This is a genomic window from Streptomyces scabichelini (assembly GCF_011045015.1).
GTDB lineage: Bacteria > Actinomycetota > Actinomycetes > Streptomycetales > Streptomycetaceae > Streptomyces > Streptomyces scabichelini.
In genome coordinates, this window is record NZ_JAAKZY010000009.1 from 1 (window position 1) to 103,842 (window position 103,842).

A 103,842-nucleotide genomic window follows, 5' to 3' on the forward strand; every position below is an offset into this window, starting at 1 on the left:
CACCCCCGCCCTGCGGGGACCGCCCCCGCCTTCAGGAAAGGGATCTCGCCCGTGAACGACATACAGGGGAACGTGCCGCTGTCCGGACGGACCGTCGTGGTGGCGGGCGCGACCGGCGGCATCGGGGAGGGGATGACTCTCGCGCTGCTGCGCCAGGGAGCCACCGTCGTAGCTACCGGCCGCAGCGAGGAACGACTGGCCGGCCTCGTGGCTTACGCCAAGGACGCCGGTGAGGGCACCTTGATCACCCACACGGTCGATGTCGGTGACGCGGACAGCGAGTCGGTGCGCGCCCAACTGTCCGCGTACGGTGCGCTGGACGGTGCCGTCATCACTATCGGCGACTGGGGCAGCCCGGAGCGCACCGGCATCCTCGAGACATCCGACGCCGAGTGGCAGTCGATGATCGCGTCGAACCTGACGAGTCATTTTCACGCGTTGCGAGCGCTCACCCCGCTGCTGTCCCGGGACGGTGCCCTGGTGCATCTGAGTGGGTTCAGCGCGGAGATCCCCTACCCGTTCGCTGCACTCGTGGGCGCGACCAACGCGGCGAAGAAGTCGCTGGTGAGCTCCCTCACGGCGGAACTGGGCGGCGCCGGTCCCCGTGTCCACGAGCTGATCATCGGGCCCATCCGCACCCGCCCGCGTGCCGCGATCGGAGCGGACAGCCCCGCTTGGTTCAGTGCCGAGGACCTCGGCCGGCACGCGGGCCGCCTCATCGCCGGCGACGGCTCACACACCAAAGACCCGCTCCAGTACCTGGTGACCCGCGCCCACGGTGTACGGACCACACCGCCGAAGTGACGGATGCACGCAAGCCCCTTCATCCACACGGACAACGCGGAGCATCGATGAAGACCCCCGCCAGCCCACCGCCTGCACCCAAGCACACATTTCCCGAGAGCCTTGCCACGGTCACCATCCGGCCCGGCGACCGTGAATACGACGCCGTACGGCACACCTACACCCGCCTCGGATCCCCAGCTGCCGTGATCCGCGTCCGCGACCACCAAGACATAGCGGACACGCTGGCTCATGCCCGCACCACCGGGGTTCCCGTGACCGCCCGTAGCGGCGGCCACGGCATCAGTGGCCGTTCCACCAACGACCAAGGCATGGTCATCGACCTCTCCCGGCTCAACACCGTGGAAATCCTTGACAGCCGGTCCGGCCTGGTACGCGTGGAAGCGGGAGCCCGTTGGGGAGACGTCGCCGCAGCACTCGCACCCCACGGCCTGGGGCTGTCCTCCGGAGACACAGGAGATGTCGGGGTCGGCGGACTGGCAACCGCCGGCGGTATCGGCCTCATGTCCCGTCTGCACGGTCTGACCATCGATCACATGCGTGCCGCCGAACTCGTCCTGGCCGATGGGTCTCTCATCCGCACCGACCCCGAACACCGCCCGGACCTCTTCTGGGCCGTGCGCGGGGCGGGAACCAACTTCGGGGTGGCGACGGCCTTCGAGTTCCAGGCTCAGCCGGTGCGCGATGTGATCGTCGCCATGACCGTCTACGACGCCGCCGACACCGCCGCGTTCCTCACCCGGTGGGCGGCAGCAGTGGAGGCGGCCCCCCGCTCGCTCACCAGTTTCCTGACGCTCGTCGCAGGTCCCGGCGGGAGAGCAGCTGTGGCCCAGGCGATGACCGTGTACGCCGGCACCGACGCGACGCAGGCCCGCGCGGCTCTCGCCCCCCTGTTGTCGGCCGGGCCGGTCCTGCGCAACCATGCAACCGTCACTCCCTACCACCGGCTGCTGCCCGCCGGACACGAGCCGCAGCACGCGCAGCAACCGCTCACCGTGTCGCGCTCCGGACTCCTGGACCACATCACCCCGCCTGCCGCCCAGGGCATGGCAGCGCTCATGAAGGCGGCTGGCATGGTGCAGCTGCGCTCGGTCGGCGCAGCGGTCAACGACACACCGTCCACGGCCATGGCCTACTCGCATCGCACCCAGAACTTCTCCCTGATGGCCGCCACCGTGCCCGCACTGCGCGACGGACTCGACGAGCACTGGGAACGGCTCCAGCCGCATGTGAACGGGCTCTACCTGAGCTTTGAAACGCGTACTGGGCGGAGACAACTGCAGGACGCCTTTCCCGGCCAGGTACTCGACCGGCTGGTCTCACTCAAGGCGCAGTACGACCCCGACCACGTCTTCGACAACAACTTTGCCCTGCCGTCGGTGCCATTCCCGCACTGAAGCCGAGGAGATGACCACCCGATGCCCAGCACACACCTGACCGAAATCCAGTCCATCCCCACCTCCGGTGCACGAGGCGTCGAGCCCTTCGACCTGGACGGCATGCATCTGCTCGCCATACCGCAGCTCGCCTATGACATGCCGGACACCCCGGCGGACATGAACGGAGGAGACAGCGACACGGATCTGCTGTTGCTCAAGCGAGGGGAGCGAGGATACGAGCCGTTCCAGCGCGTACCGGCGCCGGGCGGCGAGGACGCGGAGTTCTTCCGTATCGGCGACCGTGCCTTCCTGGCCGTGGCCAGCATCCGTACGGGCAACGGCCCGTACCGGTATGCCACCTCGTCCCATGTCCTCGAATGGGATGGCACCTCCTTCGCCGAGTTCCAGTCCTTCGACAGTTTCGCCGCCAAGCAGTGGAGGCACTTCACGATCGAGGACCGGCATTTCCTGGCCCTCGCCCAAGGGGTCATCCTTCCGGAACAGGAGGCCGACAACCGGCCTTCGCAGATCTTCCTCTGGGACGGTGAACGCTTCGCCCACTTCCAGGACATCGACTCGCGGTGGGCCTACAACTGGCACGCCTTCACCGTCGACGGTCACCATTTCCTGGCGCACGCCGAGCACGTGGGCCCGTCGGTGCTCTACCGCTTCGACGGTGAGGAGTTCCGGCCCCACCAGGAGCTGGCCGACCGGCACGGCCGCGCGTTCGCACACTTCACCGCGGACGGCGACACCTTCCTGCTGGTGGCCCGGCTGCAGAGCGACTCGCAGCTGCTGCGCTGGGACGGCACCCGTTTCGTCGTCCATCAGACACTGCACGGACCGGGAGCACGTGAATTCGCCGTCGTGCCAGGTCCGGACGGGACCGTGTACATCCTCCGCGTGAACTTCGTCCTGGGCACACCGGCAGAACCGACCACCGACCTCGACTCCGAGATCTACCAGTGGCGAGACGGGCAGCTGGTGCAGACGGAGACCTTCCCCACGACGGGTGCCACCGACGCCGCCACCCTCCACGACGAAGAGGGTCTGCTCATCGCCGTCTCCCACAGCCTCACCGCCGACGTGCGCTTCGCCGCCCGTACGGTCCTCTACCGCTTCACCCTCTGAGTTCTCCGATTCCTGTGTCCCGCTCCTCCACCAGCGACAAGGAACGTCCATGACCGCCAACGAAAGCCCCGAGCTCGTCGACCTGTTCACCACCTACACGGCCGGTCCCACCAGCATCGGCTCCCACCTCACCCGTACCGCGGCCTCCGACACGGCCGACGCGCCACTGATCGTCGCCACCGGCACCGACTTCGCGCTCTACCCCGGCGGCGGCAAGCCCCCCACGGTCGAGGGCTTCCGCTTCTCCACCAAGGGCTTCAAGGAACTCGCCGGGATCTCCCACCTCGGCCCCGCCCTCGCCACCCTGGTGCAGCTGCGGAAGAAGTACGGCGCCCTCGGCTGGCGCGCGGACGCGGAGCGGCTTCTGGCCCAGGTGCGGCGCAGCCGGGAGGCGAACAGCGTCGAGCTGTGGCGCGACACCATTGCGGTCGAGACCTACCGCGGCCGTGAGCAGGCCATCACCGACATGGCCGACTACACCTTCGCCGTCACCGACCGCTTCCTCAGCGCGGCTCTCGATGACGAGAGCCGTCTCGATGCCGCCACCCTGCGCGGCGAGTACCTGGAAAAGGGCAGTGCCGAAGGGCACGGAACCATCATGCACATGATGATCGCCACGTTCTTCCTCACCGGGTTGGACATCTCACACCGGATCATCAGCTGGTTCCGTGAGCAGGAGATCGACTGGAGCCGGGCCATGGCGGTCATCGCCGGCAAGCAGGGGCGTCCCACCGCCGGTGTCACCTGGAACACCTCCAGCGTCGCCACCATGCTCCTGGGCGCCTCCGGCTACCAACTGCCTCTCGAACGCCTCTACATGGCACCCCACGCGCCCACCTTCACCACGCCGCCCAACGGTGACCTGTCCGAGGTGGCAGCTCTGGAAGAGCCGCTGCGCCAGATCTGGTCCAACACCCGCGCCACCGTGGAACTCGGCGATCTGATGTTTCCCGGACTGCCTCGCTACGCCCCCGGACACCTCACCCTCCCAGACATCTCCGACTCGTCCGTCAACGAGATAAGCGAGATGCCCGTCATTCACGGCGCGAACGACTGGCGCGCCATGACGACCCGCCTGCGCATGGTGCTGGAGGACCCGAGGCAGCTGCTGTCCGGCTCGGTCACCGACTTCGCCGTCAGCCAGCTCGTCGCCGCCGACAACGATCCGGCCAAGGTGACCGTCCCCGGCCTGGACAACGTCACCTACCCGACCGGCCTGTGATCACCGCAAGCGGAAGGTCCCGTGCCGCGGTACCTTCCGCCCGAAGCCAGGAGCACAGCACATGCCTCCGTTGACCTTCGACCAGGCCCGCCATCTCGACGTGGACGGCGGCCGGATCGCCTACTACGAGACGGGCACCGGCCACCACCCCGTCGTATGGGTGCACGGCCTGCCTCTGGACTCCCGCTCCTGGGCCGCCCAACAGGAGTTCTTCGACCCTCACGCCCACAACGTCTTCCTCGATCTACGCGGCTACGGGGCTTCCGACAAACTGCCCCCCGCCGTGGACAGTGTCACCGCGCTGTACACCGCCGACCTCGCCGCCCTCATCACCCACCTCGGCCTGCAGAGCCCCACAGTGATCGGTTTCGCCTCCGCAGGGCACGTCGCGCTGAGATTCGCCGCTCAACACCCCCAGCTGCTGGGCAAGCTGGCCGTCCTCAACGGCTCACCCAAGTTCCGTCGCAGCGACGACTGGCCGTACGGCTTCGACGACATCGGCATCGCCCACTTCACCGATGCCGCCCGTGACAACGGAATCGCGGGACTCACCGACGCAGTTCTCGACCCGGGCCTGGTCTTCGCCGATATCAGCCCTGCCCGAGCCGCGGAACTCGGCTCGTGGTTCCGCGACATGAGCCACAACGCGGGCGTTGCGACCCTGCTCGGCTTCTTCGACAACATCTCACTCGACGACGACCGTCACCTGCTGCCCGCCATCACGGTCCCCACCCTGGTGATGAGCAGCACGATCGGCCAGGAGGTACCTTCGAGCGTCTCCCTCTACCTCCGCCGGACCATCCCACATGCCCGTCTGGCCGAACTCCCCGGCGCCGACCACTTCGCCTTCGCCACTCGCCCCGACCTCGTCAACTCCCTACTGCTCTCTTTCATCGACGATCGCCCCGTACCCGGCCCGTGATCAGTGACCGCTGGTCCGTCTGCGGTCTTCGTCGAGGTCGGCTCCGCGGAGGCCTTCCGCCACGAGGATCTTGCCTCCCGTCTGTGGGTTTGCGGCGTGCATGCCGAACTCCACGTCCGGCCGGCGGTTTCCACATCTTCGACGGCGCCACCCCCGCCGCTGCCCTCTCGGCAGCGGATCTTGCCGCCCGCTCCGTCTGGGGGCGCCGCACCCTGGGTCTGATTTCCGGACACCCGCCGATGCCCATGCCCGCCTACGAGTGGCGGGCCGGACCAATTTCCCCGCCGACCTCCAAGAACGGAGTTCTCATGACGATGGCTATCTGGCGCAACCCGAGCAGCAGCAGAAGCTCGAATGGCTCGACGGGGGAACGTTCTCCGTGCTGCTCGACAAGGAAGCCACCGAGGGCAAGCTGACCGTGGGCCGCTTCGACGTCGCCAAGGGCGAAGCCCCGCCGTTCCACCTGCACACCCGCGAGGACGAGGTGTTCATGCTGATCAAGGGCACGGCCCTGGTCTGGTCAGGGAGGAGGAACACGAACTGCGCGAAGGCGGGATTGTCTACCTGCCCCGCAACGTCCCACACGCCTACCGCATCACCTCCGACCGCGCAGACCTCCTGATGATCGCCACACCCGGCGGCATCGAGGGCATGTTCCGCCACGCCGGACGCGACCTCACCACCCCAGCCCCGACGGCTTCGAAATCCCCACATCCCTCCTGGCGGAAGCATCCGACCTCTACGGCGGCGTCATCCTCGGCCCGCCGCGCTGAACCGCTCACGGACCCGAGTGCCCGTGCCGGAACAGCCGCCCCCTGGCTGCCACCCGGTCGCCTCCGAGCCGACGGCGGGCCCGTTTCCTTTCCCGCTCCCGACCACCGCGGCCGACGTCAAGCAAGCGCCGGTCGCTCAGGAGACTTTCATGCCCCTCCCTGTCCTGTTCGGCGCAAACGTAGATCCGAACGCCCTCCCCGTCGGCCGCTCCAGTGAGCAGGCACTATTCATCGACAGTCTCGGCCTTGACCTTCTCACCATCCAGGACCACCCGTATCAAGCGGCGTTCGACGACACCTGGACACTGCTCACCTTCCTGGCCGCGCGGACGCGACATGTCACCCTCGTCCCGACGGTCAGTTCCCTGCCGTTGCGTCCGCCGGCGGTGCTGGCGAAGGCTGTGTCGACCTTGGACAGACTGACCGGCTCCCGGGTCCAGCTCGGCCTGGGTGCCGGCGCTTTCTGGGAAGCCATCGAAGCCATGGGCGGCTCCCGTCGCACGCCGAAAGAGGCCGTCGACGCACTTGAAGAGGCGATCACCGTCATCCGGGCCATGTGGAGTGGCGAGCGCAGTGTGCGGACGCACGGCGCGCACTACTCGCTGGCCGGCGTCCACCCCGGTCCGGCGCCGAGCCCCGGTCTGGGGCTGTGGCTGGGCTCGTACGGGCCCCGCACGCTGGCTCTGACCGGTGCGAAGGCGGACGGCTGGCTTCCCTCGCATGCCTACCTCGGACTCGACGCACTGCCCACGGCTGTCCGCCGCATCGACGACGCAGCTCTGGCGGCGGGCCGCGATCCGGACACGATCCGCCGGGTCTACAACATCGCCGGTGTCATCCAACCGGAGTCGGCCGGCCCGTTCCAGGGGCCCGCCGCCCAGTGGGCCGAGCACCTTGTCGCGCTCGTGCGCACCGTCGGGATGAACGGGTTCGTCATCTGGCCCGAACGAGACCACACCCGACAGATCAGCGCGTTCGCCGCCGAAGTCGTACCCGCAGTCCGCGAAGCGCTCGCACGGAAGACCTGACCACCCCGTGTCCTCGGGCCGGGCACCACCTCTGACACAACGGCACCGGCTGTACCCGTCACAGTCCTTCCCTCCCCAGCGCAGCGTCTTGCTTCTCACCGACCACCGCTCTTCGCCGAAATCGTCGTGCGGCCGCTCGACGCTGCCCAGTCGGACGCCCTGCTCGCAGCGCGAGGCGTCGCCTCGGAGCACCGCCGCGCTCGGATGACGTGGAACGAAAATCCGGTGCTGTGTGACGACGGGCGGGTCATCTCTCCTGCATCGCACGGTTTGCCACGGACAACTTGTCCGTGGATAAGTACGGCCTTCATCCGGTTCCTGGTTCACGCGATGCTTGATCAGTCGAGCACAGGAGGGCGTATGTGGAAACAGCCATCCGCCCGCCGCGCGTGTCCAGTTAGCGAGAACGTCGGCGTTATCGGCGTGGGCAGTGCTGAGCCCGAGTGAACACTGCAAGACGCAAAGACCGGGCAGCGGTGCAAGGCAGGGTGGGAGGCAGGAGGACGGCACCGCCGCCCACCAACCTCGATGGACCAGCCATGACCATCCTGCAGCCCCCTCGAATCGAGGAGCAGGCACGCCGCCCCGAATCCACACCGAAAAATCCACAGCCCTCACCCTGACGCGAAGGAGAGTGAGCGTGTCCGTCGAAAATCCCGAGCCTGATAGACCTCTCACTGCCGAGGCCACTTCGGCACCGTCTCGACGCACGTTCATCACTACGGCCACGGCCGTCTCAGGGGCCGTCGTCGCCGGCGGACTGGTCACGGCACCGGCTGCCCTGGGCGGCCGGAGGGCGGTGGCCGCCGAAGGGCCACCTGGAAGCACCGTTCACCTGTCGATCAACAGCGTCCGACACACTGTCACCGTCGACAACCGCACCTCTCTGCTCGACCTGCTGCGCGAACACCTCGACCTGACCGGTTCAAAGAAAGGCTGCAATGCCGGAGCCTGCGGCGCCTGCACCGTCCTGGTCGATGGCCACCGCGTCAACTCATGTCTGACCCTGGCCGTCCGGCTGGACGGCGCCGAGGTCACCACCATCGAGGGACTGGCAGACGGCGACCAACTGCATCCCTTGCAGCAAGCGTTCATAGATCAGGACGCCTATCAGTGCGGCTTCTGCACCTCGGGACAGATCGTGTCCGGTGTCGCCTGTATCAAGGAAGGCCACACCGGAACGTCCGACGAGATCCGGGAGTGGATGAGCGGGAACCTCTGCCGCTGTGGCTGTTACATCAAGATCGTTCGCGCGGTCGAGCAGGCCGCGGGCCAGAACTGAGGTGGACGATGCACCCCTTCACCATCACCAAGGCATCCGACACCACGGAAGCCCTCGAGGCCGGTGGGCGCGGCGGCCGATACATAGCCGGCGGCACCACCCTCGTCGACTTGATGCGCGAAACCGTGGAGCGCCCTGATGTCCTGGTCGACATCACCGCTCTGCCGCTGCACGATGTGGACCGTACCGAGGACGGCGGCTTACGCATAGGCGCCTTGGTCCGCATGGCGGAAGCCGCAGCTCACCCCGCCATACGTGACAGCTACCCGGTCATCTCCCAGGCGCTGGAGCTGAGCGCCTCCGCCCAACTGCGCAACATGGCCACCATCGGCGGGAACATGATGCAGCGCACCCGCTGCACGTACTTCCGGGACGTGACCGCCGACTGCAATAAACGCGAGCCGGGTACCGGCTGCGCCGCACTGAACGGCTTCAACCGCAGCCATGCGATCCTCGGCACCTCCGACCAATGCGTGGCCACACATCCGTCCGATCTGGCTGTCGCGCTCGCCGCGTTGGAGGCGAGCGTCCACCTGATGGCTCCGGACAAGGGCAGGCGCACCATCCCCATCACGGACTTCCTGCTTCAGCCCGGCAGCACGCCTGACCGCGAGCAGGCACTTCAGCCAGGTGAGTTGATCACATCGGTGGAGATTCCTGCCCTGCCCCGCCCGCTGAAGTCCGGGTATCTGAAGGTCCGCGACCGCCAGTCCTACGAGTTCGCACTGACCTCGGCCGCGGTGGCCCTCCACATCCGCGGCGGAACGATCCTCGATGCGAAGGTCGCCGCCGGCGGTGTGGGCACAGTGCCCTGGAAGCTGCCGGCCGTCGAACAAGCCCTCATCGGCGAGCATCCCTCCGCCCGGCTGTGGCACAAGGCCGCCGGCCATGCGGCCGAAGGCACGCACCCCCTCAGGCACAACGGCTTCAAGGTTGAGCTGCTCAAACGTACCGTCGAGCAGCAACTGCGCACCGTCGGAGGCACCTCATGAGCCAGCCACAAGCCGCCGTCGGCGCGTCCGTGGCCCGGGTGGACGCACGGCTGCGGGTCACCGGGAAAGCGAAATACGCCGGCGACAACAACCCCGACGGCGTCGTTCACGCAGTCATCGTCGACAGCAGCGTCGGCCGCGGCCGCATCACCGCCGTCGACGCAGGTCCCGCCCTCGCCCAGCCCGGTGTCCTCACCGTCATCAGCCACCTCAACGCGCCCAGGCTTCCGCCCGTCGAAAGTAACGGCTACCCACCAGGCGAGCCGCTGAGGGCCTTCCAGGACGACCAAGTGCGCTTCTTCGGACAGCCCGTCGCGGTCGTGGTGGCCACGACACTCGAGGTCGCCCAGCACGCCGCGAGCCTGATGCAGGTCACCTATCACGCCGAGCGCCCCTCGACCGACATGAGCGCGGCGCCTCCCGCCGACGACCCCGAGACCTATGCACGGGGCGACGCGGACCAGGCACTGAAATCCGCCGACGTCCAGCTCGACCTGGCGTACCGGATGGCCCGCCAGCACCACAACGCGATGGAACCAGCCGGCATCGTCGCCCGCTGGGACGGGGACAAGCTCACCCTCTGGGAGAAGACCCAGGCGGTCCAGTTCGCCACGTTCAACATGGCAGGCGAATTCGGGATACCGCCGGAGAACATTCATGTCATCTCGCCCGTGCTCGGCGGTGCCTTTGGCAACGCCTTCCGTACCTGGGTGCACTCCGTCATCGCGGTCATGGCCGCCCGCCAGGTGGGCCGTCCCGTCAAACTCGTACTCACACGCAAGCAGTTGTACTTCGGGATCGGCTACCGGCCCGCGTACTCATATGGGCTTCGGATGGGCAGCGACCGGCGGGGCCGTCTGACCGCTGCCGTGCACGACGTCGACTCCGAGACATCCAGCTATGAAACGCACCTGGAGGACACTCTCGTCCCCGGGCGGATGCTCTACAGCACGCCGAACGTCAAGCAGATCCACCGGTCCGTCCCCCTGGACGTCAACACACCGACGTGGATGCGCGGCCCGGGATACTCCAGCGGTGCCTACCCCCTGGAGTCGGCGATGGACGAACTCGCCCATGAGCTGGGCATGGACCCGATCGAACTGCGTCGGCGCAATGAACCCTTGGACGACCAGTCCAACGGTCTTCAGTTCTCCACCCGCCGCTTGCGAGAGTGCTACACCACCGGCGCCCGCGCATTCGACTGGAAACGGCGGAGCTTGAAACCCGGCTCCAGGCGCGACGGCGACTGGCACCTCGGCATGGGCATGGCCGCCGGCGTATATGACACCCAGCGCGCCGCAGCCCAGGCTTCCGTGCGGCTGAATGCCGACGGCACCGCCCTGGTCCAGTCCGGGACCAGCGACATGGGGCCCGGCACCGCCACCTCCATGACACAGGTCGCCGCTGACGCCCTGGGCCTGACCATGCGCCGGGTGATCTTTCGGCTCGGCGACTCGACCCTGCCTCCGGCCGCGGGACACTTCGGATCGCAGACCATGGCGAGCGTCGGATCCGCCGTGCAGGACGGTTGCGACAAGCTGCGGAAAAAGGCCATCGCCCTCGCCGTCAGAGACGAGGGCTCTCCGCTGCACGGGGCCGACACCGCCAATGTCGAGGTGCGCGGCGGCCGGCTGTACGTAAAGGACGCCCCGGGGCGGGGGGAGACGTACCAGCGCCTGCTGGCCCGCAACAACTCCGCCTACCTCGAAGTACTCGGCTCATGGGCTCCGCCGGAAGGACCCGCAAGGTACTCCCTGTACGCCTACGCGGCGACGTTCGCGGAGGTCGCCGTGCACTCCCGGCTCGGCCTGGTGCGGGTCCGGCGCATGCTGGGCGTCTACGACGCCGGTCGCATCATCAGTCCCGCGCTCGCCGACAGCCAGGCACTCGGCGCAATGATCGGCGGATTGGGCGCGGCCCTGCTCGAACACACGATCACCGACCATCGCGACGGCCGAATCGTCAACGCCAACTTCGCCGACTACCTCGTTCCGACGCATGCCGACATACCCGATATCAGGGCGATCTACCTGGCGGGCGGCGAGGACCGCATAGCCGACCCGATCGGCGTGAAGGGACTAGCCGAGATCGTCTGCATCGGTGTCACGCCGGCCATCTCCAACGCCGTCTTCAACGCCACAGGCCGGCGCATCCGCCAGTTGCCCATCACCCCCGAGCTCCTGCTCTAGCCCGGGGGCTGATGGGTTCGCCCGGTTCGGCAACGAGGGACGCGACCCCTGATGATCAAGGTTGTCGAATCCTTTGATCACGAACAGGGGACGCGTTCGCGTGTCATCTTCCCTGATCGGTGTCCTGCAGCGCCACCACGAGGACATCGACTCCGCCTCCCCGGATCCGGAATCGCAGCAGTTCACCGCCCTGGCCGAAGTGCTGGGGCGAATACCCGATCCCCGGCGGGTCCGGGGCCGCCGCTACCGCCTAGCCCCGCCTGATCACAAGGCCTTCCTTTCCGTATCCGATTCCCCCATCCCCGCAAGGAGCGCACCATGTCCGACTCCCCCGACCTCGCCCTCATCCGCCGGGTCTACGAATCCCGAATGGCACCCGAGGTCATCAAGGAGGTCATGCCCCCGGACTTCGTCTGGGACATCACCCCGGGCTTTCCGAACAGCGGCGTGTACCACGGCTGGGACAGCGTGGCGAAGGACTTCTTCGGCACGCCGATGCCGAACATCGCGTCCTTCGGCGCGGTGCCCGAGGAGTTCTACGCGGACGACGAAGGCCACGTCTTCGTGTTCGGGCACTATCACGCCGAGACCAAGAGCGGGGACAAGGCCGACGTCCGGTTCATCCACCTGTGGACCGTCCGTGACGGCAAGGCCGTCAGCATGCGGCAGGTCGCCGACAGTCACATCCTCCAGGAAGCCCTCAAGGGCTGAGACGCCATTCGCTAATCGATCACGGGGATGGCTTGGTCGAACAGGGTTCCTGATCGGGTGATCGCGCGAGGTAAGCGACGTTCGCGCCGGGACCGCGAGCACACTGCAGCTCACCGACGCCGAGTCCGACAACCTCCACGTCCTCGGGTGTACCGCACCGGTCCAAAGCCGACTGCACCGGCACGACGTCCGCCACTTGCCGATGACGTGGAATGAACATCTGGTGCTCTGTGACGACAGGCGGGTCATCTCTCCTGCATCGCATGGTTTGCCACGGACAACTTGTCCGTGGATAAGTACGGCCTTCATCCGGTTCCTGGTTCACGCGATGCTTGATCAGTCGAGCACGGGAGGACGAGATGAATCGGGTACTGCCGGCCGACTAACTTCGGGTACGCCGGGAGGTGCTGCAGCCGGAGGACGTCAGACTTCCCTGCGGCCGGACCACACTGCTACGCGATCCGGCTGTAGTAATCGACCGACGTACCAGCCAGCTCGGCCACCTCCTCGAGTTCACGTCGTACTGCCAGCGGCTGGTGGATCCGGAGCAGGGCCAGAAACTGTTGATCTTCTCCACCATGCCCGGCTCACCGAGCCACGAAAAACTCCGGTCCCTGGCACCCGCAGGCGCCTGGCCTCGCCGGCTGCCGGTCGGCTCACACATCGAAGTTGGTGCTTCGAAAGCGCAGCACCTCACGCATATCGAGAGACAAGGGTTTTCCCATGAAGGCAGTGCGTTTCCACGAGTACGGCGACCCGAGCGTCCTGCGTTATGAAGACGTGGAGCAGCCCGTTCCCGGCGTCGGGCAGGTTCTGGTGCGGGTCGCCGCGACATCGTTCAACGGCGTCGACGGCAACATCCGCGGGGGCTTCATGCAGGGTCCCATCCCGGTGACGCTGCCGCACACTCCCGGCATCGACGTCTCCGGTACGGTCGAAGCGCTGGGTGAGGGCGTGGCCGACCTCGAAATCGGCGACCGGGTCGTCGGCTTCCTGCCGATGGCGGGCGATGGCGCGGCCGCGGAGTACGTGGTGGCTCCGGCCGGGATTCTGACGCCGGCGCCCACGAGCATCCCGCTTCCCGATGCCGCCGCGCTGCCGTTGGTGGGTCTCACGGCCTGGCAGGCGCTGTTCGACCACGCCAAGCTGACGGCGGGCCAGCGCGTGCTGATCAACGGCGCGGGCGGAGCGGTCGGCGGCTACGCCGTGCAGCTGGCCAAGAACGCCGGCGCGTACGTGATAGCCACCGCCGGCCCGCGCAGCAGCCAGCAGGTCGAGACGGCGGGCGCCGACGAGATCATCGATCACACCACCACCGAGGTGACCGAGGCGGTGACCGAGCCGGTCGACGTCGTGCTCAACCTCGCGCCGGTCGACCCGTCGCAGCTGGCCGCGCTGCCCGCCCTGATCCGTCCCGGTGGAGTGCTGGTGAACACCACGGTGTGGATGCCCGCACCCAGTGACGAACAGCGCGGCGTGCGCGGCATCGACCTGTTCGTCCGCAGCGACGCCCACCAGCTGTCGCGGCTGGTGGCACTGATCGACTCCGGCGAGCTGCGCGTCGACGTCGCGCAGCGAGTGCCGCTGGCGGAGCTGCCGGCAGTCCACGCCCAGGCCGCCACGGGCGAGTTGCACGGCAAGGTCGTCATCGTCGCGCCCGCCGCCTGACACCGGCCGACCAGCCTCGAAAGGAAATGACCATGACACTGTCCCTGGATCCCGAGATCGCCGAGGCGCTGGCCCCGATGGCCGGCGCGATGGCCGAGGTCAAGCCGCCGGCGGTGGGCGACATCGCGGGCCGCCGCGCCATGTGGGAACCGATCATCGGCGCCGCGGGAGCCGCGCAGCCGATCCCGGCCGACGTGACGACCCACGAGCACTCCGCGACCGCAGACGACGGCACACAGATCAAAATGCGCTGGTACGTCAAGGACGGCGCCGAGCCCGGCCCGGCCGTGCTGTTCTTCCACGGCGGCGGATACGTCTTCGGCCACATCGACCTGTTCGACGGTCCGGTCTCCCGCTACGTGTCCTCCAGCGGCGTGCCGATGCTGTCGGTCGAGTACCGCCGCGCCCCCGAGCACCCCTTCCCGACACCGCTCGAAGACGCCTACGCCGCACTGCGCTGGTTGCACGAACACGCCGCCGAGCTGGGCGTCGACGTCAACCGCATCGGTGTGATGGGCGACAGCGCCGGAGGCGGCATGGCAGCGGCCCTGACGATCCTCGCCCGCGAGCGTGGCGGCCCGCGGATAGCGAGGCAGATCCTGCTCATGCCGATGCTCGACGACCGCACCACCACACCCGACCCCCACATCGAGCCCTACCTTCTGTGGTCCTACGACGACAGCCTCACCGCATGGCCGGCACTGCTCGGCAAGGCCGCCGGCGGCCCCGACGTCCCGCCCACGGCAGCTCCCGCCCGTCTCGAGGATGCGGCCGGCCTGCCGTCGGCCTACATCGAGGTCGGCCAACTCGACGTGTTCCGCGACGAGGACACCGCCTACGCGACCAAACTCAGCCGCGCCGGCGTGCCGGTGGAGTTCCACCTTCACCCCGGCGTCCCGCACGAGTTCGACTCCATCGCCTTCGGCGCCGACGTCGCCCGGCGTGCCATCGCCGATCGGGTCCGGGTGCTCAAGTCGATCTGAGCCGTGACCAGCGGCCTGCTGTCACTTACCAACCCACGTCTCCAGCCACATATCGCTGCACTACCTCAACGACTGGCGGCGACAGGCACGCGATACGGAACTTGAACCGTTGTCAGGAGTGAAGCAGGCACTCGATGTTCAGGCCGGTGGTCGGGTCACTCACATCACGAATCTGCTTGCTTCCCATTCGAAGCATTTCATGTTCGTTAATGCTTCACAGTGGATTCACATCGCCAAGACAGGAGAACATCGATGTCCGACAAGAAACCGATCGCGGGGAAGAAAACGACCGAGCCTCAGGGGGCCGCAGTGGTCCAGGCGATACCCCTCCTTATCGGCTCAACCGACAACACTGTTCCGATCACAGTCCAGCGGCGAACTTCGGTGGCGCCCGCCAACGCGTTCCGATTGATCGTTCCCATCGACCTGTCGAGCGTTTTCCACCGGGTGGCACCCTTTCCCGGTGTCAAAGGTGTGGCAAACCAGACCGAAGCATGGGATCACGTCGGTCCCACCAGGAACCCGCAGTTCGACGACGGGTCACAGGCCGACGAACAGTTGATCGAGTACACGGAAGGCTCGAGTTTTGCGTATCAGCTGACGGGATTCACGAACATCCTCTCTCGGCTCGCGGCAGGCGTTCGAGGTGAATGGAACTTCAATCCCGACGGCGATGGCACCCTCATTCGGTGGACCTACGAATTCAAGCCTCTTCCGGGTCGTCGCTGGATTCTCGCCGGTCCATTCACTCCCCTCTGGCGCCGATACATGGTGGCCGCCCTCGCGAGGTGCCTGCAAGTGATCGAATCGGAAGAAAACCGCTCGTAGGCGTAGTTACCGAGCCCTTCGCAATCCAGGGTGCAGTCGTGGCCTGAAGCCGCCACTTTCCAGCAGGGATCTGGCGATGTAGCTGGTGAGGCTGCGGAATCCGAGGGCGGAGCCGCGGAGGTGTTCGGGCCGTGTTGATGGCCTCGTACTACAGCCTCAGATCTTCGTGGTGTGATCGGTTGTGCGGGTGGTGGTCGGCAGGGGCGGAGGCGTGCGGTAGCGGGTCGCCGCGCCGTTTGTAGTGGCTGGCGGTTGCCCGGGTTTGATGGAGGGCTCGCCAGTGGTGCTGCTGCAGGTGGTAAGCGGGCTAGTGGTGGCCGGCGGGGGCGGTGGCGGCGAGCACGCCGGCGAGTGCCGGGACGGTCAGGCGGATCAGCGGTAGGCGCTGGTCTCCCTGGTCTGTCCGGATTTTCCCTGCTCATCGTCCTGATCAACTTCGTGATCGGAGACCGCGTCGTTCTCCGGTGCGGCTTGCTGTTCGGGGTGCTGGGCGCGTTGGACGGTCAGGAAGGCCAGGGCGAGCATCGCGCAGGTGACGTGACGGTTCCCGGAGTTCCAGCGGCGGACCTGGTACTGGCCCAGCCCGGTGATCTGTTTCGCCTGCTCGTTGTTCTCTTCGATCTTCCAGCACACTCCGGCCCGGCACACGGCCTCCGGCAAGGCGGCGTCGCGGCGGTGGTGCACGAGGAAGTAGGCGTACTCGAAGTCCACGCGCCCGCCCGCGAGTTGCTTCTTCCTGGTGGAGCGGCGGATGAGCAGATGATGGGCAAAGCCGTCGGCGGGCTCCTGGCCGGGCAGGACCACGTCGAACCAGCCCAGTCGTAGTACCGCTGCCCCTTGGAGCCCTTGCCCTGGCTGCGGCGCTCCCACTGGTCACACATGATCGCGTAGTGCAGCAGGTCGCCGACCTGTGCGACGGCGGGCTGGTACGGCTTGCCGGGCGGGCCGGCCACCGGCAACGTGACTGGTACCCCCCGCACGTGTCACTACCCCGGGACTCGGGCCACCGCCCGTACGTCGTGGCTTTGCCGCCTGGTGGAGCCGGTCGCGGGCGAAGAGCAGATACAGGGGACGACGAAAGGCAGGGCCCGGCATACTGCCGGGCACTGCCTCGGATCACGGCGCCGACGGCACGCCGGACCCGTTACGGGCGGGAATGGCTGTGACGGCTCCGAAGCGGGTGCCGTCACAGCCTGATCAGCTGTTCTCACACGGTTGGTTCTCGTGCGTCAGCTGATCCTCACCTACACAGCTCGTCGTCGATCAGGTCGTTCTGGGTCTGCTGGCTGGACGAGTCCGAGGAGCCGTCGCCGGACGCGTTCAGGACCACGCCACGGCGGCCGTCAGCGCTGAATCCGTTGCGGGTCGTGTAGCCGGGAATGTCGCCGCCATGACCGTAGTAGACACCGCCGCAGGACAGCGGGACCTCCATCAGGCCAAGGCCGTAGCGCGCGCCGGCCCACCCGGGATCCAGCTCCGAGGCCCGTACAGTCGTCTTCATCGCCGCCAGCTGCGCGGGGCGCAGCAGCTTGCCGCCCAGGAGCGCCTGGTAGAAGCGGCTCAGATCGGCCGTCGTACTGATCATGGCGCCCGCCGCGCCCCCGGCGGAAGGGTTGAGCGCGGTGACGTCGATCTCCGGGCCCGCCTCGTCGAAGGCGGAGTAGCCGTGCAGATGGCGGCCGGGGATCCGCGAGTCCGTCGTCGGAGCGAGGGTGTCGTGCAGGCCCAGCGGGCGGACGATTCGCGCGCTGACCTCCTGGGTCCAGTCGTTCCCGGTGATCTTCTTGATGATCATTCCGGCGAGGACGTAGTTGGTGTTGGAGTAACTCCAACCGGTGCCGGGCTGGAAATTCGGGGCGTGCCGCATGCCGATGGCGGCCAGCTGCTCGGCGGTCCAGGTGGCGTAGCGGTTGGCTTGGTATCCGGCCTTGCTGGCGAACTCGGGGAAGTCCGCCGTGTAGTCGAACAGTCCGCTGGTGTGCTGGAGCAGCTGCCTGACGGTGAGCTTGCTGCCATCGTTGCCGTTGCCGGAGACCACTCCGGGCAGCCAGTGCTCCACGGTGTCGTCCAGCGACAGGCGTCCCTCGGCGACGAGTTGCAGCACCACCGTGGCGACGAACGTCTTGGTGGTGCTGGCGATCCGGAACCGGTCGCCGGGACGTGCACGGTCCCCAGTTGCTTGGTCGGCCACCCCTCCGGTGGTGCTCCGGGTACCGTGTGGTCCGGTCGAGCGGACCACCACCCCGGCGGTACCCGTCTTCATGATGGTGTCCACGTGTGCCTGCAGCGCCGTGCTGTCTGACGCGTGGTGCGTCCCGCCGCGCACCGAAACGGCTGCGGTCGCGCCCTCGGCGGGAACTGCCAGGGCAATACTGGCCAGCGCGGCCGCCAATGTCGTGGTCACCACACGGGAGATGAGTTCGGTCTTCATCGGTCGCGGACTCCTTGCGTTCGTTCAGGCCACCGCCCTGACATGACCATCACGCTAGGAACTCCGGCCGTGCGCCACGATCAAGCAGGCGGGCCGACCGGTGGAGGTGCGGCCACCCCGGAACGGGTAGCGCCTGCTGTATTGACCGGGCCCCGGCCCTGGTGGAGGAGTTTTCGACCAAGAGAGAACCGTCCCCACCAGAGCCTTCGCATGCTCGCCCCTTGCTGCTCGCCGCCGGATAGCTCCGCCAGGCCGATGGCTCAGCTGGCCGGCCAGTGCGACCCGCTCCGCCAGCGTCCGCAGCCAGTCGCGGTCCGCCGTCGGCCCGCCAGCCTCAGCGGCAGCGTGATGCTGTCCTCGTTGGAGAGGGAGGGGACCAGGTCAACGTTGGAGAGGGAGGGGACCAGGTCAACGGTCTCGGGGGAAATTGAGATCTGGGCGTGCTGGTCTGGTGGTTCGGCTGGTGGGTGATCAGCAGGCGGTGTCGCGGACGAGGACGAGCTCGGTGCTGGTCTGTCGGCGGGTTGCGCGCTGGGTGGATCGGTCGGAGACGAGACCGGCGATCGCGGGGTGGGTCTCGGCGTAGGTGTGGCGCCGTCCGGTGAACCTGCGCAGGGGCGCCCACTGGCGGAGCTCGGCGTTGGTGTGCTCGACGCAGATCCGGGCCGAGGACTGGCGGCGCCTGGCCTCCTGCCAGGCGTACTTGTCGCCGTCGCACGCCTCGTCCGCGGGCTTCTTCGGCGGTGCGCTGACCTGGCCGGGGAACTGCTTGGCCAGTCCCTGGTACCCAGAGTCGACCTTGGCCTTGACCGTGGGACGGGTCCGGAACTGCTCGGCGATGCCTGCGGTGCGCAGGGCGGTCTGATCGTGCATGCGGCCCGGCCGTACCGCGCCGGACAGCAGCGTGCGGCCCTGGCCGTCGCTGAACGTGGTGGTCCTGATGGTGTTCTGCCTGCGCTTGCCGGAGACGAGCGCCCGGCGGCCCGGGCGGGGCCTGAGGGCGGCGGACCTGAGTCTCGGCCCCGTCCATCCGCAGTTCGACGCCCTCGGCCTCGGCATAGGCGAAGACGTCCGCCAGGGTCTTCAGCCGCAGTCCCGCCCGGTCGGGCACGGCGAACCCGCGGGCGGCGAGGAGCGGACGGACCTGACGGACGGCCTCGGAGACGGTGGAGCGGTCCACGGCGAACAGCTCGGCGAGCACTGCGTGGGGCAGCTGGTGGCGCAGATGGACCAGGGTGACCAGCAGCCGAAGAAGACCAGCTTCGGCTTGCGCCCAGCCCCTTCCGCCCGCCGGTGCGGGCCACCCCGTACCGCACGCAGCGCGGACTGGCGGGCCGCTTCCCACGGTCCGGCGAGTTCGGCGAACAACTCGCCGAAATGTGCGCGGGAGACACCAGACAGGGCAGGATGGGAACAGACCGCACGGGCCCAGGTCAGCTTCGCAACTCAGCCAACCCGTGCGGTCCTTCTCATGTCACGGCCCGAACGGGGGTGATCGAAATTTCCCCCGAGGTCGTAAGCCTGGGGCCCGAACCCGACGCGTTACCGGCGCAGTTGGGTACGGCGGGACTCGTTCAGCCCGGCGATCTCGTGGCCGTCGATGCAGAACGCTTCCCGACGTCGGGGAGTCGAGCCCGGCGGCACAGTGCATCAGCGTGGTCTTGCCGGAGTCCGAGGGGCCCATCACGGCGAGGAAGGTGCCGCGTTGCACGGTCAACGACGCGTCGTCGAGGGCGCGTACGCTGCCCGGGTAGGCCGTGCTGACGCCCGCCAGAGCGATGGCGGGGGCGCCGACGGCAGTGTTGGCGGCGTTCATCGCCGGCCGCGCAGGTTCCGTACGACGAGAGTGCCTGCGCACAGGACGGTGATCGCGCCGCACACCAGGTGCACCCAGGTGTCGGCGCCGCCGAAGGAGGCCGTCATGTTGGCGAGCGCGCTGGCCACCACCACCATCCAGAGCAGGGTGCGGGCGATGTCTCCGGAGCTGAGCCGGTCGGTGGGATCGGGGGTCGTCGTGTGCTGCATGGGGGCTGCTCCCGAAGTCTTGTGGGGTGGTTCTGCGGTGGCCGTGTGCCGTTCCTGCTGTCGTCACCGACGCTATGGATCAGCACCTCTGGCGGCCGATCCCGCAGCCCGCCCGGTTCGGGGTACAGCAGGCTGTACTGCCCCGCCGCTTGGGTGACGGCGAACTCGCCTGCATCGCATGGTTTGCCACGGACAACTTGTCCGTGGATAAGTACGGCGTTCATCCGGATTCTGTGGCGGCATAGGGTCGTTCACATGACGGCGGGCAGGAGTGGAGCGGCAGACCGGCGCGAGAGCCGCGAGAGCTTCAAGGGCATCGCGCTACGGAGCCTGAGCGCTGCCGATGTGTCGATCGCCCAGCTGGCGTCCGGGCTCAACACGGCTCTGCTCGCCATCCTGTTGCTGCTGTGGCTGACTTTCACTGCCGCGACGAGCGTCGTCGGCGTCGGACTGCTCATGGCACCCGCGCTCCTGCGCACCCTGCACGCCCTGGCTGACCGGGAACGCGGCCGGCTCGCCCGCTGGGGCCCCGAGGTCGCCGCCCCGGAGCCCCCGCCCACGCGGCTGCGGGCCGCCCTCGTCGACCGCACCACCTGCCGCGAACTGGGCTGGCTGGTCCGGCACTCCACCGTGGGGGCGCTGCTCGGCCTGCTCGGCGTCCTGCTGCCGGTTTTCGCGGTGCGGGACACCGCTTTCCCGCTGTACTGGACGTTCATGCCCGAGGGCGCGACTGCCACCTCCGTGGGCATCGGAAACGCGCACACCTGGCCGGAAGCCGTCGCTGTGACGCTGCTGGGCGTGGGCTGGATCGCCATCATCCTGGGGCTGACGCCCCGTATGGCCCGGCTCCAGGCGGGCCTCGGGCGACGGCTCCTGTCGGCCGGTCTCGACGTCGATCTGTCCCTGCGCGTCGCGGAGTTGACCGCCACACGTGCTGCCGCCCTGGACGCCCACGCCACCGAACTGCGTCGCATCGAACGCTCGTTGCACGACGGTGCGCAGAACCGGCTCCTCTCCGTCGCCATGCTGATCGGGGCGTCCCGCCGCATGGTGACCCGCGATCCGGCGGGCGCCGACGAACTCCTGGAACGCGCCCAGTCCGCCGCCGAACAGGCGCTGGCCGAGCTGCGTACCGTCGCCCGCGCCATCCTGCCGCCGGTGCTGGCGGACCGAGGCCTCGCGGGCGCGCTCGCCGGTCTCGCCGCGAACTGCGCGGTGCCCTGCCGGATCGACGTGGACGTGCCCGAACGCCGCGCCGCCTCCGTCGACGCGACCGCCTACTTCGTGGTCGCCGAGGCCCTGACCAACATCGCCAAGCACAGCGGCGCCCGGCACGCCGTCGTCACGGCACGCGGCGGCGGGGGCCGACTCGTACTGTCCGTCGAGGACGATGGCAGGGGCGGCGCCGGGGGCAACTCCCGGGCTTTCGGCGCCGGAGGAGAGGACGGCGGCTCCGGGCTTACCGGCATCCGTCGCCGCATCGCGGCACACGACGGCGGCCTCACCCTGACCAGCCCGCCCGGTGGCCCGACCGTCCTGACAGTGGATCTTCCCTGTGGATCGTGACGACCGGAGCCCGACCTGTGGAGCCCGACCTGTGGATCCTGTGGAGCCTGACATGCGGATCGTGATAGCCGAGGACGAATCCCCTGCTGCGTGAGGGGCTCGCCCTGCTGCTGCGCGCCGAGGGGCTCGACGTGGTGGCCACCACGGGTACCCCCGACGAGGCGCTGGTTGCCATCGACGTGCACAAGCCGGGCGTCGCCATCCGCGACGTACGGATGCCGCCGACCCACACCGACGAGGGATCGTCGCCGCGGTCGAGGCCCGGCGCCGACGGCCCGATCTTGCTGTGCTCGTGCTGTCCGCGTACGTCGAGCAGAGTTTCGCCACCGAGTTGCTCGGCGGCGGGGTGAACGGCCTCGGCTATCTGCTCAAGGAACGGGTCGGCCGGGTCGAGGAGTTCCTGGACGCGCTACGGCGGGTGTTGAGCCGGTGGCGGACGTTGTTGCCGCTGGAGGCGTCCAGGGGTGCGCTGCCGGTGTAACGGGCGAAGTGGTGCTCGGTCGGGAAGCGGCTGACGTCGCCGACGTGGCCGATGACCTTGGCGGCCAGCACGGTGCCCAGACCCGGCAGAGTGGTCAGCCCGGTGCGGGTCACCGCGAGGGCGTCGCGCATCTCGGCTTCGTTGTCCTTGACCTGCCGGTCCAGGCGCCGCAGGTCGGCCAGCAGGTTGCGGGCTATGTCCCGGCGGCAGGCATCCGTGGCCGTCACGGCGCGGATGGCCTTCATGGCGACGGCCGCCTTGTCGGCGGACAGGCCGGTGGGGGCGCCGCCGGGCAGGAGGTCGCGCAGGACGGCGTGGAGCCGGTTGAGGACGCGGGTGCGTTCGTGGACCAGGTCATCGTGACGTTCGGTCAGCAGCCGCAGGATCGTGGTCTGGTCTTCGGGCTCGACGGGCCGCAGGTCGTGGCGGAACAGGGCGACTTGGGCGACATGGAAAGCGTCTTTCGCGTCCGTCTTGCGGTCTCCGCCGGTGGTCAGCAGCCGGGCCCGGGCCGACAGCGTGGAGGGCACGTCCACCACGTTGTCGCCCGCGGCGGCCAGCTGCTGGGCGAGCGTACGGCCCAGGCCGCGGGCGCCTTCGACGGCGAAGCGGCGCTCGGGCCACTGCTCGCACCAGCGCATCAGCTGGCGGAAGGTGCCGGCGTTGACGACGAACCGACGCTGGGCCACCAGGTGGCCTGCCGGGTCGACGGCGACGGCGGTGTGGGAGGACTTGTGAGGATCGACACCGATCAGGATCACGGGCAGCCGGCCTTGTACTCGCTGAGACAGGGAAGGGGGTGCGGTGGGCATCCTGACTTGAAGTCACCGTGTCACCTTCATGCCTCTGTCGAGCCACACCGCGCGGGTGCCGGCCGGCGGCGGCACGCTATGAGTGAGCCAGCCCGCGCGGAGCGGCAAGGAGCACTTGCGGGCCCGTGCCGACCGGCACCCTGGACGCTACGGCTGCAGACCGTGCATCTGGGCTCAATTGAACAAGTCAGGAGCCCGGCCAGAGGTCTCATCACTGTCTTGTCCGTCTGCCCGACCGGCGCGCATACCGCCCCTCACGTGTCGTACGGAAGGGCAGCGAACACCAGCATGGCAGCGGATGAGATAGGCGTCATCGGCGGGATTCGACACCCACACCGACACCCACCAGGCCGCGATCATCGACACGATCGGCCGCCACCGTCGGGTGTCGCAACCACCGATGGAAACCGCCCGGCATCGACTTCACGTCGGCACCCTGAACACTGTCGTCGGCCGCGGCAAGCGACACGCTGCCCGAGGTCTCGATCCGGTGATCCGTCGTCGTACTCATCAGGTGACTCCTTTGGGGAAGATCACACCTGATTCATGACACTCCCGAGATGAGTGAGATCGGGCTGCGGGACGGCGCTGGTACACCATCGGGATCCTGGCCGCACTGGGCTGGGGACGGGTCCGGCATGCTGACGTCCGTTACCGGCAACGGCCGGGATCTTTCGCCGATCCTGCTCGCGGCACTGACCAGGCGGTTTGCCACCGTCTTCGTACTCTGTGTGGGAGATGGGAGCCGTGGAACGATCCGCCACCGGCATCCGAAGCACGTGCAGGTTCTGCGCTGCGCGAGCGCCATGCACGGTGCGGCCATGTGGACCATGCAGGCCCGGCGGTTCGCCGGCCGAGGGGTGTCCCGATGAACGACTTGCACCGGTGCCGGTTGGCGTTGCCTGCGCTCATGGTGGCCGCTGCCGCAGCCGGGGCGGCGTTCCACGGAGTGTTCGGCTACGGCCCGCTGCTCCTGCCCGTGGCGGTCGCCGCCGCCGTTCCTGTAACCCTCTCCTACCTCCTGCGCCGGGCATCCTTGGAGGTCACCTGCGTTGTCTCGGCGGTGCTCTGGCTCATGACCTCGTCTCTCACGCTGAGGATGGGGGAACCTGTGGTTGTCGGGCTGACCGGGACGCTGGAGGGCGAGGTCAACGGGTGGGCCCGACTGCTGAGCGTGTCGATCCCGGCTCCGGTCCGCCCGGATCTGCTGACTGTCGGCATCCCGGCTGGCAAGCCTACGACCCTCGCGCGCACGTGCACGCCCCCAGTGTCCCCGCGACGACGCCCGATCTCCTGGCGCTCGTGGCCCGCATGGCGACGGCAGAGCCCGACTCCGTCGCTCTTCGAGGCTTCAGAGCCCGCCCGATGGCGAGTGGGCGTCCTCACCCTTTTCGACGGGGTGCGATGGTCTTCGGACGCCGTGTTCCGGGTTGGCGGACCCACCATCACCATGCCCGCCCCGGACGGTTCGCCCCTGCGCGAGGACGTCAGGATCCTGGACTTGACCGGGCAGTTACTCCCGGTCGCCGAGCAGCCCGCACGTCTGGTGGGCGACGGTCTGGCAGCCGACGCGACGGCCGGTCTCGCCCTCCACGCCCAGGGACTGGAGCAGGGCTATCGCTACGGTCTCGACGCCGTACGGACACGAGTACGCACCCCGGCGCAGCAGTCGGCGCAGCGGGTGAGTCGGGATGACCCGCAGCTGACGAAGCTGCCCTTGGGAATCCCCGCGAGCCTACGGGACTTTGCGGAGTCGACCCACTAGTGAGCGGCCACACCGTACGAGAAGGCCACAGCGCTTGCCCGGGGGCTCCGCAGGAACTCCACGTATGTCCCCACGGCCGAGAACGACGCGTCCTATGGCGCCGTCGGACGGTTCCTGACCGAACGCCGTGGATCGGCGACCGCGTTCGCCGTGACCTTCGTCCTCGCCACCAGGGTTCTCCACCTGCCCGCCAGGGTCATGGTCGGTTTCACTGCGGGGAAGCAGCAGCCGGGAGCCGGTTACGTCGTGCGGGAAGCAACGCCACCGCCTGAGGTGAGGTGAAGTTCGAGCATCTCGGCTGGGTCGCGTTCAACCCCCTGCCCGCTCCCAGCACCGCCGCCCCCGACGAGGGGTCGACCACCTCACCGTCACCCCGGCCCGGTACAGCGAGTCCGACTCCGAGTCCGACAGCGAGCACGCCCCGCGCAACCCCGACAGGTGCCACGCGGACGGGGAAACACCGCGGCGCGCACCGGCCATCGGTCACCGAAGTGCCACGCTTGCGAGCGCGCCAGCTGCGACACCCGCAGAGCTGCCGGGAGTACCGGATACCGCAGCACAAGCGCCCGAACACCGAGCCACCCGAAGAGGTTGGAGCTTAAGTTCGCGTACCGGCGTTGCCACAGGCAGACCGCTACCGGCTCTTCTGACCGTCAGGGTGCAGTTCGTTCATTGCGTGTCTCCATTGGGGTGGTTGAGATCTGGCGGGTAGCCCTTGGCGCGCAGCCAGCTATCAAGCGCCAGCGCGACGATGTCGCCGTGGGGGGTGCCGTTGTCGGCGTTGTAGCGGCGGATGCGGCGCTGGAGCTGGAGGGCTTCGGGTACGGCGTAGTTGAGCTGCCCCCGCGAGGTGTGGCGTGTTTTGATGATCGCTTCTGTGTCGGGGTGCGGGATGAAGGGGTCGTCGGTGGGTCCGGGCTGGGCTTCGAGGAGGTTGGCGAGGTCGCGCAGCAGGCGGACGTGGTGGGTGTTGGCGGGCATGGTGGTGCTCCGGGGTTGCTGCGACTAGTCGAATAGTGATCCGCCTAGTCGACTATCGGGCTATTGGAATAGTCGGCAGGGTGGACGCGGTCCCGCTAGACCGCGTCCACCCTGTGCCGAAGTGAAGCGTCGGATGGTCAGAAGCCGCGGGTGGTCAGCCACTCGTCCATGGCGACGGCGACGAAGTCGCCGATCGGCAGGTGGTCGAGTTCGTTGTCCAGCGCGAAGCGCTTGATCCGCCGCTTCAGTTTCAGCGCGGCTGGCACGGACGAGTCGAAACTCTCCCTGGCGATGACGCGCTGATTGAGAAGAACGGCAAGGGCGGGAATGTCTCCCGGACGGCCGGGTCCCTGTGCCCACGGCGCGCTCTCAGTCGGCGCTTCGCTCGATTGAGTTCCCTGGTGGTGCTCCGGAATCAGCTCAGCACCCTGCACAGGAAACGCAGTACCCCCTGCCACCGCAGACGTTGCCGGGCGGACCGCTACCTCAGCAGCCGGAGCCGTACCGGGAACTTCGGAGGCGGGATGACCCTGCACTGCGGGCTGCTCGCCATGCTTATCGGTGGGCGCTACCGACTCCTCAACTGTGACCGGATTCGGCTCGGGCGTGGTACCAGCCTCTTGAAGTGACTGGCCTTTGGCTGCTTCCCGGACGGCACCGCTGGAGCGATCCGCAGCAGCCGTGGGCGCAGCAATCGGCGCAGTGTCCGCCACCGCAACGTCCGTTACCGCATACGCCCGGACGGGCGCGGATGCGACGGCGGAGTCTGCCTGGAGCGCGTTCTCGGACGCCTGATCCGTAACGGGTGTGGTGGCCTGTTCGGGGGTGAGTTCGGCGGCTGGGGGAGGAGGCGGCGGGGTCGTCTTCCTGGCCGCGCCCAGGGTGCGACCGCCCGTGCGGCGGGCCGGGGGCTTCAGCTTCTCGTTCTTTTCGGTCATGCCTGGGTCAGCTCCTTCATCAGGTTGGCGTACTCGCTCAGTTCGGTGGGGATTTCGCCGAAGGCCTCCATGTAGTGGACCCAGGAGTGGACGGTGGTGTCGGCGAGCGGGAACGGCTCGTCGCGGTCGGGGCCGATGCCCTCACCTATGGGCGGGTCGAGGAGCTGGTCCTTCGCGGTGCGGGGCAGGCTGGTGCGGTCGTCGGCCTTGACCATGACGACGTGGGCGGTGACGCCGTGGGTGTTGCGGGCGGCTGCGCGTTCGGCTTCGTCGAAGGTGGCGACGAGTTTGCGGCGCTCGATCTTGGTGGGGGCGACCGGCACGAGCAGCAGGTTCGCCTCGGTAACAGCCTCGTGGAAGATCCGGGCGCTGCCGCCGCCGGCGTCGACCACGATCGCGCCGAACTCGGCGCGCTTGGCTGAGATGTACTCGGCGATGTCGTCGAACGGGTACCGCTCGATGACCAGGTTGGCGGGGATGTCGAAGCCGGCGGCCTGGGCGACTTTGAACCAGTCGTACGCGGACTGGCTGGTGGCGTCGGCGTCCAACAGCAGCGTGGGCAGATCGAGGACGACGGCGTAGTAGAGGGCGTAGTAGAGGGCGATGAACCCGGCGCTGGTGGTCTTGCCGGTGCCGCCCTTGAGCATGCCGACGACGATGACGAAGGCGTCCCAGGCGCCCGCGGTGGCCGCGGCCAGAGTGTTGTGGCGGGTGTTCTCGTTCACGTGTGCTTGATCTCCTGAAACCGGAAAGGTGTGTTGACTTGGCGGTTGTCGACGACCTTGACGCAGGCTTCGGGAGTGGCGTGTGGGGGGGAGCCCTTGCTGGGCGACTGCGACCGGGATGGTGGGTGGGCGGGTCGTCGAGTCCAGCGGCACGTCGGGGGATATGTGCCAGGACGGAGGCGCTCATGGCCGCCTCCTCATGTCGCGGGCTGGGCTGTGGTGGTGCTGGGGCCGCATGCGGGTGCCTGCTTGGTGCAGGAGCCGGTAGACGGTGGCGGCCGAGTAGTTGCACTCCTGGGCGAGGCCCGGGACCGTGGCTCCGGCCTCGTACCGGGCGCGCAGGGACAGCGCGAGCTTGTGCCGCTCGACGGCCCGTGCTGCGGCGCGCATCCGTTGGGTCTGCTGTGTGGTGCGCACGGTGCCGCCGGCCTCGATCAGCAGGCGCCGGGCACCGCGCCTGGTCTCTCCCGCGGCTGTGGCGAGTTCGGTGAGGGTCGCGCCACGCTGCTCGTACAGGGTGCGCAGGTGGGCGGCGAGGCGCCGGCGGGCTTGTGGGTTCTGCCGCATCCGGCGTGTTTGCCAGGAGGTGCGCATGACGGTTCCGGCGTCGTGCAGCCGGTTGAGGACGGTGCCATACGACAGGCCGCTGGCGGTGACGAGTTCGTCGACCGTGGCACCGGCCTCGTACTGCTTGCGCAGGGACTGGGGCGTCACCGCCTCGCTCGCATCGGAGGTGAGCGGGGGTTCTGGCTTCATGCGGCGGACTCCCATTCGCTGAGGGCTTCGGCATGGGCAGCGGCCAGCTCGTCGTAACTGCGCTGGTCGGATGGGGTGATGAGGATCAGGCGGCCGTCGCGGACGATCAGCACAGCCTTGCTGCGGTGTTCCGCGAGACGGTCCAGCGCCTGCTGGTAGGCAGCTCGCTCCGCCGTGTGCAGGGCCTTGCGCCGGGCCGCGATGCCCCTGGTGCCGTGATGCTCGGCGACCTTGTCCCAGCCCTGTGCCGGTGTGTGGCCGTTGGGGGCGTCCGGGAGGCGGATACCGAAGCCCTCCAGAGCTCGTGGTGCGAGCGTCCAGGTCTCCCCGGTGTGCTGGACGAGGCCGTGGTCGGCGAGGCGTTTCAGGGTCCGGTAGGTGGTGGCGCGGGAGACCGAGGAGGTACCGACGAGCTCGGCAACGGTCTGCGCGGGGTACTGGTGCAGGGCACTGATGATCATGAGGGCGGTGCTGCCGAGGGCGTGGTGGGCGAAGGCGTCGTGGCCCATGAGTTGGCCGAGGACGGTGGAGTCGACGTCGGCCGCCGTGGCCGTCCCAGGGGTGGTCCACTCCTCAAGTGCCGGGTCGGGGGGGGAACTGAGTGGACCGGCAACGAGACAATCCAGCCGGGCCACCGTGGCCGGGGATGGTGCCGTCGCCTAGGTACCAGATCGAGCCCTCCCGGCCATGGCCCACCCGCAGACGCCGCAGCCAGCCACACGGCTTGAGGACGGTCTCGTAGACGATCCGCAGCGCCGTGCGGGAGATGCCCGCCTCTTCGGCGGTCTGGCGCTCGCTGGCGTGGTGCAGGGGTCCGCCCGCGATCTCGGCGAAGTTCAGGTGCGCCCGCAGTACCCGCAGCGCAGTCCGCCCCCGCTCCCCACGCCAGGGCGTGGTCTCGATGCGGTCCCGCAGCGCGGCGAGAACCTCGAACGCGTCGTGCCGCGAGCCCAGCGCCAAGGTGGTGCCGACGGTGGCCGAGGCGCTGTTCCAGACCCGGCGGATGTAGTCCAGGGCGCGGCCTTGCCCGGAGCGCAGGACGATGTTGCGGGTGTGCCGTCCGCCTTCGTGCTCGGGGTGCAGCAGGAGTTGGGTGAGCTGGTCGATGCTGCCGCCGGCGCGGGCGACGTGGCAGGCGATGGCCGCGGTGATCCGGTGACCGTGCTCGGCCGCGCCCTGGCGATCCTCGCGCAGGAACACGGTCCGGCGGCCGGAGGCGAGCCTGCTGTAACTGCCGGTCGCGTAGCGCCCGGTGAGGTCGCCGAGCAGGACGAGATCGGCCGCGGCCGGAGGGAGTCGGCGGAGGCCCAGCGGGCCGCGTGCGAGGGGGAGGTGTCGTTTGGTGCTGTGTGGCACGGTGGGGTCGTCTCGCTAAGACGTGGACGCCACCCAGGCCCGCTAAAACCACGGGTGGTGTCCGGAACCGACCTCCATCGGCGCCAGCAAGGTCTCCAGAATGGCCGTCCTGAAGGCCCTCGTTTGCCTGGCCCCGAGCGGAGGCAGGCGTCCCCATCACAGCTCGACCGAGGTCGAACCAGAGCCCCGCCAAAGTCGCCCACCCGTGATCCACACCGGCCAACTCAGGTCCCCCAGAGGCCTGTTGCAGAGGTCGTTGCCTCTGACTGCCTCCGATCGCCTCCGCAACCCGTCCTAGCAGGTCACAGCCTCATCGCCCCCACACAAGCGCAGGTCAGGAAGGTGCGCTAGCTGTACCACTGGTTCCTGGCAAAGGCGGTCATGTGCGGCATCTTTGCGGCTCCCGTCGTTGGGTGATGGCCACATCGTCCGGAAGGGCGTCGCGGCACCGCAATACCTCCTCAGCCTCACGGAAGGGTTTGGGGAAACTGCCTGTTCAGGGCGGGTGCTCGTCTGTGTCCGCAAACTGTCGGTACACCGGCAGCTGTCGCATCGCCGCAGATCAGGCATGATCATTTTCGCGAACGGCCCTGTCCGGCGCGATCAATGCGTTTGTGCCGACGTGGGCATTCAGCCGGTTGCAGCACGGCGAGGTACCGGAACGGGGAGTTGTCCCTGGGCGGTACGGCTGGACGGCGGTCCAGGGCCGTTGCTCAGCGGTGACGATCCACAGTGACCATGCGCGTCGGCGCGCACATGTGGTGTCAGGGCAGTCGGACCAGGTTCAGCCGGTAGTCCTCGACCTGGGGCAGCCGCTGGGCGGCGAGACCGCTGAGCACCTCCTGGACCGGGGTCGGAAGTTCGTCGTACATCGGGGCGGGAAGGCTGCTGAACGTGTGGGAGGCCAGTACTTCAACTCCCGGTCGCCACTCGGCGAGCTGTGCCGGATCGGCACAGTTCCACTGCATCCGGGCGTCGACCTTGCCCAGCGCGTCGGGCTGGTCCTGGGTGTCGAAGTGGCCGGGGCCGGAGGTGTCGAGGGCGAGCAGGGAGCCGGGGAAGCGGTCGGCGAGCAGGCCGATGACCTCGCGCACGTCCGTCTCCTGGAGGTAGGGCAGGACGGCTTCGGCGGCGAAAAGGTACGGGCCGCCGGAGTGCGCGGTGACGGTGTCTGCCCATGCCTCGTCCGTCACCGACGCGGCGATCATCGTTCGGCGCGGGACGTCGGTGAAGCAGGTACGGCGCAGTTCGATCACGTCGGGCAGGTCGAGGTCGAACCAGCGGGCCCGGCTGTTGTCGGTGCGTTCGAAACGGGTGTTGAGGCCGGTGCCGATCTCCACGACGGTTCCGGTGGGATGTTCTGCGAGGAAGTGCGCCACCCAGCGGTCGAACAGGCTGGTGCGCAGGACCGTGCCGAGCAGCATCGGCAGGCCGTCGAAGCGGGCGAAGTCGTAGTCGATCGCCGCGACGAGTTCCTCGGCGACGGGGTCGCGCAGGACCGCTTCCTTCTTGCGGTTCTCCACCGCCCGGCCGTACAGCGGGATCAGCAGGGTTTCCTGGATCGTGCCCAGGCGTACGTCGCGCTCGGTCATGACCGCCTCCACAGTCCCTCAGTGGATGCGCAACGCTATATGAAAATGGGATCCATTAACAGCAGCCGGTGCCGTCGTGCCGGGCGACGGCGCCGGACTGCTCGGGAGCGCCATGTACGGTGCGTCGCCTAGCGGGTCGCCACCACCACGTAACTGTTGCCGTACTGCCAGACCGGACCGGCATGCGTGAAACCTGCCTGCTGCAGCAGCCGTACATGCGCCGACAAGGGCAGCCCGGTTCCTTCGCCCGAGCCGTTCCGCGGCTGTTTGTGGTGGCGCTCGGCGAGGAGGTCCGCCAGCTCCGGGTCGTGGGCCACGGCCGCCCACCACGATTCCCAGTCCTCGTGGGCGAATGCCTGCTGCCGCTCCGCCCCGCGTCGTCCGACGTGGGTGACGATCCCGGCGGCCTTGGGGCTGCCCTCCGGCGGGAGGTGGTCGCCGTTGACGAGGACGCCGCCGGGACGCAGCAGCGCGGCGAGTTGCCGGTACGTGTGCTTGAGGGCGTCCGGGGCGAGATAGTGCAGCGCGGTCGTGGACACGGCCGCGTCGAGCGGGCGGTCCAGACCCAGAGCCTGGATCCAGCCGGTCTTGCCGACGACCGCCTCGACGTAACGGGCGGCGGCACCGTGATGGGTGCGGGCCAGCTCCAGCAGCAGGGGGTCCATGTCCACGGCCACGATCTCCGCGTCCGGCAGACGACGGGCCAGCCGTGCCGCCAGAGAGCCGGGCCCGCAGCCGAGGTCGAGTACGAGGGGCGTGACCGTCCTGTCGGCCGTGATGTGCTCGACCACATCGGCGATCACCGTGAACCGCTCCTCGCGGCCGACGGCGTACCGCTGCTGCTGGCGCTCCCAGCGCTCCACCCACAGCTCGGCCGTCGCCATGCTCAGCCCCATCCGGTCGCGCCACCCTCGCTGTTCGCACCTGTCTTCCGGAACTCCTCGGCACCCTACAGGTGAAAACGGTTCCCATTCACGGTGGATGTCGTGTCACTGAAGACTGGCGAGTACGGACAACAACCGGTCGATTTCCTCGGGGGTGTTGTAGAGGTGCAGGCTGACGCGCACCGAGCCGGTCGGCTCGCCCGCGCTGCCCTGGCAGTGGTTGTCGGAGCGGACCATGAAGCCGTGGCTGAAGAGGATGAAGCCCAGGTCACCGGAGTCGATGTCGCGGTGCCGGAAGGTGACGATGCCCTGTCGCTGCTGGACGGGTGAGTCGGCGGCCAGGCTCAGGTGGCAGCCGAGGATCTCGTAGGCGTCCAGGTGGCGCAGTCCTTCGGTGAGCCGGGCCGCGAGGGCCACGGTCCAGCGCTCGATCCGGTCGGTGCCGACGGCCTCCAGCCAGTCGAGCGCGGCGGCCAGGGAGGCGATGCCAATGGTGTTCGGGGTGCCGTTCCACCCGCCGGGCGTGAAGTCCGGTCCGCGCCTTTGACGGGCCCAGACCGCTCCGGAGCCGGGCAGGGCCAGCGCCTTGTGTCCGGAGAAGACGACGAAGTCGACGTCCAGGCCGGCCACGGACACCGGCAGATGGCCGATGCTCTGGGCGGCGTCGAGGCAGATGACCGCGTCCGGGCCGACCGCCTGGCGGATGCGGTGGACGTTCATGTTCCCGCCGTAGACGTGGTGCACATGGGTGGCGGCGACGAACCGGGTCCGAGGGCCGGCCTGCGCCGCCAGCGCGTTGTGGTCGTAGTCGTGCGAGCCGGGCTGGTACGGCATCTGACGGACGTGGACGCGCACCCCCTGACCGGCCAGCAGCTGTTGGGCCTCCAGCCAGGGTGCGATGTTCGCTTCGTGGTCGGCGACGGGGACGACGATCTCGTCCCCGTCGGTGAGGTACGAGGTCAGCCAGTCACGCGCAATCGTGCGCAGCCCCTCGGTCGTGCCGCTGGTGAAGTGCACGCCGGAGCGTTCCGGAGCCGGGTCGGCCAGGAACTCCTTGACGCGGTCCCGGGTCCCCTCGACCAGATCCGTGGTGCGGTTGGCCCAGGTGTAGGTGCCGCGGCCGGCGTTGGCGTTGGTGGTGGTGAGGTAGGTCTGGGCGGCGTCCAGCACGGCTTGTGGCTTCTGGGCGGTGGCCGCGCTGTCCAGGTAGGCCAGCTCCGGATGGGCTGTGATGATCGGGAACTGGGCGCGCAGCCCGCGCTGCCATTCGCGTAGGTCCTCGGGGAAGGCCACGCCGTTGCCCCGGGCGGAGCTGACGGACATGTCAGTCCCGTACCAGGGGCGCGCCCGCATCGCGCCAGGCGACGATGCCGCCGGAGAGGCTGCGGACGTCCGGATGTCCGATGCGGGCCAGCAGTGCCGCGTACTGGGCGGACTTCTCGCCGACCGGACAGGCCAGGAGCACCGGTCGGCTCCGGCTGAAGGGCAGGCCGCCCCGCAGGAGTTCGTCGAACAGTTCGTCGACGATGTTCACCGACCCGTCGATGTGCAGCGCCGCGTACGCGAACGGGCTGCGCAGGTCGACCACGAGCGGCCCGTCGGTGGCGATCCACCGCTGGGCGTCCGCCACCCCGATGGCCGGGGCGGCGCGCACTTCGGCGGCGGACAGATCGGCCACCGAGTTCTTCCGCCGGGGCCGGCCCAGCAGGTCGGGCCGCCGCTGCCGGACATAGCTCAGATAGCTCTCCACGCGGTCGCAGACGATGAAGACGGCTGTCTGACGCTCCGTCAACTGAGCGTCCACCTCGCGGAGATGGCGGACCGCCCCGAAATAGGCGGCCCCGCCGGTGGGTCCGGCCAGCATCCCACAGCGGCGGACCAGGGTGAGCATGCCGTCGATGGCCTCGTCGCCGCTCACCGTCTCCATCGTGTCGTACGTGTCCGGGTCGAACAGGCCGACTTCGTGGACCTCGTCGATGGTGCGGATGCCCGGGATGAAGTCGGACTTGCCCCCGACAAGACCGACGACCTGTACCCGCGGGTCCTGCTCGCGCAACACCCTGGCCACGCCGGTGGAGGAACCGGCCGTACCTACGCAGGCGATGAACCAGTCCGGGGCGCGGCCGTCCAGGTCCTTGACGATCTCCGGGCCGGTGCCGGTCAGGTGGGCTTCGGTGTTACGGGGGTTGAAGTACTGGTCGGTGTGCAGACAGGCGCTGCCGGAGTCGGCGAGGGCGTGGTGGAAGAGGGTGAGCGGGTCGTCGGTGTTGGTCGGGTCGAGGCACTCGCTCTGACCCGGCAGCTCTTCGATCTCCGCGCCCAGCAGCAGGAGCAGGTCCTTGATCTCGGGCACCCGCATGCGGTTGGTGACGCTCTTGAAGGTCAGGCCGTGCATCCCCGCGATGACGGCCAGCGCCTTGGCCGTGTTGCCGCTGGAGAGTTCGACGATCTGGCTCGCCCGCTCGACCGCGTCGGCGAGGTCGGGGCGCGCCATGTTCCAGGCGGCCCGGTCCTTGACCGAGCCGAAGGGGTTGAGCATCTCCAGTTTGGCGAACAGGTCGATGTTCCGCAGACCGGTGACGGCCGGGTCGATGCGCACCAGGGGGGTGTTGCCTATGACCTCGGTGATGCTGTCGTACCTCACTCATGTCCCCCTGACGGCGTTGTCGGCCAGTACTGTTCGTCGAGGCTCCAGCGCCATGAGCCGCCGTCCTGCCAGGCGGCCACCTTGCGGGCGACGGGCTGGTGTTGTGCCTGGCCGGCGTGGAAGTCCATGGCGTATCCGGCGGTGTTCGCGAAGGCCATCAGATCGCCCGGCTGCGGCCGACGCGGAAGGAAGACCGTGCGCCGGGTGATCATGTCCGTCTCCAGGCAGAGACTGCCGAAGAGATGGACGCCCACAGGTTCCGCGTCGGCGGGGACACCGATGCCGTTGCCGTTCTTGGGGATGACGACGGGGTCCATCAGTACCCCGTGCTCTTCGAGGGCCACGTCCTCGGCCTTCAGCGCCAGCCGTACCAGCAGTTCACCACCCGTGCGGGAATCGCGTACCTCGAGGACCGTCGCCAGTGTGATTCCGCACTGGTCCACCAGGGCCCGCCCGGGTTCGACATGCAGGTCGTACAGGTGCTCCAGCAGCAGCGTGGCCAGCGGTCGGCCGCCCAGCGAGGCGGCGGGGTGCGCCAGCAGTTCGTCGAGGTACCGCTCACCGGCGAGCGGCCGGTGTGCCGGGTACAGTCCCAGCGCTCCGCGCAGTGTGCCGCCCTCGTTGCGCAGCCCGTAACCGTGCCCCTGCCAGGTCAGGGGCGGGCGCCTGCCCAGAACGGCGCCCGTGAGCTCCGTCGTGTACCGCTCCCACTGCTCGCGGTCGGCGAGGTAGTTGACGCCGAATCCGCCACCGACGTCCACGGCCCGCGGACGCAGTCCCCGGCTCCGGCACTCTTCCAGGGCAGTGAGACAGCCCTCAAGGGCCGTTGCCTTCTCGGTGAGACTGGTGGTGTCCAAGTGGTAGGCCACGCCGTGCAGTTCGACCGTGTCACTGTGCCGTTCGGCCGTCTCCAGCAGCGTGTCGAGGTCGCCTGCGGGCGAGCCGAAGCGACTGCGTCGGCTCAGCACCCGCACGCCGGACGCCTCGAACCCCGACAACCGCAGCAGGACACGGGCCCGGGGGAGGGCGTGCTTGCGCACCAGTCCCGCGAGTTGGTCCAGCTCGCCGACCGAGTCGACGCTGACGGTCACCCCGGCGCGGGCGGCCAGCCACAGGAACTCCGGGTTCTTGGGCCCGGTGGCCAGGATCCGGTCGGACACGAAACCGGCGCCGAGGGCGTGCTGCAGTTCGCCCAGCGACGCCACGTCCACGCCGGCGTCCGTCGCGGCGAGCCGTCGCACCAGGGCACTTGACCGGTTGGCCTTGTGGGCGAAGAAGACCTGGCCGGACAGGTGGTGCTTGCGGTACACGGACCGGAACCGCTCCAGATTCTCGGCGACCTGGTCGGGCACCAGCAGGTTGAGGGGTGATCCCAGCGCGTGGGTGAGCATGTGCAGTAGATCGGGGGACTGCAGCAGGGATTGCAGCCGGGGACCGAGACGGGGTTCCAGATACAAGGGCCTGCCCATGCGTGTCCCTTCCCTGAGAACGCCGAGGTCCGGCATGCCGAGCATGCCGACACTTCGTCCCGCGGTTCGCCGTATAACCCCTTTCCCTCAGGTGCGCGCTCTTACGCCCCGAGGCGCCGGTGTCGTACCGCAATGGCAGGGGTAACGCGCAGAGGTCGTGGCGTAGTTGGCGCCGTGATGGGTGCGCGTCCTTGGTTTCGGCCAGGAGTGGCGGTGCGTCTGGCCCTTGCGCTCACGCCCCTCTTTAGATGAAAATGACAATCATATTTGTCTGGCTCCGAGGGGTTGCAGTGGTGGATCCGTACGAACGCTCGGCCGAGTACCTCGACCTCATGATCGCCGGGACATGGCAGTCCCTCGGCCCGGCGCTGGCCGAAGTGCTCCAGCAGGTGAAGGCGGGGCCCGGGCCGGTAGTCGATGTCGGGGCTGGTACCGGCCGGGGAGTGCAGGCGATCTGTGCCGCGCTTCCGGGCGATGACCCCGTGTTGGCCGTCGAGCCCTCTTCCGCCATGCGCGCCGTGCTGCTGGCGCGCGTCCACGACGCCCCTGAACTGCGCGAGCGGGTCACGGTGTTGGCGGAAGACGCCGTACACGCCTCGCTCCCTGACGGCCTGCGCGCGATAGTCGCGGTGAACGTGCTGGGACACCTGCCGCCGGCCGAACGGCAGGCTCTTTGGGCGAGCGCCGCACGCCGGCTCGCACCCGGTGGCGCAGTCGTCGTCAGTGTCACTCCGCCCTTCGCGCCCGAGCCGGTTCCGCGCACCCGGATGGCTTCGGCGGCCGTGGGCGCGCTCCACTACGAGGGGTGGGCCACCGCGGAGCCCTCCGGGGACGACGAGATCACCTGGCGCATGGACTACCGCGTCCTGCGGGACGGCCGGCCGCTGTCCGAGGTCACGGTCGACTACCGCTGGTGGGTGGCGAGCGAGAACCGGCTGGCCGAGGAGGCCGCCGAAGCCGGGCTGGTCATACGGCCCGCAGGGAAGCCCGATCTCGGGCTGCACCTCCTCACACGCTCGGGTGAGTAGCGCCTGCTGTCCGAAATGACCCATCACACCGTCCACATCTCTCACGGAGCGGAGGCCGGATGAGTCAGCTCGTCCCTGCCGAAGACGTCCTCGCAAGCACCATCGAATGTATCGGCGAAGTCCTCGGCATGCAGAGCGACTTGATCACGCCGGACACGCCCTTGTCGGCTCTGGGCCTTGAGTCGTTCACCGCTGTGCGGCTGCGGCGCCGGATCCGCGAGCGCACCGATGCCGATCTTCCCCTCACGACCTTCCTCGACGGCGCCACGGCTCAGGACATCGCGAACCGGCTCGCCGCCGAGGTGGAGGAGGCGCCTGCTCAAGAACAGGCCGGGAGACAGGAGGAGCGAGCGGCGCGGTGCGACACGCAGGCCGATGCCTCCGACGGGATTCCGCAGGTCGACGGCGGGCCCTTCCCCCTGACGCCCATTCAGGCGTCCTACTTCGTCGGCCGGCAGGAGGGGCTGCCCCTCGGCGGGGTGGCCACCTTCTACTACTACGAGTACGACCGCGTCGCCGAGGACCCCCTCTCGGATCTCGGGCGCCTGGAAGCAGCCTGGAACCGGCTGATCGAGCACCACCCGATGCTCCGTATGACCGTGGACGAACGCGGCAGGCAGCGCATCCTCGCCGACGTCGGGCCCTACCGGATCGGCACCACCGACCTGCGGGACGCCTCCCCGGAGGACGCCCACCTCGCGCTGTCCCGCCTTCGCCACGAGCGCTCCCATCAGGTGAGGCCGACCGGCACCTGGCCGCTCTTCGACATCCACGCGGCGCTGCTGCCGGACGGCAGGACACGGCTCCATGTCGGCGTGGACGTGCTCATCACCGATCTCGCCGGCTGGATGCTCCTGATGCGCCAGTGGGGTCGGCTCGTCATCGATCCCACCGCACAACTCCCGGTTCCGGAAACGGACTTCGCCCGCATGCAGCGGGCCCGTACGACCGATCCGGAGTGGGCCGCACGGCGGACACGCGACCGTGCCTACTGGTCAGAGCGCGCTCCCCGACTCCCCGACGCGCCGCGACTTCCTGTGCTGCGCGATGCGGAGGACACGACGCCTCCCCGGTTCGTCCGGAATGCCGCAACCCTCGACGCGCCGACATGGGCCGCCGTCCGTGCCCGCAGCGCGGAATTCGGTGTCACGCCGACCGCCACCCTGCTCGCCGCCTTCGCCGCCCTGCTGGGCCGCTGGGGAGCCGGTGACCGTATATGCCTCAACACCACCCTGTTCGACCGGCCCGAGACATCGGGTGAGGCAGCCGATGCGGTGGGTGACTTCACCACCACCGCCCTCGTCGGCACACCTCCCTTCACGCCCGGCCGCTGGGAAGGGTTCGCGGGGTACGCCGCGGAGGTCAACCGATGTTTCTGGGAGGACCTGGACCACCGATCCGTCTCCGGAGTGGAGGTGCTCAGGGACCTCGTACCCGGACCGGGCTCCGACCCCGCCGCTCCCGCTCCCCGTTACCCGGTGGTGTTCACCAGTGGGGTGGGTCTCGGCGGTGAGAACGAGCCGCCCGCCGCGTGGATCGGCGAGGAGGTCTACGGCATCTCCCAGACCCCTCAAGTCCTGCTGGACCACATCGTGTGGGACGAGGGCGGCCGGCTCCGGCTCGCCTGGGATTCAGTCGAGGGAGCCTTCCCCGACGGGTACGTACAGGCCCTGCTCGACGCCCATGTCCGGCTGCTGCGCAGACTGGCGGAAAGCGCCGCGTGGCGCGATCCCGCACTGGGCTGGGACCCGACCTTCCGCCCGGAGGAGCCCCTCGACGTCGCGCCCTTCCCCGACGCGGGCCCTCTGTTGCACTCGCCGGTGCAGGAAGCCGCCCGACGGTACCCGCAGCGGCCCGCTCTGCACGGGGCATCCGGTGCTGTCACGCATGGCAGGCTCGCGGAGAACGCCGCCGCCACGGCCGCGCTGCTGACCGCTCATCAGGCCGGGCCCGGTGATCTCGTGGCCGTGGCCTGCGAGAAGGGTGTCGCGCAGGTCACCGCTGTCCTCGGGGTCAGCGCCGCCGGGGCGGGCTACCTGCCCATTGAGCCCTCCTGGCCCGACGCCCGGGTCGCCGCCGTCTGCGAACGGGCCGGTGTCCGGCACGCGCTGGTCGGCCGTGGGGTGAAGATCGCCTGGCCGCCGGGTGTCACCGTGCACCGGCTGACCGCCGCGGGGAAGCCCGCAGGCCGTGCCGTCTCCGACGACCTCGTCGCCTCCAAGACGCCGAGCCCGGACGACCTCGCCTACACGATCTTCACCTCCGGCTCCACGGGCAGCCCGAAGGGCGTCGAGATCCAGCACCGCGCGGCCCGTACCACCATCGACGACATCGTGGATCGCTTCGGCATCGGCGCCGACGACCGCGTACTCGCCCTGTCCGCCCTCAGTTTCGACCTCTCGGTCTTCGACATCTACGGCGTCCTGGGCGCGGGCGGCTCCTTGGTCCTCCCCGACCCCGCCCGGCAGCGAGACCCGCAGCACTGGCTGGAACTGGCCGGGCGTCATGGCGTCACCGTGTGGAACACCGCCCCCGCTCTGCTGGAGATGCTGGTCGAGTACGCGGAGATGGAACCGGAAGCAGCCGCCGAGGCCCTGCGCACCCTGCGCCTGGTGATGCTGTCCGGCGACTGGATCCCCCTGACCCTGCCCGAGCGGCTGCGCAGGCTCGCCCCGCAGGCCGAGTTCATGAGCCTGGGTGGCGCCACCGAGGCGTCGATCTGGTCCATCACCTACCCCGTCGAGCGCACCGATCCGGGCTGGCACAGCATTCCGTACGGCCGGGCCCTGCGCGGCCAGTCCTTTCACGTACTGGACGAGCAGGGTGCGCCGTGCCCGGTCGGTGAGGCCGGTGAGCTGTTCATCGGCGGTGACGGGCTGGCCCGCGGCTACATCGGTGATCCCGTCCAGACCGCCGAACGCTTCGCGATCCATCCGGTCCTCGGGCAGCGTCTCTATCGCACCGGTGACCTGGGCAGGTGGACGGTCGACGGGACCATCGAGTTCCTCGGCCGCGCCGACCGGCAGGTGAAGATCCGGGGGCATCGCATCGAACTGGGTGAGATCGAGTCGGTGCTGGGCCGGCATCCCGGCGTGCGGCAGTGTGTCGCCTCGTCGGTGCGCGGCCCTGATGGGCGGCCGCGGCTCGTCGCCCATCTGTCACCGAAGGGAACCGCCCAGGTTCCGTCTCCGGAAGAACTGGCCGCCGCGCTGCGTGAACGGCTGCCCGAGTACATGATTCCCAGCCGGTTCGTCGTCCTGGACCAGCTGCCGGTCACCGCCAACGGCAAGATCGACCATGCGGCCCTCACCAGCCCGTACCGGGAGCAGGGGGTCGTGAGCGACGGCCGGTCCGAGGCCTCCGAGCCTGGGGAACCCGTGGTCGCCGCCGAGCCGAAGTCCGCGCCGGACATGCCGTCGGACGAGACCGGTACGGGGTGGGCCGCCGCAGCGCTCGACGAGGCCGCCGCGCTCGGGCTCGAGGCCGCGATCGTCCTCAGGCCCGGCCTGCTTCCCCCTGACCAGGCGCTGGAGGCGACCGCGCACTGGCTGCGGCGCGTGCAGCGACTTGCCGGGTCGTCCCGTGTCGAGCCACGGCTCGCCGCCGGGGGACTGGCCGAGATCGTCCATCGGCCGACTGCTCCGGGCACGGCAGTCGGCGGACCGGTTCCTGCTCCGGGCGCCACGGCTTCTATCGCCCTGACCGACCCCGTGCGGAACGCCGCGGCCTCCATCGCCCCTGTCGACCCCGTGCGGGACGCAACCGTCTCTGTCCCGCCTGTCGCGCATCATGCCGACCCGGTGCGGGACCGGGCCGTGCTCGACGAAGTCACGTCCGTCTTCGCGGATCTCACGGGAAGCCCGGTCCAGGCCGACAGCACCTTCGCCGCCCTGGGCGCGACCTCGCTCACCCTGGTCCTGGCGCATCGCCGGCTCTGCCAGGGCATCGCCCCGAGCCTGGCGCTGGCCGACATGTTCGCGCACGCAGGCGTCGGCTCGCTCGCCGCCCGGATCAGTGAACTGCACCGCAAGACGCCTGATCCACAGCCCGGCACCGCTGCGCCGCCGACCGGAGGCCGCCCGCGCCACACGGCGCCCTCGGAGGCCGGTACCGCCGACCTCGTACCCCAGACACGCCGGGCCTCGCGGGTCGCCGCGCGTGCCCTTGCCCGGGAGACCGCCGGATGACCCAGTCCCCTGAACCGAGCTGTCCGTCCGAACAGAGCGACCCGTCGCGGGCGGTGGACCGGGGAGACGACGAACTGATCGCCGTCACCGCCCTCGACTGCCGTTTCCCTGGTGCCCCGGACACCGAGTCCTTCTGGGACCTGCTCGCGGCGGGACGCAGCGGGCTGACCCGGCAGACCGAGCGGGAACTCGCCGAGAGCGGTCTGCCGGCCCGGCTGCGGCGCAATCCGGCCCATGTGCCGGTCAGCGGACTGATCGACGGCCAGGACCTGTTCGACCCGGAGCCGTTCGGGTTGACCGATGCCGAGGCCGCCCTGATGGACCCTCAGCAGAGGCTGTTCCTGGAGGCGTGCTGGCGGGCCCTGGAAAGGGCCGGGCACGGATCGGGCGTGGGGGCAGGTGCCGTGGGAGTCTTCGCCGGTGCCGCCCACAGCGACTACCTGACACGTCACCTCGCCCGCCGCTACGCCGACTCCGCCGCCGACCCGGTGGGCAGTCTCCAGGCGGCGATCTCGGGCGTCGGCGACTACCTGCCGCTGCACGTCGCCCACCGGCTGGCCCTCACCGGACCGGCGATCTCGGTCGGCACCGCCTGCTCCACCTCCCTCGTGGCGGTCCATCTGGCGGCGCAGTCCCTGCTGGCGGGGGAGTGCGACACCGCCCTGGCCGGCGGCTCCTCGCTGATCGTTCCGCAGGGCAGGGGCTACCTCCATGTGCCCGACGGCATCTTCTCCGTCGACGGGCGGGTTCGCCCGTTCTCCGCGGAGGGCACCGGCATCGTGCACAGCCAGGGCGTGGGCGTCGCCGTACTGCGCCGCCTCGCGGACGCCCTCGCCGACGGCGACCCCGTCCTCGCCGTCCTGCACGGATCCGCGGTGAACAACGACGGTGGGGACCGCACCGGTTTCACGGCGCCGTCCCCGCGCGGACAGGCACGCGCGATCACCGAGGCCCTCGCCCTCGCCGGCGTCACACCGAGGATGATCAGTTACGTCGAGGCCCACGGAACCGCCACCCGACTCGGCGACGTGGTCGAACTCGCGGCCCTGAAGAAGGTCTTCGGCGAGAGTGGCCCCGCGTGGTGCGCCCTCGGCTCCGTCAAGAGCAACATCGGGCACGCCAACTCGGCGGCCGGCATCGCCGGATTCGCCAAGACCGTGCTCGCACTGCACCACAGTGTGCTTCCGCCCTCCCTCGGTGCCCTGCCCCTGAACCCCGATCTGGAGCTGGAGGACTCCCCGTTCACCGTGCCGCATCGAGCCGACCCATGGGCCGGGCCGCGCTACGCGGGCGTCAGCTCCTTCGGTATCGGCGGCACCAACTGCCATGTGGTGCTGGGCAGTTCGCCGCAGCGCGCCATGGCCCCAGCGGACGGCCGCCCCCAGCTGGTCCTGCTGTCCGCGCATCGCGACGACGCTCTGGAACGCCTGGCCGACGCCACGGCCACCGCCTTGGACCAGCCGGACACCGACCCGGCCGACACCGCGTACACCCTGCACACCGGCCGCGGTGAACACGCCCACCGGGCCGCCGCGGTACTCGGTGACCCACCCGGCGACACGCACCGCGTCCTCACCTCCGCACTCCGGCGCGCCGTCCCGCCCACGAGGCCGAGGATCGTCTTCGCCTTCCCCGGCGGCGGTGCCCAGTACCCGGGCATGGGGCGTGAACTCCTCACCGAGGAGCCGGAGTTCGCCCGCACGGTCGAGGAGTGTGCCGCGCTCTTCGCCGGGCGTGGCGACGGCACCGGCTCCGGACTCGTCCCGCTCCTGGCCGCGGCGCCCACGGACGAGGAGGCCGTCAGGCTGCTGCGGGATCCCGTGCACGGGCTCCCGGCGCTGTTCACCGTTTCGCTCGCCACGGCGCGCACCCTGCGCTCCTGGGGCATCGAGGCGGACGCGCTCATCGGCCACAGCCTCGGCGAGTACGCCGCCGCCGTCGCGGCCGGAGCGCTCAGGCTCGCGGATGCCGTCGCCCTGGTCGACGTACGCTCCCGAGGCATGTCCCGCACCGCGGGCGGCGGCGCGATGCTGACCGTCGCGCTGCCCGAGGACCAGGTCGTGAAGCTGCTGGGCGACCATCCGGACCTGGACCTGGCCGCCGTGAACGCGCCACGCTCCTGCGTGGTGTCCGGACCCGTCGACGCGGTGACCGTTCTCGAGCGCCGACTCGCGGCCGACAGCATCCACACCACACGGCTCCACCTGGACGCGGCCGCCCACTCGCGGCTGGTCGACCCGGTGCTGCCGGCGCTGCGCGCCGCCGCCGAGGCGACCGTACCCGGCGTCCCGGCCGTGCCGCTCGCCACGACGCTCACCGGACAGCTGCTGCTGACCCCGCCCGGGGCCGAGCACTGGGTGCCCCATCTGCGGTCCGTCGTCAGGTTCTCCGACGCCCTGACCACCGCGCTCGGCACCGGACCGGCGATCGTGGTCCAAGTGGGGCCCGGCAGCGGCCTGTTGCAGCTCGTCCGCCGGCACGGGACGGCGAACGTCGTCGCCACTCTGCCCACCGTGCCGGGGCGCGACGAGCGCCGCGGAGCACGTGCCGCCCTGCTCACGGCCGCGGGCGAACTGTGGACCCACGGCGTCCGGCTCGATCCCGAAGCCCTGCACCGGCCCGGTCGGCGCCGGATCGCCCTGCCCGGTCTGCCCTTCGACCGGCGGCGCCTGTGGATCGACGAGCCCGACGACGTACGGCCCGGCCACTCGCCCGTGCCGTACGCGACCGCTGCCGAGCCCGACGAAGAGGAGCCCTTCCAGGTGCCGGTGTGGCACCGGACGCCACCCGTCGACGTATCACCGCGACTGGAGGGCCGCTGGCTCGTCGAAGGCGACCCGGACTCCCCGCTGCTGAGCGAGGTCCGTGAGCAACTCGCGGCCGCCGGGGCCCGGACCGTCACCCTCGCGCAGGCAGCCGCCGAACCGTCGCTGCCCTGTGCGGGCCTGGTCATGGTCGACACGCATGGCGAGGACGACACGTATGGCGAGGACGACTCGGGCGTCCGGGCCCAGGAGGCATCCGCCGACCGGGTCACCGAATCGGTGCTGCGGTACGCGCGGCTCGCCCGGACCGCCGCCCCCTGGGCCGGCAGCGCGTGCCTGCTCCATGTCAGTGTCGGCGCGCACCACGTGGAGAGCGGCGACCGCCCGATACCGGAGGGCGCCGCATCGCTGGCCGTGCCCCGCGTCCTCGCCCAGGAGTTTCCAGGACTGCGCTGGCGTACCCTCGACCTCCCCGCCGGACCGGTACGCGGCGAGGACGTACGGAGGGTGTGCGCGGAGGCGGGTGCCCTCGCTCACGGTGAGCCGAGTGGTGTGGAAGCCGCGTACCGCGGCGGACACCGCTGGGTCCGCGGTGTCACGCCTTGGCACCCCACGGCATCCGAGCAGGCGCGGGACGGCGGAACCGCCGTCGTGATCGGCGGACTCGGCGATGTCGGCATGGCCCTCTCCGCCCATCTCGCACGCAGCGGCCGGCGGGTCGTGGTCACCGGCCGCGACGGACTGCCCTCCGACCCGGCGCCGGGCACCCCGCAGGCCGAGCGGGCCGAGGCCGTACGACGGCTGCGGGAGGACGGCGTCGAACTGGACGTACGGGCCGTCGACGCGGCGGACCCCGATGCCACGGCCGCCCTTCTGCGGACCGTGTCACAGCAGTACGGCCCGCTCGACCTGGTGGTGCACGCTGCCGGTGTCGTGGCCTCGGCCGCGGTGGCCCCGTTGCGCGCCGTCGAGGAGGAGACCGTACGAGCGCACGCCCGGGCGAAGGTGTCGGCGGCGATGGCGCTCCGGTCCGCCGTGCGCGGGCTGCCGGACGACCTGCGCCCCGCGAACGTCCTGCTGATGTCGTCGGCCACCACCTTCGTCGGCGGCCTGGGGCTGGCCCCGTACGCCGCGGCCAACCGCTTTCTCGATGCCTTGGCCGAACGGGAGGACGCCGAACGGAACGACTCCGGCGAGCGGTGGATCAGCGTGGCCTGGGACGGCTGGCGCATCGGCCCCGGCGGCACCGAACGGGTCGTCGCCTCACGCCACTCGATCGGCCTGCGGGACGGAATGCGCTCCGTGGACCGGCTGCTCGGTCTCGCCGGGGAAGGCCGCGCGCCCGCGTCCCTGGCGGTCTCTCCGGCGGATCTGGCCGGCCGTACCGCGGGCGTCCCGACCGTCGCGGCCATCGCTTCGGGCCGGGAGTCGCCGGGCGGCACCACACAGCAGGGAGGATCCGCGCCCCGGGGCGCGGCCGAGGAAGTGCTCGCCGCCCTGTGGTCCGAGCTGCTCGGCTTCCCCGTGACCGACCGCGACGCCGACTTCTTCGCCCTCGGCGGTCATTCCCTGCTGGCCACCCGCATGCTGGCCAGGCTGCGCGACGAACGGGGAGCCGGACTACGTCTGCAGGACCTTCTGACGCGGCCCACGATCGCGGCACTCGCGCCCCTGATACCCGCGTCCGGCGGAGCGGCGGCCCCTGGAGCTGACGACGCGCTGTCGGCCGTACCACCGGAGGCCGAGACTCGCGCCGCGCCGGAGCAACCGACCGGTGCCGCAGGCGAGTTCCCGCTCACCCGCGTACAGCACGCCTACTGGGTCGGCGGCTCGGGAGGGTACCGGCTCGGAGACGTGCCCTGCTCCTTCCACCTGGAGTACGACTGTCCCGGCCTGGACACGGCGCGCTACGAGGAGGCGTGGAACCGTGTGATCGAGCGCCATCCGATGCTCCGCGCGGTCATCTCCCCCGAGGGACGCAACCGGGTACTGGACCGGGTGCCCCGCTACCGCATCCGCGTCCAGGACCTGAGCGCGCTGGGCGAGGAGGAGCGCGCACACAAGCTCGAACAGATCCGTACCCGCCTCGTCCGCCGGGAGCCGCGTCCCGGGCGCTGGCCCCTGGTCGACATCAGGGCGGCCCGCCTGCCCGGCGACGTGGTGCGCCTGTTCGTCAACGTGGACGTCCTCGTGTGCGACACCGCCAGTTACCTGATCTGGGACCGTGAACTGTGCGCCCTGTACCGGGATCCCAAGGTCCAGCTCCCGCCGGTACGTACGACGTTCGCCGAGTGCGTGGCCGCACTGGAGCAGCGCGCCGGCTCCCCGGAACGCGCCCGCGCCGCGGCCTACTGGCGGGCGCGGATCGACAGCCTGCCCGGTGCGCCCGCGCTGCCGCTGCGCGCCCCGGAGGCCGATACGCGTCCCCGCTTCGGCCGCCGCAGCGCACGGCTCGAACCGGACGACTGGGCGTCACTCAAGGCCGAGGCGGCCCGGCGCGGCCTGACACCGACCGCCGTCCTGCTCGCCGCGTACGGGGACGCTCTCGCCGACTGGTCGGGTCAGGACAGGTTCGCCCTCACACTCACTCTGTTCGACCGGCCGTCCGATCTGCCCGGCGCCGACGAGGTCGTCGGCGACTTCACCTCCCTGATGCTCCACACGGTGGACAGGTCGAACGACACGTCCTTCGCCGACGCGGCCGCCCGTGCACAGCGTTCGCTCTTCGAGGATCTCGATCACCGGGAGTTCTCCGCGCTGGAGTTGCTCGCCGAGAAGTCCACCCGCACCGGGCGCACCGAATCCGTGCCTGTCGTGTTCACCAGCGCCCTGGGCCTGTCCGGGCCGCTCGGCGGTGGCCACGACCTGGACTGGGCCGGGACTCCGGTGTACGGGGTGAGCAGCACACCGCAGACCTGGCTGGACCATCAGGTGCTCGAACAGCACGGCGCGCTGCTGCTCCAGTGGGACGTGCTGGAGAGCGAGTTGCCCGCCGACGAGGCGGACAGGGCGTTCACCTCGTACGTCGCACGCATACGCGGCCTGGCGCAGGGTCAGGCCGCCTGGGAAGCCGAAACGCAGCGGCAGGCGGGCGCGGAACCAGGCGGGCGGCAGACGTCCGCTGCCCCGGAACGTCGCGCGGCGACGCAGTCGCCGAGGCGGCAGCCGGCCGGTCCCGCTGTCGTGAACCGCCCTGATGACCTCGACACCGCACTGCTCCTGCGCGACGGCAACACCGACCGGCCGCTGTTCCTGGTCCACCCCTCCGGCGGCGACGTGCTGTGCTACGGCCAACTGGCCAGGCTGCTCACGGACGGGCGGCGCGTCGTGGCGCTCGCCGATCCGGCACTTACCGGAGGAACGGGCGCCGAGGACATCGCCGGTATGGCCGACCAGTATCTGGCGGCCCTGCGCCCGTACCAGGCGAACGGCCCGTACCTCCTGGGCGGCTGGTCCATGGGCGGCACCCTCGCCCATGCCATGGCCTGCGAACTGGAACGCCGGGGAGAGCGCACCGATCTCCTCCTGATGATCGACTCGAACGTGCCGGACCGCATCACGCCGCTCGGCGGAGCGGGACCGGACGGGGACGCGGCGATCGCCGCCGTGCGGTATCTGCGGTCGCTGGAGGCGTTCCTCGACATGGACCTCGGCCTCGGTCAGGACGAAGCCGCACGGCTGCTCCGTACGCCGTCCTCCGATGCACGGTCTGTCGTGGCCGCACGACTGCGCGAGGCCGGCCTGGTCGGGCCGCGGGAGACCGCCGAGGTACGCCTAGGGGTCTTCGAGCGCCACCTCCGTGCCCTGGGCGATCACAAGGCGGGCCGGCTCGCCGACCCCGACACCCGGTTGCTGCTGTTCCGTGCCACCCGGCCGTCCCCGAGCAACGCCGGAGTCGGCATGGGAGTCGACGACGCCCCCGACCTCGACTGCCTGGGCTGGCGGCCCCATGTGTCCGGCCCGGTCGACGACGTGGCCGTCGACGGACACCACTACTCCCTGCTGACCGGGCCGGCGGCAGCCCGGATCGCCGCCCTGACCGACCGGGCGCTCGCCGCCGTATCCGCCGGGCCGCTCCAGAACACCTGAGCCGGCCGGCCGCCAAGTCGGACATTCGCCTCCTCAAACGGAAAGCACGGAACGAACGATGAGACTCAACGCGCCCTCGCGCGCACACCGATCCATTCCTGAATCCATTCCTGCGACCTGGCGCGCCGTCCTCGCCGTGGCCGCGGTCGGGGCCCTGCTGCTGGCCGGATGCTCGTCGTCCGACAACACCGGTGACGCGGCCGCGCCCACGGGCAAGCCCGTCGACGGCGGAACCCTCCGCTACGCCGTGACCGGCTCACCCGCCACGGCCAGCAACGACCCGCACGGCGGCCTCGGCAACGAATCCGACCTGCTGCGCTTCGCCCTCGCCTACGACGTGCTGACCGTCCCCGGCAAGGACGGTGAACCCAAGCCACGACTGGCCGTCTCCTGGAAGCCGAACGAGGCCATGAACCGCTGGACGTTCACGCTCCGGGACGACGCGCGGTTCACCGACGGCCGCCCGGTACGAGCCGCCGACGTGCTGTACTCCCTGCGGCGCATCGCGGACAAGGCGGCCGAGAACTACGGCCGGCTCGCCGACTTCGACATGAAGGCGTCCAGCACCGACGGCGACCACACCGTGGTCCTGGCCACCCGCGCGCCCATGGCCCAGGCGGCCAAGGCCCTGGAATCCGTCAGCTTCATCGTGCCCGAGGGCACGAAGGACTTCTCGAAGACGGTCCCCGGCTCGGGTCCCTTCAAGGTGCGGACCTCCGGGGCGCAGACCGCCGTCATGGTCCGCAACGACGACTGGTGGGGATCGCGCCCGCATCTGGACCGTATCGAGATCCAGGCCGTCGCCGACCCCCAGGCCCGCGCCAACGCCGTCACCTCGGGCCAGGCCGACGTCGCCGGAAGCGTGAGCCCCGCCGCCGTCAAGAGCGCGGGAAGCGGTGGCGGCCTCCAGGTCGTACGGCGCAAGGGCGTCACCGAGTATCCGTTCATCATGCGGATGGACACCAAGCCCTTCGACGACCCGCGGGTCCGGGAGGCGTTCCGTCTGGCCACGGACCGCAAGGCCCTCGTCGACACGGTCTTCCTCGGCTACGGGCAGATCGCCAACGACCTGCCCACGCCGTACGACCCCTCCTACCCCGCCGACCTGCCGCAGCGCCGCCGCGATGTCGCGAAGGCCAAAGAACTGCTCCAACAGGCGGGTCACGCCAACGGGTTGACCATCACCCTGCACACCACGACCGCCTACCCCGGCATGGACACCGCGGCGACCCTGTACGCGCGGCAGCTGTCCGAGATCGGTGTGAAGGCCGAGGTCAAGGTCGAACCGGCCGACACCTACTGGACCGCCGTGTACGCCAAGAAGACGTTCTACACCGGCTACTACGGCGGCATCTCCTTCCCCGACCTGGCGCGGGTCGGCCTGCTCTCCACCTCCCCGACCAACGAGATCGCCTGGAAGAACAAGAAGTTCGACGCCGGCTTCACGCAGGCCATGGGAACGCTCGACGCCGACCGGCGCAACACCCTGCTCGCCGGCATCCAGCGGGACCTGTGGAAGGACGGCGGCTACGTCGTGTGGGGCACCGGCGACGGGCTGGACCTCGCGGCCCGCGGTGTGGCCGGACTGCCCGACGGGCCCGGTTTCCAGCGGATGTTCATCGACCAGGTGTGGATGGCGAAGTGACCCTTCGCCCGTTTCTGCGGCCGGTCCTGCTCACCGTGGCGGCGACGGCTGTCGTCTTCACCGCCACCGAGCTGCTCCCCGGCGACGCGGGCGACCTCCGGCGCGCGGGACGGGCGTCCGAGGAGGACATCGCGGACGAACGCGACCGGCTCGGCCTTGACCGGCCGGCCGCGGTCCGCTATCTCGACTGGCTGTACGGTGCGGTCCGCGGCGATCTCGGCCGGTCGCTGGTGAGCGGACGCACCGTGACCGGCGTGTTCGCCGAGCGGCTTCCCGCTACCGCCGCCCTCGTCGTCTTCGCGCTGGCCGTCACCGTGTTGCTCACGGCGGCTGCCCTGACCGTCGCGTTTCTGCGCGGCGGACGCGGTGGCGCCGTCGCGACCGGCCTTGCCGCCGTACCGCAGTCCGTTCACGCGGCCGTCCTCGGCACGGTCTTCGCCGGGATCCTGGGCTGGCTGCCTGCCGTGTCCCTGCTGCCGCCCGGCGGTTCGCCGTTCGACGCGCCTCAGGCGCTGGTGCTGCCCGGCGTCACTCTGGCGCTGCCCTCGGCGGCCTACGCCACCGCGCTGCTGCGCGGAACGCTCGTCGACACCCTGCGTCGGCCCCATGTGAGTGACGCCCGCATGCGCGGTGTGCCGCCGGCCCTCGTGCTGGTCCGGCACGTCCTGCCCTTCCTGCTGGTTCCGGCGCTGCGGGTGACCGCTCTGGTGGCCGGCGGACTCATGGCCGGTACGGCTCTGGTGGAGACGATGTTCGGCTACCCCGGCACCGGCAGCCTGCTGGTGTCCGCGGTCGCCGTGCGCGACGTACCCCTGGTGCAGGCCGCCGCGCTGCCCCCGGTCGTCGTCCTGCTGCTGTGCATGCTCGTCGCCGACCGGCTGGCCGTGCGCGACTCGGGGCGGAGCGGTTCCACCGATCACGGCAGAGGCCCTGCTGTCACGGCGGCTGTCGGAGGGCGAGCCTGATGCGCTCCTTCAGGACCGGCCTGGTTGCCGCTGCCCCGGTCACCGCAGGGGCCATCGCACTCCTGGTACTGCTGGGGCGATACGCCGCCCCGCACGAGCCGGAACAACAGATCGGCCCGCCCTGGTCGCCGCCGGGCTCGGCCGCTCCCCTGGGGACGGACGGCCTCGGACGCGACGTGCTGTCGCGGGTGCTGCACGGGGGCACCGAGCTGCTGACCGTCTCGCTGCTCGCCGCGGTGGTGGCCGTGAGCTGCGGAACTGTGCTCGGCCTGGCCGCCGGGTGGGCCGGTGGGCGCACCGCCCGCGCGGTGTCCTGGCTGTGCGACCTGCTGCTCGCGGTTCCCGCGCTCGTCCTTGCCCTGGTGCTGGCCGTCGCACTGCCGGGCGGGACGGCGGTGGTGGTGGCGTCCGTGCTCAGCGGCACACCCCTCACCGCCCGCGTGGTGGCCGGCGAATCGGCGCGGCTGCGCACCAGCGGCCATGTGCACGCGGCCCTTGAACGGGGCGAGACCGTACCGTCCGTCCTCGCCCGCGAGGTGCTGCCCGCACTGCGCGGACTGGTGACGGCCGATGCCGGGCTCCGGCTGGTGACCGCACTGCAGATCGCCGCGGCGCTCGCCGTACTCGGGCTCGGGCCCCAGCCGCCGGAACCCGACTGGGCGCTGATGCTCAGCGAGAACCTTCCGGGCGCCTCACTCAACCCTGTGGCGCTGCTGGCGCCCGCCGTGCTGCTGGCCGGCTGTGCCTGGGCCCTGGCCGCCGCGGCACACCGGGCAGGGCCGGGAAGGGACGGAAGCCCATGACCGCCCCAGCGTGCGAGTCACCGCTGCTCGCGGTGGACGGGCTGACCGTGCACCGGGCGGCGGACGGTGCCCTCGTCCTGCCGCCGACCGATCTGCGGGCCGAATCCGGACAGGTCGTCGTCATCACCGGGCCCTCGGGCGCAGGCAAGACCACTTTGCTGCACGCTCTCCTCGGCACCGTCCCGGCTGGGTTGCGCCGGTCGGCCGGCACCGTGCGCTGGGCGGGCACGCTCCTGAAGGAGGGTCGCCCCGCCCGGACTTGGCGCCGTACGTGCTGCGGCCTGCTGGGCCAGGACCCCGGCGCCGCGTTGCATCCGCTGTGGCGCGTCGGACGCCTGATCGGCGAGGACCTCGCCGGCGACCGCGACGCCCGAGCGGCACGCGTCGCCGAGCAACTCGACCTCCTGGGGCTGCCGCCCGAGCTCGTGTCGCGCCGCGCGGGCGAACTCTCCGGTGGCCAGGCCCAACGGGTGGCGCTGGCCCGCGCGCTCGTCGCGGACCCCGCTCTCCTGGTCCTCGACGAGCCGACATCGGCCATGGACCCGGCAACGGCAGCCCTGGTGAGGCGAGTTGTCGCGGCCCGGCGCGGCTCACCGGGCCGCTGCGTGGTCCTGGTGACCCACGATGCGCGCCTCTTCGGCGAACTGGCGGACGTCACGATCCGCGTCGCACCGGCCGGAGCGGTCGCTGAACGCGAGGTGCCGGGGCCCGGGGCCGGCGCGACCGGCCGAGGCTTGGGCGATGCCGGGGCGGTGGAGCTGCCTCGCGCGCTGCCGGAGGCCGACCGGCCCAGGCCGGGTATGCGCCGTCCGCCCTCGGCCGACGATCGGCCTCGGCAGCCGGTGCCCCACACGCCGTCGGGCGCGGATCGGTCCGGACCGGGGGGTGTGCTTCCCGTTCCGGCACCCGCCGACCTCGCCCACCCTGCGGCGGCCCCCGCGCCTCCGGTCGGGTACGGCTCCCACGCCCAGGCACCTCCCCGGGACGAGAGTGTCGAGCGGCGATCGGCGCCGCAGGCCACCGCCGTGCCCCGGCCGAGTCCAGCCCTGTCCGCCCGGGGCCTGCTGCTGACCACCCCTGATGGGGCGGTGCTGCTGGAGGACGGCGATCTCGACCTGCCCGCAGGAAGTACGACCGCCGTGATCGGGACCTCGGGCGTCGGCAAGACGACGTTGCTGCATGCCCTCGTGGGCCGCCGTCCTGCGGTCGCCGGGACGCTGCTGCTGCACGGCACACCGTTGCCGGCCGCCACCCGGCACCGCGGCCGGGACCAGCTGCGCGCCGTGCAGCTCGCCGGACAGAGCGCCGTCGACGAACTCAACCCCGCCCAGCGCGTGGGCCGGGCCGTGGCCCGACCGCTGACCGTGCTGCACGGCCTGGACCGGGCCGCCGCCCTGACCGAGGCACAGGCGGTGCTGGCAGCCGTCGGGCTGCCGCCCGGTATCGCGGCACGTCGCCCGCACACGCTCTCCGGCGGCCAGCGCCAGAGGGCCGTTCTCGCCCGGGCCCTGGCCGCGCGCCCCGACGTACTGCTGCTCGACGAGCCCACCGCTTCCCTCGACCCCGACACCGCCCGGTCCGTACTCGACCTGCTGGACCGAGTTCGCGAGACAGGGACCGCGATCCTGGCCGTCACCCACGACCCGGCCGTGGCGGCCCGCGCGGACGACGTGCTGGCGCTGCGGGACGGCCGCCTCCTCGCGATTCCCCCGGATTCCCTCGGCCCTCCGGTTCCTTCCGCCCCCCACCCGCCGCGCCTGCGCGACCCAGCACTGAACGAACCGCGACCCAGAACTGAACGAACGGAGCCTCCCGTTGTCCGATGAAGCGACCACCGATACCACCACCATCGACGCAGTCGACACCACCGCTCTGATCGCCGACCACCCCTGGGTGGCCGACGCACGCCCCGCACCCGACGGAGTCCTGCTGGTCACCCCCCATCCGAGCGCGACAGCCGTTCTTCCCGCGCCGGGACCCCTGGTCCGCGAGCACCTAGCGCACTGGGCGGAGGTGTACGAGTGGGTGTACGAGACGGGTGAGGGCCGGCACGCCGACGACCTGGACCTGTCCGGCTGGCGCTCCTCCGACACCGGAAAGCCGCTGCCCGCCGCCCATATGCGGGACTGGGTCGACCGCACGGTCGACCTCGTCCTCTCCCAGCGGCCCCGTCGGCTGCTCGAACTCGGTTGCGGTACCGGCCTGTTGGCCCACAGGCTGCACCCGCGACTGGACGGCTATGTAGGCACCGACGTGACCGAGGTGGCGGTCGCCCGGCTGCACGCCGCCGGACTGCCCCGTACCGCCTTCGTGCGCGCGGCCGCCCACGAGGCACAGGCGCCCGCAGTCCGGCAGGCGATGGACCAGGTATTCGGCCCCGGCGTACGTCCGGACTGCGTCCTGCTGAACTCCGTCACCCAGTGCTTCCCCAACCTCGTCTACCTGACGGCGTTCCTGCATCACGCGCTGGCCGCGGTCGAGGACGGCGGCACGGTGATCGTCGGCGACATCCGCCACTCCGGACTGCTCGAAGACCACTTCGACCGGGTGGAGAGGGCGCGCGACCTCGAAGCGGCCGACGCGGACATCGCCGCGCGGGTGGCCTCGGCCGTGGCGGGGGACGAGGAACTGTCGTTCGCCCCCGAAGCCGTACGCGAGATCCTGGCCGCCCAGCCCCGGACCGTCCGGATGAGCGTCCATGCCCGCACGATGGCCGAGGACACCGAACTCACCCGGTACCGCTACGACCTCGTCCTGCATGTCGGCTCCGCCTCCGGCCTCCCGGACGCGTCCGATGTGCGTCGGCTGCCCTGGCAGGGGCTCGCGGGCCAGGAGCTGCCGACGGTTCTGCGCGCGGCGCTGGCACCCGGGCCCACCATCCTGCACAGCATCCCCAACGCCCTCCTCGCGGCAGCCCCGGACGCCATCACTCCGTACGACCTGCGACAGGCACTGACCGGTACGGACGCTGCCGTGCTGCTCGACTCCGGCGACCCCCGGATGCTCGCCGTGGCCGCGCCCGCCGACTGCGCCACCGCTGCCTCCCACGGCCCGGTTCGGGCACCGGTCGGCCGCCTGGCCCATGAGCCGCTGCCCGCGTTCGTACGGCGCCGGCTGCCGGAAGTCCTGCGCGACCATGTCCGCCGTACCGCACCCGGCACGGTACCGCCGAAGATCGTGGTGGACGACGCGTCGGCGGGAGAGACGCGATGAGGGTGGCGGACGTGGCCGACGCCCTGTCCCGACTGCCCGAGGTCGCCGCCTGGCAGTGGGTGCCGGGCAGCGAGGGTGACACCCTGCTGATCGCCGGTCCGGTGGACGACGCACGGGGAGACGACCGGGGCGCGGACACCGGCTGGGCCGAGCAGGCCGTGATCGACGCCGCCGCCTCCGGCGACGCCGCCGTGACCGGTACCGACCTCGCGCAACTCCCGGCTCTGATGCGCCTGTTGGACGAGACCGCGCTGCTGACCATGGCCCGCGTGCTGGACCGTACCCGTCTCTTCCGGGACGCGGCGCCGCACACGGCTGCCGAGGTCGTGGCGGCGCTGGGCACGGCGCCTCGCCACGCCTGGATCGTACGGCGCTGGCTGCGCACCCTGGCCGCCGAGAGTCGGCTCGCTCTTGACCCGACGACGGGCCACTACCGGGACCTGACCGCGCCCGGCCGTGCGGAGTACGCCCGTGCCCGTCGCACCCTGGACGAGGCCCGCAGCGGCATGGGCTACCCGGAGTCCATGACGCGCTTCTTCTTCGCCGCAGCCGACCGGCTTCCCCTCCTGCTCCAGGACCGCACGAGCCTGCAGGAAGTGCTCTTCCCCGAGGGCGAGACGGACACGGCCGAAGGCAACTACCGCGACAACGTGCCGAGCCGATGGGCCAACCACGCCGCCGCCGACCTGATCGCGCACGAGGCCCGCCGACGAGCCCGCCGACGAGAGGGACAGGGAAGCGGCAGCCGGCCACTGCGCGTGCTGGAGGCGGGAGCCGGGGTGGGCGGCACCACGGAAGCGGTGCTGAGCGCCCTCGGCTCCACTCCGGTCGACTATCTGTTCACCGATGTGTCCCGGTTCTTCCTTCAGACCTCGCGTACCCGCTTCGGCACCCATCCGGGCCTGCGCCAGGCGCTGTTCGACATCAACCGCGACCCGACAGCACAGGGTTTCACCCCCGCTTCCCACGATGTGATCCTCGTGGCCAACGTCCTGCACAACGCGCGCCACATCGGCCGTGCGCTCGCCGCCCTGCGGGAACTGCTGGTGCCGGACGGCCTGCTGGTGCTCGTCGAGTCCTGCCGGGAGCACTATCAGGCACTCACCTCGATGTACCTGCTGATGTCGCCGCAGGCGGACGAGGAGGGCTGGTTCACCGACCTGAGGGCCGGCCAGGACCGGGTCTTCCTCACCGAGGGGGAGTGGACGCGGCAGCTGGACGCCGCCGGATTCCGGCCCCTGCCGGTCCTGCCGCCCGACGGGCACCCCCTGACCGCCCTCGGCCAGCACGTCGTCGCGGGCCGCGCCCGACCCGGCCGGGGCAGGCCCGACCCCGGCCGCGTCGCAGGGGCGCTCGCCCAGCTGCCCGAGACGGCCCGCCCCGTACGCGTCCACGCCGTGGACCGCGTTCTGCCCACCACCATGTCTGGAGCCAGCCGTTGACTTCCTCACCGCCAGTTCCCGCACCTGACGCCCTTGACGACCTCGTGCAGTCCGTACGCGGTGTCTGGGCCGACGTCCTGGAAACGGACACCGAGTCCATACCGGCCGACATCAGCTTCTTGAGCCTGGGCGGAGACTCCGTGCTCGCCGTGCGCATGGCGGCACTGATCCGCAAGCGGCTGGGCGTGAACCTCGCCCTGTCGGACGTACGCGTCGAACACACCGCAGCCCACCTGGCGGCGCTCCTCCACGAGCGCGGCACCGCGGGCGGACTGCCCCGCAGCCTGTCCCTGGACCTCGAGCGGCGAAAGGATCCGGACGCACCCTTCCCCCTGCTGCCGCTCCAGCAGGGCTACTTCGTCGGCCAGCAGGACGCCTGGGAGCTGTCCTACCGTTCCGCGCACCACTACGTGGACATCGGCCTTGAGGACATCGACAACGAAGAGATCGCCGAAGCGCTCCAGGACGCGCTGGAGCGGCTCGCGGAACACCAGTCCGTACTACGGGCCCGCATCCTGCCCGACGGCAGGCAGCGGATCCTCCCCCTCGACGACCCCGACGCCATGCCGCAGCTGCGCGTGACCGATCTCAGCACCGCGGGGGAGGAGGAGATCGCCACCCAACTCTCGGCGATCCGGCGGGAGATGAGCACCGAGGGCCCCGACCCGGCCGTGGGCTGCGGACTCGACATGCGCCTCACCCTGCTCCCGGGGAACCGCGCCCGGCTGCACTCCTCCACCAGTCTGCTGATCATCGACGGCTGGTCGTCCGGAGTCTTCTACCGGGATCTGTTCGCCCTCGTCTCCGACTACAACGCCGTACTCGCCCCGCTGGAGGTCGACTTCGGAGACTACGTCGCGAGCCTGCGCGACCTGCCCGACACGGAGGAGTGGCGCCAGGACCGCGACTGGTGGTGGGACCGCCTCGACGACTTCCCGCTGCCCCCGGCTCTGCCCCTGGTGGCCGATCCGGCCGATGTGCGCCCCACGTTGATGGGCACGCGGCAGGCCGTGCTCGACGCCGAGCGGTGGGGGGCGCTGCGCGCTCACTGCGCCGAGCACGGTGTCACGCCGTCGGCCGCGATGTTCGCGGTGTTCTCCGCCGCCGTGGCCCGCGCCTGCGGACACCGGCGCTTCCTGCTCAACACCCTGCAACTGAACCGGCTGCCGCTGCACCCGGACGTGCCCCGGCTGGTGGGAGCCTTCTCGTCCACCATGCTCATGCCGGTCGAACTGCCCGAGAACCCCGTCTTCTCCGATCTGGCGATCAGCGCCCAGCAGGCCGTCTCGGACGCGCTCGCGCACCACCTGGTCTCCGGAGTCGAGGTTTCCCGCGAGCTGGGCCGCCGCCGTGGCACCCGCCGTCCGGTCGCCCCTGTGGTCTTCCAGAGCACCCTCGGAGTGGATGCGGCGCTGGGCAGCGAGGTCCCCCATGAGGCCGGCCCGCTCGGCCGGATCGATCTGCTCAGCCACCACCAGCAGCTGAGGACCCCTCAGGTCGCCCTGGAACTCCGGCTGTTCGAGCTGCGCGGCGAACTCGTCGTCGTCTTCTCACTGGTGGAGGAGATCTTCGCCGCCGAGGACGTGGACCGCATGTTCCAGGACGTGGTGAGCACCGTCGAATCCCTGGTGGAGAAGGAGGCATGGTCGGCCCCGGTCACACTCCCGAGCACATGGGACGCACCGCAGTCGGACACCGCCGGCACGGCACCCGGCGGACGACTGTCCGTCCCGTCGGCGCAGGACCTGTCCGGCGAGGAGCCCGGGCCTCCCCGCGACGATCTGGAGCTGGCCGTCGCAGCGGAGTGGGCCGAGTTGCTCGAGTGCGCGGTGACCGACAGAGCGTCGGACTTCTTCGCACTGGGCGGGGATTCGCTGCTGGCGGTACGGATGCTCGGCGTACTGGCCCGCAAGGGTGTCGGCCGGGTGACGCCGCGCCGTTTCCTGGAACGACCCACGGTAGCCGGTCTCGCCGATGCGGTACGTGACGGTGGATCGGCCGCCGCGGGATGACCGTACGCGGCGAGGGCGGCAGCTGCATTCTGGGTGACAGGGGTGCGGCCCTTGCGTCAGCCGGGCAGGGGCGGGCCCGCACGACCGCCCGCGGCGGGAGCACCCTGGCGCTCCCGCCGCGGGGCGGGTCAGCCGGTGAGCCCCGCGTCCTCGCGGAACAGCTCCTGGTCCAGCCAGACCGCGGCGCGCGCTCCGTCGGCGGCCCCAGTGATCACAAAGGTGAGCGCGTCCGGCAGTGCTTCCAGACGGGCGGCATCACCGGCCGCGTAGACGCCGGGCACGCTCGTCCGCTGGAACTCGTTCACGCGAATGCAGCCGTCGGGCAGCATCTCGCAGCCGAGTTGCTCGGCGAGTGCGGAGTGCTGCCTGGTGGGCGCCCGGTGGTAGACGGCCTGGCGCTCCAGTACGCGTCCGTCCGCCAGTACCAGCCGCACCTCGCCCTCCTTGCCCTCGACCCGGGAGACCGGGGTTTCGTCGACGGCGATCCCGGCGGCGGCGAGCCTGCTCGCCGCCTGCTCGGGCACCGGATGCCCGTCGGTGCACACCACCACGTCGTCGCTGAACCGGTCGGCGATGTACAGGGCCTGCATGATCTGCGGCAGCTCGCGGCCCAGAACGGCGATGGTCATGCCCCGCGTCTCCCAGCCGTGGCAGAAGGGACAGTGATAGACACCCCGGCCGAAGAGCTCGCCGACGCCCTCCACCTGGTCGAGGACATCGACCTGTCCGGTGGCGAGGATCAGTTTGCGGCCCGCCACCCTGCTGCCGTCGGCGAGCGTCAGCGTGAACCCGTTCCCTTCCTCCGCCGCGGCGGCCGTGGCCACCAGCGCCTCTCGAATCTCCACACTCGGGTAGGCCGCGAGCTGCTCACGGCCTATGCGGCGCAGCTCCGCCGGGGACGCGCCGTCCCGGCTGAGGAACATGTGCATCTCGGCGGCCGGTGCGTTGCGTGGTTCACCGCTGTCCAGGAGCAGCACCTTCCGGCGCTGACGGCCCGACACCAGTGCTGCGTTGAGACCGGCGGGGCCTCCACCGACCACGACTACGTCGTACGACATCGTTCTCCTCTGCCCGGAGTGATCACGGTCCACTACCCAGCAATCTTAATGATAATAGTTTTCATTTGTATGTGATGGTGCGTAACTTTCCACACGTTCCACGACGAAGGGCGAACTCATGGACTCCACCGCGGCCATCGGCATCCTCGGCGGCTACGGAGCCGTCGGAACCGCAGTAGTGCGCCGGCTGCACCAGGCGGGTGTCGGCCCGCTCCTGGTGGCCGGCCGGGATCCGGCCCGTGCCGAAGCCTCCGTCGCATCGCTCGGCGCGGCCGGGGCGGCTGTCAGTGTCCAGGCCGTTGACCTCTGGGACGCGTCACTGGACTCGTTCCTCGCCCGCTGTCGGCTCGTCGTCAACTGCGCGGGCCCGTCCTACCGGGTGCTGGACACGGTGGCGCGGGCCGCACTGCGTCACGGCGTGGACTACGTGGACGCGGCGGGCGACGACCCCCTCCACGCACGGCTGAGCGCACAGGACGGCGGTGATGATGAGTGGGCGGCCGCACACCGCACCGCCGTCCTCTCCGCAGGAGCGCTGCCGGGACTGTCCGGGCTCCTTCCGCACGTGCTGCTCGACCAGGTGGCACGGCCGGTCCGGCTGGAGGGATACCTCGGCGGCGTGGCAGCGCTCACCCCCGCCGCCGCGGGAGACGTGCTGCTCGCCCGAGGTCCCGAACACGGCATCCCCTCCGCGGCCTGGGAAGACGGACAGACCCGCGACCGTGCCCTGGAACCACGGCGCGGCCTGCGGCTCCCCGCCTTCCCGCAGCCGGTCACCGCCTTCCCCTTCCTGTCCACCGAGGCTGTCCGACTCGCGCAGGCCGCCAGGATCCGCCGGGTGCACTGGTACACAGTCTTCGGCGGTGAGCACCTCGCCGAAGAGCTGGCCATGGCCTGGGCCATGGACGACATGGAAACGGCGGGTCTGGTCCAGGCCGCGGACGCGGACGTACGCCGCCACGGCTCCTGGTACGGGCAGGAGTTCCGCCTCTGGGACGGGACGGACGACGGCCCGCCCACCCGCACGCTCACCCTCCGCGCCGAGGACTCCTACGAACTCAGCGGCTTTCTGTCCGCCACCGCCGCACACCACGTCCTCGCCGGCCATGTGAAGCCCGGAGTCCACTTCGCAGCGGACGTGCTCGACCCGCTGTCGACTGCCCAGACCCTGGCGACGGACCCGGTGGCCGAGCTGCACATGACGTGATCACCGGGCGGATGTTGGCGCCGAGGACGGCGAAGCGTCTACTGGTCAGACGGGATCGGTGAACGAGATCGGCTTGCCGGTGGCGTGGGCATATGCGATCTCCCTGCTCGTGGACTCGCCGATATACCCGCCGGGGTTGACGACCAGAACCCGGTCAGCCAGGTCGATCTTGCGCAGGTGGAGGGCGTCCAGCGCGGTCTTCTGCTCGTTGGTGATCAACTCGTCTGCTTCGCCTGGCGCGACGACGATGACACCTGCGAAGGTCAGATCACGGTTCGCCGCACGCATCTCGTCCACGAACCGGGTAGAGCCGCAGATGCAGACAATCTCAGGTCGGTCGGGCACGGCTCAGTCCTTCGGTCGAACGGGAAACCGTCAGTGTGCACGTTGACATCACAGACAGGCACACGAGCCAACAGTTTGCGCAGCGAGATGGACACCACGCGGCTGCACCGTCGCAGGCGGGAGGCGTGGCCCGTACTGGGAATGGCGCTGCTCGACGGCGAAGTCCGGGGTGCACCCGGCTCACCAGCTTCCTTCAGCAACACGGCCCAGGTGCGTTCCACAAGGACACCGGTGCCTTGGTCGGCTCGTACTGTCTGACCCTCGTCAGCCGCGGTGTCTGGGAGCTCGGGTACCGGGCGGTCAAGGAGTTGCGCGGACGTGGGTACTCGGTGGAGGCCGCTCGGGCCCTGTGCGACTGGGGCTGGGTCACGCTCGACGTGCACCGCATCGAGCGGTGGGCCATGGCCGGGAACACCGGCTCGTGTGCCGTCGCCGAGAAACTCGGCTTCACCGTCGAAAGGACACTGCGCAGTCGCAGCATCGCCGACGAAGGCAAACCGCACGGCTGATGGGTGGGCGGACTGCCGAGGCCCTGCTGCTCGGGCCAATGCTTCGCTGGCTGCGTCCGCTGTTCTGACCGCCCCGGTCAGTAGCATCAGGAACATGGCCCATGTCTTGATCGGCCACAGTGATGCCGCACGGCGAGTGAGCTGGTGGCGCACCGGTTTTGTCATGCTGATCCTTGCCGGTGGGACAGTGGCGGTCGGTCTGGGGGCGCGGGCGCCGGACCGGGGGTGTGGATTGGCGGTTTCGGCGTTTTCTCGATGACCGCGTTGTTCGGCATGGTCAATGGCATCTACGGCCGGGTGCTACTGACGGAGACGGGAATGTAGTTCCGCACTTTGGTCAGCAGGCGCTCGATTCCGTGGTGCGAAGTCGCTGGTGTCGAGTCGCGGAAGCGAACGCGAGACCAAACGAACGGTAATCAGGGAAGAGCGGTCCGGATCAGTGATGGCCCTCTTCGTACGCCCGGGCTTGCTCCTCCATCCGAGCGTTGTACTCCGCGATGATGCCGGCAGCGTCACGGATGGTCTCTTGCTCGTCGGGCAGGGGCTCATGCCGCACAGCGGTACCCAGGCAGTCGAGGCCATGCCCGCGCGGCCCCGCAGCTCGACAGCACCCAGGGGTGGGGCCGCCGCCCCGCGGGGGCACCCTGCCGATTTCTTACTTGTTCCGCTTGCTTGGAGTGCACGCCAAGGCCATAGCGTTGAGGGCATGCCGGTATCACTGGGGTCTCGCCGGTGTCCCGGAAGGCTGCCTAACTTCTATACCGGCGGCTCTCGGGCTCGGCTGCATGGGTATGAGTTTCTTCTACGGTCAGCCACCACGGCCCCGGCAAATTCGTGATTAAAACACCGACAGCTGAACCGAACACCCGACGCGTCAACGCATCATTCCGCACGACCAACGAGAAGGACGGCAAGTGGTAGACAACCAATTCACAACGCATGCAGAACTTTTCGATCTGGGTGGAAAGCGCGCGCTCGTCACCGGTGGCACCAGAGGCATCGGGATGATGATCGCGCGTGGCCTTCTCCAGGCGGGCGTCCGCGTGGTCATCAGCTCACGCAACGCAGAAGCGTGCGCTCAGGCGCAGGAACAGCTGTCCAAATTCGGTGAGGTGCGGGCCATCCCCGCCGACCTGTCCCGCCACGACGAATGTCGGCGACTGTCCGACCTCGTCACCGCCGACTCGGAGCGTCTCGACATCCTCGTCAACAACGCGGGCGCCCTGTGGGACGAGCCGCTGGCGACGTTCCCGGACGAGGCCTGGGACACGGTCGTCGACCTCAACCTGAAGTCGCCGTTCTGGCTGGTCCAGGCGCTGCTGCCCGCACTTCGCAAGGCGGGCACCGCCGACGATCCCGCGCGGATCATCAACATCGGCAGCATCGCCGCCATCCACATCCCCCAGCGGCCCAACTACTCGTACTCCAGCAGCAAGGCCGCGCTGCATCAACTCACCAGAGTGCTCGCCAAGGAACTAGGACCGCAGCACGTCACCGTGAACGCCGTGGCGCCGGGACCGTTCCCGTCGACGATGATGGCTGCAACCCTCGATGAGTTCGGCGAGGCGATCGCGGCGTCGGCCCCACTACGCCGGATCGGCCGCGACGACGACATGGCGGGTGTCGCCGTGTTCCTCGCCAGCCGGGCAGGCGCATACCTGACGGGCGCCGTGATCCCCGTCGACGGCGGCATCGCCACAACCGCGTAGGCCGCCTGAAGCGTGTTGCAGAAGGCCGTGATTTTGCAGGTCAAAGCCTGACCACGGCTGTTCTGATCCCCAGGGCAGGGCGAGGTTGTGCATGTGGGCGACGGCTTGGACCGCGTGACGGAGGCCGTCGCCGAGCACGGTGACGCCCTGGCACTGGTCCGGTAGGCCGGAGTTGCGCCACACGTGGGCGTCGGCTTTGTTGCCCGGGGCCGGGTTCCCCGTCGGACTCACCCGCTCCCTGTGCGGTCCGGGCTGTCGGCGCAGCCGAGGGTGCCGAGCATCTGCCGCATCGCGGCGACCACCGACGGCTCCACCCGGTAGTACACCCACGTGCCGCGCCGCCCGGAGGTGAGCAGGTCGGCCTCCTTGAGCTTCTTCAGGTGGTGGGAGACGGTCGGCTGGGACACGCCGACGTCGGAGATGTCGCACACGCACGCCTCCCCTCCCTCGTGCGAGGCGACCGCGGTGAACAACCGCAGCCGCACCGGGTCGCCCAGCGCGCCGCCCTGGAGCCGACCGAGCAGGGCACCCGCATCGTCGACCCGGCCGGTGGTGTCACGGACGGGGCCTGGGCGGTCCCGGCCGCGGCCTGGTCAGCGGCTGCTCGTCCAGCTGTGGGCCACGTCGACCAACAGGCGGTCGGGCAGCTGGATCACCCGGAACGGCAGCCGGGCGCGGACACCGAGACCGACCTGTGTCTCGCCCTCGAAACTGCCGGCGAACCGGGTGTCCCTGAACGTGCGGTATCCGCCGATGTCCACACCGGGCAGGGGGCGGGCCACCTGTCCCGGGTATACGGCCGCGCCGCTCTCCGGCTCGTAACTCGGTGCGGCTACACGGACTTCGAGTACGGCACCGCCGCCGACCGGGATGTAGTCACCGGAGCCGGCCTGGTGGAGCCGGTCGACGTACCCGACGTAGTAGCCGATGTCACCGCCGCCGGGGACGTCGAACACCATACGGTCGAAGCAGTCGTGCCGGCCCGTCCTGATGTCCTTGAGGGGCACGGCGCCGGCGGCGACACCGCCCTTGATGCCGCTGCCCCAGCCCGTCGGGCAGGCCGTGGCACGTGAAGCAGTCGCCGGGGCGGCGCCCGCGGCGGTCGCTCCCGCCCCCAGCACGGTGCCTGCGAGGGCGAGTGCCGCCACTGCCGCTGCTATTCGTCGCATGATGTCTGATGTCCCCTTGGTCTCATATTGGCCTCGTCAAGCTGATATGAGGTGAGACCGGCGGGTATGGCAGAAGGTTGTATGCCGGGGCGGAACGAGTCTGTACGTCAGTTGAGGCGGAGTCCGGACGCACGACTCGGGCAGCCGTCAGCAGCCGTCAGCGGAACACCTTCAGCGCCCGGAGCCGATTGAGGGCGGCGGCGACTTCGTAGCGGCGCGGTACCGCGAAGTCGTCGTCGTGGACGGAGAGGAGGGCCGCGACGCTGTCGGGTGGCCCGGTCAACTCCTGGTCCAGCAGGTCCAGGGCTTCGGCCAGGGATCGCCGTCCGTCCAGGTGGCCGTGGCGCACCAGCAGTTCCATGGCCAGGCCGACGCCGGTGACGTGCGGGGCGTCGGCGAGCTGCTCGACGGCGCGCAGGTCCACGTCGTGCTCGCCGAAGACGAGGTGGTCGGTGCCCCGGGCGCGGATGCGCGTGCGGCCGCGGACGGTGGCGTCCAGACACGACGGATCCGGACGGCGGGGGACGACACCGGGGAAGGACTCCGCCTCGGCGAGCCGCCCGGTGGGCACGGCGGCGACCTCGCGGGCCCGCTCGGTGACGTCGTACGGCCGGTACGCGTCCATCATCACGACCCGGTCGGCGACTTCCAGGTAGTCCCCGGACCCACCCATCACCAGCACGGTGGAGACGCCGTGGTCCCGGTGGAGGGAGCGTACGGAGTCCACCAGCGGGGTCAGCGGCTCGCGCTCCTTGGCCACCAGGGCCTGCATCCGGGCGTCCCGGATCATGAGGTTGGTGGCGGCGGTGTCCTCGTCGATGAGCAGGACCCGGGCGCCCGACTCCACGGCCTCGCACAGGGAGGCCGCCTGCGAGGTGGAGCCGGAGGCGTTGGGGGTGGAGAAGTCGGTGGTGCCGGTGCCGCCGGGCAGGTGGTCCACGAATGCGTGCACGTCCACCCGTTCCACCCGGCGGCCGTCCTCCGCGCGGATCTTCACCGTGTCGGAACGGGAGACGACGCGTTCGCGTCCGTCGCCGGGAACGTGGTCCCACATGCCGGTCTCCAGGGCCCGCAACAGGGTTGACTTGCCGTGGAAGCCACCGCCGACGATCAGGGTCACGCCCTCCGGGACGCCCATGCCGGTGACGGGGCCCGCGTGCGGCAGCCGTACGGTCACGCGCAGCTCGTCCGGGGCGCGGAACGGGACAAGGCCCGCACCGCGGGCGGGTCGGTCGTCCGCTCCGGTCCTGCGCGGCAGCAGCGCGCCGTCGGCGACGAAGGCGACGAGGCCGAGGCCGGGCAGTGCGGAGCGCAACGCCACGGAGTCCTCCACGGTCGCGACGAAGTCCGCCACCTCCGCTGGGTCCAAAGCCGTGTGGCACAGGGCGCGTTCGGCGAGCTGCGGCAGCCCTCGGCACAGCAGCCGCCGCGCCGACCTGCCGTCGATCCGCCGGTGATGGCCCGGCAGTGCGACGCCGAGCCGCAGCGTGACGGACCCGTCGACGGCGCCGATCACGCACGAACTGCGGTCCAGCACCTCCTGGCCACCCGAGTCCACCTGACAGGCGGGTTCCGAGGCGGCGTCCTGAGCCGCGCGCCACATGAGGTAGCCGGCCAGCGCCCGGCGCCGTACCGGGGAATCCCACAACTCGCGGGGGAACCCGGCCCGTTCGCCCGGCACGTGAAGGGCGGCCCGGGCGGGCGGCGCGAAAGGATCGGCCTGGCCTCGGACCACCTCCAGTGTCCATCCCCCGGGCAGCTCCCAAGCGCCGACGAGCCCCTTGTAGCGCCCGTACGGAGCGCCGTCGAGCCGGTCCAGTTCACTGTCCAGTCCCTGGCGGACCCGGCCCTTTCGTCCCGGATTCTCCCTTTGTCCGGCTTCTCCCTCGATTCCTCCTGTGTGCCGGCGCATGTGACTCCCGATGTCCGTGCGGATGCTCGCGGCAGTCTAGGCGCGATGCGGTACTTCGACATGTCAATGAAAAACGGGACACCGCGTGACCGGAAATCATTGTTAAATTCCTGCGCATGGCCGAAACCGGTCAGATCAGGAAATGACTCATCGGATTTTTTTCCGGGAGGAATCATGCAGCTCGACAGCGAAAAGGTGCGCGAAGAGCGCACGCTTGCCCATGGCGAGGAGATCGACGAGGTCTCCGGCGAGCAGCTGACCGTACCCGCAGGCAGCACCTCGGGCTCCACCTCGGCCGCTGTGGTCGTGGAGGACTGAGGGAGTCACTCATGGCAGTTCCTCGGGGTCGGCGGTGACCGCCGCCGACCCCGGGAACTGCCGGGCCGGGAGAGCGTAGAGAACAGCAGATCCTTGTCGAGAACAGCAGATTCTTTTCGCCTCGGAACCTGGAGGGGTCCAGTGGCGCGCGACTTTCAAGATTCCGGTGCCGCCGACATGCGCCGAGCGGCAACATTCACGAATTCCTATCGTGGACTCCAACCGTGGTTCACGGCGACCGGACTGAGGAATCATGAATTGCGTTTCCGGTCGCTGGGCCAGGCCGACGGTCCGCGTCCGGCGGAGGATTTTCTGCTGGCTTCCCGGATCCGCCGGGAGGATGCCCGGGTCCTGGCGTCCACCCGACCGTATTTCACCGACTCCGGGCTGACCACGGTGTCCCTGATCGGCTCCGACACGGTGGGCCCGCGGCGTGCGGGTGCCGTGCGGCTTCCCGATCCGCTGCCGCTCCGGGCCCGGCTGGACGAGGTGCTCGCCCGCCGCCGCAGCCGGCGCCGGTTCTCCGGGGGCCCCACCGACCTGGCTCACCTGGCCACCCTGCTGCGCGCCACCGCCGGCCGGACGGGCCGCGGTCATGTCGCACTGAGCGGCGGCGGCGAGGTGGTGATGCCGTATCACACCGCCCCGTCCGGAGGCGGGCTGCGTCCGGTTGCCGTGTACATCGCCCCTCTGCGGGTCGAGGGCCTGGACACCGGCATGCTGCGGTACGACGACCGGAGTGACGTTCTCGTGCCACTGGCCGGATCCGCCGACGCCCGGCAGCTGCTGGACACCTGCTTGTCCCCGCCCGACCTGGACCATCTGCGGGAGGCGGCGGCGGTCGTCCTCTTCGTGGGCCGCCCCTGGCGCAGCATGCGCAAGTACGGCGAGCGAGGGGTGCGCTTCCTGCTTCTGGAGGCCGGAGCCATGGCGGAGCACCTGCACCTGAGCGCGGAAGCTCTCGGTCTGGGCAGCGTCGCCTGCGGCAGCCTCTGCGACGACGAGGTGCACCGGATCGCCGGCCTGGACGGACTGTACGAACTCCTGGTCCACGTGGTCGTCGTGGGATGCCGTCCCGACGGCGAAGGCGACGCGGCGCCAAGTCCGCGCAGTACGGCAGAGGGTGGAGGAGGCGAATAACGATGACGGATGGCTGCTACCGCGTCAAACGGCACTTCTCGGTGGTCGTGCACAGCCCGGACCGGGTCGAGTTCCGGGACGGGGTGTGGAACGCCCGGTCGGCGCTGGTCGACGACAAGGGGGCCAGTGGCAGGCTGGCCGCGGTCGTGGCGGCTCTCGACGGCACTCGCACACCGGCGGAGGCGGCCGACGTGGCGCAGGCGCCGCAGGCCGAGGTCCAGGCCGTCCTCGACCACCTGAAGGACCTGGACGTCCTGGAGGACGCGCCGGACAACTACACCGACCACTACCTGGACCTGATCAGCGGGCGCGGCCCGCAACCGCGGGAGACGCCTCCGGTGGTGCTGGTGGGCAGCGCCCGGCTGTGCGCCTCGGTCGGTGCCACCGTCACGGCCGCGCTGCCCTCGGCCAAGGTGGTGGAAGGCGGGCCCGATCACCCGCTGGCGGCACCCGGCCCCGCCGAGGCCGCGTGGCTGGAGGACGGCCTGGAGTTCCACCGGGCGATGGACCGGTTCGCGGACCTGACGGGCTCCTTCGTCGTCCTCCTGGACGAGGTGGTCGACCCGCTGCGCGCCCAACTGGTCAACCGTGTCTGCGGGCACCACGACATCCCCTGGCTCTACGCCGCCGCCGACGGGCCGTTCGCCACCGTGGGCCCCCTCGTGGTGCCGGGGCGCACCGCGTGCTGGGAGTGCTACGAGACCCGAGTGTGGATGAACCTGCGCGAGTCGGCGTCGTACCAGCGATACAAAGCGGCCCTGGCACAAGGCGCCGTCGCACCGCCGGACTGCTCGCTCCAGCCGGTCCTGGCCCAGCTGCTGACCGCGCACACGGCTCCGGAAGTCCTGTCCTTCGCCACCACCGGAACGGCCGTCACCGCCTCACAGGTTCTGGCGCTGTACCTGCCGACCATGGAGTTCGCCGTCAACGAGGTGCTCCGCGTTCCCGGCTGCCCGGCCTGCGCCCCGGCACCCGAACGCGACGACCGCGAACTGTACTTCGACCTGCGCGCACTGCGAGAGCCACAGGAGGAGCGGGCATGACGGCACCCCACCTCGACGACGTGCGGCCACCTCACCTCGACCAGGTGCGGCCACCTCACCTCGACGACATACGACCGGCTCACCTCAGCGGTATGCGGCTGACGGCCGCTCGGCGCGCGGCGGGCCGTGATCCGCGGATCGCCCGTCTGACCCGGCGCGTGCTGAGCCCCTGGTGCGGGCTGAGCCAGTCCATGGGGTTCATCCTCCGTGGCACCGACGAGCCCCGGTTCATCATCTCCGGAGCCCAGCTCACCGGCGTCCATGTGCTCCTCGGACGCGCCCGAGCGAACACGTACCACATCGGTGGCGTCGGTGTCTTCCGCGACGAGGCCGTGATCCGCAGCATCGGGGAGACGATCGAGCGGTACGGGCAGCTCGTCGCTCCGGTGAGCGGCAGGTACGAGACCCGCTTCACCAGTTACCGACAGTTGCGCGCGGCGGGAGAGACCGCCCTGCCCACCCCGGACACCCCCTCCTTCTCCGCCGAGCAGTACGCCGACGAACACTTCCCCTACCGGCCGCTCGACGCCGACGCGCCGCTGACCTGGGTCCGCTGTCCGACACTCGCCGACGCCACCGATGACGGCGGCACCGGTGACGGCGGTGACGGTGACGGCGGCACGGTGTGGGTGCCGGCCCAACTGCTGTTCATCGGCTACCAACTGCGCGTCAAGGACGGCGAACCGTGGCTGAGTTCGGCCATCACCACCGGCAGCGCCGCCCACACCGACCCGGCCCGTGCGCTGCGCAGCGCACTGCTGGAGATGATCCAGCTCGACGGGGCCATGGGTCACTGGTACTCGGGAAGCACGGCGCCGCGCATCGTACTCGACGACCGCACCCGGGCCCTGGAATCCGTTCTCGACTCGCATGTCGGGCACGGGCCGTACACGCCGGACTTCCACTGGATACCGGTGCCGGGCTTCGACGTGCGCGCGGTGGCGTGCGTCATGCGCGGCAACCGTGACGCGGGGCTCGGCTCCGCCGTGGGTCTTGGCATCGACACACGGCTCGACGTCGCCATGTACAAGGCGCTGCTGGAGGCGTCGGCCACCGTGCAGCTCGCCAAGATGCTCGCTATATCACCGGAGTTGGTGGTGGGCGCCGTACAGGACGTGTCGGACGACCCCGCCCGGATGCTCGATCTCGATTCCAACGTGGCCCATTACGCCGACCCGTCACATCAGGACCCGATCGATCGGCGCTTTCCGCGCGACGTGTCGGTGCCCGCCCGCGAGCTGCCGCCGGACGACACCGGCCCGGTCGACGGGCAGATCACCGGGCTCCTCGACCAGTTCAGGGCGGCCGGGATCCGGCTGGCCGTCGCGGACTGCACCACGCCGGACATCGCCGATCTCGGATTCGTCGTGACGCGGGTGTGGAGCCCGGACCTGCTGCTGCTCTGCCTCCCCTCGGCCCCGCCGACGCGCCACCCGCGATTCGCGTCGTACGGCGGCGCCCGGTACGCCGACCCGCACCCCTACGCCTGAGATGCGCGGCCTGATTCCCTACGGGGTCGCGCTGCTGGCCCTCTACGGCACCGCGGCCCGGTCCATCGCGGCACAGGTGCACGCGCGTTGGCTGGCCGACCGGGGGATTCATCCACTGCCCGCGTACGGCGCGGTGCTGTCCACGGTGGCCTGCGCGGGAGGCTGGTACCTGGGCATCGGTGCGTGGCTGCCGGACGGTGCGGCAGCCGTGGTGGTGGCCCTCGCGGTGGGCGGCGGCACGGGCGTGGCGGCCGTTGTCGGGGACCGGTGGTGCGTGCACCAGTGCGGGAAACGGCGGCGGGCTCCGTACGCGTCGTACGCACCGTCCTCGTCGACCCGGTCCCGGCCGGCGGGCGCGGCGGCCGGCCACGAGCCGGCCGAGGGCGGTCGCTGGGGGATCCCGTTGGCCCGGGAGCGGTGGTACCACTGGGCCCGGTCGGCGGCGGGCGCACGGTGGGGGCCCGGCGGCCTCACCACGCTGGCCGTCCTGGAGGAACTGGTCTACCGCGGTGTGCTGTCGGCCCTGTGCCTGCGGCTGCCCGCGCCGCCGGCGGCCGTGGCGCTTGCAGCGGTCACCGTCGCCTTCGGCTTGTCGCACGCGTACGGGGGGTGGCCCCAGGCCCTCGCCAAGTCGGTCGTGGGCGCGCTGTTCCTGGGCGCCGCGGCGACCGCCACGCTGCTCGCGGCCGTGACCGCGCACGTGCTGTTCAACCTCGCCGCCTGCTTCCCCGTCCACACCGGGTACACCGGGGCGGCCCGTGCGGGAGCGATGCCGCGCGAGACGGCGGGTGAGGGGCGATGACCCCCGTGACCGCCGTGACCGCGGTCGGCTGCCTGGTCGTGCTCGTCGGCTGCCACGTACGACTGCTGAGGCCGAAGGACGGGCGCGAGCACGGGACGCGAGCGTGGCGGCGACTCGCGGTCCTGACCGCGGCTCAGGCGGTGCTGCTCGTGGTCATGGCGCTGCTCGTCCTGCCTTCCCTGGAGCGTGGCGCGGACCTGTCCGCCTTCCTGAGGCCTGGCGGCGCGGCAGGGGTCGCCCTGTCCCTGCTGACGGGCCTTGCCCTCGGCGTGGGGGAGGCGATGGCGGTGAGCTTCGTCTTCGGGACCGTCACTGGCGTGGTGGGCGCGCTCGCCGGCCGCCGTGGCGGTCGGCGGACGCCGCAGATGCCGTACGATCCGCCGGGCTGGCTGGCCACCGTCTCGTGCGGCTGGCAGCCCGCCGCCGTGCGGGTCGCGGAGGACGGCCCGCGCCTCCTCGCCCTGCCTCTCCTCGCCGGTTACCTGACCGTGCAGGAGCTGATCGTCCGGGGAGCGTTCCCCGTGCTTCTGGCCGGGCTGCCCGTCTGGATCGCGACGATCTGCTCCGTGGCGCTGTACGCCCTCGTACAGACCGCCGGGGCACGCCGCGGCGTCGAGCTGGTGTATCCGCTGACCTTCGCCGCGGTGGTGGGAACCACGCACTCCGTCCTCGCCGCGACGACGAGTGCCGCGCTCCCGCTGGTGGTGGCGGCCGTGGCCGCCTTCGCCTACGTGACCATGGCCTGACCGTGGCGAGGCAGGCCCCGTTCAGGCCCCGTTCATGCAGCGACAAGCAGCGAGACGAGGAGCCCCTCCATGACCGCTCTGCTCACCCGAACCCCCGTGGCTCGCGTCGACGAGCCGATCGACCTCCACTGCACGGGGCTGCCGCCGCACGGCGAGGCCACCGCCCACGCCGCCTTTCGTTCCGGCGACGGCACGCTCTGGTCCACCGAGACCCGTGTCCGTGCCGACGACTCCGGGAACGCCGACATCGGCCGGGCCTTCACCGCGGTCCTGGCCGGGGCGGCGGACGGACTGGGTCTGATGGCCTCGATGACGGCTCAGCCGGCGGCGGAACCCGTCCGCTACAGCGACATGCTCACCGGCTCCCTGGAACCGCTGGACGTCACCGTGAACGTATGCCTGGAGGGCCGTGTCACGGCGGAGCGCACCCTGCGGCGCACCTTCCTCGTCGACGGCGTCAAACAGGAGCAGTGGCGAGAGGACCACGTGGCCGATCTGTTCCTCCCGGAGCACCGGAGCTCCGAACGCCCCGTCGTCGTCCTGGGCGGCGCCTGGGGCGGCTTCGGCTGGAGCAACGAAGTGGCCGCCCTGCTGGCCGCGTCCGGCCGGCCCGCGCTCGCCGTGTGCTACTTCGACTGGGACGGCGACTACGGGCGCCCCCGCAACATCGTCGAGATCCCGCTGGAGTACGTCGCCACGGCGTGCGACCGGCTCCTGTCGCGCGCGGACGTCGGCAGCTCCGCGCTGGACCTGGTGGGCATCTCGAAAGGAGCCGAACTCGCCCTGCAGCTTGCCGTGCACCGGGACGACGTCAGGAAACTCGTCGCCTACGCACCCACGTCCCACGTCTGGGAGTCCGTCCGCAACGACCCGTCGCTGCCGGCGCGTTCCTCATGGTCGAGCGGGGGAGCGCCCGTACCCTTCCTCCGGTTCGACGCGGACGACGCCTTCTACCAGGACCTGGACAAGACGCGTCTGCTGCCGTTCCACGAGCGCGCCCTCGCCCAGGTGTCCCCGCACAGCCCGGCGCGCATACCGGTCGAGCGCATCACCGCCGACACGCTCCTGATCGCGCTGCGCCGCGACAACCTCTGGCCGTCCGCCGCCATGGCCCGGGCCATCGCACGCACCATGCGCCGGCACGGTCGGCCCGTACGGGAACTGATGCTCGAAGCGATAGGACACACCCTCTTCGTTCCCGGGCTGCCCGCCAACTCGGTCGACGACACGGCCGCGGCCAGTGCCCGCGCGGACCGCCGCAGCTGGGAGGCGCTCCACGGGCACCTCGGCGGCCAGCAGACGCACTTCGGCGGCCAGGAATCGCACCTCGGCGGCTAGGCGGCGCGCGATCCGTGCTCGCCCAGACGTGCGGGTGCTTGTACGCCACTTACATACATGTGAGTATGTATGTATGAGGCGTACCGCAGCCGCCGCCGCGGAGACCCGCGAGGCCGTCATGAACGCGGCCCTGGAGGTCTTCGCCGAAAAGGGATGGGCGGCCACCACGCTGGACGAGGTGGCACGGCGCGCGGGAGTGACCCGCGGCGCCGTCTACCACCACGGACACGACAAGCGCTCGCTCCTCGTGTCCGTACTGAAGGAGAACTGGCGCACGGTCATGGAGCCGGCGTGGGAGCGGCTGACCGACCGGTCCACGCCGCCACGGGACCGTCTGACCGGGTTCCTGGCCGCCTTCCTGCGGCTGCTGAGCGAGGACGCCCGCTTTCGCGCCCTGGTCACCGTCACCGTCAGCGTGGCACCGCAGCTGCCCACCGCCGACAGCGATCTCACCGACAAACAGGCCACCATCGGCGCCTGGCGGGACGACCTGCGCTCGGTCGCGGCCGAGATCGGGGATCCCCTGCCGTCCGGACTCCGGCCGGATGACGTGGCCTACGCCCTGCTGACCGTGCTGTACGGAGCCACCACCCTCGCCTCCGGACGGGAGCTGCCCGGCGCCGCCGCCGGCGCGGCCACCCCCGACCTCGCGGCGGCCATCGTCCATGGACTGACCGACGAAACCAACAGCTCACCCACAGCAGTCTTATGAATACTTCCCTCAGCCGAACCGCCACTCCCGACTCCGCACCAGCCAACCCCAAGTCCGCCGTCACGGTGGCCTTCCTGGTGCTGTTCACCGACATGCTGGTCTACGGCCTGGCCGTCCCCGTCCTGCCCCGTCTCGCCGTGGACGCGGGCGTCCGGGCGGGAGCGATCGGCGTGCTGTTCGCCTGCTACGCGGCGGGATTCCTCGCCGGTACTCCTCTGGTGGGGCGGTGGGTGGACCGCGCCGGCCCACGGAACCCCCTGCTGCTGGGCGTCGCCGGACTGGCCGCCGCGTCCGTGCTGTTCGCACTCAGTGAGCACTTCTGGATGCTGGTCCTGGCCCGGCTGCTCCAGGGCACCTCCGCCGCACTGTCCTGGGTCGCGGCTCTGGCGCTGGTCGCGGGCACCACGCCGTTCGCGGAGCGCGGCCGCGCCATGGGCATCGCCATCAGCGGCATGACCACGGGCCTGCTGCTGGGGCCACCGCTGGGCGGTCTGCTCGCCGACCACCTCGGGCTGCCCGCCCCCTTCATCATTGCGGCCGCGCTCGCCTGCCTCGACGCGCTCGTCTACCTGATGCTCGTCAGGAGCGTTCCGCCGGTCACCGACGACCCGGCGGGGCCACTGGCCGTGCTGCGCGTCCCGGGCTCCCGCGCGGTGGTCGTCGTCGCGCTGCTCGCCGCGGGCACCATCGCCACCATCGAACCCGTCCTCCCGCTACGGCTGCGGGAAGACCTCGGCGTCGGTTCCTCGGCCACCGGCCTGCTCTTCGCCATCACGGTCGTCGTGGGTGTGGTGCTCTCCCCGGTGACCGGCAACCTCATCGGCCGGATACGTGTCAATCTGCTGGTCGCCGTCGGCGCGGTACTGGCGGGCCTGGCCCTCCTGGTGATCGGCGTGGCCACGGAGGTCTGGCACATCGCGGTCGCGATGGCGGTTCTGGGCGTGGCCTACGGGCCGTTGCTCCAAACCCCGGCCACGACCCTCATGGGCGTACAGGGACAACGTGCCGAACCACCCGCTCTCGGTGCGGCCTACGCCCTGTACAACTTCGCGTTCGGAGGCGGACTGCTGCTCGGGCCGCTCATCGGCAGCCTCCCGACCCAGGCGTTCGGATTCACCACGGCCATGACCGCCTCCGCAGCCGTCATCGTGATCACAGGCTTGCTCAGCGCGGTACGGCTGCCCCGCATCCCCCAAGCGACGTCCGGCTGACCGGCCGCTCGTACCACCCGGTCCCGGATCGACCCCAACCCACGACGGCCACAGGGCCCACTCTGGTGAGGAGGTTCGACATGACCGTACGGCAGCTGGCGGTAACCGCCAGATGGACGGCGGCAGCCAGAGCCCGGGAGAGTGCACGCCCCGACCGGCTCTTCCACGATCCGTACGCCGCCGCCCTCGCGGGAGACGACGGACACCGGCTGCTGGAGAGCATGGAGCGCGCCTCAGGGGGCGCCGAGAATCCGTACCTGGCGATCCGGACCCGCTTCTTCGACGACGCCGCCCTGGCACGTCTGACCACCGCGGGCCCGTGCCAGGTCGTGTCCGTGGCCGCCGGGTTGGACACCCGCCCCTACCGGTGCGCCTGGCCCGAGGGCACGGTCGTGTACGAGGTCGACCAGCCTGATCCACTCACCTGGAAGGGGACCGTGCTGTCCACCCTCGGTGCCGTGTCCGGGTGTCGTCTGCGGACGGTCCGCACCGATCTCCGAGGGTCATGGCACACGGAGTTGGGCGCCGCGGGCTTCGACGCCTCGGTCCCCACGCTGTGGCTGATCGAAGGGCTGCTGGTCTATCTCGACCACGCACACGTCGAGACACTGCTGGCCCAGGTCAGCGCTCTGTCCTCGGCGGGAAGCCTGCTGGTCACCGACGCGGTCAACAGCGCCCTGTACGACCAGCCCTGGGCGCAGCCGCAGTTGCGCCTGCTCGAACACCTCGGAATGCCCTGGCGTTCGCACATCGACGACCCCGTCGCCTTCCTCGCCCGGTACGGCTGGAGCGCTCGCGTCCGCCTGCCCGGGACAGCGGACGTCGCCGGAGGGAAGCGGTGGCCGTATCCCGTCCCGCCCCACGGGGCACCGGGTCAGGCGCGGCTCTTCATGATCGACGCGGTACGGCAGCACTCCGGGGCCCCAGTGGACTTACCACACACATAAAGCGGACAAACCGCATACATATGGAAGGGCATCCGCGTTGATGGTGCAGCATCCCCCCACAACCCTTCTGGTCCATCCGAACGCCGTCGTCCGTGTCGGCTACAAGGGCATGCTGGAAGACATTCTCGGCCACGCCACGGCCGGAGGGTGCCACGAGGCATCCGACGTCCCGCGAGCGCGGGAAGTGCTCAACAGCGCTCCTGTCGATCTCGTCGTCACCGACCCGGCCACCCTGGCGCAGGAAGACACCGAGCGACTGCACCGATGCAGGCTCGAACGAGCGCCCAGGGCCTTGTTGCTCGGCATCTCCCCTTCGCCGCCGCGGACCATCGAGGCCGAGAGCAAGTGCATCGATGCCCTGATCACGATCGGGGAGTCGACGGACGAGATGATCGAGGCACTGGCCGACGTCCTGTCCCGGCGAGGTCTGCCCGGCACCGGCTTGAGCCGACGAGAACAGGAAGTGTCCCGACTGGTCGGCCTGGGCTACACCAACCGGCAGATAGGCCGGGCGCTGGACATCAGTCCTCACACGGTCGAGACCTACATGCGCCGCATGTTCGACAAACTCGGCGTCCGTTCCCGGGCCGCCATCGCCGCCCGGTACTTCGGTCTCCCCGAGGAGGAGGGGGAAACGATGAGAACGGCCATGTGACGGAGCTCGGCCGGGGAGGGCCGGCCGTGACCGGGACGGGGGACCGCTCACGGCACGGCCCCGCGCCGTACTCGGCGCAGAACCGGCGGGCCGGATCCGATTGTTCGCATCACGTACCGCAATCTGTCACATCAGTGTCTTGCGCCTCTTCGCCGGTCTTTGGTGCTCTTGGGCCATGTCACAAGTGAATCGGCGTCGTTTCCTCCAACTCGCAGGCGGCACCGCGGCCTTCACCGCGCTGTCGGACAGCATCGCCAGGGCCGCGGCGATCCCGGCCGGGTACCACCGCGGCACCATCGAAGACGTCGAGCACATCGTCGTCCTCATGCAGGAGAACCGGTCCTTCGACCACTACTTCGGCTCCCTGAGAGGCGTCCGCGGGTTCGGCGACCCGCACCCGGTGACGCTCGACAGCGGCAAGTCCGTCTGGCACCAGCCGGACGGCACCAAGGACCTGCTGCCCTTCCACCCCGAGGCCGACGACCTCGGCATGCAGTTCCTGGAAGGCCTGCCGCACAGCTGGCCCGACGGGCAGGCCGCCTACAACGGGGGCAAGTACGACAAGTGGGTTCCCGCGAAGGGCACCACGACCATGGCGTACCTGACCCGCGAGGACATCCCCTTCCACTACGCGCTCGCCGACACCTTCACGGTCTGCGACGCGTACTACTGCTCGTTCATCGGCTCCACCGACCCGAACCGCTACTACATGTGGACGGGGCACACCGGCAACGACGGCCGGGGCGGCGGACCCGTCATGGGCAACGACGAGCTCGGCTACGACTGGACGACCTACCCCGAGCGCCTCGAGAAGGCCGGGATCTCCTGGAAGATCTACCAGGACATCGGCGACGGCCTGGACGCCGCCGGCTCCTGGGGCTGGATCGAGGACGCCTACCGCGGCAACTACGGCGACAACTCGCTGCTGTACTTCAACAAGTACCGCAACGCCAAGCCCGGCGACCCCTGGTACGACAAGGCCCGCACCGGCACCGACGTCAAGAACGGCGACGGCTACTTCGACCTGCTGAAGGCCGACGTCAAGGCGGGCAAGCTGCCGCAGATATCCTGGATCACCGCCCCCGAGGCCTTCTCCGAGCACTCCAACTGGCCCACGAACTACGGCGCCTGGTACATCGCGCAGGTCCTCGACGCGCTCACCTCAAACCCCGAGGTCTGGTCGAAGACCGCGCTGTTCATCACGTACGACGAGAACGACGGCTTCTTCGACCACCTCGTCCCGCCGCTGCCGCCGGGGTCCCCCGCACAGGGCAAGTCGACGGTCGACGTCACCCTGGACCTCTACCCGGGAGCCGCGAACCGCGTCGCCGGCCCGTACGGCCTCGGTCCGCGCGTGCCGATGGTGGTCGTCTCGCCCTGGAGCAAGGGCGGTTACGTCTGCTCCGAGACCCTCGACCACACCTCGATCCTCCAGTTCATGGAGCGCCGCTTCGGGGTGCGCGAGCCCAACATCTCGCCGTGGCGGCGCACCGTCTGCGGCGACCTCACCTCCGCCTTCGACTTCTCCCGCAAGGACAGCAGGCCGGCCGCCCTGCCGGACACCGACGACTACGAACCGGCCGACCGCGAGCGCCACCCCGACTACAAGCCGGCGGTCCCCGCCGACCCCGACATGCCGAAGCAGGAGCGCGGTCTGCGCCCGGCCCGCCCCCTGAAGTACGAGCCGAGGGTGGACGGTTCCGCGGACCCGGCGGCCGGGACCCTCACGCTCACCTTCGCCTCCGGCAAGAAGGCGGGTGCCACCTTCCACGTCACCTCCGGCAACCGCACCGACGGCCCGTGGACGTACACCACCGGGGCGGGCAGGACGGTCTCGGACACCTGGAACTCCGCGTACTCGAACGGCTCGTACGACCTGACGGTGCACGGGCCCAACGGCTTCCTGCGTGTGTTCAAGGGTCCCGGCAAGGCGGCCGGGCCCGAGGCCACCGCGCGGCATGTCGGGGACGACGTGGAGCTGACCTTCACGAACAGGGGCGCCGCCACGGTGAATCTCCAGCTCACCAACGGCTATGGCGGGCGGCCGAAGTCGTTCAAGGTGCGGCCGGGGGTGACCGTGAAGCACACCGTGGATCTGCGGGCGAGCAAGCGCTGGTACGACCTGACCGTCGTGTCCGACGCGGACGGATCGTTCCTGCGCCGGTTCGCCGGACATGTGGAGAACGGGCGGCCGGGTGTGAGTGACCCTGCTCTGGGTCTGGTCAGGTACGGGGCGGGTCGGGATAGTGTGCCCCGGTGACCACGCATTCGAACACTCCTGCAGGCTGGTACCCGGATCCGCACGGTGCGCCCCAGACGCTGCGCTACTGGGACGGCACTCAGTGGACCGAGCACACCAACTCGGATCAGCAGGCGCAGGCCCAGCAGGCGCAGGCCGCTCAGCAGGCGCAGCCTGTTCAGCCGGTGCAACAGGCGCCGCAGGTTCCGCAGCAGGCGCCCGGTTTCGATCAGCGTGTGCAGCGGCAGGTCCAGCAGCAGGCCGGGGTCGCGCCGAACGCGGCCGGCGGCGGCACCCTGTTCACGGAGCCGGTGCTGGTGGTGAACCAGAAGGCCAAACTGATCGAGCTGACCAACGAGTACAAGGTCATGGACCAGCAGGGCAACCAGCTCGGTTCGGTCGTGCAGGTCGGGCAGAGCGCGCTGAAGAAGGTCGCGCGCTTCGTCGCCAGCGTCGATCAGTTCATGACGCACAAGCTGGAGATCCGTGACGCGTACGGTCAGCCGCAGTTGCTGCTGACGCGCCCGCGCAAGTTCATGAAGTCGCGGGTGCTCGTGGCGCGTCCGGACGGGCAGCAGATCGGTGAGATCGTCCAGCAGAACATGGTCGGGAAGATCAACTTCGCGATCATGGCAGACGGTCAGCAGGTCGGCGCCATCAAGGCGGAGAACTGGCGCGCCTGGAACTTCGCGATCGTCGACCACGCGGACAACGAGGTCGCCCGGATCACCAAGACCTGGGAAGGCCTCGCCAAGACGATGTTCACGACCGCGGACAACTACGTCCTGCAGATCCACTACCAGCTTCCCGAACCCCTGCTGAGCCTCGTGGTCGCCACCGCCCTGACGGTCGACACGGCGCTCAAGCAGGACAGCCGCGGGCTGGGCTGACCTCGGCCGCTGTCGTCAGCCGTACGTCCCGCAAGCCGTGCGTCCCCCAGAGTCTTCAGAGCGGAGTGAGGTGTCCCGGCGCGGGTCGCCGGGGCACCAACGCCGGTTCCTGCGACGCCGATTCGGGCTTCAGCGCCAGCACCGCGGCGACAGGATGCTCCTCCATCGACGGCTTCGGTGACTCCGGAACCGAGGGCTTCGGTGGCTCCGGAACCGCGCGCGACAGCATCACCACGCCCCGGGCCGCGATCGCCGCCCCCGCGAAGGCCAGCAGCAGACCCGCCGCCCCGCCCCGCAGGCCCTCGCCGAGCAGCGAGAGCCCGATCACCGCGGCGGCCACCGGGTTGGCCAGCGTCACCACGGCGAGGGGTGCGCCGAGGCCGCCCCGGTAGGCGATCTGCGACAGCAGCAGCCCGCCCGTCGCGAAGGTCGCCACCAGCAGGGCCACCACGATCACCTGCGCGCTGAGCAGCGGACCCGTGCGGTCGGTCGCGGCCACCGTCACGCTCTGCGTGAGCGCGGACGCGACACCCGAGGCGAAGCCGGACGCCGTCGCGTGCCGCAGCCCGGGGCGTGCGCCCGGCCGGGACAGCGCGCCGATGAGGACCGCGGTCAGGCCCGCGACCGCCAGCGCCTCCGGCACGCTCAGCACGTCGTCGGGTGCGGGCCCGGACGCCGTGACGAGCAGCGCGGCGAGCCCGGCCAGCGTCAGAGCCGTACCCCGCCACTCGACGGAGCTGACCCGCCGCCCCGCCACCCGCGCGCCCAGTGGCACCGCGGCGACCAGAGTGAGCGCGCCGAGCGGCTGGACGAGAGTGAGGGGCCCGTACTTGAGGGCGGCCACGTGCAGCAGCGCGGCGGACCCGTTGAGTGCGACCGACCACCACCACGCGCCGCTGCCGAGGAGGCGCAGTACGCCGGAGTCGGAGGTCCGGGAGGCCAGCCGCTCCTGGGCCACGGCCGCGGCGGCGTACGCGACGGCGGAGAACAGCGAGAGGACGACGGCGACGACGGTGGCGTTCATCGGCCGGCTCCGACGAGCTCCGGTGCGGAGTCCGGTGCTGCCGGCGCGCCGCCCGGCACGGGCTCCGGGGGGCCGCCCGCGGCCGCTGTCCGGTGCGGCAGACGGATCACCGCGAGGACGATGCCCAGCAGCGCCGCCGCCACGATCGCGTCGAGCCAGTAGTGATTGGCCGTACCGACGATCACCAGCAGGGTGAGCAGCGGATGGAGCAGCCACAGCCAGCGCCACCGCGACCGCATCGCGACGATCAGTCCGATCGCCACCATGAGCGCCCACCCGAAGTGCAGCGACGGCATCGCCGCGAACTGGTTCGACAGCGAGTCGGTCTCCGGCGAGGCCCCGTACACCGTCGGCCCGTACATCTGCCCGGTGTCCACGAGACCTGCCATGGCGAGCATCCGGGGCGGCGCGAGCGGGAACGTGAGGTGCACCAGCAGGGCGGCGGCGGTGATCGCGGCGAGGGCGCGGCGGGCCCAGACGTAGTGGGTGGGGCGGCGCAGATACAGCCAGACCAGAAAGGCCGCTGTGGCCGGGAAGTGCACGGTCGCGTAGTAGGTGTTCGCGATGTGCACGAGAGTGTCGCCGTGCAGCAGTGCGGACTGCACGGCGCCCTCGCCGGGCAGGTGCACGGCCCGCTCCAGGTCCCACACGCGGTTCGCGTTGCTGAAGGCCTCGCCGGTGTGGCCCGTCGCCAGCAGCCGGCCGAGTTTGTAGACGAGGAAGAGCCCTGCGACGAGCAGGAGCTCACGGACGAGGGGCGGCCGCTGTATCGCGGCGGCCTCTCTTCTTGCCGACTTTCCTGCCGACTCGGTTCGGGCTTCCATCCCCCGGCCCCCTTGCTGACGGTCTTGCGCGAGGTGGTGCGTGGTGAGCCCAGGAGGGGATCCACTCGGCACAGGAGTGGTCCTTTCGACACAGGAGTGGGTCCTGTCCAAGGCTCATCGATACGCCACTGTACCGATACGGCTCCGTATCGGTACAGTGGCGTATCGATAGACGTACGACACACTGGAAGCAGGCCGCCGGGCCCCGGAGACGAGCGAGGAGAAGAACACATGACGTCGCAGGCAGCGGACGAACCGGAGACGGTCGTCGCCGCGCGCCGCTCCAAGCTCACGCCCGAGCGTGAGCGGGAGTTCTTCGATGCCGCGCTCGAGCAGATCCGCGAGTGCGGCTATGACGCGCTGAGCATGGAGGGCGTGGCCGCCAGCACCCGGTGCAGCAAGTCCACGCTCTACCGGCAGTGGAAGACGAAGCCCCAGTTCGTGGCGGCCGCACTGCGCGCTCACCACCGTCCGCGGCTCGCGGACATCGACACCGGCTCACTCGCCGGCGACCTGCGCGCGGCAGCGCGGGCCGTGGGCGAGCGGTCCGACGACGACACCAAGCTGCTCCAGGCGCTCGGGCACGCCGTCATGCAGGACGAGGAACTGCAGTGCGCGCTGCGCGGCGCGCTCGTCGAGCCCGAGTGCGCGGCGCTTCAGGAGATGATCCGGCGGGCGGTCGACCGGGGCGAGATCGCCGCCGGCCATCCGGCCCTGGAGTTCGTGCCCGCGCAACTGATCGGCATGATCCGGGTCCGGCCCGTCCTGGAGGGCCAGTACGCGGACGCCGACTATCTCGTCCGCTACGTGGACGCGGCCCTGATTCCCGCCCTCGGCCTGTCGGAGGCCGGCTGAGACTCAGGCCGCGGTCCGTGGGACGTCCGGACAACGGCCTGTTCGCGCCGCACCGTGGGGACGGGGGCGGCGCGCACCCCGGCCGGGCGGGGCGCCTCCTGAGCGGAGAGGTGCCCCACCCGGCCGATCCATGTCACACCTTCTGCCCGTTGCCGCCGCCGCCCGCGGCCTCCTTGATGCCCTTGGTGATCTCGTCGATGACGGACACCTTCGGGGCCTCGGCGCTCGCGTCGATGCCGAAGCGGACGATCACGAGCATCTCCGGGTTGGCGGGGGAGGGGAAGGCGAGCGACTCGACATAGCCGTCGTCGCCCTTGCTCGTGACGACCTTCCAGCGGACCATGTAGCCCTTCTCGCCCGCCACGGTCACCGCTTTCGAGGCGAGTTCGTCGCGCGAGGTGATCTTGCCGTAGGTCGCGCCGCCGTACGACTCCTGGGCGTTCTTGGAGATGTCCTCCTTCGCCGCCGACTCGGCGGTGGTCGCCTTGATCTCCAAGGCCACGGCGGGCGCCGAGTTGGCCCCGCCGCGCACGCACTCCTTCGATGTGTCGCCCGGGCACTTGTACGTCCCCGTCGACACCCCGGCGCCCCCGACCTGCCCGGACTGGCCGGTCCAGCCGTCGGGCACGGGGATGCTGATGCCGCTGAGCGCGTCGGTGGCGTAGCCCTTCTCGGTCTGCGGTGGCGAGGGCTGCCCTGGACCCCCGCTCTCGCCGTCGTCCGGGCCGCCCTGACCGCCGCCGTCCTGCCCCTGAGGTCCCGGCAGCGTGGGTGCCGTCCGGGCGTTGTCCTGATTGCCGCCGCCCGAACCGTCGTCGGCGGTCAGGGCGTACACCCCGCCGCCTATGCCCGCGAGGACCGCCACCGCCGCGGCGATCGCCAGACCTGTGCGCAGTCGGCGGCGCGGGGTGTCGGGCAGCGAGCCCGGATACGGTCCGCCGGACGGCGGGTACGCCGGGGGACCCCACGCGGCCGACTCGGCGGGGCGCGTCTGCTCCGTCCATGTCCTTCCGTCCCACCAGCGTTGGGTGGCCGGACCGTCATTTGTCTGCCCGGGGTCGGGGTACCAGCCGGGAGGAGTCACCTGGGTCATGGACCCCACCGTATGAGCCTCGTGTGAAAGCGGGATGAGAGGATCCCGGCTCACGTCCCACGAGCACCCGCCGCACCGGCTGTTCCGAAGCCCGCGGTCCGGGCGGTTCCCGCCTGCCCCGCGGTGAAACTCGGCTTCCTGTCACGGCTGTTGACGCTCCATGGCTCTCACCGGGCCTGGTCGGCGGCGCGGCCCGTCGCCTCTCGTCCGCGGCTGTCACCCGTCCCGGGAACAGGTGGCCCGACGAGCCGCCATGGCGGCTTCCTGAGGACTAGGCTCATGGCCTGTACGTCGTTTGGGCGACCTGGGGAGGTAGCGGGATGACGGAGGCACGGCCGGGAACGGCCGCCTCGGCTCCCCTCTGGGAGCGCGACGCGGAACTCTCCGCGATCGCGGAAGCCGTCGACGCCCTGCGGGCCGGCCCGGGCGCGGGCAGCGTACTGCTGTTGAGCGGCGAGGCCGGCATCGGCAAGACCGCACTGCTCGCCGAGGCCCGCCGGATGGCGAAGAACCGCCGCTGCACGGTGTGGTCGGCGCGCGGCGGCGAGACCCTCACCTCCGTTCCCTTCAATGTCGTACGGCAGTTGCTGCAGCCCGCGCTCGTGTCGCTCATGCCGGACGAGGCGCGCGAGTACTTCGGCGACTGGTACGACATCGCCGGACCCGCCCTCGGCATAGCGGAACCGGGTGCGCGCCAGGCCGACCCGCAGTACGTGTGCGACGGACTGGTCGCGGCGGTGCGCCGGCTCGCCCGGCGCGAGTGGCCGCTGGTGCTGCTCGTCGACGACGCGCACTGGGCCGACCAGGAGACCCTGCACTGGCTGGCCGCGTTCACGGAACGCCTCGACGACCTGCCCGTCCTCGTCGTGGTCGCCCGCCGCCCCGCAGGAGTCACCGGCGAGAGCGCCCGCCACCTCGACGCGATCGGCGCCACGGCCCGAGCGGCCTCCACCCTGCGCGCGCTGACCCCGGACGCCACGGCCGGGCTCACCCGCGCCACGCTCGGCGAACACGCCGACACCCCGTTCTGCCGCGAGGTGTGGGCGGTCACCGGCGGCAACCCGTACGAGACCGTGGAACTCCTCGCCAAGGTCCAGGACAGCGATCTGCAACCCGTCGAGGGCTCGGCCACCGAACTGCGCGCCCTGAACCGCTCGGCGCGCGGCCGCGGCCTGGTCGACCGTCTCGAAGGGCTCGGCGTCGACGCCACCAGGCTCGCCTGGGCGGCCGCGGTCCTCGGCACCCAGATCTCGCTCGACATCGCGGCCGAACTCGCCGGGATGCCGCTGGACGAGGCGCAGCGCTGCGCGGACCTGCTGAGCGCGGCCCGCATCCTCACCGGGGCCGACCGGGCGAGCGGCCAAGTGACCGGCAACGACCTGGAGTTCGTCCACCCGCTGATCGCCAGTGCCGTCTACCGCTCGATCCCCGACGGCCTGCGCACCGCGATGCACGGCGTGGCCGCCTCGGTCGTCACCGCGTCGGGCCTCGGCGCCGCGGCGGCCTCCCGCCACCTCCTGGAAGTGCACCCGGACGACGACCCCGACCTCGTACAGCAGATGCGCGAGGCCGCCCGCGAACACCTCGCCGTCGGCGCCCCGGAGGCGGCCCGCCGCTGTCTGGAGCGCGCCCTGCTCGAACCCCCGCTGCCTGAGGTCCACGCGCGCGTGCTCTACGAGTTGGGCTGCGCCACCCTCCTCACCTCGCCCGCCACCACGATCCAGCACCTGCGGGAGGCGCTCACCCTGCACGGCCTGGAGAGCGACCTCCGCGTCGACGCCGTCTGCCGCCTCGCACAGGCGCTCGTCCACAACGACCAGCTGGAGGAGGCCCTCCGCACGATCGACGAGGAGGTCGTCCGGCTGAAGCCCGGTCCCGAGCGGATGCGCCTTCAGGCCGTGCACTACATGTGGGAGGGCTTCCACGCCGACGAGCAGGACGCGCCCGGCCGCTCCCGCCGCCTCGCCGAACTCGTCAGGCCGCTGACCGGCCGCGACAACGCCGAGCGCGCCCTGCTCATCCTGCGGGCCTTCGACGCGACGACCCGGGGAGAGAACGCCGAGGAGGTCGTCGAACTGTGCGACCGCGCCCTCGTCAACGGCCGCCTCGCGCCCGGTCTCGGCTGGACCGACCCCGAGTGGAGCTTCGAACTCCTCATGATGCTCGGCCTCGCGTACACGGCCGCGGACCGCCTCGACCGCGCCGAAAGCCTCTTCTCGGAGGCCCAGCGGGCGTACGAGACCGCCGGGTGGAGCGGCGGCCACCTGGCCCTCGCGTACGGCTACGGCGGCTATGTGCACCGCAGACGGGGCCGGCTCAAGGACGCGGAGGACTTCCTGCGCAAGTCGCTGCTGCTGGTCGACCGTGTGGGCCGTGGTCTGCCCATGCACTGGCTGGTGGTCTGCATGCTCATCGACACGCTGCTCGCCCGCGGTCATGTCGACGAGGCCGAGGACATCGCCGAGCGCTACGCCTTCCAGCCGCCCCACCCGTCCACGAGCACCACTCCCGACACCCACTCCATGCGCGGCCGCCTCCTGATCGCCACCGGGCGCGTCGAGGAGGGCATGAACGAACTGGAGGTCGCCGAGAAGATGGCCGCCTCCCGCGGCGGCCACAACACGGTGATGGCGCCCTGGGCAGGAGACCTCGCCCGGGCGCTCGCCGCCTCGGACCCGAGGCGCGCCGCGGAGGTCGCGGCCGAACTCCGCGTCCAGGCCGAACGCTTCGGCACCGACACGGCCATAGGAGAGGCCCTCCGCTGCGCCGCCGCCCTGGAGACCGGCCAACGTGCGATCTCCCTGTACGCCCAGGCCGTCACGTACCTGGAGGCGTCACCCTGCTCCTACGAACATGCCCTCGCCCGCGTCGAGTACGGCATCGCGTCCCGCTCCGTCACCGAACTCGACCACGGCCTCACCCTGGCCCGTTCCTGCGGCGCGGACGGCCTGGTGGCCCGCGCACAGGAGGCGCTGGACACGCTGCGCTGACCGCTGCCGGCCCGGTTACTTCTCCAGCAGCCGGTCCGTGACCGCCTCCAGGCGCTTCCACACATCATGGTCGTACGCCTGCGAGTGCGCCTGCGAGGGACTGGTGCCGTCGAAGTAGCGGCCGGTGGCGTCTTGGCCCGACTCCCCGGTGGCCAGGGCCAGTACGCCGGCCGCTCCGTCGGCCACGGTGGACCAGGGTTCGACATCGGCCTCGCGGACCATCGTGGTGTCCATGAAGGTGGCGGGGTGCAGCACGTTCACCGAGACACCGGTGCCCGCGAGTTCCTCGGCGAGGGCGAAGGTGTGTGCGGCGAGGGCGAGCTTGCTGCGGCGGTACGCCAGCACGCCGTCGTAGTCCCGCGTCACCTCGATGTCGTCGAAGTCCAGGGGCTGCTGGCCCGCCGAACCGACGTTGACGATCCGGGCGGGGGCGCTCGCGCGCAGCACGGGCAGCAGGGCGCGGGTGAGCGCGACCGGAGCCAGGTAGTTCACCGCCAGCCGCAGCTCGTGGCCGTCGGCGCTCTCCTCGCGCCCGCTGCCGGGGACGCCGAAGCCGACGCCCGCGTTGTTGATCAGCACGTCGAGGTGGGGGTGGGCCTTCGCGACCCGCGCGGCCAGGTCGCGCACCTGCGCGAGCGAGGCCAGATCGGCGACGAAGCCGTACGCCTCCCCCTCCGTACGCAGCTCCTCGACCAGCTGCTCCGTGCGGCTCGGGTCGCGGCTGTGTGCGAGGACGGTGTGTCCGGAGCGGACGAGTTCGAAGGCGACGTGACGGCCGAGGCCGGAGGTCGCACCGGTGACAAGAACTGTGGCCATGCCTCCACCCTAGGCAGGGTTGTCTCGCCCCCGTCACCCCGCGTCCTCGTCCTCCTCGGAGAGAACCCGCTGGGCCACCGCGAACGCCGAGTTCGCCGCCGGGACGCCGCAGTACACAGCCGTCTGCAGCAGCACCGCACCGATCTCCTCGGACGAGAGCCCGTTGCGACGGGCGGCACGGACGTGCATGGCCAGCTCGTCGTAGTGACCGTGCGCGACCAGCGCGGTAAGCGTGATCAGGCTGCGTTCGCGGCGCGACAGCGTCTCGTCCGTCCAGATCTCGCCCCACGCGTAGCGCGAGATGAAGTCCTGGAACCGGGCGGTGAACGGGGACTGCCGGGCCTGGGCGCGGTCCACATGAGCGTCGCCGAGCACTTGTCGGCGTACCTCCATCCCGCGCTTCGCGCCACCGTCGAAGTGCGCGCGCAGAGCGGTGAGTACGGCCTCCGGCTGCTCGGCGGGAGCCAGATGCGAGGCGCCCGGGATCTCGGTGAGCGCGGCACCGGGCACCGCGTCGGCGATCTCCCGCAGATGAGCGGGCGGGGTCGCCGGATCCTCACGGCCGGCGACGAGCAGGGTGGGCGCGGCGATCCGCGGCAGCCGCTCACGGAGGTCGAAGGCCGCGAGTGCGTCACAGCAGGCGGCATACGCGTCGGGGTCCGCCGTACGGTGATCCTCGACCAGCTCCGGAACGGTGAAACCAGGCGTGAACCAACGGGAGTTCGCGTTCGCCGCAAGCCCCGCCAGCCCCTCCGCGCGGACGAGCGCGGCACGCTCCTCCCACGGCTTGGAGCCGTTGAAGTGAGCCGAGGAGCAGATCACGGCGAGGCGGTCGACCCGCTCCGGGTGGTACGCCGCGAGCTGCAGCCCCACCGCGCCGCCGAGCGAGACACCGGCGTACGAGAAGCGGCCGATGCCGAGCGAGTCCGCGAGTGAGAGGACCAGTCCGGCCAGCTCGGCGACGGTCGCGCCGGGCCCGATCAGGCCGGCGGGGGAGCCGCCGTGGCCGGGGAGGTCCCAGCGCACCACGCGGTGGGTGAGGGAGAGTTCCGGCGCGACCTTGTCCCACAAGGCTGTCGAGGTGCCCAGGGACGGGCCGAGCAGCAGCGGGGGAGCGGTGGCGGGTCCCTCGGCGCGGTGGTGCAGCTGCTTACCGGTCGGCTGCTTACCGGTCGACTGGTTACCGGTCGGATGGGTGGTCAACGTCGCTCCAGAGCACGGTCGGTGAGGGCTCCCGCGGAGCCCGTGTACTGGGTCGGGTCGGTGAGGGCCGCGAGGTCGAGTTCCTTCAACTCGGGCTCTTCGGTGAGGAGTTCGAGGAGCGGCCGGTTCTCGGCGTTGGCCCGCTCGGCGGCCCGCGTGAGCAGCTCCTTCGCACGGGCGCGGCCGAGCACCGGCGCGAGTTCGGCGGACAGCCGCTCGGAGACGATCAGGCCGTGCGTGAGGTCCAGGTGGGCGCGCATCGCCTCCGGGTGCACGCGGAGGCCTTCGGTCAGCTCGGCCGCGTCGCGCGCCGCGCCGCCGACCAGGCGGAGCAGATCGCGCAGGGGTTCCCACTCGGCGTGCCAGGCACCCGCGGGGCGTTCGTCCTCGGCGGCCAGGGAGCCGTACAGCGTCGCGGCGAGCTGCGGCGCACGGCGGGCCGCGGCGGCGATCAGCGTGGCGCGCACCGGGTTCGCCTTGTGCGGCATCGCGGAGGAACCGCCGCGGGAGCCCTCGCTCAGCTCGCGGATCTCCGTACGCGTGAGGGTGAGCACGTCCGCCGCCGTCTTGCCGAGGGCGCCCGCTGTGAACGCCAGGGCTCCGGCGAGATCGGCGACCGGGGTTCGGAGGGTGTGCCAGGGCAACACCGGGGTGGCGAGGCCGAGTTCACGGGCGTACGCCTCGACGAGCGCGCCGGTGTCCGAAGCGCCGTACGCGGTGAAGGCCGCCAACGTGCCCGCCGCGCCCCCGAGTTGGGCCGGGAGCCCGTCGCGTACGGCCTGGACGCGGTCCCGTGCGTCCAGCGCCAGGGACCGCCACCCCGCGGCCTTGAGACCGAAGGTCGTCGGCACCGCGTGCTGCGTCAGCGTCCGCCCGGGCATGGCTGTGTCCCGGTGCTCACGAGCGTGCCGGGCGAGCGCATGCTCCGTACGGGCCAGATCCGCCAGGACGAGGTCCAGTGTCCGCGCGGCCACCAGCATCATGGCTGTGTCCATGATGTCCTGGCTGGTCGCGCCCCGATGGACGTACGGGGCGTACTCCTCATCCACCGCGCCGACCGCCGCGGTCAGATCCGCGACCAGCGGGATCACCGGATTGCCGCCGGCCCGCGCGCGCAGCGCGAGGTCATGGACGTCGAAGCGCGCCGCGTCGGCAGCCGCGTCCACTGCCGCGGCGGCGTCCGGAGGCGCGAGGCCGAGCGACGCTTGCGCACACGTGAGCGCCGCCTCCGCGTCCAGCAGCGCCTGGAGGAAGGCGGTGTCGCCGGTCGCGGACGACGCGGGGGAGCCTGCCCACCCGGGGGCGAGCAGGCTGTCGGTGTGGCCGAGGGTCACTGGAACTCCAGGAAGACCGTTTCGCCTTCGCCCTGAAGGCGGATGTCGAAACGGTACGTGCGCCGCTCGCCGGGTTGTGCGACCAGCGTGGCCCGGCGCTCCGCGGGCAGCGAGTCGAGCAGCGGGTCCGCCCCGTCCGCGAGATACGCCCGCGTGTACAGGTGGTGCAGCAGACCGCGCGCGAACACGCACACGCTGATGTACGGCAGCCCGGCGTTGCCCGGCGGCAGCGTGTACAGCGCGTAGTGCCCGTCCGCGTCCGTGGCGACCCGCCCGAAACCGGTGAAGTCGGTGCCGTTGCGGCCGAGGTAGCCGCCGGTCACCGGGTTACGGCGCATCGAACCGGGGGCGCCCTTGAGGGAGCCGTCCGGAGCCGCCTGCCAGAACTCCAGGATGGCGTCCGGGACCGGCTTGCCCTCGCCGTCCCATACGTACCCGTGCAGGGTGATCTGGTCGGGGTGCCCCTTCGGCGCCACCTGCTCGCCCTCGGGGAAGGGCAGCGCGTACCCGTAGAAGGGGCCGACGGTGTGGGAGGGGGTGGGGAGGACTTGCCCCGTGGTGTTCTCGGTCATGCTCAGCGACCTTCCTCGATCCAGGTGGCGGAGGGACCGTCGAGAACGATGTCCCACTCGTAGCCGAGCGAGAACTCGGGTTGCGAAAGGTCGTGGTTGTACTGCGCGACCAGACGGCTGCGGGCCGACTCGTCGGTCACCGAGCGCAGGATCGGGTCGTACGGGAACAGCGGGTCGTTCGGGAAGTACATCTGTGTCACGAGCCGCTGCGTGAACGCCGAGCCGAACATCGAGAAGTGGATGTGCGCGGGCCGCCACGCGTTGGTGTGGTTGCGCCACGGGTAGGCGCCCGGCTTGATCGTGCGGAAGAAGTACCGGCCCTGATCGTCCGTCAGAGTCCTTCCCACACCGGTGAAGTTGGGGTCGAGCGGCGCCGGGTGCTGGTCGCGCAGATGCGCGTAGCGGCCCGAGGCGTTGGCCTGCCACAGCTCGATGAGCTGGCCGCGCACCGGGCGCCCGTCCCGGTCGAGCAGCCGTCCGGAGACGGTGATGCGCTCGCCGAGCGGCTCGCCCTGGTGCTGCACGGTGAGGTCGTTGTCGATCTCGGTGATGTCGGTCGGACCGAACACCGGACCGGACAGCTCGACCGTCTCCGGGTCGCCCCCGTTCACCGCGACCAGCGGCTGCTTGGGGTGACGCAGCACCGAGCTGCGGTACGGGGCGTAGTCGCGCGGCGGGTGGTGCTGGACCGGGGCACCGCCGGCGACGGCTTTGTCGTACGCGTTCTGGAGGTCGTTGATCTCGACGTCGATGTCCGACTGGGTGAGCGTCATGAGGATTCCGATTCCCTACGGGTCCTGAGTGGTCTTAGCGTTCGAGGACGAGGGCCAGGCCCTGGCCGACGCCGATACAGAGGGTGGCGACGCCAACTCCCGAGCCCTTGCGGGCGAGTTGATGGGCGACGGTCCCGGCGAGCCGGGCGCCCGAGGCGCCCAGCGGGTGGCCGAGCGCGATCGCGCCGCCCTGAGGGTTGAGGACCGCCGGATCGAACTCCGGCCACTCGGCGACGCAGCCGAGTACCTGCGCGGCGAACGCCTCGTTGAGTTCCAGAGTCGACAGATCGGCAAATCCCCTGCCTGCCTTGGCGAGGGCGCGGTTGACCGCTTCGACGGGGGCGAGCCCGAAGTAGTGCGGGTCGATAGCGGAGACGCCGGAGGCGGAGACGCGGGCGAGCGGCTCGCGGCCGGTGGCCCGCAGGCCGTCCTCGTCGACCAGCAGCAGCGCCGCGGCCCCGTCGTTGAGCGGGGAGGCGTTGCCCGCCGTCACCGTCCCGTTCTCCTTGCGGAAGGACGGCTTGAGTTTCGCCATGGCGGCGAGGGACGCGTCTGCGCGTACGCATTCGTCGGTGCCGAAGACGACCGGGTCGCCCTTGCACTGCGGGATCGACACGGGGGCGAGCTCGGCGTCGAAGGCGCCCGCGGCCTGGGCTGCGGAGGCCTTCTGGTGGGAGGCCAGCGCGAACTCGTCCTGCTGCTCCCGGCTGATCTTGTGCTTCTCGGCGATCAACTCCGCGCTCTCACCGAGCGGGACGGTCCACTGCGGGTCCATCTTCGGGTTGACCATGCGCCAGCCGAGAGTCGTCGAGTACAGCTCGGTGTGCCCGGCCGGGAAGGGCTTGTCGCTCTTCGGCAGGACGTATGGAGCACGGGTCATCGACTCGACGCCGCCGGCCAGGGCGATGGAGGCGTCGCCGAGCGCGATGGCCCGCGCGGCCTGGATGACGGCTTCGAGGCCGGAGGCGCACAGCCGGTTGACGGTCACGCCGGGCACGGAGGTGGGCAGGCCCGCGAGAAGGGCGGCCATGCGTCCGACGTTGCGGTTCTCCTCGCCCGCGCCGTTCGCGTTGCCGAAGTACACGTCCTCGATCCGGGACGGGTCCAAGTCGGGCGTACGAGCGAGGAGTTCACGGATGGCGTGCGCGCCGAGGTCGTCCGGGCGTACGCCTGCCAGCGAACCGTTGTACCTGCCGAACGGGGTGCGGACGGCATCGACGATGTAGACGTCCTTCATACGGTCTCCTCCGGAGTGCGAACCTTCGCGGCGGTCTTCGCGACGATCTCCTCGGTCTCGACACCCGGCGCGGTCTCCACCAGCAGCAGACCCTCGTCCGTCACGTCCAGCACCCCCAGATCCGTGATGATCCGGTTGACGCACGTCTTGCCGGTCAGCGGCAGCGCGCACTCCTCCAGGATCTTCGGGCTGCCGTCCTTGGCGGTGTGCGTCATCACGACGATCACCCGGCGGGCGCCGTGCACCAGGTCCATGGCACCACCGATGCCGGTGATCAGCTTGCCGGGGATGGCCCAGTTGGCGAGGTCCCCGCGGGCGGACACCTGCATGGCGCCGAGTACGGCGACGTCGATGTGGCCGCCGCGGATCATCCCGAAGGAGAGGGAGGAGTCGAAGTACGAAGCGCCGGGCAGGACCGTGACGGTCTCCTTGCCGGCGTTGATGAGGTCCGGGTCGACCTGGTCCTCGGTCGGGTACGGGCCGGTGCCGAGGATGCCGTTCTCGGACTCCAGGATCACCTCGACGCCGGGCGGGAGGTAGTTGGGGATCAGCGTCGGCAGGCCGATGCCGAGGTTCACGTACTGGCCGTCCGCCAGCTCGCGCGCCGCGCGGGCGGCCATCTCTTCACGCGCCCAGGCCATCAGGAACTCACCGTCCGCTGCTCGATCATCTTGGCGCTCGCCTGCTCCGGAGTCAGGGCGATCACCCGCTGCACGAAGATCCCCGGCAGATGCACCGCGTCCGGATCGATCTCGCCCGGCTCCACGAGTTCCTCGACCTCGGCGATCGTCACCCGCCCCGCCATCGCGGCCAGGGGATTGAAGTTACGGGACGACTTGTTGAAGACCAGGTTCCCGTGCCGGTCGCCCCGCGCGGCCCGTACGAGGGCGAAGTCGGTGCGGATGCCGTGCTCCAGCACATACTCCGTGCCGTCGAACTCGCGGACCTCCTTGGGCGGCGAGGCGAGCGCGACGCCGCCCTCACCGTCGTACCGCCAGGGCAGTCCGCCGTCGGCGACCTGGGTGCCGACGCCGGCCGGTGTGTAGAAGGCGGGGATCCCGGCCCCGCCGGCCCGCAGCCGCTCGGCCAGGGTGCCCTGCGGGATCATCTCGACCTCCAGCTCACCGGCCAGGTACTGGCGTGCGAACTCCTTGTTCGCGCCGATGTACGACCCGGTGACACGAGCGATGCGGCCCGCCGCCAGGAGTGTCGCGAGCCCCGACTCCATCGCCCCGCAGTTGTTGGAGACCACGCTCAGACCGGAGACCCCGCGCTCGTACAGAGCCTGGATCAGAACATTCGGCACACCGCTCAGCCCGAAACCACCCACCGCGAGCGACGCGCCGTCCGGCACATCGGCCACCGCCTCGGCGGCTGTGGCGACCACCTTGTCCATCCGTGAAGCCCCATCTCTTTCGAGCGGCCAGCTCCCTTATTGCTCAGGGCACTGACTATTTCTGCGAGGTTGCCCTCACGCTGCCATCCGGTGATGCGGTCGTCAAGACCTCATACGTACGGGCAGGTGAGATGGCCGGCGCTCGCGGGCAGACAGCGGTATGGCGTGAGCGGTATTGTTCAGTGCACCGACGAATCCGAGGAGCACACATGGCCGCGGTGGACCTCACCACCCACCCCGGGCACCTGGCCCGGCGGCTGCAGCAGGCGCACTACCTGCTGTGGAACACGATGGTCTCCGAAGAGATCACCTCGCCGCAGTTCGCGGTCCTGAACGCGCTCGTCGCCGAGCCGGGCCTGGACCAGCGCACCGTGGGGGAGCGGGTGGGCCTGGACCGGTCCACCATCGCCGAGGTCATCAGCCGGCTCAGCCGCCGCGGCCTCCTCGACAAGGTGCGCGACCCGCAGGACGGCCGCCGGTTCCTGCTCCGCCTCACGGACGAGGGAACGCGCACGCACCGCAAGCTGACCGTGCGGACGGCCCGTATGAACCAGGTCTTCCTGGCTCCCCTCTCCGCCGATGAGCAGGCCGTGTTCTTCGATCTGCTCCAGCGGGTGTCGGATGCGGCGGAAGGGCTGCGTAATCCGGGGGAACCGCTCGTCACGCATCGCTGAGGCCCGTGCGAACCGTGGCGGCTTCGTCGCCGTCACGCCTTCGCGAACACCACCCACACCTGGCCGCGTGCGAACGTCATCGGGTTGCCGTCCGCCGTCGTGAACTCCGTTCCGTCCGTGGCCGACGGGCGCTTCCAGTCGACGTCGAAGGCGCGGCCGTCGCGCAGGACCTTCGCCGTGCCCGAGCCCACGGTCTCGGTGTACGGGGTGTTGTTGCCCAGGAAGTCCTTGAACCGGGACTCCCGGATCTTCACGTACTGCACGACCACCGTCGAGGCGGCCATCTGCGGTCCGTCGGTCGTCGCGGTCGGCCTGCCGTCCATCGACACCAGCCAGCGGTCCCGGCTCTCCGACCAGGTGAAGGTGAAGCGGGCCGCGGGGAAGCGCACGGTGTGCGAGGTCTCGGCCTTGCCGCCGGCGGGCAGCGCGCCGTACTCGAAGCCGGTGGTCAGCGCCTCCGCTCCGGGTGCGGACTCCAGCAGCCGCTCGGGGCGCAGATACAGGTTGTACGGGGCGGGCTTGTCCGTGCCCCGGTAGTACGCCTTCGACTCCTTGCCCGGCGGCACCGCGTTCACGGGAGCATCGTCGATCAGCGGCAGTAGCTTGCCCTGTGCCCCGGAGAAGGCGAGTGTCGGCTCGTCGAACTGGCGCAGCAGCTCCAGGTCGGACTCGCGCGCGCTGCGCACCGGGCCGATCGCCTTCGGCAACTTGGTCGCGTACACCGCCATCAGCCGGCTGAGGCCGCCCTCCACCTGCTCGGCGTAGACGATGTCCGCCGCGTCGATGCCCGTCTGCGGCCGGGCCTGGCTCGCGTTGTCGATCTTCACGGCGAGCACCGAACCGGCGGTGCCCGGCGGGCTGCCCCCCGGGTCGGGCCCGCGGTCGTCGTCGACCGCGCCGGGCGTGCAGCCCGCCATCAGGGCGGCCAGCAGCGCCGCCGCCATCGCGATGCGTCCCGTCCGCCCCGTCCGCCTCATGCCCACGATGTCCACCATGCCCCGTTTCGTCACTTTTCTCGTTTTAGATTCAATCAGGTCATACCCAAACCGCCAAGGTCGAAGGTGGTTCACTCGGCCAAGCAGGTAGGTCAAGCAGGAAGGCCAAGCAGGCAGTGGGGGCAGGCGGGGCGGTGGCGGTCTCAGCCTCGCGGTCCCAGGATCTCCGCGAGGTTGTAGCGGACCGGTTCCTCCAGCTGGGCGTACGTGCAGCTCTCGGGCGTCCGGTCCGGGCGCCAGCGGCGGAACCGGGCCGTGTGCCGGAAACGCTGCCCGTTCTCCATGTGGTCGTACGCCACCTCGCACACCCGCTCCGGCCGCAGCGGCACCCAGGAGAGGTCCTTCTTGCCCGACCAGCGGCTGGGCGCACCCGGCAGCCGTGCCGTTTCATGCGCGGCCTCCTCCGCCCAGGCCGCCCACGGATGCCCCTCCGCCGACTCCATGCGCAGCGGCTCCAGCTCCCCGACCAGCTCCTCGCGCCGCTTCATGGAGAACGCCGCGGACACCCCCACGTGCTGCAACGTCCCCGTGGCGTCGTACAGACCGAGCAGCAGCGAGCCCACGACGGGTCCGCTCTTGTGGAGGCGGTACCCCGCGACGACCACGTCCGCCGTGCGCTCGTGCTTGACCTTGAACATCAGGCGCTCGTCCTGCCGGTACCGCAGCGTGAGCGGTTTGGCGATCACCCCGTCGAGGCCCGCCCCCTCGTACTGCTCGAACCACCGCCGCGCCACCTCGATGTCCGTGGTCGCCGGCGCCACATGGACGGGAGCGGTGACGTCCGCCAAGGCCCTCTCCAGCAGCGCGCGCCGGTCGCCCATCGGCACGTCCACCAGCGACTCGTCGGCGAACGCGAGCAGATCGAAGGCCACGAACGAGGCCGGGGTCCGCTCCGCGAGCATCCTCACCCGGGACGCGGCCGGGTGGATCCGCTCGGTGAGCGCGTCGAAGTCCAGCCGCCCGTCCCGCGCGATCACGATCTCGCCGTCCATCACACAGCGCCCCGGCAGCCGCTCCCGCAGGGCCTCCACCAGCTCGGGAAAGTACCGGACCAGCGACTTTCCCGTACGGCTGCCGATCTCGACCTCGTCGCCGTCACGGAAGACGATCGCCCGGAACCCGTCCCACTTCGCCTCGTAGTGCATGTCAGGGGGAATCGTCGCGACAGCTTTGGCGAGCATGGGCTTCACGGGTGGCATCACCGGCAGATCCATGCTTCGATTCTGCGCCGCTATGGTGTGATTCGCTCGGTATGCGAGGAATACGCGGTACGCCTACCGTGGCTCGCATGGGTGACGCGGTGGAGCTGGAGGTGGGCGGGCGGACCGTGCGGCTGTCCAGCCCGGGGAAGGTCTTCTTTCCGGAGCGTGGCCTCACGAAGCTGGACCTCGCCAGGTACTACCTCACCGTCGGCCCCGGCATCCTCCGCGCCCTGCGCAACCGGCCCACCACCCTGGAGCGCTACCCGGAGGGCGTGACGGGCGAGTCGTTCTTCCAGAAACGGGCGCCCAAGAACATGCCCGACTGGATCCCCACCGCCCACATCACCTTCCCCAGCGGCCGCAGCGCCGACGAGATGTGCCCCACGGAGGTCGGTGCCGTGGTGTGGGCCGCCCAGTTCGGCACGCTCACCTTCCACCCCTGGCCGGTGCGCCGCGACGACGTCGACCACCCCGACGAGCTCCGCCTCGACCTCGACCCCCAGCCCGGCACGGACTACGCCGACGCCGTCCGCGCCGCCCACGAACTGCGCGCCGTACTCCACGAGTTCGGCGGACTGAAGGGCTGGCCGAAGACATCCGGCGGCCGGGGTCTGCACGTCTTCGTGCCGATCCAGCCGCGCTGGACCTTCACCCAGGTACGCCGCGCCGCGATCGCCGCCGGACGCGAACTGGAACGCCGCATGCCCGACCACGTGACCATCGCCTGGTGGAAGGAGGAGCGCGGCAAAAAGATCTTCGTGGACTACAACCAGACGGCCCGCGACCGCACGATCGCCTCCGCCTACTCCGTACGCCCCCGTCCCCAGGCCCCCGTGTCCGCGCCCCTGCGCTGGGAGGAGGTGGCCGTCGCCGTGCCCCAGGACTTCGACCTGGTGTCGATGCCCGAGCGCTTCGCCGAACTCGGCGACGTCCACGCGGACATGGACGACCACGCCTTCTCCCTCGAAGGCCTGCTGGAACTCGCCCGCCGCGACGAGCACGATCACGGTCTCGCCGATCTGCCGTACCCGCCCGAGTATCCGAAGATGCCGGGGGAACCCAAGCGGGTACAGCCGAGCCGGGCGAAGAAGGCGGCACCTCCACCGGAGGTGCCGCCCGCGGAACCTACAACTCCTTGATCCGGATGTCCCGGTACGAGATCACATCCGTCGTGCCGTGCACCTGCAGTCCGACATAGCCGGAGGCGAACCGCCGCCCGTCCGTGCCCGGGTCGTCCGAGCGGGGCGGAGTGAAGTCCTGGCCGCCGGTGTTGTCGAACTCGTTGATCAGCACGCCGTTGCGGTACACCGAGTAGTGCTGGTCGACCACGCGGATCTCGTAGTCGTTCCAGGTGCCCTTCTGGGTGACGCCCGCACCGGCCAGGCCCACGCGGTCGAAGCCGTAGACCGAGCCCGACTTGTACATGTCGCCGTCCGGACGGTCGTTGATCTGCAGCTCATGCCCGTACTTGATGGCGACCCACTCCGGACGCGACTCCTCCGGGTGGTCGTGGACCCACGGGAAGCGGGCGAACACACCCGCGTTGGCGTTGCCGGTGCCCGGCGCGTCATCACGCCACTGGAGCTTCAGCGAGAAGTCGCCGTACTTGCGCTCCGGGAACCACAGCATGCCCATGCCCGACACCGTGGTGCTGCTGGTCATCGAACCGTCCGCGTTCACCGCGAACCTGCCGCCGCCGACCTGCTGCCACTTCCCGAACGACTCCTCGGAGCCGTCGAAGATCGTGCGGTAGCCCTCGGTCTGGCCCGGCTTGCCGATGCCCGACTGCTTGGCGGCCTTGGTGATCAGGTTGTACTCGCGCTGAACGATGACGCCGTCCTTGAGGAGCGCGTCCAGGACGGTCTTCACGTGCTTCAGGAAGAGGGCGTGGGACGTCCACTCCTTCTCGTCCTCGATCAACTCGTTGATCCGGCACCGGCTGTTGGTGATCCGGTTCGGCACACCGGTGTCGACCGTGCCGACGATGACCGTCAGCCGCTCGTCGTACTCGGCGCAGGCCGGCGCGGGCACCCCGCCGCCCGGGGCGACGGTGAAGCTCACCGTCCGGGCGTCGGACGTGTTGCCCGCCTTGTCGCTCGCCCGGTACGCCACGTTGTGCGCGCCCGCGCGGTCGACCACGACGGGCGTGGTGTACGCGAGATACGGCCCGCCGTCCAGGGAGTACTCGATCGCGGCGACCCCGGAACCGCCGTGCTCGTCCGTCGCGGTGACCGTCACCTTGGCGCTGTTGATGTAGGCGCCGGAGGAGTTCTTCGAGCCCTCGACGCTCACGCCGGTCACCGGGGGAGTCCTGTCCTCGGTGGGCGGTGCGACGACCTTGAACCCGACCGACTTCTCCGCGGCCACGTTGCCCGCCTTGTCCGTGGCCCGGTAGCGCACCTTGTGGGTGCCCACCTCGTGGACCATCACCGGAGCCGTGTACGGCTGCCAGGCACCGGAGTCGCCGAGCGCGTACTCGATGGTGTTGACGCCGGACCCGGTGTCGGAGGCCGTCACGGTGACGGTCGCCATGGAGACGTACTCCCCTTGCGGGTTCTGCTCGCCGCTCACGGACGCCGAGGTGTCCGGGGCAGTCGTGTCGTCCGACGACGGCGGCACGACCGTGAACTCCTCCGTCTTCTCGGCCGACATGTTCCCGGCCTTGTCGACCGCCCGGTAGCGCACCTTGTGGCTGCCGACCTGGTCGATCACCACGGGCGTGGTGTACGGCTGCCAGGCGCCCGCGTCACCGATCGCGTACTCGATCCGGTCCACGCCCGAGCCTTCGTCGGTCGCGCTCAGCGCCACCGTCGCCGAACCCACGTAGGCGCCGTCCGAGTTCTGCGAACCGGTCACGTCCGCCGAGGTCTCCGGCGCGGTCGTGTCCTCGCCGGTGCCCTCGCTGACCACGAGGATGCCCTGCATCTGACCGTGGCCCGGGATGGTGCAGTAGTAGCGGTACCGGCCGGGCGTCAGCGTCACCTCGGCCGTGTACTTGCCGCCCTGGTCGTCGTTCGGATTGGCCAGGATGTTGAGCGGGACGTCGTTGTTGTACTCCGGGTCGGAGACGTCGAACGTCAACGTGTGCGGCATCCCTGTGGTGTTGCCGGTCGCCACGCTGTTCTCGAAGACGATCGTCGTCGTCCCCGCGACCGCGTTGGCGGGCACCGACAGGTACTTGTCGATGTCGTTGCCGGCCGTCCACGTCAGCGTCTGCGCGGCCGCCGCCGGTGGGGCGGCACCGGCACCGTCGGGCTGCCCGGACGCCGACGTCGACGTCAGCCCGAGCACCATCAGCAGTGACGCCAGCAGAGCCGTCCACAGACGTGCGGCTCTTCGCCTGTGTATGCGTACGCCCATCACTGCGCCTCCCTGGCCAGCTGATCGGCGGCCGGCGTCGGAGCGCCGCCCTTGTAAGTGACCTGCCACAGCGCCGACTTGGCGTCCGAGGTGAAGAAGCCACGCCCGTAGTCGAGGGCGTACAGCGTGCCGTCCGGGCCGAACTTCCAGTCCATGAGGTTCTTGATGCCGTCGTTGCCGATGGGGATGATCTTCTTCAGCGACTCGGCGTGCACCGGAATGCCGCCCTGACCCGCCGTCTTGGGGTCGAGGAGCACCGCGTGCCGCGGCTGGTCGCCGTCGTAGAAGTCGCCGACGAACCACTTGCCGTCCCAGTACGACGGCCACTTCCCCTCGTTCGCGGATGCCGCGTCGTAGCGGTAGACGGGCCCGTTCATGGCCGCCTGGCCGCCGCCCTTCAGCCACGGCAGCAGGAACTTCTGCTCCTCCGCCTTGTACGACGGGACGCCGTTCGCGTCGCGCGGGAAGTCCGGGCCGCCGCCTGCGGGCGAGTACCAGATGGTGTTCCCGGTGACCGGCGGCAGGTTGACGAGACCGTTGTTGTTCGGCGACTCGTTCTTCGGGGCGTCACAGTCGTACCAGCCCAGCGGCTTCGTCGGGTCCGGCAGATTGCGATCGCGGTACGGCTGCTTGTTGCCCATGCAGTACGGCCAGCCGTGGTTGCCCGGCTTGGTGATCGCGGCGAACGTGTCGTACTTCGCCGGGCCCCAAGTCGTCGACGGTGCAGAGGCGTCCGGGCCGACCCAGCCCGCGTGCAGCGTGTCCGTCTTCTTGTCGATGGAGATGCGCGCGGGGTTCCTGACGCCCATCACATAGATCTCGCCGCGCGTCTTGCCGCCGCCCTCGTCGGTCTCCTTGCCCGTGAAGAGATTGCCCTGAGGGAGCGTGTACGTCCCGTCGGGCTCCGGGTGGATGCGCAGGATCTTCCCGTTGAGGTTGTTGGTGTTGCCGGATGTGCGGCGCGCGTCGGCGAACGACACACCCTTGTAGTTGGGCTGCGGGTTGTTGCCCGAGTAACCCTCGCTGAACTGGCTGGAGTTGTTGTCACCCGTCGCGATGTAGAGATTGCCCTTGGAGTCCCACGCCATGCCGCCGCCCGAGTGGCAGCAGCTGTGGATCTGCACCGGCCACTTCAGCAGGACCTTCTCACTGCTCAGGTCCAGCTTGTTCGTGGCCTGGTCGAGCGTGAAACGGGAGACACGCCGCTCGGCCATCCGTGTGTCGCGGTTGATCTGGGAGTGGGGCGTGTAGTGCAGATACACCCAGCCGTTCTGCTGGAACGCCGGGTCCAGCTCGATGCCGAGCAGGCCTTCCTCGACCTTGATCAGCTCATCGCCGCCGCCCTTGTTGCCGAACACGCTCAGCGCGCCGGCCAGGGTGACCTTCTTGGTCTTCGGGTCGTAGAGGTGGATCTCGCCCTTGCCCTTGCCGATGTCGGGGTTGTTCCAGTCCGTGACGACGGGCTGCGAGGAGTCCGCGCCACCGCGGCCGATGTAGAACACCCGGCCGTCGGGCGCGGTGACCAGGCCGTGCGGCTCACCGATCTGGTCGTTCTGACCCGGCTTGTTGGGCTGGGTCAGGCGCTCCGCCTTGTAGTTGGCGTTGATCGCGGCCTTGCAGTCGGCCCGTACGAGCCGCGTCGTCCACAGCAGCGCGCCGCGCAGATGCGCACGGAAGTCCACTTCGTCGTACGAGGAGGCCGTGCCGCCCATGCCCGTGTAGAAGGAGCGTCCGCCGTCGTAGTCGCGGCACCAGGACACCGGGTGGTCCGCGCCGTTCTTGCTGGCGCCCGGCGTGTACGTCGACTCGCGCACGCGTGCCACGGTGTGCACGTCGCCCGACGGGTTCTTGACCCAGTTCAGCCACTCGTCGGGGCGCTTCCACTGGAGCGGGAGGTCCTTCGTGGCCGGATGCTGCCGGTCGCCGACCTCAACGGTCGCCCGCTGTACGGACGTCGGGCTCGACGCGGCGGGACGGGCGCCGACGAGTCCCGTGAACCAGTCCGAGTACGGCTCGGCGCGGGCCGCGTCATGGACGCCGAGGAAGCCGCCGCCCGCCTCCATGTACGCCTCCAGGCCGGCCTCCTGCTCCGCGTCCAGGACGTCCCCGCTGCCGGTCAGGAAGACGACGCCGTTGAAGCGGCCGAGCTTCGTCTCGTTGGTGAAGACGGAGGCGTCGTTCGTGGCCTCCACCTTGAAGCGCTGGTTCGCCGGTCCTGACAGCCCGATCTCCTCGATCGCCTCGATCCCGGCGTTGACGACAGGAGACTCGTCCCCGGCCCCCGCGGAGCCGTAGAAGATCAGCACGCGTACGTTGGCACCGCCGGGCGGCGACTTGATCGACATCGTTGTCATCGGCGGGTCGGGTGCCTGGCGGGCGCTGGCGGTTCCGCCCGAGAGCAGGCCGGCAGTGACGAACCCGGCGGTCATGACGGCCGCCCAGGCCCGTCTCTTCGACCGTCTGTTTCTGGTCAACTCTCTTAAGTGCGGGGATCTTTGGTGCGATGTGAACCGCATGGGGTCATCCACTCCTCGTCGGTCACGCAACAGCGCCAAGGAAGCTAGACCTCTTTGCTCGGCTCGCCAATAGGTACGACCGGAATGCCACGAACTTTGTCCTGAGTGTGGATAAACGAGAGCCGTACCGCTACCGTCTCACCGGTTCATCTCCGTAAATTCCGTACCAGGGTGGGGGGTTCGGCATGGACAGACGCGGCTTCAACCGGCGGGTGCTGTGGGGCGGTGCGGCCGTCGCGACATCGTTGTCGCTGGCTCCCGAGTCCGTCGGCGCGGCCGAGGTGCCGGTGAAGACCGCTCCGGCCGGCGGCGAGGTGAAGCACATCAAGCTGTACGCCGAGAAGCTGGCGGACGGTCAGATGGGCTACGGCCGTGAGAAGGGCAAGGCTTCGATCCCCGGCCCGCTCATCGAACTCAACGAGGGCGACACGCTGCACATCGAGTTCGAGAACACGATGGACGTGGCGGTGAGTCTGCACGTCCACGGCCTCGACTACGAGATCACCAGCGACGGCACGAAGCAGAACAAGAGCGACGTCGAGCCCGGCGGGACGCGTACGTACACCTGGCGCACGCACGCGCCCGGCCGTCGCAAGGACGGCACGTGGCGCGCGGGCAGCGCGGGCTACTGGCACTACCACGACCATGTCGTCGGCTCGGAGCACGGCACCCAGGGCCTCCGTAAGGGGCTGTACGGTCCGGTGATCGTTCGCCGGAAGGGCGACATCCTCCCGGACGCGACCCACACGATCGTCTTCAACGACATGCTGATCAACAACAAGCCCGCGCACAGTGGCCCCAACTTCGAGGCGACGGTGGGCGATCGCGTCGAGTTCGTGGTGATCACGCACGGCGAGTACTACCACACGTTCCACATGCACGGTCATCGCTGGGCCGACAACCGCACGGGGATGCTGACCGGCCCCGACGACCCGAGCCAGGTGCTGGACAACAAGATCACGGGGCCGGCCGACTCGTTCGGCTTCCAGGTGATCGCGGGGGAGGGTGTCGGGGCGGGGGCCTGGATGTACCACTGCCATGTCCAGAGC

At 70.3% G+C, this 103,842-nt stretch carries 83 protein-coding genes and 6 pseudogenes; 49 read left to right on the top strand and 40 right to left on the bottom strand.

The features are described from left to right. Positions 1 to 51: 51 nt before the first annotated feature. From G5C60_RS04625 to G5C60_RS04695, 14 genes are all read left to right on the top strand, one after another. Complete coding sequence (locus G5C60_RS04625) at positions 52 to 804, top strand: SDR family NAD(P)-dependent oxidoreductase (RefSeq protein WP_051745869.1); 753 nt, start codon at positions 52 to 54, stop codon at positions 802 to 804. 47 nt (positions 805 to 851) lie between these two features. Next, positions 852 to 2,201, top strand: a complete 1,350-nt coding sequence (locus G5C60_RS04630) for an FAD-binding oxidoreductase (RefSeq protein ID WP_165254954.1) — start codon at positions 852 to 854, stop codon at positions 2,199 to 2,201. A gap of 21 nt (positions 2,202 to 2,222) precedes the next feature. Further along, on the top strand, positions 2,223 to 3,314 hold the full coding sequence (locus G5C60_RS04635; protein WP_165254885.1) for a hypothetical protein: 1,092 nt from the start codon (positions 2,223 to 2,225) through the stop codon (positions 3,312 to 3,314). A 49-nt stretch (positions 3,315 to 3,363) separates the two neighbouring features. Then, on the top strand, positions 3,364 to 4,536 hold the full coding sequence (locus G5C60_RS04640; protein WP_165254886.1) for a DUF5624 domain-containing protein: 1,173 nt from the start codon (positions 3,364 to 3,366) through the stop codon (positions 4,534 to 4,536). A gap of 61 nt (positions 4,537 to 4,597) precedes the next feature. Then, the gene (locus G5C60_RS04645) at positions 4,598 to 5,458 is read left to right on the top strand and encodes an alpha/beta fold hydrolase (RefSeq protein WP_165254887.1); all 861 of its coding nucleotides are present in this window, start codon (positions 4,598 to 4,600) and stop codon (positions 5,456 to 5,458) included. Between the two features lie 259 nt (positions 5,459 to 5,717). Next, positions 5,718 to 6,080, top strand: a complete 363-nt coding sequence (locus G5C60_RS04650; RefSeq protein ID WP_241266521.1) for a cupin domain-containing protein — start codon at positions 5,718 to 5,720, stop codon at positions 6,078 to 6,080. Positions 6,081 to 6,380: 300 nt separating this feature from the next. Next, positions 6,381 to 7,259: an LLM class flavin-dependent oxidoreductase gene (locus G5C60_RS04655; protein ID WP_165254888.1), complete on the top strand. Its 879-nt coding sequence runs from the start codon at positions 6,381 to 6,383 to the stop codon at positions 7,257 to 7,259. 640 nt (positions 7,260 to 7,899) lie between these two features. Next, positions 7,900 to 8,541: a (2Fe-2S)-binding protein gene (locus G5C60_RS04660; protein WP_165254889.1), complete on the top strand. Its 642-nt coding sequence runs from the start codon at positions 7,900 to 7,902 to the stop codon at positions 8,539 to 8,541. An 8-nt stretch (positions 8,542 to 8,549) separates the two neighbouring features. After that, complete coding sequence (locus G5C60_RS04665; protein WP_165254890.1) at positions 8,550 to 9,533, top strand: FAD binding domain-containing protein; 984 nt, start codon at positions 8,550 to 8,552, stop codon at positions 9,531 to 9,533. Continuing rightward, entirely contained in the window at positions 9,530 to 11,722 is a 2,193-nt protein-coding gene (locus tag G5C60_RS04670) for a xanthine dehydrogenase family protein molybdopterin-binding subunit (RefSeq protein WP_165254891.1), read from the top strand. Before G5C60_RS04665 ends, G5C60_RS04670 begins: the two co-directional genes overlap by 4 nt. 318 nt (positions 11,723 to 12,040) lie before the next feature. Next, on the top strand, positions 12,041 to 12,433 hold the full coding sequence (locus G5C60_RS04675) for a nuclear transport factor 2 family protein (protein WP_165254892.1): 393 nt from the start codon (positions 12,041 to 12,043) through the stop codon (positions 12,431 to 12,433). A 723-nt stretch (positions 12,434 to 13,156) separates the two neighbouring features. Next, a complete protein-coding gene (locus G5C60_RS04685) occupies positions 13,157 to 14,101 on the top strand; it encodes an NADP-dependent oxidoreductase (protein WP_165254893.1) in 945 nt (314 codons plus the stop codon). Between the two features lie 32 nt (positions 14,102 to 14,133). Next, positions 14,134 to 15,084, top strand: a complete 951-nt coding sequence (locus G5C60_RS04690) for an alpha/beta hydrolase (protein WP_165254894.1) — start codon at positions 14,134 to 14,136, stop codon at positions 15,082 to 15,084. A 252-nt stretch (positions 15,085 to 15,336) separates the two neighbouring features. Beyond that, positions 15,337 to 15,912, top strand: coding sequence for an SRPBCC family protein (locus tag G5C60_RS04695; protein ID WP_165254895.1), 576 nt, complete (start codon positions 15,337 to 15,339; stop codon positions 15,910 to 15,912). 372 nt (positions 15,913 to 16,284) lie between these two features. Here the strand turns inward: G5C60_RS04695 and G5C60_RS04700 are convergent, their stop codons facing one another. From G5C60_RS04700 to G5C60_RS04725, 6 genes and pseudogenes are all read right to left on the bottom strand, one after another. Next, on the bottom strand, positions 16,285 to 16,782 hold the full coding sequence (locus tag G5C60_RS04700) for a hypothetical protein (protein ID WP_165254896.1): 498 nt from the start codon (positions 16,780 to 16,782) through the stop codon (positions 16,285 to 16,287). Positions 16,783 to 17,152: 370 nt separating this feature from the next. Further along, on the bottom strand, positions 17,153 to 18,343 hold the full coding sequence (locus G5C60_RS04705) for a serine hydrolase domain-containing protein (protein WP_165254897.1): 1,191 nt from the start codon (positions 18,341 to 18,343) through the stop codon (positions 17,153 to 17,155). Positions 18,344 to 18,814: 471 nt separating this feature from the next. Then, positions 18,815 to 19,402, bottom strand: a complete 588-nt coding sequence (locus G5C60_RS53540; protein WP_338145692.1) for a transposase family protein — start codon at positions 19,400 to 19,402, stop codon at positions 18,815 to 18,817. A gap of 118 nt (positions 19,403 to 19,520) precedes the next feature. Beyond that, positions 19,521 to 19,688 (bottom strand): annotated as a pseudogene (locus G5C60_RS53545) (helix-turn-helix domain-containing protein); the annotation flags it as partial. Between the two features lie 200 nt (positions 19,689 to 19,888). Beyond that, positions 19,889 to 20,159, bottom strand: a pseudogene (locus G5C60_RS04720) (ATP-binding cassette domain-containing protein); the annotation flags it as partial. Next, positions 20,156 to 20,368, bottom strand: a complete 213-nt coding sequence (locus G5C60_RS04725) for a hypothetical protein (protein ID WP_165254898.1) — start codon at positions 20,366 to 20,368, stop codon at positions 20,156 to 20,158. The gene G5C60_RS04725 and the pseudogene G5C60_RS04720, both read right to left, overlap by 4 nt. Before the next feature lie 255 nt (positions 20,369 to 20,623). Here G5C60_RS04725 and G5C60_RS04730 point away from each other — a divergent pair, with 255 nt between their 5' ends. Together G5C60_RS04730 and G5C60_RS04735 are read left to right on the top strand one after the other, a co-directional pair. Continuing rightward, positions 20,624 to 21,934 carry a sensor histidine kinase gene (locus G5C60_RS04730; RefSeq protein ID WP_165254899.1) on the top strand — a complete coding sequence of 437 codons (1,311 nt, stop codon included), beginning with the start codon at positions 20,624 to 20,626 and terminating at the stop codon, positions 21,932 to 21,934. Positions 21,935 to 21,986: 52 nt separating this feature from the next. After that, positions 21,987 to 22,355 (top strand): annotated as a pseudogene (locus G5C60_RS04735) (response regulator); the annotation flags it as partial. Here the strand turns inward: G5C60_RS04735 and G5C60_RS04740 are convergent. Further along, on the bottom strand, positions 22,295 to 23,176 hold the full coding sequence (locus G5C60_RS04740) for an IS110 family RNA-guided transposase (protein ID WP_338145693.1): 882 nt from the start codon (positions 23,174 to 23,176) through the stop codon (positions 22,295 to 22,297). The pseudogene G5C60_RS04735 and the gene G5C60_RS04740 sit on opposite strands and share 61 nt — an antisense overlap. A gap of 361 nt (positions 23,177 to 23,537) precedes the next feature. Beyond that, positions 23,538 to 23,738 carry a hypothetical protein gene (locus G5C60_RS04745; RefSeq protein WP_165254900.1) on the bottom strand — a complete coding sequence of 67 codons (201 nt, stop codon included), beginning with the start codon at positions 23,736 to 23,738 and terminating at the stop codon, positions 23,538 to 23,540. Positions 23,739 to 24,095: 357 nt separating this feature from the next. Between G5C60_RS04745 and G5C60_RS04750 the strand changes: the two genes are divergently transcribed. Continuing rightward, positions 24,096 to 24,992: a TgpA N-terminal domain-containing protein gene (locus G5C60_RS04750; protein ID WP_165254901.1), complete on the top strand. Its 897-nt coding sequence runs from the start codon at positions 24,096 to 24,098 to the stop codon at positions 24,990 to 24,992. 18 nt (positions 24,993 to 25,010) lie between these two features. After that, a pseudogene (locus G5C60_RS53970) lies at positions 25,011 to 25,274 on the top strand (transglutaminase-like domain-containing protein); the annotation flags it as partial. 387 nt (positions 25,275 to 25,661) lie between these two features. On the opposite strand, the gene G5C60_RS04760 reads toward G5C60_RS53970, so the two are convergent. The 11 genes from G5C60_RS04760 to G5C60_RS04805 form a co-directional block, all read right to left on the bottom strand. Further along, complete coding sequence (locus G5C60_RS04760) at positions 25,662 to 25,973, bottom strand: hypothetical protein (RefSeq protein ID WP_165254902.1); 312 nt, start codon at positions 25,971 to 25,973, stop codon at positions 25,662 to 25,664. A 137-nt stretch (positions 25,974 to 26,110) separates the two neighbouring features. Then, positions 26,111 to 26,911 carry a hypothetical protein gene (locus G5C60_RS04765; RefSeq protein WP_165254903.1) on the bottom strand — a complete coding sequence of 267 codons (801 nt, stop codon included), beginning with the start codon at positions 26,909 to 26,911 and terminating at the stop codon, positions 26,111 to 26,113. Continuing rightward, positions 26,908 to 27,636, bottom strand: a complete 729-nt coding sequence (locus G5C60_RS04770; protein ID WP_165254904.1) for a P-loop NTPase family protein — start codon at positions 27,634 to 27,636, stop codon at positions 26,908 to 26,910. Before G5C60_RS04770 ends, G5C60_RS04765 begins: the two co-directional genes overlap by 4 nt. Before the next feature lie 183 nt (positions 27,637 to 27,819). Then, positions 27,820 to 28,392: a helix-turn-helix domain-containing protein gene (locus G5C60_RS04775; protein WP_241266511.1), complete on the bottom strand. Its 573-nt coding sequence runs from the start codon at positions 28,390 to 28,392 to the stop codon at positions 27,820 to 27,822. Then, positions 28,389 to 28,901, bottom strand: coding sequence for a MarR family transcriptional regulator (locus G5C60_RS51565; protein WP_241266512.1), 513 nt, complete (start codon positions 28,899 to 28,901; stop codon positions 28,389 to 28,391). Before G5C60_RS51565 ends, G5C60_RS04775 begins: the two co-directional genes overlap by 4 nt. 64 nt (positions 28,902 to 28,965) lie before the next feature. Then, the gene (locus tag G5C60_RS51570) at positions 28,966 to 29,748 is read right to left on the bottom strand and encodes a hypothetical protein (protein WP_241266513.1); all 783 of its coding nucleotides are present in this window, start codon (positions 29,746 to 29,748) and stop codon (positions 28,966 to 28,968) included. Between the two features lie 764 nt (positions 29,749 to 30,512). Next, positions 30,513 to 31,340 carry a class I SAM-dependent methyltransferase gene (locus G5C60_RS04785; protein ID WP_165254906.1) on the bottom strand — a complete coding sequence of 276 codons (828 nt, stop codon included), beginning with the start codon at positions 31,338 to 31,340 and terminating at the stop codon, positions 30,513 to 30,515. A 128-nt stretch (positions 31,341 to 31,468) separates the two neighbouring features. Continuing rightward, positions 31,469 to 32,236 carry a class I SAM-dependent methyltransferase gene (locus G5C60_RS04790; RefSeq protein ID WP_165254907.1) on the bottom strand — a complete coding sequence of 256 codons (768 nt, stop codon included), beginning with the start codon at positions 32,234 to 32,236 and terminating at the stop codon, positions 31,469 to 31,471. Between the two features lie 93 nt (positions 32,237 to 32,329). Then, complete coding sequence (locus G5C60_RS04795; RefSeq protein WP_165254908.1) at positions 32,330 to 33,547, bottom strand: aminotransferase class V-fold PLP-dependent enzyme; 1,218 nt, start codon at positions 33,545 to 33,547, stop codon at positions 32,330 to 32,332. 1 nt (position 33,548) lies between these two features. Next, entirely contained in the window at positions 33,549 to 34,868 is a 1,320-nt protein-coding gene (locus G5C60_RS04800; protein ID WP_165254909.1) for a pyridoxal-phosphate dependent enzyme, read from the bottom strand. Further along, the gene (locus tag G5C60_RS04805; RefSeq protein WP_165254910.1) at positions 34,865 to 36,340 is read right to left on the bottom strand and encodes a Y4yA family PLP-dependent enzyme; all 1,476 of its coding nucleotides are present in this window, start codon (positions 36,338 to 36,340) and stop codon (positions 34,865 to 34,867) included. Before G5C60_RS04805 ends, G5C60_RS04800 begins: the two co-directional genes overlap by 4 nt. 293 nt (positions 36,341 to 36,633) lie before the next feature. Here G5C60_RS04805 and G5C60_RS04810 point away from each other — a divergent pair, with 293 nt between their 5' ends. From G5C60_RS04810 to G5C60_RS04855, 10 genes are read left to right on the top strand one after another with little or no spacing between them, the layout of a single operon-like run. After that, positions 36,634 to 37,368, top strand: coding sequence for a methyltransferase domain-containing protein (locus tag G5C60_RS04810; RefSeq protein ID WP_206439096.1), 735 nt, complete (start codon positions 36,634 to 36,636; stop codon positions 37,366 to 37,368). Positions 37,369 to 37,427: 59 nt separating this feature from the next. Further along, positions 37,428 to 41,555: a non-ribosomal peptide synthetase gene (locus G5C60_RS04815; protein ID WP_165254912.1), complete on the top strand. Its 4,128-nt coding sequence runs from the start codon at positions 37,428 to 37,430 to the stop codon at positions 41,553 to 41,555. After that, a complete protein-coding gene (locus G5C60_RS04820; RefSeq protein ID WP_165254913.1) occupies positions 41,552 to 48,409 on the top strand; it encodes a type I polyketide synthase in 6,858 nt (2,285 codons plus the stop codon). Before G5C60_RS04815 ends, G5C60_RS04820 begins: the two co-directional genes overlap by 4 nt. Positions 48,410 to 48,467: 58 nt before the next feature. Beyond that, positions 48,468 to 50,054: an ABC transporter substrate-binding protein gene (locus tag G5C60_RS04825; protein ID WP_165254914.1), complete on the top strand. Its 1,587-nt coding sequence runs from the start codon at positions 48,468 to 48,470 to the stop codon at positions 50,052 to 50,054. Next, positions 50,051 to 51,019 (top strand): ABC transporter permease subunit, encoded by a 969-nt coding sequence (locus tag G5C60_RS04830; protein WP_165254915.1) that lies wholly within the window; start codon positions 50,051 to 50,053, stop codon positions 51,017 to 51,019. Before G5C60_RS04825 ends, G5C60_RS04830 begins: the two co-directional genes overlap by 4 nt. After that, positions 51,019 to 51,822: an ABC transporter permease gene (locus tag G5C60_RS04835; protein ID WP_165254916.1), complete on the top strand. Its 804-nt coding sequence runs from the start codon at positions 51,019 to 51,021 to the stop codon at positions 51,820 to 51,822. The genes G5C60_RS04830 and G5C60_RS04835 overlap by 1 nt, the downstream gene beginning before the upstream one ends. Beyond that, positions 51,819 to 53,648, top strand: a complete 1,830-nt coding sequence (locus G5C60_RS04840; protein ID WP_206439097.1) for an ABC transporter ATP-binding protein — start codon at positions 51,819 to 51,821, stop codon at positions 53,646 to 53,648. The genes G5C60_RS04835 and G5C60_RS04840 overlap by 4 nt, the downstream gene beginning before the upstream one ends. Continuing rightward, on the top strand, positions 53,638 to 55,035 hold the full coding sequence (locus G5C60_RS04845; RefSeq protein ID WP_165254917.1) for a methyltransferase domain-containing protein: 1,398 nt from the start codon (positions 53,638 to 53,640) through the stop codon (positions 55,033 to 55,035). The genes G5C60_RS04840 and G5C60_RS04845 overlap by 11 nt, the downstream gene beginning before the upstream one ends. Continuing rightward, positions 55,032 to 56,477: a class I SAM-dependent methyltransferase gene (locus tag G5C60_RS04850; protein ID WP_165254918.1), complete on the top strand. Its 1,446-nt coding sequence runs from the start codon at positions 55,032 to 55,034 to the stop codon at positions 56,475 to 56,477. The genes G5C60_RS04845 and G5C60_RS04850 overlap by 4 nt, the downstream gene beginning before the upstream one ends. Further along, positions 56,474 to 58,489, top strand: a complete 2,016-nt coding sequence (locus G5C60_RS04855) for a phosphopantetheine-binding protein (protein WP_165254919.1) — start codon at positions 56,474 to 56,476, stop codon at positions 58,487 to 58,489. Before G5C60_RS04850 ends, G5C60_RS04855 begins: the two co-directional genes overlap by 4 nt. Before the next feature lie 128 nt (positions 58,490 to 58,617). Here G5C60_RS04855 and G5C60_RS04860 read toward each other — a convergent pair whose 3' ends face one another. Beyond that, on the bottom strand, positions 58,618 to 59,547 hold the full coding sequence (locus G5C60_RS04860) for an NAD(P)/FAD-dependent oxidoreductase (RefSeq protein ID WP_165254920.1): 930 nt from the start codon (positions 59,545 to 59,547) through the stop codon (positions 58,618 to 58,620). Positions 59,548 to 59,665: 118 nt separating this feature from the next. Here G5C60_RS04860 and G5C60_RS04865 point away from each other — a divergent pair, with 118 nt between their 5' ends. Next, a complete protein-coding gene (locus G5C60_RS04865; RefSeq protein WP_165254921.1) occupies positions 59,666 to 60,754 on the top strand; it encodes a saccharopine dehydrogenase NADP-binding domain-containing protein in 1,089 nt (362 codons plus the stop codon). Positions 60,755 to 60,799: 45 nt separating this feature from the next. On the opposite strand, the gene G5C60_RS04870 is transcribed toward G5C60_RS04865, so the two are convergent. Next, positions 60,800 to 61,099, bottom strand: a complete 300-nt coding sequence (locus G5C60_RS04870) for a hypothetical protein (protein ID WP_086726831.1) — start codon at positions 61,097 to 61,099, stop codon at positions 60,800 to 60,802. A 125-nt stretch (positions 61,100 to 61,224) separates the two neighbouring features. Between G5C60_RS04870 and G5C60_RS04875 the strand changes: the two genes are divergently transcribed. After that, the gene (locus G5C60_RS04875) at positions 61,225 to 61,608 is read left to right on the top strand and encodes a GNAT family N-acetyltransferase (protein WP_338145695.1); all 384 of its coding nucleotides are present in this window, start codon (positions 61,225 to 61,227) and stop codon (positions 61,606 to 61,608) included. A 914-nt stretch (positions 61,609 to 62,522) separates the two neighbouring features. After that, the gene (locus G5C60_RS04880) at positions 62,523 to 63,317 is read left to right on the top strand and encodes an SDR family oxidoreductase (RefSeq protein WP_165254922.1); all 795 of its coding nucleotides are present in this window, start codon (positions 62,523 to 62,525) and stop codon (positions 63,315 to 63,317) included. Between the two features lie 69 nt (positions 63,318 to 63,386). Here G5C60_RS04880 and G5C60_RS51575 read toward each other — a convergent pair. The 4 genes and pseudogenes from G5C60_RS51575 to G5C60_RS04900 form a co-directional block, all read right to left on the bottom strand. Beyond that, a pseudogene (locus G5C60_RS51575) lies at positions 63,387 to 63,548 on the bottom strand (IS5/IS1182 family transposase); the annotation flags it as partial. Continuing rightward, a pseudogene (locus G5C60_RS04885) lies at positions 63,545 to 63,817 on the bottom strand (ArsR/SmtB family transcription factor); the annotation flags it as partial. The pseudogenes G5C60_RS51575 and G5C60_RS04885, both read right to left, overlap by 4 nt. A gap of 93 nt (positions 63,818 to 63,910) precedes the next feature. Beyond that, positions 63,911 to 64,486, bottom strand: a complete 576-nt coding sequence (locus G5C60_RS04895) for an AMIN-like domain-containing (lipo)protein (RefSeq protein ID WP_165254923.1) — start codon at positions 64,484 to 64,486, stop codon at positions 63,911 to 63,913. 157 nt (positions 64,487 to 64,643) lie between these two features. Next, positions 64,644 to 66,398, bottom strand: a complete 1,755-nt coding sequence (locus G5C60_RS04900; protein ID WP_165254924.1) for an ABC-ATPase domain-containing protein — start codon at positions 66,396 to 66,398, stop codon at positions 64,644 to 64,646. Positions 66,399 to 66,572: 174 nt separating this feature from the next. On the opposite strand from G5C60_RS04900, the gene G5C60_RS04905 reads away from it, so the two are divergent. The 13 genes from G5C60_RS04905 to G5C60_RS04965 all read left to right on the top strand — a co-directional run bounded on the left by G5C60_RS04905 (position 66,573) and on the right by G5C60_RS04965 (position 79,929). After that, a complete protein-coding gene (locus tag G5C60_RS04905) occupies positions 66,573 to 66,716 on the top strand; it encodes a hypothetical protein (protein WP_165254925.1) in 144 nt (47 codons plus the stop codon). A 258-nt stretch (positions 66,717 to 66,974) separates the two neighbouring features. Next, positions 66,975 to 67,856 carry a SagB/ThcOx family dehydrogenase gene (locus tag G5C60_RS04910; protein WP_165254926.1) on the top strand — a complete coding sequence of 294 codons (882 nt, stop codon included), beginning with the start codon at positions 66,975 to 66,977 and terminating at the stop codon, positions 67,854 to 67,856. A gap of 2 nt (positions 67,857 to 67,858) precedes the next feature. Further along, positions 67,859 to 68,899, top strand: a complete 1,041-nt coding sequence (locus tag G5C60_RS04915; protein WP_165254927.1) for a TOMM precursor leader peptide-binding protein — start codon at positions 67,859 to 67,861, stop codon at positions 68,897 to 68,899. Further along, positions 68,896 to 70,389, top strand: coding sequence for a YcaO-like family protein (locus tag G5C60_RS04920; RefSeq protein ID WP_165254928.1), 1,494 nt, complete (start codon positions 68,896 to 68,898; stop codon positions 70,387 to 70,389). The genes G5C60_RS04915 and G5C60_RS04920 overlap by 4 nt, the downstream gene beginning before the upstream one ends. Position 70,390: 1 nt before the next feature. After that, entirely contained in the window at positions 70,391 to 71,191 is an 801-nt protein-coding gene (locus tag G5C60_RS04925) for a CPBP family glutamic-type intramembrane protease (protein WP_165254929.1), read from the top strand. Continuing rightward, the gene (locus G5C60_RS04930; RefSeq protein WP_165254930.1) at positions 71,188 to 71,937 is read left to right on the top strand and encodes a hypothetical protein; all 750 of its coding nucleotides are present in this window, start codon (positions 71,188 to 71,190) and stop codon (positions 71,935 to 71,937) included. The genes G5C60_RS04925 and G5C60_RS04930 overlap by 4 nt, the downstream gene beginning before the upstream one ends. A gap of 69 nt (positions 71,938 to 72,006) precedes the next feature. Further along, a complete protein-coding gene (locus tag G5C60_RS04935; RefSeq protein WP_165254931.1) occupies positions 72,007 to 73,275 on the top strand; it encodes an acyl-CoA thioesterase/bile acid-CoA:amino acid N-acyltransferase family protein in 1,269 nt (422 codons plus the stop codon). A 73-nt stretch (positions 73,276 to 73,348) separates the two neighbouring features. Next, entirely contained in the window at positions 73,349 to 73,987 is a 639-nt protein-coding gene (locus tag G5C60_RS04940; RefSeq protein ID WP_165254932.1) for a TetR/AcrR family transcriptional regulator, read from the top strand. After that, positions 73,984 to 75,198 carry an MFS transporter gene (locus G5C60_RS04945; protein ID WP_165254933.1) on the top strand — a complete coding sequence of 405 codons (1,215 nt, stop codon included), beginning with the start codon at positions 73,984 to 73,986 and terminating at the stop codon, positions 75,196 to 75,198. Before G5C60_RS04940 ends, G5C60_RS04945 begins: the two co-directional genes overlap by 4 nt. Before the next feature lie 80 nt (positions 75,199 to 75,278). Continuing rightward, positions 75,279 to 76,145 carry an SAM-dependent methyltransferase gene (locus G5C60_RS04950; RefSeq protein ID WP_165254934.1) on the top strand — a complete coding sequence of 289 codons (867 nt, stop codon included), beginning with the start codon at positions 75,279 to 75,281 and terminating at the stop codon, positions 76,143 to 76,145. 40 nt (positions 76,146 to 76,185) lie between these two features. Continuing rightward, a complete protein-coding gene (locus G5C60_RS50940; protein WP_206439098.1) occupies positions 76,186 to 76,800 on the top strand; it encodes a response regulator transcription factor in 615 nt (204 codons plus the stop codon). 175 nt (positions 76,801 to 76,975) lie between these two features. Then, complete coding sequence (locus G5C60_RS04960; protein WP_165254935.1) at positions 76,976 to 79,060, top strand: phosphocholine-specific phospholipase C; 2,085 nt, start codon at positions 76,976 to 76,978, stop codon at positions 79,058 to 79,060. After that, positions 79,057 to 79,929, top strand: a complete 873-nt coding sequence (locus G5C60_RS04965) for an LURP-one-related family protein (protein WP_165254936.1) — start codon at positions 79,057 to 79,059, stop codon at positions 79,927 to 79,929. The genes G5C60_RS04960 and G5C60_RS04965 overlap by 4 nt, the downstream gene beginning before the upstream one ends. A gap of 55 nt (positions 79,930 to 79,984) precedes the next feature. On the opposite strand, the gene G5C60_RS04970 is transcribed toward G5C60_RS04965, so the two are convergent. Both G5C60_RS04970 and G5C60_RS04975 read right to left on the bottom strand, forming a co-directional pair. Continuing rightward, a complete protein-coding gene (locus G5C60_RS04970; RefSeq protein WP_165254937.1) occupies positions 79,985 to 80,953 on the bottom strand; it encodes a DMT family transporter in 969 nt (322 codons plus the stop codon). Then, positions 80,950 to 81,777: a phosphatase PAP2 family protein gene (locus tag G5C60_RS04975; protein WP_165254938.1), complete on the bottom strand. Its 828-nt coding sequence runs from the start codon at positions 81,775 to 81,777 to the stop codon at positions 80,950 to 80,952. Before G5C60_RS04975 ends, G5C60_RS04970 begins: the two co-directional genes overlap by 4 nt. Positions 81,778 to 82,008: 231 nt before the next feature. On the opposite strand from G5C60_RS04975, the gene G5C60_RS04980 reads away from it, so the two are divergent. Next, on the top strand, positions 82,009 to 82,632 hold the full coding sequence (locus tag G5C60_RS04980; protein ID WP_165254939.1) for a TetR/AcrR family transcriptional regulator: 624 nt from the start codon (positions 82,009 to 82,011) through the stop codon (positions 82,630 to 82,632). Between the two features lie 133 nt (positions 82,633 to 82,765). Here the strand turns inward: G5C60_RS04980 and G5C60_RS04985 are convergent, their stop codons facing one another. Continuing rightward, on the bottom strand, positions 82,766 to 83,725 hold the full coding sequence (locus G5C60_RS04985; protein WP_165254940.1) for a DUF2510 domain-containing protein: 960 nt from the start codon (positions 83,723 to 83,725) through the stop codon (positions 82,766 to 82,768). Between the two features lie 320 nt (positions 83,726 to 84,045). On the opposite strand from G5C60_RS04985, the gene G5C60_RS04990 reads away from it, so the two are divergent. Beyond that, a complete protein-coding gene (locus tag G5C60_RS04990; protein ID WP_165254941.1) occupies positions 84,046 to 86,715 on the top strand; it encodes an ATP-binding protein in 2,670 nt (889 codons plus the stop codon). A 15-nt stretch (positions 86,716 to 86,730) separates the two neighbouring features. Here G5C60_RS04990 and G5C60_RS04995 read toward each other — a convergent pair whose 3' ends face one another. Genes G5C60_RS04995 through G5C60_RS05030 form a run of 8 tightly spaced genes read right to left on the bottom strand, consistent with a single transcriptional unit; the run spans position 86,731 to position 94,046 of the window. Continuing rightward, on the bottom strand, positions 86,731 to 87,531 hold the full coding sequence (locus G5C60_RS04995) for an SDR family NAD(P)-dependent oxidoreductase (RefSeq protein ID WP_165254942.1): 801 nt from the start codon (positions 87,529 to 87,531) through the stop codon (positions 86,731 to 86,733). 33 nt (positions 87,532 to 87,564) lie between these two features. Next, positions 87,565 to 88,734, bottom strand: coding sequence for a bifunctional 3-oxoadipate enol-lactonase/4-carboxymuconolactone decarboxylase PcaDC (pcaDC, locus tag G5C60_RS05000; protein ID WP_241266515.1), 1,170 nt, complete (start codon positions 88,732 to 88,734; stop codon positions 87,565 to 87,567). After that, positions 88,731 to 90,068: a 3-carboxy-cis,cis-muconate cycloisomerase gene (gene pcaB / locus G5C60_RS05005; protein WP_165254943.1), complete on the bottom strand. Its 1,338-nt coding sequence runs from the start codon at positions 90,066 to 90,068 to the stop codon at positions 88,731 to 88,733. The genes pcaDC and pcaB overlap by 4 nt, the downstream gene beginning before the upstream one ends. Next, positions 90,065 to 90,640: a protocatechuate 3,4-dioxygenase subunit alpha gene (gene pcaG / locus G5C60_RS05010; RefSeq protein WP_165254944.1), complete on the bottom strand. Its 576-nt coding sequence runs from the start codon at positions 90,638 to 90,640 to the stop codon at positions 90,065 to 90,067. The genes pcaB and pcaG overlap by 4 nt, the downstream gene beginning before the upstream one ends. A 2-nt stretch (positions 90,641 to 90,642) precedes the next feature. Beyond that, complete coding sequence (gene pcaH / locus G5C60_RS05015; RefSeq protein ID WP_165254945.1) at positions 90,643 to 91,413, bottom strand: protocatechuate 3,4-dioxygenase subunit beta; 771 nt, start codon at positions 91,411 to 91,413, stop codon at positions 90,643 to 90,645. Positions 91,414 to 91,447: 34 nt separating this feature from the next. Further along, positions 91,448 to 92,650: a thiolase family protein gene (locus G5C60_RS05020; protein WP_165254946.1), complete on the bottom strand. Its 1,203-nt coding sequence runs from the start codon at positions 92,648 to 92,650 to the stop codon at positions 91,448 to 91,450. Beyond that, positions 92,647 to 93,291, bottom strand: a complete 645-nt coding sequence (locus G5C60_RS05025) for a 3-oxoacid CoA-transferase subunit B (protein WP_165254947.1) — start codon at positions 93,289 to 93,291, stop codon at positions 92,647 to 92,649. Before G5C60_RS05025 ends, G5C60_RS05020 begins: the two co-directional genes overlap by 4 nt. Beyond that, positions 93,291 to 94,046, bottom strand: a complete 756-nt coding sequence (locus tag G5C60_RS05030) for a CoA transferase subunit A (RefSeq protein WP_165254948.1) — start codon at positions 94,044 to 94,046, stop codon at positions 93,291 to 93,293. Before G5C60_RS05030 ends, G5C60_RS05025 begins: the two co-directional genes overlap by 1 nt. Positions 94,047 to 94,255: 209 nt before the next feature. Here G5C60_RS05030 and G5C60_RS05035 point away from each other — a divergent pair, with 209 nt between their 5' ends. Then, entirely contained in the window at positions 94,256 to 94,720 is a 465-nt protein-coding gene (locus G5C60_RS05035; protein ID WP_165254949.1) for a MarR family winged helix-turn-helix transcriptional regulator, read from the top strand. Positions 94,721 to 94,752: 32 nt separating this feature from the next. Here the strand turns inward: G5C60_RS05035 and G5C60_RS05040 are convergent, their stop codons facing one another. Then, entirely contained in the window at positions 94,753 to 95,697 is a 945-nt protein-coding gene (locus G5C60_RS05040) for a DUF3048 domain-containing protein (RefSeq protein ID WP_165254959.1), read from the bottom strand. A gap of 161 nt (positions 95,698 to 95,858) precedes the next feature. Continuing rightward, positions 95,859 to 96,929, bottom strand: a complete 1,071-nt coding sequence (locus G5C60_RS05045; RefSeq protein ID WP_165254950.1) for an ATP-dependent DNA ligase — start codon at positions 96,927 to 96,929, stop codon at positions 95,859 to 95,861. A gap of 74 nt (positions 96,930 to 97,003) precedes the next feature. Between G5C60_RS05045 and ligD the strand changes: the two genes are divergently transcribed. Continuing rightward, positions 97,004 to 98,056 carry a non-homologous end-joining DNA ligase gene (gene ligD / locus G5C60_RS05050; RefSeq protein ID WP_165254951.1) on the top strand — a complete coding sequence of 351 codons (1,053 nt, stop codon included), beginning with the start codon at positions 97,004 to 97,006 and terminating at the stop codon, positions 98,054 to 98,056. On the opposite strand, the gene G5C60_RS05055 is transcribed toward ligD, so the two are convergent. Continuing rightward, positions 98,043 to 100,277 carry an OmpL47-type beta-barrel domain-containing protein gene (locus G5C60_RS05055; RefSeq protein WP_206439099.1) on the bottom strand — a complete coding sequence of 745 codons (2,235 nt, stop codon included), beginning with the start codon at positions 100,275 to 100,277 and terminating at the stop codon, positions 98,043 to 98,045. The two genes, ligD and G5C60_RS05055, sit on opposite strands and share 14 nt — an antisense overlap. Beyond that, positions 100,277 to 102,706, bottom strand: a complete 2,430-nt coding sequence (locus G5C60_RS05060; protein ID WP_165254952.1) for a ThuA domain-containing protein — start codon at positions 102,704 to 102,706, stop codon at positions 100,277 to 100,279. The genes G5C60_RS05055 and G5C60_RS05060 overlap by 1 nt, the downstream gene beginning before the upstream one ends. A 272-nt stretch (positions 102,707 to 102,978) precedes the next feature. On the opposite strand from G5C60_RS05060, the gene G5C60_RS05065 reads away from it, so the two are divergent. Then, positions 102,979 to 103,842: multicopper oxidase domain-containing protein (locus G5C60_RS05065; RefSeq protein ID WP_165254953.1), on the top strand; the 864-nt coding region annotated here is incomplete at its 3' end.

Excerpts from the sequence above, each read along its gene's own strand:
- G5C60_RS04960 (WP_165254935.1), top strand. The coding sequence starts at position 76,976 with ATGTCACAAGTGAATCGGCGTCGTTTCCTCCAACTCGCAGGCGGCACC.
- G5C60_RS05025 (WP_165254947.1), bottom strand. The coding sequence starts at position 93,291 with ATGGCCTGGGCGCGTGAAGAGATGGCCGCCCGCGCGGCGCGCGAGCTG.
- G5C60_RS05030 (WP_165254948.1), bottom strand. The coding sequence starts at position 94,046 with ATGGACAAGGTGGTCGCCACAGCCGCCGAGGCGGTGGCCGATGTGCCG.
- G5C60_RS04865 (WP_165254921.1), top strand. The coding sequence starts at position 59,666 with ATGGACTCCACCGCGGCCATCGGCATCCTCGGCGGCTACGGAGCCGTC.
- G5C60_RS04815 (WP_165254912.1), top strand. The coding sequence starts at position 37,428 with ATGAGTCAGCTCGTCCCTGCCGAAGACGTCCTCGCAAGCACCATCGAA.
- G5C60_RS04655 (WP_165254888.1), top strand. The coding sequence starts at position 6,381 with ATGCCCCTCCCTGTCCTGTTCGGCGCAAACGTAGATCCGAACGCCCTC.
- G5C60_RS04990 (WP_165254941.1), top strand. The coding sequence starts at position 84,046 with ATGACGGAGGCACGGCCGGGAACGGCCGCCTCGGCTCCCCTCTGGGAG.
- G5C60_RS04775 (WP_241266511.1), bottom strand. The coding sequence starts at position 28,392 with ATGAAGCCAGAACCCCCGCTCACCTCCGATGCGAGCGAGGCGGTGACG.
- G5C60_RS04725 (WP_165254898.1), bottom strand. The coding sequence starts at position 20,368 with ATGCAGCACACGACGACCCCCGATCCCACCGACCGGCTCAGCTCCGGA.
- G5C60_RS04670 (WP_165254891.1), top strand. The coding sequence starts at position 9,530 with ATGAGCCAGCCACAAGCCGCCGTCGGCGCGTCCGTGGCCCGGGTGGAC.
- G5C60_RS04975 (WP_165254938.1), bottom strand. The coding sequence starts at position 81,777 with ATGGAAGCCCGAACCGAGTCGGCAGGAAAGTCGGCAAGAAGAGAGGCC.
- G5C60_RS04950 (WP_165254934.1), top strand. The coding sequence starts at position 75,279 with ATGACCGTACGGCAGCTGGCGGTAACCGCCAGATGGACGGCGGCAGCC.
- G5C60_RS05040 (WP_165254959.1), bottom strand. The coding sequence starts at position 95,697 with ATGAGGCGGACGGGGCGGACGGGACGCATCGCGATGGCGGCGGCGCTG.
- G5C60_RS04945 (WP_165254933.1), top strand. The coding sequence starts at position 73,984 with ATGAATACTTCCCTCAGCCGAACCGCCACTCCCGACTCCGCACCAGCC.
- G5C60_RS04980 (WP_165254939.1), top strand. The coding sequence starts at position 82,009 with ATGACGTCGCAGGCAGCGGACGAACCGGAGACGGTCGTCGCCGCGCGC.
- G5C60_RS04915 (WP_165254927.1), top strand. The coding sequence starts at position 67,859 with ATGACGGATGGCTGCTACCGCGTCAAACGGCACTTCTCGGTGGTCGTG.
- G5C60_RS04940 (WP_165254932.1), top strand. The coding sequence starts at position 73,349 with ATGAGGCGTACCGCAGCCGCCGCCGCGGAGACCCGCGAGGCCGTCATG.
- G5C60_RS04765 (WP_165254903.1), bottom strand. The coding sequence starts at position 26,911 with ATGACCGAAAAGAACGAGAAGCTGAAGCCCCCGGCCCGCCGCACGGGC.
- G5C60_RS50940 (WP_206439098.1), top strand. The coding sequence starts at position 76,186 with ATGGTGCAGCATCCCCCCACAACCCTTCTGGTCCATCCGAACGCCGTC.
- pcaH (WP_165254945.1), bottom strand. The coding sequence starts at position 91,413 with ATGACGCTCACCCAGTCGGACATCGACGTCGAGATCAACGACCTCCAG.
- G5C60_RS05055 (WP_206439099.1), bottom strand. The coding sequence starts at position 100,277 with ATGGGCGTACGCATACACAGGCGAAGAGCCGCACGTCTGTGGACGGCT.
- G5C60_RS04705 (WP_165254897.1), bottom strand. The coding sequence starts at position 18,343 with ATGAAGACCGAACTCATCTCCCGTGTGGTGACCACGACATTGGCGGCC.
- G5C60_RS04790 (WP_165254907.1), bottom strand. The coding sequence starts at position 32,236 with ATGGGGCTGAGCATGGCGACGGCCGAGCTGTGGGTGGAGCGCTGGGAG.
- G5C60_RS04820 (WP_165254913.1), top strand. The coding sequence starts at position 41,552 with ATGACCCAGTCCCCTGAACCGAGCTGTCCGTCCGAACAGAGCGACCCG.
- G5C60_RS04985 (WP_165254940.1), bottom strand. The coding sequence starts at position 83,725 with ATGACCCAGGTGACTCCTCCCGGCTGGTACCCCGACCCCGGGCAGACA.
- G5C60_RS04900 (WP_165254924.1), bottom strand. The coding sequence starts at position 66,398 with ATGCGCCGGCACACAGGAGGAATCGAGGGAGAAGCCGGACAAAGGGAG.
- G5C60_RS04675 (WP_165254892.1), top strand. The coding sequence starts at position 12,041 with ATGTCCGACTCCCCCGACCTCGCCCTCATCCGCCGGGTCTACGAATCC.
- G5C60_RS04750 (WP_165254901.1), top strand. The coding sequence starts at position 24,096 with ATGAACGACTTGCACCGGTGCCGGTTGGCGTTGCCTGCGCTCATGGTG.
- G5C60_RS04795 (WP_165254908.1), bottom strand. The coding sequence starts at position 33,547 with ATGTCCGTCAGCTCCGCCCGGGGCAACGGCGTGGCCTTCCCCGAGGAC.
- G5C60_RS04835 (WP_165254916.1), top strand. The coding sequence starts at position 51,019 with ATGCGCTCCTTCAGGACCGGCCTGGTTGCCGCTGCCCCGGTCACCGCA.
- G5C60_RS04925 (WP_165254929.1), top strand. The coding sequence starts at position 70,391 with ATGCGCGGCCTGATTCCCTACGGGGTCGCGCTGCTGGCCCTCTACGGC.
- G5C60_RS04860 (WP_165254920.1), bottom strand. The coding sequence starts at position 59,547 with ATGTCGTACGACGTAGTCGTGGTCGGTGGAGGCCCCGCCGGTCTCAAC.
- G5C60_RS04745 (WP_165254900.1), bottom strand. The coding sequence starts at position 23,738 with ATGAGTACGACGACGGATCACCGGATCGAGACCTCGGGCAGCGTGTCG.
- G5C60_RS05020 (WP_165254946.1), bottom strand. The coding sequence starts at position 92,650 with ATGAAGGACGTCTACATCGTCGATGCCGTCCGCACCCCGTTCGGCAGG.
- G5C60_RS04905 (WP_165254925.1), top strand. The coding sequence starts at position 66,573 with ATGCAGCTCGACAGCGAAAAGGTGCGCGAAGAGCGCACGCTTGCCCAT.
- G5C60_RS04690 (WP_165254894.1), top strand. The coding sequence starts at position 14,134 with ATGACACTGTCCCTGGATCCCGAGATCGCCGAGGCGCTGGCCCCGATG.
- G5C60_RS05060 (WP_165254952.1), bottom strand. The coding sequence starts at position 102,706 with ATGACCGCCGGGTTCGTCACTGCCGGCCTGCTCTCGGGCGGAACCGCC.
- G5C60_RS04840 (WP_206439097.1), top strand. The coding sequence starts at position 51,819 with ATGACCGCCCCAGCGTGCGAGTCACCGCTGCTCGCGGTGGACGGGCTG.
- G5C60_RS04995 (WP_165254942.1), bottom strand. The coding sequence starts at position 87,531 with ATGGCCACAGTTCTTGTCACCGGTGCGACCTCCGGCCTCGGCCGTCAC.
- G5C60_RS04685 (WP_165254893.1), top strand. The coding sequence starts at position 13,157 with ATGAAGGCAGTGCGTTTCCACGAGTACGGCGACCCGAGCGTCCTGCGT.
- G5C60_RS04665 (WP_165254890.1), top strand. The coding sequence starts at position 8,550 with ATGCACCCCTTCACCATCACCAAGGCATCCGACACCACGGAAGCCCTC.
- G5C60_RS04785 (WP_165254906.1), bottom strand. The coding sequence starts at position 31,340 with ATGACCGAGCGCGACGTACGCCTGGGCACGATCCAGGAAACCCTGCTG.
- G5C60_RS04850 (WP_165254918.1), top strand. The coding sequence starts at position 55,032 with ATGAGGGTGGCGGACGTGGCCGACGCCCTGTCCCGACTGCCCGAGGTC.
- G5C60_RS05045 (WP_165254950.1), bottom strand. The coding sequence starts at position 96,929 with ATGGATCTGCCGGTGATGCCACCCGTGAAGCCCATGCTCGCCAAAGCT.
- G5C60_RS04760 (WP_165254902.1), bottom strand. The coding sequence starts at position 25,973 with ATGCCCGCCAACACCCACCACGTCCGCCTGCTGCGCGACCTCGCCAAC.
- G5C60_RS04695 (WP_165254895.1), top strand. The coding sequence starts at position 15,337 with ATGTCCGACAAGAAACCGATCGCGGGGAAGAAAACGACCGAGCCTCAG.
- pcaG (WP_165254944.1), bottom strand. The coding sequence starts at position 90,640 with ATGACCGAGAACACCACGGGGCAAGTCCTCCCCACCCCCTCCCACACC.
- G5C60_RS04645 (WP_165254887.1), top strand. The coding sequence starts at position 4,598 with ATGCCTCCGTTGACCTTCGACCAGGCCCGCCATCTCGACGTGGACGGC.
- G5C60_RS04730 (WP_165254899.1), top strand. The coding sequence starts at position 20,624 with ATGACGGCGGGCAGGAGTGGAGCGGCAGACCGGCGCGAGAGCCGCGAG.
- G5C60_RS04825 (WP_165254914.1), top strand. The coding sequence starts at position 48,468 with ATGAGACTCAACGCGCCCTCGCGCGCACACCGATCCATTCCTGAATCC.
- G5C60_RS04920 (WP_165254928.1), top strand. The coding sequence starts at position 68,896 with ATGACGGCACCCCACCTCGACGACGTGCGGCCACCTCACCTCGACCAG.
- G5C60_RS04635 (WP_165254885.1), top strand. The coding sequence starts at position 2,223 with ATGCCCAGCACACACCTGACCGAAATCCAGTCCATCCCCACCTCCGGT.
- G5C60_RS04895 (WP_165254923.1), bottom strand. The coding sequence starts at position 64,486 with ATGCGACGAATAGCAGCGGCAGTGGCGGCACTCGCCCTCGCAGGCACC.
- G5C60_RS04935 (WP_165254931.1), top strand. The coding sequence starts at position 72,007 with ATGACCGCTCTGCTCACCCGAACCCCCGTGGCTCGCGTCGACGAGCCG.
- G5C60_RS05035 (WP_165254949.1), top strand. The coding sequence starts at position 94,256 with ATGGCCGCGGTGGACCTCACCACCCACCCCGGGCACCTGGCCCGGCGG.
- G5C60_RS04970 (WP_165254937.1), bottom strand. The coding sequence starts at position 80,953 with ATGAACGCCACCGTCGTCGCCGTCGTCCTCTCGCTGTTCTCCGCCGTC.
- G5C60_RS04805 (WP_165254910.1), bottom strand. The coding sequence starts at position 36,340 with ATGGGCAGGCCCTTGTATCTGGAACCCCGTCTCGGTCCCCGGCTGCAA.
- ligD (WP_165254951.1), top strand. The coding sequence starts at position 97,004 with ATGGGTGACGCGGTGGAGCTGGAGGTGGGCGGGCGGACCGTGCGGCTG.
- G5C60_RS51565 (WP_241266512.1), bottom strand. The coding sequence starts at position 28,901 with ATGGGCCACGACGCCTTCGCCCACCACGCCCTCGGCAGCACCGCCCTC.
- G5C60_RS04630 (WP_165254954.1), top strand. The coding sequence starts at position 852 with ATGAAGACCCCCGCCAGCCCACCGCCTGCACCCAAGCACACATTTCCC.
- G5C60_RS04930 (WP_165254930.1), top strand. The coding sequence starts at position 71,188 with ATGACCCCCGTGACCGCCGTGACCGCGGTCGGCTGCCTGGTCGTGCTC.
- G5C60_RS53540 (WP_338145692.1), bottom strand. The coding sequence starts at position 19,402 with ATGCCGAGGCCGAGGGCGTCGAACTGCGGATGGACGGGGCCGAGACTC.
- G5C60_RS04640 (WP_165254886.1), top strand. The coding sequence starts at position 3,364 with ATGACCGCCAACGAAAGCCCCGAGCTCGTCGACCTGTTCACCACCTAC.